Below are 115,343 nucleotides of genomic sequence, written 5' to 3' on the forward strand. Positions count from 1 at the left end.
GGCCATGACACGCCTCGACGGGGTGGCGGTGGAGACCTTGGCGCATCTGCCGCAGGCCGAGCGCAACCGCCTCGTTGGTCTCCTCTTCCGTCTGCTGTTTCGCGAAATATTCGAGTTCCGGCTGATCCAGACCGACCCGAATTTTGCCAACTATCGTTACGTAGCAGCATCGCAGCAACTTATCCTGCTCGACTTTGGTGCCACACGCGCCTATCCCGCCGCGATGGTCGACAGCTATCGGCAATTGATGATCAGCGGCATACGCAACGACCGACAGGGCATGAACGCGGCCGCCGTGGCAATCGGCTATTTCCAGCAGGACATCAAGGAAGGCCAGCGCCAGGCTGTGCTCGACATTTTTGCGCTGGCATGCGAACCACTCAGCCACACCGGCGAATATGACTTTAGTTGCTCCGACCTCGGCATACGCATTCGCGACGCCAGCATGGTGCTCGGCATGGATCGCGACTTCTGGCACACCCCGCCAGCCGACGCCCTCTTTCTCCACCGCAAGCTGGGCGGCCTTTATTTGCTGGCGGCAAAACTCAAGGCGCGGGTGGATCTGAATGACCTGGCGACCAAGTTGCTCCGGCTGGAAACGGCCGTGTCCGTCGCCTAGTTAATCAACGCTACTGCATCAGTTCAGCGTGCGGACAACGAGCAGCCATACCTGAGCGGTATCGGTTTGCACATCGATTTGTATTAGACAGCATCCCCATCTCGCCACATAGTGAATGGTTTCAAAAAACCGCCAGTCGCGCCGAGAATTGATCCGCGATGCGCCGTAAATAGTCATTCACACAGCAAAAACATTTGGACGATGCCTTGTCATGGACATGCCCTTGAACAACTTCAAAGCCCAGCTCCGTAACAACGAAATTTTGCTCGGTCTGTGGCTTGGTCTCAGTGAAACCTTCAGCGCCGAAATTTGCGCCGGGGCCGGCTTCGACTGGCTCTTGATCGATGGCGAACACGGCCCCAACGATCTGCGCAGCATCCTGGCCCAACTGCAAGCCATCGAGCCCTATCCATCGCATGCCGTCGTCCGCCCGCCGCAGGGCGACCATGTACTGATCAAACAATTGCTCGAAACCGGCGTCCAGACACTGCTCATTCCGATGGTCGAAAGCGCTGGACAGGCAGCCGGCCTGGTTCGCGCCATGCGCTATCCGCCGGCAGGCATTCGCGGCGTTGGCGCCGCCCTCGCCCGCGCCTCGCGCTGGGGCCGAGTCGGCGATTACAGCGAACAGGCCAACGCCCAAATGTGCCTGCTCCTGCAGGTCGAGACAAAACTCGGCTACGACAACCTCGACGAGATTCTGGCGGTCGACGGCGTAGATGGTATTTTCTTCGGCGCCGCCGACCTGGCTGCCTCCTATGGTCTGCTCGGCCAGTCCAACCACCCGAGCATCGTTGAGGCCATCGAAGTCGGCCTGCGCAAAACCCGGGCGGCCGGCAAAAGCGGCGGCGTCCTGTGCGGCGACAAGGCCATCGTGCAGCGCTACTACGACGCCGGCGCCCGCTTCATCGCCGTTGGTGTCGATGCCCTGTTGCTCGCCGCCGCGACCAGCAATCTGCGTCAGGAATACCGGCCGGAACCTGGCGCCCAAAGTGCGGCCAGCTATTAGCCAAGGCCGGCGATAATCAACGCGTCCGCCGGTTTTCTGGGCAGAGACGACGCCCAGCGAAGGAGAGCGTATGGATAACAGCCCGAAATCAACGCAAGAAAAAAACATTCGCCTGCTACGACCGAATGCCCACGACCAATATCGGCTGCCCGATATCGACGACCTAGCGACACGCCTGCGCTTCGTTCCGGCCAAAGGCGAAATCTGGTTCGACGACCGGCGCATGGTGCTCCTGCACAATTCCTCACTAGCCGCCATCCGCCGCGAGCTGATTGAAACCGTCGGCATCGAGAAGGCGCGCGGGCTGATCACCCGCATGGGCTACCAGTCGGGCACCCGCGATGCCGAGATGGTTCGCCGCATCCGCCCCGACACCAATGATTTCGACGCCTTTGCGGTCGGCCCGCAGATGCACGCGCTGGAAGGCTTCGTCTCGGTCGAGACCCTGGCCCTCGATGTCGATGTCGAAGCCGGGCACTTTTACGGCGAGTTCATCTGGCACAACTCGGCCGAAGCCGAGCAACACCTGGCCACCATTGGCGCCAGCAGCGCGCCGGTTTGCTGGTTGCAACAGGGTTACGCCAACGGCTATTTGAGCAGCTTCCTTGGTCGCCAGATGCTGGTCCGCGAAGTTGAGTGCAAGGCCATGGGCGCGCCAGCCTGCAAAATTGTCGGCAAGGCGCTCGACCAATGGGAAGACCCGGATACCGATTTTCGCTATCTGCAGGCCCAGGATTTCGTTCAAAGCCCAAGCCACAAAAAGTTCATTTTCCCCCGTGGCGATACCGGCACCAGCGAGGTCAGCGACAAGATCAATCTGGTCGGCGTTTCCTCTGGTTTCAATACCGTCTGCCACATGATCCAGCGCGTCGCGCCAACGCGGGCCACCGTGTTATTTCTCGGCGAAAGTGGCGTCGGCAAGGAGCAGTTCGCCCGCACCCTGCACAACATCAGCGACCGCGCCGACCAACCCTTTGTCGCCATCAACTGCGCCGCCATTCCCGAACAACTCATCGAATCAGAACTGTTCGGTGTCAAAAAAGGCGGCTTCAGCGGCGCCAGCCAGTCCCGCCCCGGACGTTTCGAACGGGCCGATGGCGGCACCCTTTTCCTCGATGAAATCGGCACCCTCAGTCTGGTGGCCCAAGGCAAGTTGCTTCGGGCGCTGCAGGAAGGTGAAATCGAACGTATCGGCGATACGCGCGTACGCCAGGTCGATGTCCGCGTCGTCGCCGCTACCAACGAAAACCTCCGGGCGCTGGTCGAAGCCGGCAAATTCCGCGACGACCTGTTTTATAGAATTAATGTCTTTCCGGTCAACATTCCGCCTTTGCGCGAACGCAAGGAAGACATTCTCCTGCTCGTCGAACACTTCCTCAATCGCTACTGTGCCCAGCACAAGCGCAAGGTCACCGGCTTCACCGAAGCGGCGCTCGAAGCCCTGCTCTTCTACGCCTGGCCGGGGAACATCCGCGAGCTCGAAAACCTGATCGAACGTAGCGTCATTCTGGCGCCGGAAGATGGCGGGATCGACATTTCGCATCTGTTCACCAGTGGCGAGAATATTCGGCGCGAGCCAGTTGTGCCGGATGCTGCGGCGGGGCTGGCGGATGATTCGGCTGGTTCGAAGGAATCGGGAGCGAATCTATCGGCGCAGATTCGGGAAGCGCTTGCTTCGGGGCAACTCTCGCTGGACAGCCTTGAGGAAGACGCCATTGGGCAGGCGTTGCATCTGGCGCAGGGGAATGTTTCCGGGGCGGCCAAGATACTTGGGACGACGCGGGCGCGGGTGGCGTATCGGCTTTCTGGGCGGAAGGTGGCGCATCCTGCCGAGGACAAGGAATAGCTGCGGCTATTTGTTTGAGGCGTTTTGTTGATTGCTTGGCGGATGCCTGATTAATTCGCTTGGGGTTCCGGGTGATTGGCATGGGGTTCCGCCCTTGCGGGGCGTCTCACTTTTTCTTGCTTCGCCAAGAAAAAGTAAGCAAAAAGAAGGCGACCCTGGGTCGGTGCCGGCTGCGCCGGTTCCCTGCGCTACTCGGGACTGGCGGGGGCTGCGGAACTCGGGCTTCGCCCTCAGACAGTCCTCGCCCTTTTTCCGCCAGCCCCTGCGTTGCTCGGCACCTCTCAAGGGGCCCGGTGAAACGATCCGGGTTTGAGCTTGGGTGCCTGAATCGCTGATTTCATTTTTGGCCGTTTTTTCCGGTTGACCGTGGGAATCGCTTTTGCGGGCACACAGGTTGAACATGGACGCTTTTCGGGTCCCCGTGGAAGGCGCTGAGCAACGCAGGAAGGCCGGGAGCAGTCGGCGAGGACTGTCTGAGGGCGCAGCCCGAGTTCCGCAGCCGCCCGGTCTTTCGAGTAGCGGAAGGAACCGGGCAAAGCCCGGCGCCGCCCTCGGGGTCGCCTTTTCTTTGGCTACTTTCTTTTGGCGAAGCAAAAGAAAGTACGCCCGCCAGCAAGGCGGAAACCCATGCTAAACCAGCCTTGCAAAGGCTAAATCAACCCTTCCTCCCGCATTGCGGTCTGCACCGCCGGCCGCGCCATAACCCGCTGCTGATAGGCCGCAATCGCCGGCCACGGCGCCAGATCAATCTTCTGAAACCGCGTCCAGCCAACGACCGTAAACAGATAGGCATCAGCAACACAGAAATTGGCGCCCGTCAGGTATTCGCGGCCGGCCAGCATTTTGTCGACGTAGCCGAAGCGGCGCTCGATAGCAGCCAAGGCAGCCGCTTTCCAATCAGCCGAGGCATTCGGATTGAACAACGGGCTGAAACTCTTGTGCAACTCGGTGCCAATAAACGTCAACCATTCCTGCACCCGTGCCCGCTCGATGGTTCCGGCTGGCGGCAACAGGCCGGCCGCGGGTTTGAGGTCGGCCAGATACTGGACGATAGCCGGGCCTTCGGTGAGCAGTTGGCCATCGTCGAGTTCCAGCGCCGGGACGTAGCCCTTGGGATTGATGGCGGTGTAATCGCGGCCATCGTCGGTCAAGTGCGTGGCCAGATCAACCTTGACCAGTTCGTGCGGCAAACCAAGTTCGCACAAGACGATATGGGGTGACATCGCGCAAACGCCGGGGGTGTAATAGAGCTTCATGTCTTCTCCTGGATTGAACTGCGTTGGTTATTTTTTGGGGTAAAGCCGTTCATCGAAATCGCCCAGCGCTTTGACCGCGAGATCTTTGAGTGCGCTGAAGAAGGACTTGGTCTCGTAATGGGTGTGAACAATCAATACTTTCATCAATCTCTCCAGACCTACTTGCCTTCAGCCGACAGCCGGCGCGCTTCGATTTCGGCCTGACGCAACTCGCTGGCCAGCGTCCCGCCAATGCACCAGTCAGAGGGCGCCACCGGCACGATGCCACCGCGCACATTGGCGCGTGGTGCGCCGAGTATGTCGACGACGAGATCGGTAAAACCGCGGAGCAAGCGCTGACGGTCTTCCTGCGAACGCCCTTCGAGCACGATGAAGGAAAAGTACGGGGCTACCTGCGCATGCTGGCTAGCCATCTTGCCGCCGATGCAGGAATGCTGCGGTGCATGCTCGGAAACAAAGACGCGAACCCGATCAATTGGACAGGCCAACACTTCGGCGAACAAGGCACTGGCTTTGAGCAACAAGGTTTGGACCTTGGCAGCTTCGTGCTGCCCCTGGACAAGATGAAAATTGAGAATCGGCATTTTGATTTTGGCCCTTTTTTACGGTAGACCGCGGCGACGGCCCGAATCGAGCATCAGGGAAGAACCCGTCATTGCCGACGCTTCCGGCGCCAGCAGCATTTCCAACGCCCAGGCAACCTGACCCGGCTCGGTGAAAGCGCCTATCGATGATTCAGCGCGCATGGTGTCGAGCACAGCCTCGACCGTCGTACCCAGCATCTTGGCGCGATCCGCCGCCACGCGGCGCAGACGTTCGGTATCGGCCGGGCCGGGTGCGACGAGGTGCGCCGTGATGCCGCGCTCACCGCAGGCCAGACTCATCTGGCGCACGACATTGACCAGCGCGGCATTGCCAACACCGGCCGCAGCGGCATAGGCCGTCGGCTCAAAACCGTAGTGGCCGCCGATGGCAACCAATCGTGAATTTGGCATCAAATTCCGGTCGACCGCACGAACCAGGCGCAGAAAGCCGCCCACCTTGATGTTGACCGCATCGATCAACGCCTTGGTATCGATGGTCAGCACGCCACCGCCGACCGCGACGCCGGGACCGTGAACAACCATGCGCACCGGGCCGGGCAGAGCAGCCCTGATCACTTCTATCGAGGCGTCGTCGGAAATATCCGCCGCGCAGGGCACCAACCCCGGATTTCTCGCGGCCAGTTCGGCCAGCGACGACACACTGCGCGCTATGGCCAGCACCCCCAGACCGCGGGCGAGAAAGCGTTCCACCATGACCGAACCAAAGGCCCCTGTGGCACCGACGACGACGACCCATTCCTTTATTTCTGCCATGTCTTTCTTCTCCCTTTGCTAGTCAAAGGAATGGCCGAGGCCATTCCTCGACGGACAGCCTATCAGGCCGCCGCATCCTTGAGCAGCCCGCGTTCCTTGGCCATGGTCATCGCGGTATCGACAATCATGTCTTCCTGGCCGCCGATCATTTTCTTGCGGCCAAGTTCGACCAGGATATCGCGCGACGGCACGCCAAAGCGTTCAGCAGCCCGTTTGGCGTGAAGCAGGAAGGTCGAATAGACGCCGGCAAAACCCAGCGTCAGGGAAGAACGGTCGACGCGAACCATGTGGTCCATCATCGGCACGATGATGTCCTCGGCCATGTCCATGAGCTTGAACAAATCGCAACCAGTCACGATGCCCATGCGTTCGCACACCGCGGCAAACACTTCGAGCGGCGTATTGCCGGCGCCGGCGCCAAGCCCAGCCACCGATGCGTCGATGCGGCTGGCACCTTCTTCAATGGCGGCGATGGAATTGGCGATGCCCATACCCATGTTGTGGTGGCCGTGGAAACCGATTTCGGTTTCTGGCTTGAGCACCGCGCGCAAGGCCGCAACCCGCGCCTTGACGTCTGCTGGCAGCATGTAGCCGGCCGAGTCGGTGATGTACACCGTCTGCGCGCCGTAGGATTCCATGAGCTTGCCCTGCTGCGCCAAGCCCTCCGGCGTATTGAGGTGGGCCATCATCAGGAAACCGGTGGTATCCATGCCCAGCTTGCGGGCGAAGGCGATGTGCTGCGGCGAGGTATCAGCTTCGGTGCAGTGGGTGGCGACGTGAACGCTGCGCGCGCCGCAGTCGTAGGCCGACTTGAGCTCCTTCATCGTGCCCAGGCCGGGAATGAGCAGGACCGACACCACGGCCTGCTTCATTTTTGACGCCACCGCAGTGATGTATTCCTCGTTGCTGTGCGGCGCAAAGCCATGCTGCAGCGAGTTACCGCCCATGCCGGCACCATGCGTCACCTGAATCAGCGGCACACCGGCATCATCGAGCGCGGTGGCGATGCTGACCATCTGGGCTATGCTCATTTGCTCGCGCTTGGCGTGCATGCCGTCGCGCAGGCACATGTCGTGAATGATGATCTTGCGACCCTTGAGACTTTGCTCGGCGCTCATGACGCGACCTCCGGTGACTTGAGCTGGATGCTGCCAGCGATGATTTCCTGGGCGAACATTTCGGCCGTGCGCGTCGCGGCAGCGGTCATGATGTCGAGATTGCCCGCGTATTTCGGCAGGTAATCGCCGAGGCCAGCGACTTCCATGAAGACCGTGACACGCTTGCCGTCAAACAACGGGCCATTGACCAGTCGGTAACCCGGCACGTATTTCTGTACTTCCTTGATCATCTCGAGCACCGACTCGGTGATGCGCGCCTGATCGGGTTCGTCATCAGTCAGGCAGGAAATGGTGTTGCGCATCATCATCGGCGGCTCGGCCGGATTGATGATGGCCAACGCCTTGCCCTTGCGCGCGCCACCGACAATTTCGATGGCGTTCGACGTGGTGTAGGTGAATTCATCGAGATTGGCGCGGGTGCCCGGACCAATCGATTTCGAGGCCAGGCTGGCGACGATTTCGCCATAACCGACAGCCTGAATGCGCGACACGGCGAAGACGATGGGAATCGTTGCCTGCCCGGCACAGGAAATCATGTTGACGTTCATCTCGACCTTTTCGGCATGCGCCTTGAGGTTGACCGGCGGTACACACAAGGGGCCGATGGCGGCCGGCGTCAGGTCGATCATCATGACGCCGAGTTCATTCAGCTTGCGTGAATTCTCGGCATGCACGTAGGCGCTAGTCGCATCGAAGGCGATCTGGATATTGTCTTCCAGCACGTACGGCAGCAGACCATCGACGCCGGCTGCCGTGGTTTTCAGACCCATATCGCGGGCGCGGGCCAAGCCTTCGGATTCCGGATCGATACCGACCATCCAGACCGGCTCAAGGTAGGGGCTGCGCTGAATCTTGTAGATCAGGTCGGTGCCGATATTGCCGGACCCGATCAGCGCGCATCTGATTTTCTTCATGTTGCTTTTCTCCTGCCATGCTCGAGGCACGGCGGTGGTTTAGTGGAGGCCCCTCCTCCCCCTTCAAGGGGGAGGTCGGGGTGGGGATGGGTTTCTGAAGCGTGAGAACCCATCCCCACCCCGGCCCTCCCCTTGAAGGGGATGGAGTTAGTCGGAAGTCTTCGCGGCGGCTGCGGCCGCCTGTTCCTGCTTGCGCCCGGCGGTCACGCCGCCGACCGAAAATTCTTCGCTGCCGTGTTCGGTAATCAGCAGGCGAACCTGCTCCGGACCGACGCCCAGCGTCCGTGTAACCGCCTCGGCCACAGCTTCGGCCACAGCGCGTTTTTGTTCGACGCTGCGCCCCACCATCAGGTGCATTTCAATGATTGGCATACGGTGTCCCCTCCGATATTTTTATTCAATAAAGCGCATCGACACGCTGCCCAGCTCCTGGAAGCGCGCCACGATGCTGTCGCCCGGCTTGACCGGAATGGCTTCGGTAATGCCGCCACTCATCACGAAGCTGCCAGCCGGCAGCTCCTCACCCAGTTCGTCGAGAATATTGACCAGCATGGCGATGGCCTCAGCCGGATGACCGAGCACGGCCGCCGAAGCGCCGAGCGTGACGATCTCGCCATTTTTTTCCATGACGACGCCGAGCGTGCGCAGGTCGATATCGTCCGGATAACGCGCCCGACCACCGCCAACGAAGCGCGCTGACGAGCCGTTGTCGGCGACGACACTTTCCAGATCGAACTTGAAACCTGAGAATCGGGAGTCGATGATCTCGACGGCCGGCAGCACATAATCGGTCGCATCCAGGACATCCTGCCGCGTGCAGTTCGGGCCTCGCAGTGTTTTCTTCATGACAAAGGCGACTTCGCACTCGACACGCGGGTGCACCAGATCGGAGGTCTTGATCGCCGAGTTTTCCGGACGCGCCATGCGGTCAGTCAAAAAGCCGATGGACGGCACATTGACGCCCATCTGGACCATCTTGGCCTTCGAGGTCAGGCCGGCTTTCCAGCCGACCTGCCGGTGGCCAGCGGCAAGGAAGCGACGACGCAGCTCGAGCTGCACGGCGTAGCCATCGCCGATGGTCATGTACGGGTATTCGTCGGTCAGTTTCGGGATGGCATAGGCGCGGGTTTGCGCGCCTTCGACGCGTTCACATAGACGAACAATGTCCTCGCGACCGAGGGTGACAGTCATGCTCATGCTTTGCTCCTTCCCGAAAACTTCACCGAGCAGGTGCCGAGGCCGCCCACAGTGCAGACCAGTTCATCGCCATCGACGACTGGTACGAGCGCCGATTGCGAACCGGACAGGATGACTTCGCCGGCCTTGAAGGGAATGCCCAGTTCGCCCAACGTATTGGCCAGCCAGGCCACGGCGTTGGCCGGCGAACCTTGCACGGCGGCGCCAACACCGGTCGAGAACAACTCGCGGTTCTTTTCCAGCACCATGCCGGCCAGCGTGATGTCGAGCTGGCGCGGGTCACCCTTCGTTTTGCCCAACACATAGACGCCGCAGGAAGCGTTGTCAGCGACAGTGTCCTGAATCTTGATCTTCCAGTCGGTGATGCGCGAATCGACAATCTCGAAGCACGGCAGCACGTAGTCGGTGGCGCGAATGACGTCCATCGCCGTGATGCCCGGCCCCTTGAGGTCTGCCTTCATGACAAAGGCCAGCTCGGCCTCGGCCTTGGGCTGAATCAGCGTGGCGAGATCGATGGTGTCGCCTTCCTGATAGACCATGCCGGAGAGCACCATGCCGAAGTCGGGCTGATAGACGCCGAGGAAATCCTGCACCGGCTTGCTCGTCGCGCCGATCTTCTTGCCGATGATGGTTTCGCCTGCCTGCACACGGCGGGCGACGAAGCGCTCCTGAATCAGGTAGGCGTCCTCGATAGTGATGTCAGGTTCGCGCTCTAACAGCGGGCGCACCGGACGACAGGCGAGCCAGGCTTCGTACAGTTCGTCGCCATAGGCGGTGATTTTTTGTGGGTCCATGTTGGCCTCAGAGCTTTACGCAAATGTTGCGAGTCTCGGTATAAAACTCGAGCGAGTGCACACCACCCTCGCGACCAATGCCGGACTGCTTCGAACCGCCGAATGCCGTGCGCAAATCGCGCAGGAACCAGCTGTTGATCCAGGTGATACCAACTTCGATGCGTGCCGCGACGCGGTGGGCTCGGCCCAGGTTGGTCGTCCACACGGTGGTCGACAGGCCGTAGTCATTGGCATTGGCTTTGTTGATCACTTCGTCTTCATTATCGAAGGGGCTGATATGGCAGCACGGCCCGAAGATTTCTTCGCGAATAACGGTCGCCGTTTCCGGCAGCCCGGTCCAGATAGTCGGCTGGACCCAGTGGCCTTCGGTCAGCTCGGCCGGCATGGTCGGCACACCGCCGCCAGTCACGACCGTGGCGCCCTCGGCCGCCGCCTTGGCGTAGTAGGACATGACCTTTTGCTTGTGCTCGGCGCTGATCAGCGGGCCGTAATTTGCGTTCTTGTCATCCGGGCGACCGAACTTGACGGCTTCGGCCTTCAACTTGAGTGCCTGAACGAAGCGCTCGAAAATCGGCCGCTCGACATAGACGCGCTCGGTGCCCAGACAGACCTGTCCGGAGTTCAGGAAAGCCGAGCGGAAAATGCCGTCGACCGCCGCATCGAAGTCGGCATCGGCGAAAACAATGCCGGCATTCTTGCCGCCCAGCTCAAACGACACATCGCGCATGCCTTCGGCGGCGGCCTTCATGATGGCGGTGCCGGTGCGCGTTTCGCCGGTAAAGGTGATGGCATCGACGAGCGGATGCTGGGTCAGGAATTCACCGGCCGAATCGGGGCCGAAACCCTGAATGACGTTGAAGACGCCTTTCGGGATGCCGACCGTATTCATCACCTCGCCGAGCAGCGTCGTGGTCAGCGGGGTTTCTTCGGATGGCTTGACCACGACGGTATTGCCACAGGCCAGCGCCGGACCGACCTTCCAGGTCATCAGGAGGAAAGGCGCGTTCCACGGGGAAATAACCCCGACCACGCCCTTCGGGACACGGATCGCATAGTTCAGTGCGCCGGCGCCATCCGGCGTCGCCATCTGGAAACTCTCGGCCGGCACGTTGGCGCAGCTATGAAACTTTCATGTACCAGTTTTGTCATAAGTAAGTTATGACAATCCGCTGAACTGAGCTATCTCGTGACGTATAACTTGAACCGGCACTTCACTGTTATTTACGTATTTCTAAAAATTGACCAACGAGGCGGTTTATGGGCACGATAAATCTTTCGCTAGTTAGTGCAGTGGTCTTTATTGCTGTCACTTCATCATTTTCAATCGCGGATCAAATACCCAGCCACATCTCAATAAACCCTCCAGCCTTAGCGAGTAGTTCGTGGGGTGACGAAATACGTTTGCGCCGTGACCGAATTGATAAGGTGATCGCCCAGAATAGAAACGGCTTTGACGCATTTGACTACGGATCATTGGGTGATGCGACTCTTGAAATGATCCCGTTTGTGATATTTCGTGTACTCCAAGAACTAGAACCAAGTACATTCGGCGACGCCGCACTGAACAGTTATGGATTTTTCCCGCGGACGGATACGCCCAGTCGTCACAATGGCCTTGCCTGGACGCGTCCAGCCTCATCAGGAAGCGCTTTCGAAGTCCGATATATGACGCGAACTTGCGCAGGTTGCCACACCGGCCGTGTCCAACTTTCCGATGGAACCATGCGGATACTGAATGGCGGCGTAAATACCGAGATGAATGCCCATCGATTCATTGGGCAACTGACGTCTGCACTCAAGATAGCCCTCTCGACGTCGAACGACTCTGCCGATTACAAGACTTTCCGAAATCAGGTGCTTGCGGTCATTGCAAGCAAACCTGCCGAATGGTTTTGGGGTGCGAACTCAGAATTGATTCCACCTTCGGCCGCCGCGAAGGAGGTTGGAATTGTCGTTTCTAATATCGATGACATTCTGTCAACGATGCGCAAAATGAATGATCGTCGCTTGAGCGGATTGAGTCTCGTCCAGAAGCATAGCTACAACAATTATCCCAACCCACCTAACCTCACGGCTGGTGCCCCAGGATTGGTTGAAACCTCCGGGCTAGGCAGCGCCAGTCTCGTCCCCAAGATGGGCATCGAAAAAATCGCCCTGCTCCTCCCGCCCGGTCCCGCAATGGCAGATATTCCTGCTGTTTGGGGCATCGATCCGGGAGGCTACGCAAATTGGGATGCAACCCTTAAGGGGTTTGCCCGCTCTCTGACATCATCCATGGCTGTCGTTGGCAATCCTGCAAAGATTGATTTGCAGCAGAACCTGCTCATTCAGGCTTTTCTTCCGAAGCTTCCACCTGAGCCTTATCCATTTGCTATTGATCTTGCATCTAGGGCCCGCGGTGCTGCCACATACCGCAAAAACTGTAGTGGGTGTCATGATGGCTTACCTGGGAAGAGCCGAAATTCAGTTATTTTTGATGTCGACACCGATCCGCTGCGCGCCAATGCCATCACCCCGATGACAGCGGAGGTTATGAGTAAGGCAATCAAGGATATATGCCCGGAGACGCAACCTGAGTGTAGATTTAAAATGGGCGAGATCGTGGTTGATCCTTCATCAAAAAGAGGCTACGTCGCAAGCCCGCTTCGCGGTATATGGGCGCAAGCACCCTATTTACACAATGGATCCATCCCCACGCTACGTCAGTTGCTAGTTCCGAGATTACGAATAAACAGCCCGTTCTTACGAGGCAGCATTTCCTACAATGAAAAGGATGGTGGCTGGGAGTCGGACCCCGCGAAGGAAGAAAACCTTCGTAAGCTTGGGCAAAGCGCGGTCGCAATACACGACATCCGCCAGGCGGGCTTCAGCAATGCGGGTCATGGATCCGTCAAAAAGCCATTTATTTTCGACGGACGAGGTGCAAAGGTACGAATCGCGTGGTCCGACAGCGATAGGGATACGCGCGTGGTCGACGACTTGATCTCCTATCTGTTATCCCTTTGAGGCTAAAAGCACCGCCTCTTCACCCACCAAGCCGCTCCAGTACCGATCAACTGCGCGCGCACGGTAGCAGGCTGCTTCTATAATGCGTCTCTGCGACCCTGCTACTCGCCACCAAGAGGCTTAGTCCGAGTCGGCTATGGCTCGCGTTCGGGCGGAAGGCAACCGACCCGCTTGGCTAATTCCAGAATGCTGATTTGGTACTCGCTCATCCTGTGATTCCCCAACATCGAGATCCATCCCTTATGACTCTCGATCGTACGCACGCTGTTTGAGTCAGCGGAGAGATCAGCATACGGTTCCGGACGCCAGAACAACTCGTATAACCACCGCCATGCAGGGTTCACGATCAGCATGACGATGCCAACCGGGCCGCACCGAGCTAAACGCGTAAACTGATTACGGACGTAACCGTCCGGTCACCACCGTCTTTCCGAGCTGACCGGAATCAGGGAGCAGCGAGTTCAGAGGTCTTGGTAATCTGCGCTGCGACATTCCAAGGCAGAAGGTCGTCGAGTTCGCTGACTCGGTAGTCGGCAATTCGCTCGATGACGAAACGCAGATAGGCTTCCGGGTCGAGGCCATTGAGTTTCGCCGAACCGACCAGGCTGTAAATGGCGGCAGCACGATCACCGCCGGCATCCGAGCCGGCAAACAGGAAATTCTTTCTTCCCAGCGCCACCGCCCGCAGGGCTCGTTCGGCCGCATTGTTGTCGATCTCGATGCGTCCATCCGAGGCATAGCGAATCAGCGCCGGCCAATGGTTCAGGGCATAGCCGATGGCCTGGGCCAGGCCGGATTTCTTCGACAGTTGTCGTCGGGTATCGAGCAGCCAGGCATGGAATTCGTCGAGGATGGGCTTGGCCTGCTCCCGCGCCTTGAGTCGGCTGTCGGGTGGTTGTCCACGAACGGCGCTCTCAATCGCATACAAGGCCGCAATCCGTTTGAGCGCCTCGGCCGCAATCGGTGAGCCTTGGGCCTGGTGAATCTCGTAGAACTTGCGGCGGGCGTGGGCCCAGCACGCGGCTTCCAGAATCTCACCTCCGGCATACAAGGCATCGAATCCGGCAAAGGCATCGGCTTGCAGAATGCCCTTGAACGATTTCAGATGGCTCTGCGGATGCTCGCCCTTGCGGTTGGGCGAGTAGGCGAACCAGACAGCGGGCGGCATGTCGTTTCCGGCCGGCCGATCATCGCGGACATAGGTCCATAGCCGCCCGGTCTTGGTCTTGCCATCGCCCGGCGCGAGGACTGGCACCGGCGTATCGTCGGCATGCAGCTTCTCGCCGGCCAGCACGTGCTGGCGCAGCCGTTCCACCAAGGGGCGCAGCAGCGCTGAACATTGCCCCACCCAGTCGGCCAGGGTCGAGCGTTCCAGATCAACACCTTCCCGGGCATAGATGCCGCTCTGCCGATACAAGGGCAGATGAACGATGCTGGCCAGGCCATCAAAGCCACGACGCATATCGGTCACGCCGGCGGCGAGCCAGATCCGGGTGCCGCTGGGCAGACCGATCATCGCTGACGCAGGGTGGACAGAACGGTTTGTAGCACATCGAGATCAACCCGGCCGCGCACCGAGACTCGGGCACGGGAAAACTGGATGTCGATGCTGCCTTCCTGCGCACTCGGTGCATCCGGCATGGATGCCAGCTCCGGGGTGATCGTCACCGGCAGCATTTGGGGTTGAGTAACCCCTGCCTTCGTCGCCAACAATTGACGCCGCCATTTATGAAGTTGATTGGCGTTGATCCCGTGGGCCATTGCCACCCCAGCAATCGATGCCCCGGGCTGATCGCTGGCTTCTACTGCGCGTTGCTTGAATTCGAGGCTGTGCGTCCGTCGGGTGCCCATATCGTGTCCGCTAAAAAATTGGCGGACACCAGCAAGCGTCCGCCAGCCAAGCTTCTACGATCTAAAACTTCAAAAACAGACGGTCATGGCCGGACGGTTACTTACGGACTCGACTTGCAGGCGGAACATGAGGCACCCAATCGCGGTCGTGCACGAAGTGGAAGTGATGTCCCCGATGCTCTCTTTCGAACGCCGCCACCCACGCCTGGCTCCCAACTCTCGGGGCCCCCACAGTCAAGAGTCGCACCTCTTGGGACAAGTTCAACTGTGAGGACAGCTTTCGGTAGATCGAGAAGCAGAGCGCGGCGATTGATCCTCCCAACGAGTGACCAACGAATATCACGTGCTTCTTAGAGGCGAGATCATCGCGCCCCTCGTTGAGCGCTTTAGAGCCCTTCAAGGGGACAGGTCCAATACGAACAAGACTCTCGAGGAAGCCGCTCTCCCATGCAGCCATAAATAACGTCACGAACATCGCACTCAGCAAGGTGGTCGCAAGCACCCAGCCCATGCCTAGACAAGACCAATGAGCCGCGAAAAAACCGACGACCCCTCCCAATAAAAACAGTGCCGCGTGCCGCCAGCGACGGCGAGAGAACACTCCGTCGAAGTCGGCGCTTTCACCCTTCTCACCGAGAAACGGACTGATGAGCAGGTCGCAGTCGTACCACAAACGCGAGGCTGCCCGTGCAAAGCCTTGGTGGACTTCGCCCGGAAGCACCTGCTGAAATGCCCCACCTTGATGTGTGATCTTGGCTGCCCCCACTAGGTCGTCGTCAAGCACCAAGTGACGGATTGTGACCGCTTGAAGGTTGGTTAAGATTAGATTGGCGCAGTTGTCCGTGCCGCGAAAGACAACATAGGCTGTGTCTTCGGATAAGTAGATTCGGGCCAAAATACTGCCACGCAACTTTGATTCTTTGATCTCAATTCGCTGCTTCAGTTGGACGTTCGGCACGTGCTCTTTGATTTCGTCCTCGGGATCGTAGCTCTCAATGCAGAGGTCGAGCGCAGTTTCAAGAACAACTTGGTCTAGCCAAGCGGGCAACGGCGCATCACTTTGGGTCATTGTCGGGAGCAAACGCTGAGTTGATCAGACTGCAAGACAGCGCCTGCATAGAATGACTTCCGACGGTGTCACCAGAATCCAAATAGTTGAATCGAATTTCCCATATCGCGGGTTTCTCAGCTTTGGGGGTAACCACGTACCCGATTAATCGCCGCGGATACGCCAAGATCTCACCGTGTTCAAAGATTCGATGGATGTGAAGCTTCTCAGCGTTGGCGTCTCGAATGACCGTATCCCGCACACTTGACCAGCCTGTGACAGGGGAGGGGTTGAACGCAAAGACCTGTGACACGCGCGGGACGGGTTTGCCATCAGAGGTTAGCGGAGCGACAGAATACGCAAAGTGCTGCGCAAGGCCTCCTCCTAAGGAGTGGCCGGTGGCGTAAATCTTGACGTCAAGGTCGGGATACTGGTTAGCAAGCTCATCGACGAATAGCTCCGCAAATTTGGTCGAGATGTCACTGTACTGGTCGTTGAACCCTGGAAAAAACCGCGAAATCCGCACCCATCGAAAGTTTGCGAGCCAATCAACCAAGCTCGTAAATTCGGTTCCACGCATTACAACAACGACCGACCGGTCGGAATCATTGCTCCAGACTTCTAGGTACAGGCCGTGCCTAGCCGCGAATTCGACGAAGTCCACGTTCGGAAAGGCAGTCCACCGCCGCCAGCGTTTGCTCCATCCTATCGCTGCCTCAGGACAGCATTTGGCAATGGAGGCCTCGATATCAGGTGGCTCCCTGATAGTCTTCGAGTCATCGAGGTAGACCGCATCGCTGAGGACAGCGTATTGCCAATACTGGCGAGCGAGCTCGCGTTGATCACCGTCCCGATAGCAAAACGTTCCCGGGACCCGCACGTATGCCTGGCTACTGGTCTGCCCAAACATCGCGAGGCAGTGCTCCTCATGTCCGACGCTCGGTACGAAGACGGCATCGTCGCCTGCCCCCGCCGTGTTGCCTAAAATGGCCGCGATGCTAACGCCGATACTGGTGATGATTCTTCTAGACATCTCGGCTCACCCTCCATCTCGCTCGTGCACAGAATTGCAGCGACGTAGCCACCTGGCAAGGAGACCAGGGCCTTCGATACTGCGACAGCATTTCCGACGACCCTGCCTCATGGCCTGCGCCAGTCGAAGATGAGAGCATCTCCTGCATGGAGCTCTGGAAGCCACCGCTCATCAACTGCACGCCATCGATTAAAGGACAGCATCAATTTTGCATTCTTTAAGTCGGTTCCAGTCAACTACGTAACGACCAGCTTCCTGCTTAAAGCATCCACCAGGCCAAGAGGCCCAAGGAAATTCATGGTCTTCGTGCTTACAAATCTCTGATTCACATTTATCAAGGCGATCCAACGCAGATTTATGAATCTTTAGTCGACCGTCATTGTATAAATATTCACCGTTTGTCAGATGCTTGACCAGATTACGCGACTGTCGATGATAGAGGAGCCCCCAAAAGAAACCATGTTCCGGGTCGTGGCTCGGTCCAAATTTATCCTCTCTTACCAGCACAGGGCTGTGCGATGGAAGAAGTCCAGTTCCTGAGAGGCTTCTTAACATCCAGTTTAGTGAAACACCGCTGAGCAAGCTGTCAGGATAGCCGCCTCCGACGTCTGCATGAGCACCCGCGAAATAAACCTCTTCTACTACGGTATTGAGGTGATTTACCTTCGTCATCGTATCTGGAAATTGATCAATACCATTCTTTTGACAATCTTCCAGAAGGTGAGGCCAAGTCAATAAGATTGGTGTGAAGATTCGAGCACGGTCATCATCAATGGACATGGCGTGATAGGCTTTTTCAACATTGCAGAGTTGATCTCCATAGCGATAGTTAGGAGACTCAAACTCCTCTGTGTAATCCGGTATTCCGAGTGCTTCCACCGTATCCCATAGACCGAGAACTTTAATATGAACAGGGGTTGGATCCCGGTCACCAATAGAGTTCTGGCGGAAGACTTTCTGGATTCTTTCCCGACGACCTATCTGGTCACCTTTATAAGCGTCGTAAATGAGGACTGCGCGCTCCTCGTATATCTGTCTGAGCTCCGAAAGTCTTAGGTCATTGCTTGGTTTTGGGATGCCTGCGTAATAAAGTAGCGCAGCTAAAGCACGTGCCGAATAAGCACCCCGACTAAAGCCAAAGATATAGATTTCATTATTTTCCCGATACTCCTCTTGTAGGAACGCGTACGCTTTACGCACTCGGTCGCCGAATCCCCAGCCCATCCCCATGCCAATCGCCTTCCCTTGCGCCCCAACACCTTCAATGTAAAAAGTAGCGATTGCTGGATTCGGTTGGAGACTTACAATCGAGTGCAACTTTCGGATATTGGTGTCGGACGATGGTTCATTGGCTGTGCCATCAAAGAACACCGCAATTTTTCGCGGCCGCCCAGTATCAGACGAATTGAGGTGGCTGGGAACTGCGGCGCATGCGGTGAGCATTACGGCGCAGGAGATGCAAATAAAGAAAGACCAAATGATTCTCATGGAAGTCTCCTTTTTTTTCAAATGACATATCCCTTGGTCTGAAGTGCAGTAGGTTATAGGGGGCCATTTCACTGACTTGCACTTGCCATAGTTTGGATGACAATCAAACGTCATGGAAAGTTCCGATATTTTTGTGCCTGGCCCCCTTACCAAGGCAGGGCGACAAATAAGACGCAGGCCAGATTATTTGGCTGTTAGATCGCTGAGTCATTCCAGTGTAGGTTAGGCAATTTTCATGAAATATCCGGCAATACCTGCGTTGTTAGCTCTCCTGGTCGGGATTGCTGGGACGACAAGTGCCCAGCCGATGCCTTCGACGCCGCCGGTATTGCTGGCCGCCGGCGATCTTGCGGATTGCGGCCCCGGTGCTGCCCTGACTGAGAAGTTGCTTGCACGGCGGCCGGGTTTGATATTGGCAATTGGCGATTTAGCCTATCCCAACGGCAGTCACGCAGATTTCCAGCGTTGTTTTACGTCCACTTGGGGGCTAGCTGAGCGGCCGTTGACAGTTCATTGCGGTCGTCACTGTCAGCAAACCCACAGGCCGGTCATGGCCGAGAGCTCCTATTGATGATCCTGCCGGAAAGCGGTCGCACGTTTTAACGGTCCGGCCGCCGAGGACTGGAAATTAAATTTCAGTCTGCTCCGAGATTTCTAGCGCGTCATCTACCTCGATCCCAAGGTATCGAACGGTACTCTCCAACTTGCTATGCCCGAGCAGAAGCTGAACCGCTCGCAGGTTCTTCGTCCTCTTGTAAATCAGCGTTGCCTTGGTTCGCCGCATGGTGTGCGTACCATAGACTGTCGAATCAAGTCCGACTGCAGCAACCCATTGATGGACGATCCGGGCGTACTGTCGGGTCGAAACATGGGGTGAATTGGATAGCCGGCTAGGGAACAGAAAATGTTCGGACTTCAGCGCCGCCTTCGTAATCCAGGCGGCAACAGCGCCCCTGGTTGGCTCTGTCAGTTCAAACTGCACTGGCCGTTGGGTTTTTCGTTGCACAACCATCGCTCTCGCGAGTATCTGGTTGCCGTGTGAGATATCCCGAACGCGCAAATTCACAAGATCGCAGCCTCGCAGCTTGCTATCAATTGCCAGGTTGAACATAGCAAGGTCTCGAACCTGATGGGCGTTCTGTAGGTGAATTCGGATCGCCCAGATGTCCTTTGGCTTCAGCGGTGGCTTCTGGCCGACTAGCTTGCCTTTATTCCAAGGCTCCCGGTGTTGATCGGATTCCATGTCAGACTCCTTCTCTTGTTGATCGGAGTTTGATTGTTATCCTGCGGGTCGAACGTCGGCTTACTGGCGAAGAATCCTACTCACCCTACCGGCCAAGAGCCGACCTTGGTGGCCTGAAACTTGTGGACCCCTGGACGTCCGGTTACTGGCACCTTGCTGACGGGCAACTCGCTCCCATCTCGCGGTAAATCTGCGCCGGGTCGAGACCCAGCTATGTTCACTTGTCGTTGGCGTTGGAAATCGCTATGGCCCTACCGCCCCACATGCTCGGCAGAATCGACTGTTGTCGATGTCGCCGGTCTATCGCTTGTCTCCTGGTCGCCAGCGGGGGCCTTGAGCCGAGTGGGTTGCAACTCTCCCGCCGCTTCGAGGGCCGGATACGCGGTGGCGCATATGTGCGAATGGATACGCTTCAAGTCGCGCAAAATGTCGAGGTGAAGGGAACTCGTTTCCATGCTTTCCGGCCGACCTTCCCGTAGCCGCCCCATATGGTTCTCTGACGCGGCCATTTCAAGCTCTCGAATCTTCGTCTTCTCGTCGAGCAGTTGCCGGGCCGATTTCACATCGCCCGACAGGAAGATACTGAACGCCAATTTCAAATTGTCGATGATGATGCGGTGGAACTCCTCCAACTCCACTGCCCCTTCACGGGAAAACTGTAGCTGTCGCTTAATCTTCTTGTTGGCCAACTCCATCAGGTTCTTGTCGATGATGTCGCCGATATGTTCAAGGTTGATGGACAGAGTCATGATTTCCATGGCCCGCCGTCCTTCGCTCTCGTCCAGGCTATCCCGCGTCAGTTTCACCACATACAGCTTGATGGCTTCGTGAAGGCGGTCCACTGCATTGTCCCGCTGGGATACTTCGGCGACGAGCTTGCGATCATTGGTCATCAGGGCCGTCATGCCCTGCCGCAACATGGTCTCGACGAGGTCTCCCATGTGCAACGTCTCACGCGCGGCACAAGCGAGCGCGACGGAAGGCGTCTCGATCACGCTCTCATCCAGGTAGAGCGGCACCGAGGGGTCCACTGCGCTCTTCTGGTCCGGCAGCAGGCGCTCCAGAAGGCGGGCGAGCCAATTCAACGGCAGGATGAACAGCAGCGCCATGACCACATTGAAAAAGGTATGGAAATCGGCCGCCAAGCGAACGGGGCTCGACTCGAGCACGCCAAGCGTCCTGACGATAGGATCGAGGAAAGGTAGAAAGATCAGGCAGCCGACTAGCCGATTGATCAGGTTGCCGACCGGCAGGCGACGATGGGCGGGGTTCCTGCTGGCAAGCCCTTCAAACAACGGGTTCAGCGCGCTGCCCAGATTGGCCCCCAGCACTAATGCAAAGGCGGCCGCGGGCGTAACGAAATTCGAGTACGCGAGAGACATGGTCAGCAATACCGTGGCGACGCTGGAATGCGCTGCCCAGGTGAGGAGTGCGCCGATCAACAAGGTCAGCAGCGGTTCGCCAGTGATGGCCGCGAACAGTTCCTGCACCACCGGCGCATTCTCCGCAGGGGCCAGGCTGTCGAGGAGGATGTGGAGTGAAAGCAGCATCAGGCCGAGGCCGATGGCGACGCGGCCCAGATCGCGGATCAGCGTCTTGGCGCTACGCTTAAAGGCAATGACCCCAGAGACCAGCAGGAGGGGCGCGACGGCGGACGAATCGAACGAGAGCAACTGAACGATGAGCGTGGTGCCCACGTTCGCGCCGAGCATGAGCGCGAGGGCCGGTACCAAGTCCACCATGCCGGAAGCAGAAAAAGACGCAAGCATCAGCGCTGTCGCCGTACTGCTCTGCAAGAGTGCGGTGACACCCAAGCCCGCTGCAAAAGCATGGAAGCGCGTTTTCAGGACGGCTCCCAACAGGCGCCTGATCCCGGCGCCGAAGGCCCGCACGATTCCACTGTGCACCATATGGAGCCCCCAAAGCAGGAGCGCCACGCCGCCTATCAGGTCCAGCAAGACTTTTATTCCCATCGTGTCCTCCAATCGAGCGACAGCAACGCGCTCTTCAGCAAAAAAGTGCTGACGGAGACATCTGCAAAGGGAACTCTTCAGCGAGGATTTCGCTTTATGTGGAGCCCATCTCGCCAAAGCAAGACGGGTAGGCAGTGTGCCTGCGTGATCTTGCGGCTAGTCGATGATCCGTCCTAATCGGTACCTGGCGCAGCACGTATCCATACAACGACTCGGACATGAAGATTCGAGGATCGTAGCATGGGGGGTACGATGAGATCAATTGTATTAGCCGTCTGGCTGCGTTTCTCGGCGCGCTCGAACCCGATCGATGAAAGTCGCGCAGCCTGGGTAATCGGCGTCACGTACGTACAGTGTTTGCCGAATGACTCTAATGTGTAGTGGAGCGGTCGGTCGTTATCTGGCTCGCATCAGGCAGAAATGGGCACCGAAGGGACGGTCGCCAAACAAAGAAGCTGCCGTTCGCAGCAACTTGCCACTGACCGGCCGGTATTCAGCTCATTGCTGACCCACACGAAGCAAGATGCCACCGGCGGCTATGGCCGATATCCGGCCTGCCGCCGGAACGCTACCTGAGGTGTCTTTTGTGCCTCGCGATCACAGCGTGTACTACAACAGGCTTATTCCTTAACGAGCCGAAGAACTGCCAACGAGCGAATAACAATTGCAAGGGCTTGCGAATGTGCGGAAGTCCCATCCCAAGTTTCCGCTAACGCCGCCATTAGTTCTTCGTTGGCGCGAACTGCTTCTATCGTAACGCCACCATCAAGGCGCTCAGCGTAAAGGCAAAGCTCCTCAAATAGCCTAGAAGGTCGCGTCAGATTTCCGGTAAGTAGCCGGCTTATCTGTGGCTGACTGGCGCCGACAAATTTTGCGACTTCCGCTTGGGAAATGCAGTGCTGCCGGTAAATCTCCGCCGCGCGAAGCGAGCGAGCTTTCAGATCCGAATTGTTCAATTTCTATTTTCCTAGTTTTTGTCCGTATCTCACTGAGCGTTCGAGAGAAACATATGTGGGCTATCGCACGGTATTGCCTAAAGCCTCTGGCTAGACTCTCTACAGCCACATAAGCAAAGTAGTTTTCGACTCTAATAACGAGTTTTCGACTTTATTAAGTAGTTTTCGACTTTAATTGGTAGGAACATCAGCGTTTCCCCTAGAACCTCCTCTTGCATTAGCACTCCTAGGCTGCGAGTGCTAAAATTAGTTTGTACCTTGTAGGAGGAAATTTACGCTATGACCCATGCCCTGGCGCTACCCATCCCGTCATCCGTTGGAAACATCGATGCCTATATCCAGGCAGCGAATCGTTATCCGATGCTGGCAGAGGCTGAGGAAATCCAGCTGGCCGAGCGTTTCCACAACGAAGGCGATGTGGAAGCGGCGCGTCAGCTCGTTCTTTCGCACCTTCGCCTCGTTATCTCCATCGCCCGTGGTTATCTTGGCTACGGCCTGCCCCATGCCGATCTGATTCAGGAAGGCAACATCGGGTTGATGAAAGCAGTGAAGCGCTTTGATCCGACGCGTGGCGTTCGGCTGGTTTCGTTTGCCATGCACTGGATAAAGGCTGAGATTCACGAATACATCTTGAAGAACTGGCGGCAAGTCAAAGTTGCAACCACCAAGGCTCAGCGCAAGCTCTTCTTTAACCTGCGTGGCCTGAAAAGTGGTTACGAGGGCGTCGATACACTGTCCGGCACGCAAACGGCAGAGGTAGCCGCCCGGCTGGGTGTCAAGCCTGAAGAAGTTGTTGAGATGGAGACCCGCCTTTCCGGTCGTGACATTGCGCTGGAGGGTAGCGCGGACGATGGTGAGGAAGCCTTTGCACCTATCGACTACTTGGCCGACTCGCGATATGAGCCGACCCGGGTGCTGGAGAACAAGGCCCTGGCTCGCTTGCAGGATGAAGGTCTGCAGGAGGCGCTGGCTACGCTCGACGAGCGCAGCCGCCGCATCGTTGAAGCGCGCTGGCTACCCGACGGCGACGCGGCTACGCTGCACGATCTGGCAGCCGAGTTTGACGTTTCCGCTGAGCGCATCCGGCAAATCGAAGTCAAGGCTTTGCAGAAGATGCGCGGCGCTCTGGTACCTGCCTGATTCCGCGATATGGAACGATCAACGGGGAGCCAGTGGCTCCCCTTTTTATTTGCCGCCAGCCAGATTGTTGTGCTGGGTCGTAGAAACCGGGTTATTGAAGCGTGAACTGAACGAAAAAACCTGTTTCGAGCAAACATCGACACAACGGCCACAATTGGTGCAGTTGGGCCCCAGAATGACCGGCCCGACGCCCTTACCTTCGCCCTTGAGGGCAGGACGGATAACCTGCGGTTCGGGGCAGACTTCAAAGCAATCCATGCAGTCGTTACAAGCCACCCTGGCCGAAGCGGAAACACGAACCGGACTCCAGCGGCCCAGCAGGCTGTAAAAAGCTCCAACCGGACAGAGTCGGCCACACCAGCCACGACTCATCACGAACAGATCAAACAGGAAGATGACCAATACGACCGTCCATGCAGCACCCATGCCAAAAATCAGGCCACGATGCAGCATGGAAACCGGGTTGATCAACTCCCACAGGACAACACCGGTAATCGCCGAACCCACAAATGTCATGCCTAAAATCCAGTAACGCGTATTCCGGCCAAGCTGGGCGCTACCCTTGATGCCGAGGCGGTCGCGCAGCCAACCTGCGGCATCTGTCACCACATTGACCGGACAGACCCAGCTGCAATAAACCCGCCCGCCGACTAAAAAATAAAAGAGCATGACGATGGCCATGCCGATAACGCCCAGCATTTCAGGGAAATGGCCGGTCGCCATGGACTGCAGGGCCACGTAAGGATCAGTCAAAGGCAGCACACCCAGTGTGTAGCTATAGGCAAGATTACCTTTGACGATCCACTGACCAAACCAAGGACCTGCCAAGAAAAGCGCCAGGATAGAGAATTGCGAGATACGTCTAAAAATCAGCCATTTGTGTGCGCGAAGCCAACCTTTTTCGACTACCGCTTCCGCACCGATCCGCTTATTTTTGGCAGCGCTCACGGTTTTTCTCCCAGCCCGGGAGGCAGCCTGGGAATCACCCCGGCTTCACTGCCAGACAGACCGCGGGCCGTTTCCGTATGGCCGCTGCCTGGGTCGTAGTGACCAGGCAGGACCGCGCCTTCGGGCAGGCGATCAGGCAGGTCAATCATTTTTGATTCGTCCATCAACGAATGCCCTGCCTTGGACTTCTCGTCCCAGCCCAAACGGTAGTGTTTGCCGAGCGCTCCCTTGGCCAGCTGTGGCGGCAAGACGCGAATGGCCGCCTCTTCAAGGACACAGGATTTTTCACACTTGCCACAGCCAGTGCAGTAATCAGAGTGCACCGTCGGCAGGAACATGGCGTGGCGCCCGGTACGTGGATTTGGCACGGTTTCCAGCGTAATTGCCTTGTCGATGACCGGGCAGACGCGATAGCAAACATCGCAACGCAGCCCGAGGAAATTCAGGCATGTCTCGTGGTCGATGAGCACGGCGATGCCCATCCTCGACTTGTTGATATCGGTCAGCGAATGATCAAGCGCGCCAGTTGGACAGGCCTTGATGCACGGAATGTCTTCGCACATTTCGCACGGAATATTGCGCGCCTTGAAGAAAGGCGTGCCCGTTGCCACCGGCTGTTCCGGCCTGGCCAGTTCCAGTGTGTTGTAAGGACAGTCGCGCACGCACAAGCCGCAGCGGATGCAAGCGCCGAGAAAGTCTTCTTCCGGCAACGCACCAGGCGGACGCAAGGCCAATGCCGGCAGTGCTTTCGACTGTTTGGCGTAAAGCCCGAGGCCAAGTCCCAGCATGCCAACGCCACAAACCATCTTGGCGGAGTCGAAAATGAATTGGCGACGCGCTGCGCCGCTTTTTGGGGGCTTTTCTGTCATTGTCTTTACGATTTAGCCGGTTGATCCGCCACGGGTAGGCCCCTTTTCCCACCCGCTTACGACACTCCCTGATTGCCTGCTAACCGAAACTGCTGTGTCCACACGCCCAGTCAGTTCGATATCAGCCAGTTCAGTCTACGCTCATAAGACAATGCTTCTTTATTGCAGATCAAATTGAAGAGAACTCCATCAGCGCTTTTGAATCAATGTTGACGACGATCAAAGGCCGGGCAGTATCCGTCGAGCGTTGCTGGCTGTTGCGGCAATCACCTCATCCACGGACATGCCGCGCAAGTCTGCGAGAACCTTGGCGATATGCGACAACTCAACGGGGGCGTTGCGTCCACCATTCAGCCAGGCCGGTGGAATGTCCGGCGCGTCAGTTTCCAGGACTATCGACGCGATTGGCAAAGTCGCAGCCAAATCGCGGATACGTGTCGACCCACTGAACGTCATCGCGCCACCAAAACCGAGCACGAAGCCCAGTTTGATGAATTCATCGGCTTGCTGACGACTGCCATTGAACGCATGTGCGACACCGCCGCGCACGCGGAATCGCCGCAATTGCTTGAGGGCCTGATCGACGGCTCGCCGCACGTGAAGCAGGACCGGCAGATCGAATTCTCTCGCCAGCTTCAATTGCTCCACAAAAAAATGTTCCTGACGCGCCGGATCGATGTCTGTCACGAAATGGTCGAGGCCGATTTCGCCCACTGCCAGCGGCTTTTCCCGCGCCAGCCAGTCACGCAGCATAGCCAGGTCTGTCTCCGCTGCCTGCATGACGTACAGCGGATGAATGCCATAGGCAGCGCCACAGCCTGGAAAATACTCAACGACCGTTTTGGTCTTGAAAAAACCGTCGACCGCGACAGCAGGCACGACAAGCCGTTCGACTCCAGCAGCAATTGCTGCCGCATATACCGCATCACGATCCGCATCGAATTCAGCTGCGTCGAGATGGCAGTGAGTGTCGATCAGCATGATTGAAAGGGGAAATCCGGCTCCGCCGATACGCCGCTCATCATGTCGGCCAGCGCAGCAGCCGAGCCGCAGGCCATCGTCCAGCCCAGTGTTCCATGGCCGGTATTGAGCCACAAATTTTCGTAACGAGTCTGGCCGATGAGCGGGACGTTTGATGGAGTCGTCGGACGAAGCCCGCACCAGAACGCCGGCTCACCCGTCGCTTTCAGCCCGGGGAAAAGCTGGCGCGCACGAGAGATCAGGGCCTGACAACGAATGGGATTGAGATCGAGGTTATAGCCGTTGAACTCTGCGGTACCGGCAATCCGGAGACGGTTGCCAAGGCGGGAAAAAACCAGCTTGCACTCGTCGTCAGTGACGCTGACCGTCGGTGCCACACTACCTTCGGCGAGCGTCAATGTCGCTGAATAGCCCTTGGCCGGATAGACCGGCAGGCGAATACCCAGTGGCTTTAGCAACAGCGGCGAATAACTGCCCAATGCAACGACGTACGCATCGGCGCTCAACACTTCGGACTTGCCCTGGGTTTGCACGACCACCCCGGTGATCTCGCCGCCGGTAGCCAGCACGCGCTCAATGGTCGTTTCGAAGCGAAAATCGATGCCGGCTGCCTGCGCCTTGGCGGCCAGCTCAACCGTGAACTTGTGGGCATCGCCTGATTCATCGGAGGGCGTGTAGTCCCCACCGACCAACAGGGACCGCGCATCAGCAAGCGAAGGTTCGATTTTCAGGCATTTTTCCGTGTTGACCGTGGCACGATCCAGTCCGAACTGTCGCATCAGGCTCGCCGCCTCGGTGGCCAGCGCATACTCCTTGCGATCGGTATAAATGTGCAGGATGCCGCGTTCAAGTTGGTCGTATTGCAATGCCAGCTCGTCGCGCAGCGCCTGCAAGCGGCCACGGCTATAGAGTGCCATGGCGACTATGGCCGCGATGTTGCGCCGGGTCCGTCCCGGCAAGCATTCGCCAAGAAAACGCAGCCCCCAAGCCAGTTGGGCTGGATCAGCCCGCCAGCGCCAGAGCAGCGGCGCATCTTCGCGGCCGACCCATTTCAGCAGATGGGAAAGTGCGTGTGGATTTGCCCAAGGCTCGGCGTGTGACACCGAAATCTGCCCACCATTGGCGAAGCTTGTTTCGTTGCCCGCCACCAATTGGCGATCTACCACTGTCACCTGATGCCCGGCCCGGGCGAGATACCACGCACTCGTTGTGCCGACTACGCCGGCACCCAGCACGAGAATCTTCAAGTCTCGCCTCCCCTTTCACGGGTAATTCGGGTGACTTCGGGAATGTGCCGCATGCCGCGCATCACGGTTGCCAGATGATTGCGGTTGGCAACCTGAATGGCAAAAAGAAGCAGCGTGAAAAGACGTTCTGGATCAGCATCCATCGAGACATGTTCGATATTCGAACCTGCTTCGGCTATGGCGGCGGCCACCTGAGCCAGGACGCCCCGGGTATTTTTTACCTCGACCTTGATACGGATGTCGAACAACTTGCCTTCTTCCGGCTCCCACTCGACATCAATCCACTTTTGCGGCTCGGACGAACGGGACTTGCGGATGGTCGCGCAATCGTGCGTATGAATGACCAGTCCGCTACCCTTGCGGATGGATCCGATAATCGGATCACCGGGAATCGGCTGGCAACAACTGGCCAGTTGAATTGCCATGCCTTCGGTGCCATGGATGGCCAGCGCCATGCCGCTCGGCGAGTCGTGCGAGATATCCTCGCGCGCGAGCAAACGGCGCGCGACGACCGATGGCAGACGCTTGCCAAGACCAATCTCGGTGTACAAATCTTCCATGGACTTCTGGCCGCTGGCCTTGACCATTTGATCCCAGGCCGCAGCCGGAATGGAAATAGGGACCACGCCCAGCGACAGCAACTCCTGACGCAGCAGTCGCTCGCCAAGCCGTGCCGATTCTTCGTTCTGCATGGTGCGCAGATAATGTCGAATTTTGCTGCGCGCCCGGCCGGTCTTCACATACGTCAGCCAGACCGGATTGGGGCTGGACTGTGGTGAGGTGATGATCTCGACCAGATCGCCGTTTCTCAAGTCCGTTCGTAACGGTGAAAGTTCATGGTTAACGCGAGCCGCGGAGCAGTGATGACCGACGTCCGTATGCACGGCGTAGGCAAAGTCGACCACCGTCGCACCGCGCGGCATGGCCATGATCTTGCCCTTGGGCGTAAAGACGTACACCTCATCGGGGAAGAGGTCGATCTTCACATTTTCAAAGAACTCCGCCGAGTCGCTGGTCTGCATTTCGAGCAGCGATTGCAGCCATTTATGCGTCTTGATCTGCAGATCGGCACTGCTCTCGTCCATATCCTTGTACAGCCAATGCGCCGCAACGCCTTCCTGCGCCACGTTGTGCATTTCACGCGTCCGGATCTGAACTTCGACCGGTGTGCCATAGGGGCCAATCAGCGTCGTATGCAGTGACTGGTACCCGTTGGCCTTGGGAATCGCAATGTAATCCTTGAACTTCCCGGGCACGGGCTTGAACAGTCCATGCAAGGCGCCCAGCGCTACATAACAGGTGGGTACATTTTCGACAACGACGCGAAATCCATAGATATCCAGCACCTGCGCAAACGACAGCTGCTTTTCCTTCATCTTGCGGAAGATGGAGTACAGGCTCTTTTCGCGACCGAACACCTCGGCCTTGAGGCCGGAATGGGCCAGCTTGTCCCGAATGCCGTCGAGGATCCTGGTCAGCAGTTCCTTGCGGTTGCCCCGGGCAGCATTGAGCGCTCGAGCCAACACCTCGGCACGATGCGGGTGAATCAAGCGGAACGAGGTGTCCTGCAACTCGCGATAAAGCTTGTTCAGACCCAGACGCAGCGCGATGGGCGCGTAGATTTCCAGCGTTTCACGAGCGATGCGGGCACGCTTGTCGGCGCGCATCGCCGACATGGTCCGGATATTGTGTTGGCGGTCAGCTAACTTGATCAGCACGACGCGTAGATCACGCGCCATGGCCATCAGCATCTTGCGGAAGTTTTCGGCCTGAGCCTCCTGATAGGAGGCGAATTCCATCTTGTCCAGCTTGGACAAGCCATCGACCAGCTCGGCGACTTCCTTGCCAAACTTTTCGGCCAGCTCGTGCTTGGTGGCGCCGGTATCTTCCAGCACGTCATGGAGCAGCGCCGCAGCAATCGCGTCAGCATCCATCCGCCACTCAACCACCGCACTAGCCACCGCCAGCGGATGGGTGATGTAAGCCTCACCCGACATCCGCCGCTGACTAGCATGCGCTTTGGCCGCGTAAGCGTACGCGGCCTTGATTTTTTCTAGTTCGGGGGGAGAGAGATAATCGAGACTATCGAGGAATACCCGGTAAGCGGGTTCCTCTTCAGCAGGCGGCAGAGGCGACGGCGCGGAATCCATCAGTCTTCACCGCCCCTGCTTTCAGGCCTGGCCGCGGTTGAGCACTTCCAGACCAATCTTGCCGGCACCCATTTCTTTCAGTGCAACAACGGTCGGCTTGTGCTTTTCGCCGTCAACCAGCGGCGTAGCGCCATTGGCCAGCTGACGGGCGCGATGGGCAGCAGCCAGCGTCATCAGGAAGCGGTTCGGGATTTTCTTCAGGCAGTCATCAACGGTAACGCGGGCCATGTAAACCTCAAAATCAGATCATTCTTTGAAACAGGGCGGCGTGTCGGACACGCTGGGCCCCAAAGCTCAGTCGGGATGCGCGCACTACCGCGCGCAAATCATCCAGCGCCCGAGCCAACTGGTCATTAATAATAACATAGTCGAATTCCCCGACATGGCGCATTTCGGCCTGCGCCGCGGCCAAACGACGGGAAATGACGTCGGCGCTATCGGTACCGCGGCCGGTCAGGCGCCGGGTCAGTTCATCCATCGATGGCGGCAAGATGAAAACACCAATTGCCTGCGGAAACAACTTGCGCACTTGCTGGGCGCCTTGCCAGTCAATTTCGAGCAATACGTCGCGATCTGCCGCCAATTGGTCGGCAATCCATTTCTTTGACGTGCCATAGAAGTTTCCATGCACTTCAGCCCATTCGAGAAACTCTTCGCGCGCAATCATGGCCTGAAACTCGGTGGCTTCAACGAAATGATATTCCCGGCCATCGACTTCGCCCGCCCGCGGCGCCCGGGTCGTGTAAGAAATAGAAAGCTGAACCGCCGCTTCCTGCTCAAGCAGCAGGCGAACCAGCGTGGTCTTGCCGGCACCGGATGGTGCCGCCACTACATAAAGATTTCCAGCCATGGATACCTCAGGAAAGCGCCCGCCACCGCGGGTTCACCGCTATTGTACCGAACGCACGAGCGATGCAGGCAACACGCTCGGCACAGCCGCTGCCTCGATATTTTGACGGCAAGCCACCACAGCTGCGGTCAACCGGAAAAAACGGCCAAAATTGAAATTTTTCTGCCGACCGGCCAAGGCTTCCCGGGGAAACCATTGCGCTACTCTGGATTTATTCCAGATTCTGAATTTGCTCACGCATTTGTTCAATCAGCAGCTTGAGGTCCATCGATGCTTGTGACACTTCGGTAATCGCCGACTTCGAGCCTAACGTATTCGCCTCGCGATTGAGTTCCTGCATCAGAAAATCCAGCCGTTTGCCACAGGCACCGCCCTGCTTGAGCACGCGCTCGACTTCATCGAGATGGGTGGTCAGACGGGATAACTCTTCGGCCACATCGATACGGGTCGCAAAGACCGCCACCTCCTGCAGAACGCGGTCATCGCTGGCGTTGCCCAGGGCGTCGATCAGGCGCTGGCGCAGCTTGTCGGTAAACAAGGCCTGCGCTTCAGGGATGCGGGGCGCAACGCGGCGAACAATGTCGCGCATGGCGTTGACGCGATCAACGATCATTTCCGCCAGTTTTTCGCCCTCACGGCCACGAGATGCCGTGAATTCCTCCAACACGGTACGCGCCAAAGCCAGAACTTCCGGACCCAGCGCCGCAAAGTCCAGATTCTGGTCGCCGAACATGCCTGGCCAACGCAGGGTTTCATGCACCGATAGCGGCGTTGCCTCGGGCATCTCGCCAAGCACACGCTCGTTAAGCGACTTGAGCGTTGCCAGAAGTTCGCCATTCAGGTGCAACTGGTCGGCGCGCGCCGCGGCCGCATTGAATGAAAGCCGGCACTCGACCTTGCCACGCGATAGTTTGGCCGCCAGCAGTTCGCGCAAGGGCATTTCGAGCGAACGCAAATCTTCGGTCACGCGAAAATGAAAATCCAGATAGCGCGAGTTGACGCTTTTCAGCTCAAGTTGCAATGTTCCTTGTTCAAGATCACGCGCTTTAACGGCATAACCAGTCATACTACAAATCATTCTCGGGAATCCTCGCTTTACAGTCCGGACAACACGCCCGAAAATGCCTGAATTTGCATCATAACCGCGAGATCCATGGCGCAACAAGCCAATCACCCTCTTCCCAACGGCTATCCGCTTGAAGAGTACACGATAGACCGCCAGCTTTCGCTCGGCGGCTTTTCGATTGTGTACCTGGCCACGGATGCGGGCGGCCATCAGGTGGCGATCAAGGAGTATCTGCCCAACAGCCTGGCCTTGCGGGGGCGCGGCCAGACCAAGCCGCTGATTACGGCTGATCATCTGGGCGCCTTCCGTTACGGGATGAAGTGCTTTTTCGAGGAAGGCCGCGCGCTGGCCCGCCTGTCGCACCCGAACGTCATTCGCGTCGTCAATTTTTTCCGTGCCAATGAGACCGTGTACATGGTGATGGAGTACGAGCATGGACGAACCTTGCAGGAATTCATCCAGAAGCATCAGGGACACATCTCCGAACGCTTTATCCGCGGCGTTTTCACCCGTATGCTGAACGGACTGCGCGAAGTGCATTCGAACAAGCTGCTGCATCTCGATCTCAAGCCCTCCAACATCTACCTGCGCGCCGACAACACGCCGGTGTTGATCGATTTTGGCGCGGCGCGCCAGACCTTGATCACCGACCAGCCTGTACTCAAGCCGATGTACACGCCCGGCTTCGCGTCTCCAGAACACTATGGTTCGCGCAAGGATCTGGGCCCATGGAGCGACATCTACAGCGTCGGTGCGTCAATGTATGCCTGCCTCGCGGGCTGCGCGCCGCAAGCGGCCGACGCTCGCTTGAAAAAGGACACGCTGCCCCCCGCCATGTTGCGCTGGGACGGCCAGTTCTCGGACCGCCTGCTCGAAATCATCGACTGGTGTCTCAACCTCAATCACCTTTACCGTCCGCAAAGCGTCTTTGCACTGCAAAAAGCGCTCGTCGAGACCATTACGCCGCCGCGCCCGAAGAGTAATCCGAACTGGATCGGTCGCTTTGTCGAGAAAATCAGAAAGCCGACTTAATGAGATTCACCATCTATCAGGAGAGCCGCCAAGGCGGCCGCGCCAACAACGAAGACCGGACGACCTACTGCTACTCACGTGACGCCTTGCTGATGGTCGTTGCGGACGGCATGGGCGGACATCACTATGGCGAGATCGCCGCGCAGATCGTCGTTCAGACGCTGGCCGATTCCTTCCAGCGTGAAGCACGGCCCCTGCTCGCCGACCCCTTCCGCTTCCTGCAGAAGGGCATGACCAACGCTCATCACGCCATTCTCGACTACGCGTCACGTCACAAGCTGAAAGACACGCCACGCACCACCTGCGTCGCCTGTATCGTTCAGGACAATGTCGGCTACTGGGCACATGCCGGTGATTCCCGGCTTTACCTGATCCGCGATGGCCGCCTCATTGCGCAGACCAAGGATCACTCACGCATCCGCCTGCTGATCGACGAGGGCATGATCACCGAGGCTCAGGCGCACTTTCACCCGGATCGCAACAAGATCTACAGCTGCCTGGGCAGTCCGACGCCGCCGGAAATCGAATTTTCGCGCAAGACGCCGCTGGATCACGGCGATATCGTGCTGTTAAGTACCGACGGCCTGTGGGGCGAAATCCCGGGCGAAATGATGGCTACCTCGCTGAAAGGCGCAAACCTGGTGCAGGCAATACCGCAGCTGCTCAGTCAGGCCGAGGCCAAGGCTGGCGCCCACGGCGACAATCTTTCCGTCGTTGCCGTGCGCTGGGAGGACACCTACGTCGAAGACGCCAGCAGTGCCATTTCGACCCAGACCATGACCCAGGACGAAGTCACGACCCGGCTCGACGAGTTCGGCCGAAACCCGGCCTACAAGAGCGATCTGAGTGATGATGAAATTGAGCGGGCGATTGATGAAATCCGCTCCGCCATCGACAAATACACCCCAAAAAAATAAGGAACACCATGCGCCCCAGCCAACGTCAGCCGGACCAACTCCGCACCGTCAAAATCACCCGCAATTTCACTCGCCATGCCGAAGGCTCAGTACTGATCGAAATGGGTGATACCCGCGTGCTGTGCACCGCCTCGGTCGAGGAAAACGTACCGCCTTTCCTGCGCGGCAAGGGCCAGGGCTGGGTAACAGCCGAGTACGGCATGCTGCCCCGCGCCACGCACACCCGTTCGGCCCGCGAAGCCGCCAAAGGCAAGCAGACCGGCCGGACACAGGAAATCCAGCGCCTGATTGGCCGCAGCCTGCGTGCAGTCACCGACCTCAAGGCGCTGGGCGAACGCCAGATCACGCTTGATTGCGACGTGCTTCAGGCCGACGGCGGCACGCGCTGCGCCTCGATCACCGGCGCCTGGGTGGCGCTCCATGAAGCCTGCGAAAAACTGGTCACGGCCGGCAAACTGCCAACCAACCCGGTTCGCGACCACGTGGCCGCCATTTCGGTCGGCATCTACAAGGGTGCGCCCGTGCTCGACCTCGACTATCCGGAAGACTCGGACTGCGACACTGACATGAACGTCGTCATGACCGGTGCGGGCGGCATTGTAGAAATCCAGGGTACAGCCGAGGGCGAACCGTTCAGCCGCGAGCAAATGAGCACGCTGGTCGATCTCGCCACCATGGGCATCCGCCAGCTGACCGCAGCTCAGCAAAGCGCATTGGCTTCGTGAGTGCCGGCATGAAAAAGCTTGTCCTCGCTTCCAATAACGCCAAGAAAATGAAGGAGCTGAACGCGCTGCTGGCCCCCCTTGGTTTCGAGGTCATTCCGCAGGGCCAGCTCGGGATTGCAGAAGCCGAAGAACCCCACTGCACCTTCATTGAAAACGCGCTGGCCAAGGCCAGGCACGCATCGAAAGAGAGCGGCCTGCCCGCGCTGGCCGATGATTCAGGCCTATGCGTCGCTGCGCTCGGTGGCGCCCCCGGCGTCTATTCGGCGCGCTATGCCGGCGAGCCGAAATCTGATGCCCGTAACAACCAGAAGCTGCTCGCCGAACTCGGTGACAACTGCCACCGTGACGCGCATTTCGTCTCGGTGATCGTGCTGGTTCGCCATGCCGATGACCCGCAACCCCTGATCGCCGAAGGCGAATGGCACGGCGAAATTCTGCCGGCCGAACGCGGTGAAGGCGGTTTCGGCTACGACCCAATGTTTTATTTGCCGGAATTCGATAAAACAGCCGCCGAACTCGATGCCGAACCAAAGAATCGTATATCGCATCGTGGCCAGGCCATGCAACAACTGATCGCTCGCCTGCAGGCGCTGTAAATCCGTGGCCCGTACCATTCCGATTTTTGCCCAAAATTCCCGGTTGACCGCAGCAAACCTCGAATTCCGCGTTTCCCCGCCTTTGGCGCTCTACGTCCATGTGCCGTGGTGCGTGCGGAAGTGTCCGTATTGCGATTTCAACTCGCACGAGGCCAACGGCACGATTCCCGAACGCGAATACGTCGACGCCCTGATCGCCGACCTGCAATCCGCCCTGCCGCTAATCTGGGGCCGCCCCGTGGCCAGCGTCTTCTTTGGCGGCGGCACGCCCAGCCTGCTTTCGCCGGCCGCCATCGACGAGTTGATCACCGCCTTCCGTGCGCTAGCCATGCTGTCGCCCGATGCGGAAATCACATTGGAAGCCAATCCCGGCACCGTCGAAGCCGAGAAATTTGCGGGCTTCCGTTCCGCCGGCGTCAATCGCCTGTCGCTCGGCATTCAGAGCTTCAACGATGATCATCTCAAAGCACTCGGTCGCATTCACGGCGCCGCCGAAGCCAAGCGCGCCGCACAACTGGCCGGCGAACATTTCGACTCATTCAATCTCGACTTGATGTATGGCCTGCCTGGCCAAACGCATGAGCAAGCACTCACTGACGTCGAAACAGCCCTGGGGTTTTCGCCTTCGCATCTGTCGTGCTACCAGCTCACACTGGAGCCGAATACCCGCTTCGCGGCCTTCCCGCCGGAACTACCCGAGGGGGACATCTGCGCCGACATGCAGGAGAGCATTGAGGCCCGCTTGGCCACCGCCGGTTTCAGCAACTACGAAACCTCGGCCTTTGCCCGGCGCGGCAAGCAGTGCAAGCACAACCTGAACTACTGGTATTTTGGCGATTATCTCGGCATCGGTGCCGGCGCCCATGCCAAGCTGACGCTGCATGACCGCGTGCTGCGCCAGATGCGCTGGAAGCACCCGACAGCGTATCTGGACAACGTGCAGCGCGGCAATCCGCTTCAGGAATCGCGCGACGTCGATATCAGCGAGCTGCCTTTCGAGTTTCTGATGAATACCCTGCGCCTGGCCGATGGCTTTCACCCGTCACTGTTCGAAGCCCGTACGGCACAATCCCTGAATGCCATCCTGCCGAAACTCAAGGCGGCCGAAGCCGAAGGCCTGCTGGAGATCGGTCCGGAGCGCATTGCGCCAACCCTGCGCGGCAGACGATTTCTCAACGTCCTGCTTGAGCGCTTTCTCGATCGTTAATAAAAAAAATGGCCCGACTCTGAGGAGCGGGCCATGAACGAGAGGTTAGTCCAAGCACGTTGCATCCGACCAAGATCAAGGCAGATGCTACCGAACGCCATCCCGTTGTGGAATGCGGCATTTCGCCGCAGTCCCGACGATTGATCAGCCAAACATCTTGCCTTTAAGCAACTCCAGCCCTTGCGCCATCAAGTCGCCACCGCCCCCTTGGGGCAACTGGCCATTCGGGGTCAGGTGATCGACCAGTTGCGGCAACATGCTGGCCAGACTGCCGGAAGCCTGGTCCGGGCTGACACCAAGCTTTGCTGCAATATCCTGCAGGGTGGAGCCACCAAGCACGCTTTGTAGTTGCTCGGCCGAAATCGGCAAATTCTGACCGTTCGACACCCAGGAATTAACGATATTGCCGAGGCCGCCTTGCTGGAAGGAATTGACCAGTCCGGCCAGACCACCCGTCTGCGGATTGTTGAGGAGTTGCATGGCAACCTCGAGCAAACCATTGCCACCACCGGATTGACCACCACTCAGCGCACCAACGACAGAATCAAGCAGACTCATATTTATTCTCCGAAAGGAATTAGGTAATCCATCCTAATCTTTTGACATGACGACTTGTGTGAATATTTGCGAAACATGGCCACCGGGAAATCCCATAAGAAAGTCGAATCGAGCGCTCAGGCAGCAGCCTTCTTTTGCGCCGCCGACGCCTCTTCTCGAACCCGCTTTGCTTCGTCGAGCAGGTAGCGCTGGTAGTCTTCCAGATCGCCGTCGAACGGTGCGACACCGCCCTTGGAGACCAGCCAGAACTCGTCACAGACCGAGCGCAGCATTGCCCGGTCATGGCTGACCAGCATGACAGTGCCTTCAAATTCGTTAAGCGCGACGGCCAAGGCTTCGCGGGTGTTGAGGTCGAGGTGATTGGTCGGTTCGTCGAGGAGCAGCAGGTTGGGGCGTTGCCAGACGATCATGCACAGCACCAGCCGGGCCTTTTCGCCACCGCTCATGGTGCCGACCGCCTGTTTGACCATTTCACCGCCGAAGTTGAAGGTGCCGAGGAAATTGCGTAGCTCCTGCTCGCGTCCCGGTACGTTGCTGCGGCCGTTGGCAATCGCTTCCTTGGCCAGACGAACCATGTGTTCGAGCGGCGTGTCCTGCGGGCGCAGCACGTCGAGTTCCTGCTGTGCGAAGTAGCCGATGTTCAGGCCCTTGCCTTCGGTGAGGTCACCACTGATCGCCGCCAATTCACAGGCGATGGTCTTGACCAGCGTCGACTTGCCCTGACCGTTGGCACCAAGGATACCAATGCGCTGGCCGGCCATCACCGAGCGGTTGATGCCGCGGACAATAACCGTCGACGGCGTGCCATCCGGGGCATCTTCCGCCGGCGGGTAGCCGATGGTGACGTCCATCATCGACAGCATCGGGTTGGGCAGGTTCTGCGGCTCCTGGAACTCGAAGGTGAATTCGGCATCGGCCAGCACCGGCGCAATTTTTTCCATGCGGTCCAGCGCCTTGACCCGACTCTGCGCCTGCTTGGCCTTGCTGGCCTTGGCCTTGAAGCGGGCAATGAAGGACTGCAGATGGGCGATCTTCTCAGCCTGCTTGGCCATCGTGGCCTGCTGCAGCAGCATTTGCTCGGCGCGCATGTCCTCGAACTTGCTGTAGTTGCCGCCGTAGCGAACCAGCTTGGCGTTGTCGATGTGCAGCGTGACGCCGGTGATGGCGTCGAGAAATTCGCGGTCGTGGCTGATCATGACCAGCGTGCCCTGGTAGCGCTTGAGCCAGGCTTCGAGCCAGACCAGGGCGTCCAAGTCCAGGTGGTTGGTCGGTTCGTCGAGCAGCAGGATGTCGGACGGGCACATCAGGGCGCGCGCCAGTTGCAGGCGCATGCGCCAGCCGCCGGAGAAGCTGTTGACCGGCTTGTACAGTTCCGACACCTTGAAGCCGAGGCCGAGGATCAGTGACTGGGCTCGCGCTTCGGCATCGTGCTCGCCGGCATCGTTGAGCGCCATGTAGGCTTCAGCCATGCGCATGCCGTCGTCGCTGGCTTCGGCGTCATGTACTTCGTTGCGGGCGGCGAGCAGCTTGGTGTCACCGTCGATGACGAAGTCGGTCGCGCTCTGCTCGGTCTCCGGCATGTCCTGCGAAACCTGCCCCATCTGCCATTGCCTGGGAATCGAGTAATCCCCGCCATCCTCATGCAGCGTGCCGTTGAGCAGCGCGAACAGCGTGGACTTGCCGGCACCGTTGCGTCCGACCAAGCCGACCTTCTCACCGGGGTTGATGGTGACGGAGGCCTTGTCCAGCAGCACTTTCGAGCTGCGGCGCAGGGTGACGTTCTTGAGGATGATCATGGGGTGTTCTTTTCTTCAGTAGTGGGCGCGGACGCCCGGTCAGGCAATGATGTCGCCATCGATATAGAACCAGCGGCCGTCTTCGCGGACGAAGCGGCTTATTTCGTGCAGTCGGTGGCCGCGGCCGTCAATGCGGTAGCGAGCGACAAATTCGACTGTGGCGTGATTTTCATCCTGCTGCTGGCAGCGCTTGATCTCCAGGCCCAGCCATTTGGTGCCGTCGTCCTCGGCCAGATCAAGGCTGCTCGGCCGTGTCGATGGATGCCAGCTGGCCAGCAGGTAATCGGACAACTTCAGCACGTAGGCGCTATAGCGCGAACGCATCAGCGCCTCGGCGGTTATTTCATTCTTGGCCGAAATATGCAGTTGACCGCAGCAATCGGCGTAACGCCTGCCGCTGCCACAGGGGCAGGCGTCACTCACTTTCATTTGTCTTCGACTACCTCGCCGCCAAGCGCTTCAACCAGTTGCGGCAAGAAGCGGGCGAATTCGCCAGTCATCAGCGCGAAATCGGCGTCGAATTGCTCGTCGGCGTGTTCTGCCGTCTTCTCCGCGGCTTCCTTGAGCAGGTCAAGGAAAGCGAGGCGCTTGATTTCCATCTTTTCGCCAAGGACGAAGGAGATGCGGTCATCCCAGGTCAGGGCCAACTTGGTCGGCATCTTGCCGCTGGCCAGGTGGGCCTTGATCTCGCCGCTGATTTCATCGCCATCGAGCGGGTGGCGAACGTAACGAACCGCTGCCTTTTCCTCGCCCGCTGCTTTGAGTTCGCAGTCGCGGTCAATGGTGAAACCGGCCGGGGCGTCGCCACCGGCCAGCCAGTCAGCCATTGCCGCTTGCGGCGACACCTGCGTGTGCAGCATGCTGAGCGGGAAATCGTCCAAACAATGGCGCAGATGCTCGATCACTTCTTCGGCCTTGGCAGGGCTGGCCGCGTCAACGCAGAACCAGCCGTTTTGCGGATCAATCCAGACGTAGGTGGTGCGGCGACGGGTGAAGGCACGCGGCATCAGCTCTTCGGTCACGCGCTCGCGCAATTCCTTCAGTTGCTTGCGACCGGGCGCGTAGCCTTGCTGGGCTTCGACCAGCTCGGCGCGCTCCTTGACCTCGTCATTGACTACCGACGAAGGCAGCAGGCGTTGCTCGACGCTGAGGGCAATCATCCATTGCTGGCCAAGTGAATAAACCAATGCGCCATCACGACGTGGCGCCACCCAGCCCCGACTCATCGGCTGGTTGCTGGGGCATTTGACGAAGGGGCCACGGGCCAGTTGTTCGTCAAATTTAGCGAGATCGACGTTCCACGGCGTCGGCAGGCGGTAAAGCTGGAGATTACGGAACCACATGAATCATTCCCGATTTGATGTCATTGAGGCGCGAGAGTTTAACAGCCCACCCGGCCTGGCGCATGACGAGCAAGCAGTAAGGTCATTGATTGCAGAAATCAATCGATCCCTGCGTGATCTATTTAACAGGGAAATATTGCCGGTCCGGCTAATCTTCAAATCATCAAAAAGGAAGATACGGCAAGGTTTTGAACATGAAAAAAATACTCAAATACGGCTTTCTGGCCGCCGCCGGTTGCCTGCTGGCAGTACCCGCATCCGCTGCTCTGGTCAGTATTCAGGAAGTTGATATTGCCAATGGCATGTCCACTGGCGGACTGGTTTTGCCGGTCGACTCACGAACCATCAATTACTGGGCCGGGCTGCAAAAACTGCTCATCAACGGTAGCGCGAATGTCTTGGCATTTTGCGCCGATCCCTGGGAATGGACATCGCCGAACACGGTGAACTACAGCACCAACAGCCTCGACGCCGTTTTTGGCACGCCGAAGGCCAGGATGATCAGCGAGCTATATTCGGAAGCCTATAGCGGCACACTTCTGCCGAGCAATCTCGGTGGCAACCTGAACGCCGCAGCATTCCAGTTGGCCTTATGGGAAATCATCGCGGACGACAATCCGGCGATAGCCGGCCTGCAGGCAAATCTGAACAATGGCCTGGTTCATGTCGTACAGGGCACCAATGCAAACCTGATCGCCGCGACCAATGTGTTGCTGAGCCATATCGATGGCGTTTACGGAAATGAAAACTACGCCTTCACCTTTTATACGAATGGCCGTTCTGCCGGACAAGCCGGACAAGCTGGCTACCAGGATTTTCTGGTAGCCAACCGCGTCCCTGAACCCGGCACAATCAGCCTAGTCGTCAGTGCACTGAGTGCGCTGAGCGGCCTTAGTGTGCTTGGCCTGCGCCGCCAGTCTTCCCAATCATAAACTCGACGGCGGATTTCATTTCAGCGTCACTCAGATTTGCCAGCCCACCACGGGCTGGCATCGCGTTGTGACCATTGATTGCAGACTTGACCAAAGGCGCGACACCATTCTTAAGGCGCGGCTTCCAGTCGTTCATGTCGCCTAGTTTTGGTGCTCCGCTCTTGCCTTCGGCATGGCATTCCGTGCAGCGCTCTTCAACAACCTGAGCACCGGTGCGTATCTTTGGGGAGCTATAAGCCTTGTTCGTGTCGGTTGAGTGACCGCCACTCACCATGTAAGCGACGGCACGACTCATCTCGAGATCGGAGAGTGCCGCCTGGCCACCGTGAGCCGGCATTTTTCGGACCCCTGTCACTGCGTTCTGGGTAAGTTTGTCCAACCCCTTGGCTGCACGCTGCGACCATGCTTCCTTGTCGCCGATCTTTGGCGCACCATCCTTGCCAGTGGCGTGACAGCTGATACAAACCGACTCGACTACCTCTTTGCCTGAACGCTCATCAGCCAGAGCAGGCGCCGAACTCAAGGCAGCAGCCATCAAGGGCAGCAACAAGGCAGCATATGACAATTTATTGTTTTTCACAAATCCACCGTTTTTCTGATTAATATCAGATTGTATTCTACTCAGGAGAATTCTTTCTGCCAGCTATTTTTTACGGAAAATCACGTCCCATACACCGTGCCCCAAACGTAAGCCACGGTTCTCGAACTTGGTCAGCGGTCGGTAATCGGGGCGGGGAGCAAAACCTTCTGCGGAGTTAACCAGCGTCGGTTCAGCCGAGAGCACTTCGAGCATCTGGTGGGCGTACTCCTCCCAGTCTGTGGCACAGTGAAAATACCCGCCCGGCTTTAGTCGCGAGGCAAGAAGTGCTACGAACGGCGACTGGATCAGGCGGCGCTTATTGTGACGCGCCTTGTGCCAAGGGTCGGGGAAAAAGACATGCACACCATCCAGCGAGCCTTCGGACAGCATGTCGCGCACGACCTCAACCGCGTCGTGCTGGCAAATGCGCAGATTGGTCAGCTCACGCTCGGCAATCTGCTTGCAGAGTGCGCCAACGCCCGGTACGTGAACTTCGACACCCAGATAATCGTTGTCGCGATTGGCATCGGCAATCTGGGCCGTGGTTTCGCCCATGCCGGTCCCGATTTCGAGGATTTTTGGCGCATTTCTGCCGTAGACCGCAGCAAGGTCAATGGCCTGCAGCGCATAGACAACACCGATTTTTGGCATCATCTCGGCGTAATAATTTTCCTGCGCTGACGACATCCGTCCCGCACGGCGAACGTAACTCTTGATGTGGCCGTAGCCCTCGCGGCCTTCTTCGTACACGCCTTCGCCGACCAGAGCTGGTTGAATCAGGGGAGTATCGCTCATGAACCTATCAATCCGGAAGTCGGCGACGACGGATCGGCCGAATAAAGTTTGCGCGGCATGCGGCCGGCCAGGAATGCCTCGCGGCCCGCTTCAACACCTTTTCTCATCGCGCTGGCCATGAGTACCGGATTTTTCGCATGGGCAATCGCCGTGTTCATCAAGACACCATCGCACCCCAGCTCCATGGCAATCGCCGCATCGGAAGCAGTTCCTACACCGGCATCGACGATGACCGGCACCTTGGCGTTATCGATAATCAAGCGCAGATTCCACGGATTCAGGATGCCCATGCCGGAACCGATCAGCGAGGCGAGCGGCATCACCGCGACGCAACCAATATCTTCGAGCATCCTGGCCTGGATCGGGTCGTCCGAGCAGTAGACCATGACATGGAAGCCATCTTTGACCAGCGTTTCCGCCGCCTTCAGGGTTTCCGGCATATTGGGAAACAGGCTGGTCGGATCGCCCAGAACTTCCAGCTTGCACAGCGGGTGGCCGTCCAGCAGCTCGCGCGCCAGTCGCAAGGTACGTACCGCATCATCAGCGTTATAGCAGCCAGCAGTGTTGGGCAGAATGGTGAACCGGGACGGTGGCAGCGCATCGAGCAGGTTCGGCTGGCTTGGGTCCTGGCCAATGTTCATCCGGCGAATTGCCACGGTGACGATTTCGGCTCCTGAAGCATCGATAGCGGCACGCGTTTCAGCGAAATCCTTGTATTTGCCGGTGCCTACCAGCAAACGGGAGCGGTACGCCTTGCCGGCGATAGTCAGTTGATGCATGGAATGGTTTCCTTAGCCGCCGCCAACGGCAACGACGATTTCAAGTTGGTCGCCCGAGACCAGTGCCACCGTGGCATGCTGGCTCTTGGGAACGATTTCACCGTTACGTTCAACGGCGATGCGCTTGCCGGCATAACCAAGCTGTTCGATCAGCCCGGCGACGGTCAGCGCTTCTGAAAACTGGCGGAATTCGCCATTTATTTTGAGTTCAAGCATTTTGCTATTTTAGCAAGCCGCGGGCCTTGCGCGGCGCGTTGGAGAACAAGCGGTCATAGAGCCAATTGGGCAGCACACGCAAGACTTTGGCCAACACCCCCATCTGCCAGGGAATGACCGTGTAGGAACGCCCACGCTCGATTGCGCCTGCAAAGCGTTTGGCTGCTTTGTCGACTGGCAGCAAAAATGGCATGATGTAGCCGTTGACCGCAGTCATCGGTGTTTCGATGTAACCCGGAGCAATGGTCACCACTTTGATGCCATAGGGACGCATTTCCAGCCGCAGGCTTTCGAGATAGGCAATTACTGCCGCCTTCGACGCTGAGTAGGCCTCTGCACCGGGAAGTCCGCGAATACCTGCAACCGAGGCAATGCCAACCAGCCTTTTCTCGCCAGTTGCGTGTTTCATGGACGCAATGAACGGGGCAAAGGTTGCTGCCATGCCAAAAACATTGGTATCCATGACTCTCCGAAAAACCTCGAGATCTTCCTCACACTCCGTCAACGTGCCCGCCGAAACACCGGCATTGGCGATGATGATATCCGGCACCCCGACACGTACCAGAAAATCGGTCGCAGCGATGTGCAGACTCGAGGCATCGCTGACATCCAGCGGGTAGCAGGCATGTTGCCCACCGAGACGCAAGTTCAAGGCTGCCAGGACCTCACTTCTGCGCGCCACCAGCCCCAAAGTTGCGCCTTGCGCAGCATAGTAAACGGCAAGCGCCTCGCCGATTCCCGACGAGGCGCCCGTAACGAAGACCTTCAGCGACAATTATTTCTTGCCGTATTTCTCGCTGCGTGCCTTGGCAATCAGCTTGTCGGCAACGGCCAGCTTCTCGTTGAAGCCCATGTCACCAATCAGATACTTGCCGTCAACAGCCAGGGCAGGGACGCCGGTGATCTTGTATGCCTGCGCCATCTGGTCACCGCGCTTGACCTTGCTCATGACACCGAAGGAAGCAAAAGTTTCCGCAAATTTCTTCGGATCGACTCCTTTCTTGACCACCCACTCGGTCAGCGCCTTTTCTTCAAAAAGGTTCTGCCGTTCCGCGTGAATGGCCTTGAAGACATCCGCCTCAAGACGATGTAGATCGCCAGTGATTTCCAGTGTGTAGTAAAGCTTGGCGATATTTGCCCAGGCCGCACGCCCAAAGGTGACTGGCACTTTCTTTACCACCACGTCAGCCGGCAACTTGGCCACCCAAGCGGTCAGCAAAGGATTGAAATCTGCGCAGTGCGGGCAGCCGTAGCTGAAGAACTCCAGCACTTCAATTTTCGCAGCATCCTCGGTCGGCTGTGCCGGACTGATCGGCGCGAACTCCTTGCCTGCTGTTTGAGCAAAGGAAGGCATTGCTACGGTCAACGCGGAAAAAACGGCAAAAACGCTGCTGACAAAATGGCGACGTGTAAGCTTCATTCGTTACTCCTATTTGGAAAGCTGGGCTTCAATACCTGATTTGGCAAGCTCGGCGCGTACTTTGTTCAATTCATCAATCTTTATGTAGGGACCGACACGAACACGGTAAAAGGTTTTTTCCTGAACCATAACCTGCTGTACAACAGCCTCCATTCCCATAAACGCAAGCTTGGCCTTTTGGTTGTCAGCATCCTGTGCCGTGCTGAAAGAGCCTGCCTGCAGGAAAAGGGGCGTCTTCGATTCCTTCGACTCTTCCTTCTTGGCCTCGTCCTTCTTTACATCCTCTTTTTTGGCGTCCGGTTTCGGTGCCTTGTCCGGCACCGCATCGGCTTTGCCAGGAAGAATATCGTAAAACTGGAAGCGTTTTTCCGGGATTGGATCGCCGGGCTTGCCTGGCAAAACCAGCGGTTGCGTTGGCTCACCGTTCTTCCCGTTAGATTTTGCCGGCTGTTGGACTTTCTCGACAAAAGGCAACGGTGACTTGTTCAGATACCAGACAACCCCCGCCGCCATTCCAACACCCAGCACGAGGCCAATGAACATGCCGATCAAGGTGCCGCCGGCAGCCTTCTTTTTAACCGGCTGGTTTCTACGGGGTTTCATATCGCGACTCATGGGTTTTCCTTACATCGATTCCGGACAGCTGACACCAAGAATGGCCAAACCGTTGCGGATAGTCTGACGCACCGCCACGGCCATTGCGACACGCGCATCACGCAAGGCAGCATCGTCAACCAGCATGCGTTCGGCGTTGTACCAACCATGGAATTCGCCAGCCAGATCCTTGAGGTAGAAGGCAATCAAGTGCGGCGCCAGTTCGCGGGCCGAGCTTTCGATGACCTCACGAAACTCAGCCAGTTTGCTGCCAATGGCCAGTTCGCGTGGATTGCTGAGCAAAGACAGATCAGCAACAGCAAGCAACGCCAGATCACCAGTCCACTGATTGACCACGGAACAGATGCGCGCATGGGCGTACTGAATGTAATAAACCGGATTTTCATTGGTCTGACTCTTGGCCAGATCGAGGTCAAAATCAAGGTGCTGATCGGACTTGCGCAAGGCGTAGAAGAAACGGCAGGCATCGTTGCCAACTTCACCGCGCAATTCACGCAAGGTGACAAACTCGCCGGAGCGTGTCGACATCGAAGCCTTCTGGCCATTGCGGTAAAGCACGGCAAATTGGACCAGTGCCACATGCAACTTGCTCGCATCGAGATCAAGGGCGGTAATCGCGCCGCTAACCCGGGAGATGTACCCGTGGTGATCCGCGCCCCAGATGTTGATGACTTTGTCGAAACCACGTTCAAATTTGTTCAGGTGGTAAGCAATGTCAGAGGCGAAGTAAGTGTAAAGACCGTTCTCGCGCTGGACAACGCGGTCCTTTTCATCGCCGAACGTGGTTGACTTGAACCAGCGGGCGCCATTCTGCACATACAGGTGGCCCTTCTTTTCGAGCAAATCAACGCAACGGGCAACCAGGCCAGTATCGAACAGCGCCTGTTCGGAAAACCAGACATCGAAATGGACACCGAACTGCTCGAGATCGTCGCGACAATCAGCCAACTGCTCGGATAAGGCATGCTGATGAACATAGGTCCAGTCCACACCCAGCAATGCCTTGGCATTGGCGATCAATGCATCGAGATGCTGGTCGCGCTGGCGCTTGGCCTCATCGTCGGCACGCATCGCATGGGGCAAACCGGGCGTACCGGCAAGCACATCCGCTGCCTGACGGACAAACTTGGTGCCATGCGCCACACCCATCTGTTTCGCCATATCACGGACATAGTCGCCTTGATAGGCATTGGGCAAAAAGGGAACATCGACGCCGTTTTGCTCCAGATAACGCAACCAGGTCGACAACCCGAGGATATCCATCTGCCGCCCTGCATCATTGACGTAATACTCGCGCGTGACATCCCAACCAGCAAAGGACAGCAAACTGGACAACGAAGCGCCGTAAGCTGCGCCACGGCCATGACCAACGTGCAGCGGGCCAGTTGGGTTGGCGGAGACGAATTCGACCTGCACCTTCTGACCAGCGCCCTGCGTCGAACGACCAAAGTTTTCACCTTCGGCCAGCACCGCCTTGACGACGTTGGTTTTGGCGCCGGCATCCAGTGTGAAATTGATGAACCCGGCCCCAGCCACATCAGCCTTGGTCACCAGTGCCGACAACGGCAATTCATTGACCAGCTGCTGGGCAATTTCGCGCGGATTTTTCTTCAGCGCCTTGGCCAGTTGCATGGCCAGATTGGTGGCGAAGTCGCCATGTGTCGGATCGCGTGGGCGCTCGAGGTGGATCGGAGTATCGGTTGCATTCGGAGCAACACTCGCCAGCGCCTGTTGCAGTAGTTCGGTCAGCTGGGTTTTAACGTCTTTGGCCATTGATTTGCAGCTTAAAAAAGCAAAACGACAATTATACGATGTCGCTGCCCTTTTATTTGGCAACTATTACCGACCATGCCGCCAGCTTCTCGGCATAACTGCGAGCAGCATGGGCTGGGCTTGTCGACGGCAGACGCACCAACTGCAGATTCATGCCCTGCAACCCTGGCAGCACATGACGGCGAAAGCTGACCTCGGCCGCCCCACCATTGAAGAAAACCCGCTCAATGTTGCGGTGAACAGCAAAAAAGGCCGAAAAATCATTTACGCAAACCGAGCTATTGACGATGTCCGAATCCAGGCTACCAAACCGTTCGCATGCCGCAATAACATCCCACAGCGCGATGCCCGCGGCACCAAGCTTGTCCAGCCGTTGCGCATACGACAAGGATAGTCCGGCCCCCAGCAGATCCCCCATGATCCGCCAGAAGGAATTTCGCTGATGGGCATAATACTGACCAGCCCGCAGCGACGTTTCGCCCGGGAGACTACCCAAAACAAGCACTCGCGCGGCGGTCCCGGCAACTGGTGGAAATCCGTGACTCAGAGACATTGCAAAAAAGCCGTCAGCCGCCCATCACCCGATTCTTGCCGGCGCGCTTGGCGAGATACATGGCCTGATCGGCTCGACGAATGGCATCGGCGCCTGACTCTTCGGCCGTCAACTGGGCGACTCCGGCGCTGAATGTAATCAGGACCTTCTCGTTGTCAGCCATATATATAGCCTTGGTCAATTCCCGCTGGAGTCGCGCCATGGCCTCAATGCCTTGCTCAAGTGCCGTATCCGGCATCAGTACGACAAACTCTTCACCGCCGTAGCGAGCCAACGTATCGCTCGGTCGCAAGTTGCGACGCGTGACATCGGCAAGGTGGACCAAGGCACGGTCACCAGCCTCATGGCCAAGGCGGTCATTCAATTTTTTGAAATTATCGATATCCAGCAGGCTGATCGACAAGGCACTCTCCTTGCGCCGCATGCTGGCGATTTCACGCGCCATCGCCTCTTCCAGGCCTTTGCGATTCAAAGCGTCGGTCAAGGGATCGTGGCGCGCCAGGGCGCTGGCATTATCGAGATCCTGATGCAACTGAATCAGCTCCGCCTCGGTCATCACCACTTTTTCCTGCAAACTCTTCAATTGTTCGCGGGAGTTCGCAGTTTCCTCTGCCATTGCATGCGTAGCCACAATGACTTCGTCGAGCAGTGGCTTCAAATCCTCAACATTGGTGACCTGTTCGATCTGGCGAGCACTTGCTTCAATGCGCCCCTCGAACTGGGTGCTGGAGCGATTCATGGCGCCAAGTTGCTCGACAAACTGAGCCAGCATCTTGCGCATTTCCTTCTGCGCCTCGACGGTCCGCGACTTTGCGCGCCCCTGCTTCTCCATGACATCACGCAGACGCCGCTCCATATCATCCAGATGACGCAGCGTCAGCGGTGGCGCCACACTGACCAGAAGGCCATCGATCTGCCCCTGGAGCCAATTGTCGTCCAAGCTCAATTCACGGATATTTTCGATGATCAGATGTAGCAATTTAAGCAGCGACTGCTTGATCTCGGCCTGCTCCTCAGCCGCAAACAATGCCTGATGCGCCAGACCTCCAAGTGCCTCCTGAACAGAAGCGATTTCAATTCCCGGCTGCTTCAGCAACTTCACCAACTCATCTGCCATACCGGCAATTCGCGAATCATCATCCCCCAGCGCAGGCAAGACACTCCGAATAAAACGCGCCAATTTGCCCGCGAACTCGCCAGGTAAAACAGTGACCGGAGCATCGACCGCGTATTCCGGGGCAGCATGCCCGCCCCCCATCGCAAAGGCCACCAAAGCCTCCTTGACCCCCAGCCAGCTGCGGCGCGCTATGGCTGCGGAAAGCTTGTCCAGCTGAATTTCCTGCTGCTCATTGCCAGCGAGCAGGGCACTGGACAATTCGCGCAAAGGCGCCTCCGGAAAAGGCGGCAAATTTGGAAGGTCTGCAATTTCGTTGTAACAGGCCTGATAGTTGGCAGGCGTCGGGGGCAATTGCCGAAGGACAAGGCGCTTAAGCGCCTCCCGTGCGATTTCTGAAGGGTGTTTGGATTCGTTCATGGACACGATCTGGGCTTTTAGCGGCTAGTCATCACACCGATAGACACGGATATCAAGTTTATCCTATAGCGCTGGCCACCCTGCAAGATTGTTAGTCGACAAATCACCAGCCCCGGAGAATTCAACAAGCACAAATCGCCCGGCCGCAATCGTCGTCAGCGTGTTAACATACTTGTTTAGCGATTTGCCCGGCCCAGCCGGCGTTTACCGTCAACATGCGCCTCCTTCGTTTGCTCAAGATCGCCTCAGTTGCCAGCCGTTTTGGCCTGGACGAGATGGTGCTCGAACACGAACCGAGTGGCCGACTGGCACGAATCGCCAACGCACTGCAATTCTGGCGCGACCTTTCCACACCACGAGCTGTCCGCCTCCGCCTTGCGCTCGAATCGCTCGGCCCCATTTTTGTCAAATTCGGTCAGGTACTATCAACTCGGCGCGACCTGATGCCGATGGATATCGCCGACGAACTGGCGAAGCTGCAGGACCGCGTCCCCCCGTTCGAATCAGCACTGGCACTCGCTGAAATCGAAAAAGCCTATGGTCGCCCCGCCAGTCAAGTCTTTGCGGAGTTCGACTCGACGCCGATTGCCTCCGCCTCGATCGCCCAGGTACATTTTGCCAAGCTGCATGCAGAAGACGGCGGCCATGAAGTCGCCGTCAAAATTCTGCGTCCCAACATGTTGTCAGTCATCGATCACGATCTGGCATTGATGGACAATCTGGCCGTCTTGCTTGAAAAGCTTTGGGCTGACGGCAAACGCCTGAAACCTCGCGAGGTGGTTGCCGAATTTGCCAAGTATCTGCGTGACGAACTCGATCTGATGCGTGAAGCAGCCAATGCGTCGCAACTGCGCCGCAACTTCACTGATTCGACGTTATTGATCGTGCCAGAAGTCTATTGGGACTTCTGCACTTCGACAGTCATGGTCATGGAACGCATGAAGGGCACCCCTATCTCGCAGACCGACAAGCTGCGCAAAGATGGCATAGACCTCTCCAAGCTGTCTGCCGCAGGCGTCGAGATCTTCTTTACACAGGTGTTCCGCGACGGCTTTTTCCACGCTGACATGCACCCGGGCAACATTTTTGTTGCGGCAGACGGTCGCTACATCGCGCTCGATTTCGGCATCGTTGGCACCCTGACCGACTCCGACAAGAATTACCTCGCCCAGAATTTCCTCGCCTTCTTCCGCCGCGACTACAAGCGCGTGGCCGAGGCACATATTGAATCTGGATGGGCACCCAAGGATACGCGTGTTGACGAGTTTGAAGCGGCCATCCGCGCTGTTTGCGAGCCCATTTTCGATCGACCGCTGAAGGATATCTCCTTCGGCAAAGTGCTGCTCCGCCTGTTCCAGACCTCACGCCGCTTCAATGTGGAAATTCAGCCGCAATTGGTCATGCTGCAGAAGACGCTACTCAATATCGAAGGTCTTGGACGCCAGCTCGATCCAAATCTTGACTTGTGGACAACCGCAAAACCATTCCTTGAGCGCTGGATGAGCGAGCAAATCGGTTGGCGCGGACTGATCCGCACCTTCAAGCAGGAGGCGCCTTACCTGGCTCGCGCCCTGCCCCAGTTGCCTCGCCTTGTTCATCAGGCGCTGGCCCAGCCGGCCAAACTCGACCTGCATCCGCAGCTTGATCGCCTGATCGCCGCCCAGCAACAGCAGAATCGCTGGCTGGCCATTATTGCATTACTGCTCGCCCTGCTCGTCGGCGCGCTATTCATTTGACCGCCGATGGCCGTAGTTAACCTCACCTCCTTCACTGAAGAAAACGTAGCAGACTGGTTTGCCACCCGGGACATCACCAAGGCCAGACCCTATGTCGACCTGGTGCAAGACCTTGAAATCAATGGCAGCCAGATCAGTGCGCGCATCCCCGGCACTGCCGCTGAACCGTACCTCGCGCAAGCCTATCTAAGCCAGGCGCAAAGCGGTGAAATGACGGTGATCAGCCGTTGTACCTGCCCGGTCGGAAAGCATTGCAAGCATATCGCCGCGATGCTGCTCAAAGCGATTGAAGACCGAAATCCCAAGGAGCAGGTCAGTGGTAGCGCCCTGTCCTGGCTTGACGATCTGCGCCGGGTTTCGGTGGCAGTCGCCAAGAAAAAGGCCAGGCCGGCCAGCGCCCGGCAGCAGCTCTTCTACATTCTGAAATGGACCGCTGATCGCCGTCAGTTCGCCATTGAAATCCGCAAGGGGAAGTATCCGGAAAGCGCCGAGGAATGGTGGAAGGTCGACCGTGCACTGGTGACGCCGCCCCAGTTCGTCACCGAAGAAGACCTTGGCATCCTGCGCCTGATCTGGACCGATCGTGGTCACGAAACCGGCCTGCGTGCCTTCGGCCTCGGGCCCAAGAACGGTGCTGAAATCCTGCAGCGCATGACAGCCAGCCATCGTCTGTACCCCGAAGATGATCTTGGCCTGCCCCTCAACGCCGGCCCTATCCGCCCGGCCAGCATTGGCTGGCAGATTGATGGCATGGGCTTTCAGCGACCGCAACTGAAGCCCGAACCATCCGCTGAAATGATTATTGCGGTTGACCCACCTTGGTACGTCGACTTGGCCGAGGGCGAAGCCGGCCCACTGGAGGTCACCGGCAACCCCGACGTCATCAACCGGCTGTTTTCCCTGCCGCCGCTATCGTCCACCGAAGCTGCACTGGTCGCCGAGGCGCTCTCGGAACTTGCTCCGGATCTGCCCTTGCCGGGCAGCGATGCCGGCGCCCGCCTGCGCCAGGTTGACGGGCCGCTACAGCCCATCCTGCAACTTGAAACACTGCATACCCACGGCCATCGTGCCTGGCGCAGCTATCCGCAGAACTTTGGCGGCGGCCCTTTTGATGTTGCCAAGGTAATTTTCCGCTATGGCGACGCAGAGGTCAGGCCGGAAGAAAAAAGCGAATTCATCACCTTGCCGGAAGGCGAAACGATTCGACTGCGCCGCCGTCCTGAAGATGAGACGAAGTCGCTGCTCGCACTGGAAAGTTGCGGCTTGCAGAAAATCCCTGGCCATACCCTGCACACATTCGGCAGCCCCCCGGAAGGCATTTACGGACTGGCGGATGAAGCCAATTGGGTGCCTTTCATGCAGGACGCTAGCCAGCGCCTGAAGGAAGCCGGCTGGCAGATTGAATTCCCGGAAGACTTTCGCCACCATGTCATCGAGGTCGATGGCTGGGAAGCGGAGCTGCATGAGGCCGATAACGGCTGGTTCAATCTCGACATGGGTGTCTTGGTCGAAGGCGAGCGCCTGCCGCTCGCCCCGCTGCTCGCCAACCTCTTCCGCAGCGACCCGCGCTGGCTGGAAGCGGTCGAACTCGAGCGCATCCCTGACGACGAAGGCATCGATTTGTACACTGCACGCGGCAAGCGCCTGCGTGTCCCGGCCGGCCGGGTCAAACCACTTGCTGCCACGCTGATCGATCTTTTTGATGGTTTTTCCGGCGGCAATACGTTGCGCCTTTCGCGCTTCGACGCCCCCCGTCTTGCTGAACTTTCCGACGTTAGCCGCTGGCAATTCCGCGGCCAGAGCGATGTCATGGCCATGGCCGAACGCCTGCTTTCTGCTCAGGGCATCGGCGATGTCGCCCCACCGGCCGGCTTCAAACTCGATTTGCGACCCTATCAGCGCGAAGGCCTGGCATGGCTGCAGTTCCTGCGTGAGCACAATCTTTCCGGCATCCTTGCCGACGACATGGGTCTCGGCAAAACAGCGCAAACGCTTGCCCATTTGCTGCTGGAAAAAGAAACCGGACGCCTCGACAAGCCGGCGCTGATCATCCTGCCGACCTCACTGATCTTCAACTGGAAGAATGAAGCAGCGCGCTTTGCGCCCGATCTCAAAGTGCTGTCGCTGCACGGCCCGGAGCGCAAGGTACTATTCCCGGAAATCACCAAGAACGACGTCATTCTGACCACTTATCCGCTGCTCTGGCGAGATGCCGAAGAGTTGATGCAGCACAGCTATCATCTGCTCATTCTCGACGAAGCGCAGACGGTCAAGAACGCCCAGAGCCAGAGCGCCGAAGCGGTGCGCAAAATTGATGCACGGCATCGCCTGTGCCTGACCGGTACGCCGCTGGAAAATCACCTGGGTGAATTGTGGAGCCAGTTCGACTTTCTGCTGCCCGGCTTTCTGGGCACCAGCAAACAGTTCACCCGCCACTGGCGGACGCCGATTGAAAAACAGGGAGACCTGCGCCGCCGCACCTTGCTGGCCCGCCGAATTCGCCCCTTCATCCTGCGCCGCAAGAAGGAAGACGTGGCGCGCGAACTGCCGCCGAAGACGATCATCATCCGCAGCGTTGAACTCGAAGGCGCACAGCGCGACCTCTACGAAACGGTGCGCGCCGCGATGGATGCCAAGGTGCGCGACGAAATCGCCAGCCGTGGCTTCGCACGCAGCCAGATTGTCATTCTGGACGCCCTGCTCAAGTTGCGCCAGGTCTGCTGTGATCCGCGCCTGGTCAAGGCCACCTCTGCCCGCAAGGTGACCGAACGCGCCAAACTCGACCTGTTGATGGCGATGCTGCCCGAGCTGGTCGATGAAGGCCGGCGCGTCCTGGTGTTCTCGCAATTCACCAGCATGCTGTCGCTGATTGAGCACGAACTGGACAAGGCGGATATCCGCTACGTCACACTGACCGGTGACACGGTAGACCGCGAAGTGCCGATTCGTCGCTTCCAGGATTGCGAAGTGCCGATCTTCCTGATCAGCCTGAAGGCCGGCGGTGTCGGTCTCAACCTGACTGCCGCGGACACTGTCATCCACTACGATCCGTGGTGGAACCCCGCGGTCGAAAATCAGGCCACCGATCGTGCCCACCGACTCGGCCAGGACAAGCCCGTGTTCGTTTACAAGCTGATCGTCAGCGGCAGTATCGAGGAAAAGATCCTCGCGCTGCAGGAGCGCAAGGCGGAACTGGCGGCGGGCATCCTGTCCGAAGACCGGCAGGTGGACGTCAAGTTTGGCACCGACGATCTTGCCGCGTTGTTCGAGCCACTACCCGAGTAAAAATTTCGATTTTGGGCGATTTTTCCGGTTGACCGCAGCAAGCTGTCGCCAGCCTGCCAAGGGCATCGGATGCACTTATCCGGGCAATATCTGGCTCAATGGCGAGTACCAGCCTCCAGCCAACGATACAGCGCCGCATAGAGCAGTGACGGATCAACTGGCTTGGTCACAAAATCGTTCATGCCAGCTGCCAGGCAACGATCACGATCTTCGGAAAAGGCGTTGGCCGTCATCGCAAGAATTGGCAGCCTTGCCCGATTTTCCTGTGCACGAATGCGCCGCGTTGCCTCCAGACCATCCATGCGTGGCATCTGCATATCCATCAGCACCAGCGCATATTCGGTCACGGCGACCTTTTTGACTGCTTCGACGCCATCCTCAGCCATGTCGATGACCAGCCCGACATCCTCAAGCAGCATCTGGGCAACCTCGCGGTTGATCGGATCGTCCTCGACCAGCAGCACGCAACGCCCGCCAAAGCGGCGTCGCAACATCTCTTCAACATCGTCGCCCGGCATCGGTGCCGGGGCTTCCTGTTGCGCCGACTGCCGCTTGAGGCGTGCTGTGATCCAGAAAGTGCTCCCGACACCGGGCGTGCTTTCCGCCCCTGCCGCCCCGCCCATCAAACTGGCCAGGTGCCGGGTAATGGCCAAGCCGAGTCCGGTGCCACCGAAGTTTCGGGTGGTCGACTGATCAGCCTGCTGGAAAGGTGTGAACAGACGCTTGAGTACTTCCGCTTCGATACCGATCCCCGTATCCCGCACTTCCAGGCGGACCAGAACGCCGCGCTCGTCTTCCTCGATCACCTTGCCGGAAAGCTGGATTGAACCGGTGGCCGTAAATTTCACCGCATTGTTGGCGTAGTTGAGCAACGCCTGGCGAAGTCGTGTGGCATCACCCAGTACGCATTCCGGCAGACCGAGCGCTTCGACGCGCAGGCTCAGATGCTTCTCGCGGGTTCGGCCACTCAACATTTCCGCCACCTCGTTCATCAACTCGACGAGTGTCAACGGAGCCTCTTCAAGCTCCAGCTTGCCGGCTTCAATTTTGGACAGGTCTAGAATATCATCAATGATGGATAGAAGATGCTGGCCAGAGGCTTCTATTCGATTCAATGGCTCGCTTCGGGCAGCCTCGCCCCCGCCCCGACGCATCAAATAAACCGAGCCAAGAATTGCGTTCATCGGGGTCCGTATCTCATGGCTCATGTTGGCTAGGAAGCTGCTCTTCGCACGCGTCGCTGACTCCGCCTGCTCCTTGGCTTCGCACAACGCTTGTTCAGCACGCTTCTGTTCGCTGATATCACTGATGAAAGTGATGTAACGCGCTGGCTCGGCAGCAGTTTCAGCGCGATAGTAAACATTGATTCTGACTGGAATCCGATGTCCATCGCGATGGCAGAGCTCAGTATCGTAACTGGCCCTGCCCGCTTGCCGGGTATCAGCCATCAGGTAAAAAAAGCGACCCCCAGCAAAACGGGGAGCAATGTCGGCAACCGTCATTTTCAGCATCTCGTCGACTGAATAGCCCAGCATTTCAGCGGCAACGTGGTTCACATAAATGAGGCAGCCCGTGGCATCAACCCAATGAATGCCCAGTCCGACCCGGTCCATCGCAAACTGCGTCTGCGCCAGTCGGGCATTGGCTTGCTCAAGATCATGCGTACGATCGGCTACCAGTATTTCCAGATGACGACGGTGCTGCGCCAATTCGGCTTCGCTGGCACGGAGAGCCTCCTCAACCCGGAGCCGCTCGGTGATTTCCCGTGCAATCCCGAGAATTCCGATCAGGTGGCCTTCCCTGTCGCGCATGGGCGTCTTGATCGTTTCAAAAAGTCCCCGATAGCCATTGTCGCCAAAAGTCAGCCACTCTTCGTTAAGCGTCGGCCCACCGGCTGCTGCCGCAGCACGATCATTGGCCCGAAAGAAATTCGCCAGCTCCCTGTCGACAAAATCGTAGTCGGTACGCCCGACAATATCCTGTGCACTGGCGTTGTAAAGACGTGAGAATGGCGGATTGCAGGATAAATAGACCCCTTCCGGATCCTTCACCCAAACCAGGTCTGGAATGGCTTCATAGAGGCTGTCGAGAAAAGTCCGCTCGCGCTCGCTCTGCGCCAGCGCCACAGCCAACTCGGCCCGGGCGTCATCGCGATCATTCGCCATTGCCCGATTAATGCGCTCATTGTTGCGGCAGAGGACGATTGCCTTGGCCAAGTTGGCCAGCACCGGCTGAAATATCTGCGTCAAAGGCAGTTCAGAAGCTGGCGGGGCGAGCGATAGCAACAGGATTGTGTAGTGCCGATCCAACGGCAGCCTAAGGCAATGCGTATAAACTTGGTCAAGCGATAGCGAACGAAGCAATGCAACATCATCAAGAAGCTCAACCCTGCTCCCCAGCAAGCCTTCTGGAAGGTTGAATCTGTTTCCGAGACATTCGGCCAAGCGATAGTCCCCGATAACAGAATCCACCGTTGCCGACATGCCAAACTCAGAATCCAGCGGCATGGCAAGCACAATACCCGTCGGAAACGAGGTATGAAAAAGAAGGCGTTGCAAGGTCTTCTTCAACAACCCACTGAGACTGGTTTCGCCACCGATTGTCAGCGAAAGGTCATAAAGGACGCTGAGGATCTGTTCGCGATTCATGACATCTGCCACGGCGAACACACCAGTGTCGCATTGTGAAACATGGGATAGCCCCAACGCACGGTGCTACCAATTTCACCCAGCGACAATGCACCCGCCATCTCGTCAACGGCCGTAGCGGCATGCAACTCGGCCAGTTCATTTTCCGCATCCTCGCCCAAATGCATATGCCGGCCAGCGCAATAAAAGGTCAGCAAAGTCCTGCCGGTCAATGAGCCATGCGTCATCCGCAGCTTGTCGGCCAAATGCTCAATACATGCATTTGCCCCGGCCTCCGGTGCCTGCAACAAGACCAACATGGCGTTCTCGGGAATTTCACCAACACAGTACAGAGAACCATCATCAGTCAAGGCGACAGGAATTCGGACCACAACATCACCCCCCGCCCGCAGAATACCGAAAGGGAAATGGACCGCATATTCGTAAAAATTGTCGCGTGTCAGATCGATACCATATTGCGCCTTGATGATTTCCTGATACACATCGAAAGCAGGCCGCCAATCAATCATCGCAATACGATTGCCTTCAGTAGATGTCGCGCTCATCGCCCGTTCCGGCTGCGCGAATCCATGCTCCAGCGTTGGCGCCATGCTGCCGGGCAGCAGCATACCGAGCACGCCGTCACCAATTAACGCTCTCTCATCGAAGAGGCAGGGCATGGGCTGGAAGGTCTCGCTCCCGGCATTGACGCCGCCGTATTCAACGCGATTGGCGAGATCCAGATAAATGTCGTCGAGAATGCTGGCAATGTTGGGGACCATGCTGTCGAAAAACATGAACAGCGTCGGCTTTGGTGCGCCTGCGGCAGCGCTTTTCAAGCATCCCCGGGCGGCATCCACCACTTGCCGGCCTGCTGGTACTTTGCCCTGATTAATGGCCGGCAACAGAAAATTCGGCGGCATCTGCTCAAAATACAACAAGCAGGCCCCGTGCCTGACGAAATGCTGTTGTTCGATCAGCGCGGGAAACACACCACCAGCCAATTCCAAGCCATGCCGCCGGCAAGCCTCCTGCAAGAGCGGAAGCCGTTCCTTCTCTGCCTCTGGCAGCAAAGCGACAATGCCAGCGCCTGTTTTCGGCGCAGCGTATGCACTCAGAATTTGCTCAATGGATTCCGCATTCAATTCGATGTGGTGCATTGGCGTCACCCGCTCAGCTTGTAACTTTTTATTGAATTTGCTATTTGTACCACATATCAAACCCGGTCGGCGTCAACTCAGGCAAGCAAGGACACTGAACCCAGCCGATCAATCAATCCGTTCAATGCAAAACGAACCGCCTGTTCACGGATCGTCGCACGATCCCCACTGAAAAGGCTCAACGTTGCCTCACAGCCGCCATTTTTACTGGCCCAAGCAAAACAAACGGTGCCTATCGGCTTCTCGGGCGAACCACCACCCGGGCCGGCGATTCCTGTAATTGCGACCGTCCAGTCGGCACGACTATGCGCCAGCGCCCCTTGTGCCATGGCCCGCGCCACCGCTTCGGAAACGGCACCATGCCGATCCAGCGTACTTTCCGGTACCCCAAGCATGTCCATCTTGGCAGCATTGGAATACGTCACGAAGCCTCGATCGAACCAGGCAGAGCTACCGGCAATCGCGGTTACCGACTGCGCAAGCCAACCGCCGGTACAGGACTCCGCGGCAGCCAGCCATTCGCCGCGTTCAAGAAGCAGGTGGCCGAGACGTTCGGCAAGTTTTTCCAGTTCGGACATAATGGGCGATCCTAGCATGTCACGTAAAAACAATCCCTCTCTGCCATGACGCCGCTTCCCGTCTATCCCCGGCCAACAATTACCGGCGTCATCCTGGCCGGAGGACTGGGTACTCGCATGGGTGGAGCAGACAAAGGCCTGCAACTATCCAAGGGACAAACACTGGTCAGCCACATCGCCCAACGATTGGCGCCTCAAGTGGATCGATTGCTGATCAACGCAAACCGCAACACGAGCCAATATGCAGACTTGGGTTACCCGCTGATCAGCGACCTGATCACGGGCTTCGCAGGGCCGCTTGCCGGCCTGCAAGCAGCTCTCAGCGTCGCTGACACAGAATGGGTCGTTACCGTACCTTGCGATTCACCCAACCTTCCCCTTGACTTGGTAAGCCGCCTTCACGCCGCGTTGAGTGCTGCCAATGCCAAACTCGCCCTCGCAAAGGCCGGTGGCCGACTCCACCCGGTTTTCTGTCTGTGTCACAGGTCGCTGCTCCCGGAACTGGAGACCTATCTGAATGGCGGTGGACGCAAGGTCGCTCAGTGGTGCTTCGAAACAGGTGCGATGGAAGTCGACTTTTCGGACCAGCTTGACGCCTTCAGCAACCTCAACACCGTCGACGATTTGCTAAAAAGCAACGCTTTTTTAATAAGTTGACACCTGTGGAAAACCGATATTGCGTCGCAACATATGTAGGCTATACTCGTTGGGCAGGAACAATAAAGATTCATAAAACGAGAACAGCCATGACCGTCAAAATTCACTATCGCATTACTCAGGATCGCGCCGGGATCCCGCAGGATTTCGCAGGCGCCCGTCACTTCGTCGTACGCGAGGACGAAACCATTGAAGACACCGCCAAACATCAATTGGCGGCGGATTATCAAGTGCCGAAAAGCGCTGTGATCATCAGCCGAATCGAGAGTTGAGCCGCTTTTCCGGCAACCGGACTTAGTAACGTTTCACAGGGGAATCCCAATGGGATTTTCCTGTATTTTCGCGACCGCAAAAAATATTGCGCAGCGCAATATTTTCACTGATTTTTTCACAGCCACAATCTGTTACAGAAGGCTACGAAAGTACGACAGACTTAAGAGGAGCGGGAACCCATAATGCATCTGTGCATTGAACCCCTCCTCTCGAAATTCCCCCTTTCGAGAATTTCCACCCCGCCACTGGCGGGGTTTTTTTTGCTCAGCAGTTGCGCCAGATAGTTATAATCACGGTTTCTATACATTGCACTGGGGTCTTCGGTATGGCTGAGCAACACTCTTCCAAGGGCATCATGTGGGCGACCATCGGCATCGCTGTCGTCCTGATTGCCATCATTTATCCGCTTACCAACAAATCGTTCAACACCATCGCCAATTCCGGCACGGGTAGCGACGAGGCGGACATCCGTATCCAGCCGGTCGCCAAGTTTGAGCTGGCCAAGGCCGAAGCACCTGCCGCCAGCGGCCCCCGGAGTGGCGAAACCATTTTCAACACGGTTTGCGGCGCTTGCCACAACACTGGTGCGGCTGGCGCTCCCAAAGTCACCGACAAGGGTGCCTGGGCACCGCGCCTAGCGCAAGGCAAGGATGTGCTGATCAAGAGCGTCACCAACGGCAAGAATGCGATGCCACCAAAGGGTGGCGCGACGCTGTCTGATGTCGAAGTTAAAAATGCGGTCGAATACATTATGAGCAAGGCTAAATAAGGCACTTGGACTCAACGAAGGGAGGCTACGGCCTCCCTTTTTTGTTGACGTAAAAAAGGCGCCTCGTGGGCACCTTGGCCAGTTCAGCTTTTGGAGGGCGGCAACTGGCCACCTGCAGTGACACCTTATTTGGTGGCCGGCTCAACAGCCTTCGTCGCGTCCGGCGTAGCGACCGGTGCAACCTTTTTGACCATTTTCTTTTCCTTGTGTGCCTTTTTTACCGGCTTGGCAGAATGCTTGGCTTCTTCCTTCTTCATTTCAGGAGCAGCGACGGCCGGCTTGGCTTCCGGTGCCTTGACTGCTTCGACAGCCTTCGGTGCTTCAGCCTTGACGCTGGCAGCGACCGGGGCAGCGGCTTTCATGTCTGCAACTGCTGGCTTGACGTCAGCAGCGTGGGCAATACCAAAAGCGGCGGCAAGAGCGATGGCGATAAGTTGCTTGGTCATTTTATTTCTCCAGAGTTTGTTTATTCGGTTGTTGATCCGGCTTTGCGAAATCGCGCTGCCTTGTGCCGAATAACGCGGCTGGTTATCGCCCGGATGTCATAAGGAGAGTAACTCGTTGTAACGCAGCGTGACCGGCCGGTTAGCGCTTGTTTCCGGCGAGCATGGCCTTCATGGCATCGAGCCGGGCGCTGCCGGTAGCTTTGTCGGGGGGTACATCCTGCTTGCCACCCGAAAAGCGGACATCCTCCTTGCCCATTTCATCAATGAAACGCGACGGCTCGCAGGGTACGAATTCGCGCGCCTGCTTGCGGCGCTCGCAGTAGGAAATATTCAGCGTGTGCTGGGCGCGGGTGATGCCGACATACATCAGGCGACGCTCTTCCTCGATCTTGGTCTGATCGAGCGATTCACGGTGCGGCAGAATGCCCTCCTCGACGCCGACCAAAAACACATGTTTGTATTCGAGTCCCTTGGCGGCATGCAGCGTCGACAACTGCACGGCGTCGTAATCGTCGTCGTTTTGCTTGTCCAGCATATTGATCAGGGCGATGCTTTGGGTGAGATCAACCAGGGTCTTGCCGTCGAGCTCCCCTTTCTTGTTCAGCCAGTTGGCGAATTCGCAGACATTTGTCCACCGTGTCTGGGCAGTACGTTCCTCTTCGTGGTCATAGAGGTAAGTTTCGTAATCGATGGCTTTGAGCAGATCTGGCAAAACCAGATGCGCCTGCTCCTTGATGGCGCGGGACTGGATACGATTGATGAAATTGCAGAATTCGAGCAAAGGCTCAAGCTGGCGCGGCTGGACCCGGTGCGCGAATCCCTCCTCAAAGGCTGCCTGAAAGAGCGAAACGTGGCGCTCGCCCGCATAGATACCGAGGACCTGCAGCGTTGCTGCGCCGATGCCGCGCTTGGGTGTGGTGGCGGCCCGAATGAAGGCTGGATCATCGTCCTCGTTGGCCAGCAGTCGCAGATAGGCCGTGATGTCCTTGATTTCCGCCTTGTCGAAGAAGGATTTGCCACCAGAAAGCAGGTAGGGAATGCGGTGATCGCGCAGATATTCCTCGAAGATCCGCGCCTGATGATTGGAGCGGTAGAGAATGGCGTAGTCCTTGAACTTGCCGCGATGCTCGAACTTGTTCGCCTGCAGCTTCATGACCACGCCTTCGGCCTCAGCATCATTGTCGCGGCAGGCATTGACGTAAATCGGCTCGCCGTGGCCAAGGTCCGACCATAGTTTCTTGTCGAACAGCTTTTCGTTGTTGGCGATGACGTTGTTGGCCGCCTTGAGGATTCTGACGGTCGACCGATAATTTTGCTCAAGTTTGATCACCTTGAGCGACGGGAACTCGGTCGGCAGTTTTTTCAGGTTCTCGATATCAGCCCCACGCCAGCCGTAAATCGCCTGGTCATCGTCACCCACCGCGGTGAACTGGGCACGAACGCCGGTCAGCAGCTTGAGTAACTGGTACTGACAGGCATTGGTATCCTGATACTCGTCGACCAATAGGTAACGCAAGCGGTTTTGCCATTTGTCAGCGATCTCGGGATGCTCGCTGAACAGCTTCACCGGCAAGCCGATCAAATCATCAAAGTCGACCGCCTGATAGGCTTTTAGCGTCGCTTCGTAAGACAGGTAGGCATGTGCCGCCAGCTTTTGATGTTCATCTGTCGCCAGATGACGCGCCGCCTCGGGCGTGACCAAGGCGTTTTTCCAATTGGAAATGATCGACTGGACGATGCGCAGGGTGGCCTTGTCAACCGTACCGGCGGTTTCGCTGATGATACCAGCGCAATCAGCCGAGTCGAAAATCGAGAAACGCGGTTTATAGCCCAGCGCCTTGGCCTCTTCGCGCAAAATGCGAACGCCGAGCGAGTGAAAGGTTGAAATCTGCAGCTCATCAGCCAGTGACTTGGGGAGCAGCTTGCCGATGCGCTCCTGCATTTCCTTCGCGGCCTTGTTAGTGAAAGTAATGGCCGCGATGTTGCGCGGCTGGAAGCCGCAGCTTTGAACCAGGTAGGCGATCTTCTGCGTAATTACCCGTGTTTTGCCCGAACCCGCACCTGCCAGCACCAGCAAGGGGCCGTCGAGGTAATGGATCGCTTCGCGTTGCGGGGCATTGAGGCCGGACATGGTTCTTCTAAAAAGCAACGCCCCGCCAAGGCGGGGCGCGTTGAAAGGGTTACTTGATTTTAACCCAGCACTTCAATTCTTGAAATTTGGGGCATTTTTTCCGGTTGACCGTAAGAATGGCCGTTGCCGCCATGCTCGTGGAAATCGGCTCAGACACTATCGTCGACACCTTTAATGATCTGCGGAAGTGAAGCGGGTTTGATCAGACGGTCAACCGCCGCCCCCAAGGCTGCCACTTGCAACGCCAAACCGCGAGCATCCTGCAAGATTTGTTCACCACCTTTGAAGGCGCTGATAGCGCCCGGTTCGATTTCAGCCATTTCCTGCTGTACGCTGCGCTGGCGGTCACCCTCGACACCCTCAAGCGCCTCAACGCGCCGGATACGCTCGCCAGCCACATAACGCGCCCGCGCCAACGATTCCTGCGATAGGCGCTGGGTCGTACTGGCGAGGCGATCAAGTTTCATATCAAGGACTCCTGTCCTCGATAACGACACCTTGACCGCCCGGCTTTAGCTCACAGTGCGCCGAAAACGTTTTTCAACAGGGCGCTGCCAGCCTCCATGGGATTAGCGCGAAGCTTCTTTTCTTCTTCGGCAATCATCAGGAACAAGCCATCCAAGGCCTTCTGAGTCACGTAGCTATCAACATCGGCATTCTTCTTGTCGACCAGTCCGGCGCTGGCAGCCTTGCCGGCGAACTTGTTGTACTGGTCGGCCAGCTTCAGCTTGTTGGTTTCTTTCTTGACGATGGGCATGAATTTGGCGGTGAGCTGATCGGTCGAGGTGCGCTTGAAATACTGCGTCACGCTATCTTCACCGCCGGTGAGGATTTCCTTGGCGTCCTTGATGCTCATTTTCTTGATTGACTCAGTCAGAATCGGCTTGGCTTCGGCCACGGCATTCTCGGCTGCGTGATTCATGGTTTCAACCAGTTGATCAGCCTGCTTGCCCATGCCGAACATGCGCAATGCTGACTCTGCCTTGTCCAGATAGCCCGGCAGCTTGATCTTCACCTTGTCGTTCCCGAGAAAGCCACCGCTCTTGCCCAGCGATGAAACCGCGTAGTCAGCCCCCTTGGCCAGTGCTTCCTTGACGCCGGCACCGGCATCGCCACTGGAGATGCCATCAAGCGCACCTGCCTGGGCCAGTGCTGCGGTCAACGTAAAAAACAGGGCAAAAGCGGGTTTTAACAGACGACGCATGAATTTCTCCTTGGGAATCAAACAATATCCAGGTGGCCAATGCCGGTGGTCAAATCCCGATCTTTGGATTCCTTGCCATGCAACTTGATCTGCAGACGCAGGTCGTTCAGTGAATCGGCGTTGCGCAGTGCATCTTCATAAGTAATTTTGCCGGCCTCGTAGAGGTCGAACAGCGCCTGGTCGAAGGTCTGCATGCCGAGCTCACGGGATTTCTTCATGATCTCCTTGATTTCATGCACTTCGCCCTTGAAGATCAGGTCTGAAATCAGCGGCGAGTTGAGCATGACCTCGATAGCCGCCATGCGTCCCTTGCCGTCCTTCTTGGCGATCAGACGCTGCGAAACCATGGCGCGCAAATTGAGCGAAAGATCCATCAACAGTTGCTGACGACGCTCCTCCGGGAAGAAGTTGATGATGCGGTCAATCGCCTGATTGGCGCTATTGGCGTGCAGCGTGGCCAGACACAAATGGCCGGTTTCGGCGAAGGCAATGGCGTAGTCCATCGTGTTGCGGTCGCGAATTTCGCCCATCAGGATGACATCCGGCGCCTGGCGCAGCGTGTTTTTCAGCGCCGGCCCCCAGTCGTCGGTATCAACGCCAACTTCGCGCTGCGTGACGATGCAATTCTTGTGTTCGTGCACGTACTCGATCGGGTCTTCGATGGTAATGATGTGACCATAAGAGTTTTCGTTGCGGTAATCGACCAGCGCCGCCAGCGAGGTGGTCTTGCCGGTACCTGTACCGCCGACGAAGATGATCAGCCCGCGTTTGGTCATCGCCAGATCCTTGAGGACCGGCGGCAGCAGCAGTTCGTCCAGCGTCGGGATGCTCATGTTGATCGTGCGGCAGACGACGCCGACCCGGCCCTGCTGAACCAGTGCATTGACCCGGAAGCGGCCGATGCCCGCCGGTGAAATGGCGAAGTTACATTCTTTGGTCGCTTCGAACTCCGACGCTTGGCGGTCGTTCATTATTGAACGCGCCAACTCAGCCGTGTGTTGCGGCGACAGAACCTGATTGGATACCGGCGTGATCTTGCCATCAAGCTTGATGGCCGGCGGAAAGCCCGCCGTAATGAACAGGTCCGAGCCTTTCTTTTGCGACATCAGGCGCAAAAGATCGTGCATGAACTTCATTGCCTGATCGCGTTCCATACTTTCCCCTTGTTTATTCTGTTGGATACCGCCCGATCAAGCCGGGAAGGTATCCTTGTTGGCCGCCCGGAAACGTGCTTCGGCATTCGAGACCACATTGCGACGAACCAGATCAACCAAGTTCTGATCAAGCGTCTGCATACCGAAATTCTGACCTGTCTGGATGGCCGAATACATCTGGGCAATCTTGTTTTCCCGGATCAGATTGCGGATAGCCGGCGTACCGATCATGATTTCGTGTGCTGCAACCCGGCCACTACCATCCTTGGTCTTCATCAGCGTCTGTGAAATAACCGCACGAAGCGACTCTGACAACATGGCGCGAACCATTTCCTTTTCCGCCGCCGGGAAAACGTCAACGATACGGTCCACTGTTTTCGCCGCTGACGAGGTGTGCAGCGTACCAAACACCAGGTGACCAGTTTCGGCCGCCGTCAGTGCCAGGCGGATGGTTTCCAGATCGCGCATTTCGCCGACCAGAATCACGTCCGGATCTTCGCGCAGGGCTGAACGCAGGGCATTGGCGAACGACAGCGTATGCGGCCCGACTTCGCGCTGATTGATCAGGCACTTCTTCGATTCATGAACGAATTCGATCGGGTCTTCGACGGTCAGGATGTGGCCGTAATCGTTTTCATTGACGTGGTTCACCATCGCTGCCAGCGTCGTCGATTTGCCGGAACCAGTCGGCCCGGTACACAGCACGATACCGCGCGGATATTCGGAAATTTCCTTGAAAATCTTCGGGCAGTTGAGCTCTTCGAGCGTCAGCACTTTGGACGGAATAGTCCGAAAAACTGCACCGGCACCGCGATGCTGATTGAAGGCATTGACGCGAAAGCGCGCCAGATTGGGAATTTCGAATGAAAAGTCGCATTCCAGCGTTTCTTCATAAATCTTGCGCTGGCCATCATTCATGATGTCGTACACCATGCCATGGACATCTTTATGTTCCATGGCCGGCAAATTGATGCGGCGGACGTCGCCATGTACTCGAATCATGGGCGGGAGACCAGCCGACAGGTGAAGGTCTGATGCCTTGTTCTTGACGCTGAAAGCCAGCAGTTCAGTGATGTCCATGCGGATCGTCCTCGGAGCGCGTGTATACTTCGATTGTTGTTAATTCCCAATGGATTATGAGCGCAATCGCCGACAACCTGCAAGCTGTCCAGGCCCGTATCCGCGAAGCAACCAAGCTCGCCGGCCGTGCGCCGGAAAGCGTCTGCCTGCTGGCTGTCAGTAAAACCTGGCCACTTTCCAGCGTGATGGCGGCAGTCGATGCCGGCCAGCAGGCTTTTGGTGAAAATTATGTCCAGGAAGGTGTCGACAAAGTAGCCGCAACGGCCGGCCACCATCTGGAGTGGCACTTTATCGGCCCGCTGCAAAGCAACAAGTCACGTCCTGTTGCCGAGCATTTCGACTGGGTACATACGATAGACCGCCTGAAGATCGCCGAGCGCCTGTCGGCGCAGCGCCCGGATCAGTTGCCACCGCTGCAGGTCTGCGTCCAGGTTAATGTTTCCGGCGAAGCCAGCAAGAGTGGCTGCGCGCCCGACGAAACGCTCGCGCTGTGCCGTGCAGTCGCCGCGCTCCCGCGACTGCAACTCCGCGGCTTGATGGCGATTCCTGAGCCCACCGATGACATGGTGGCCCAGCGCTTGCCCTTCCGCCTCCTGCGGGAGATTTTTGACACAATCCGGGCGGAGGGTTTGCTGCTCGACACGCTATCCATGGGCATGTCCCACGATCTTGAAGCCGCCGTGGCCGAAGGCGCGACCATCGTCCGCATCGGCACGGCCATTTTTGGTGAAAGAAATTACGCATGAAAATAGTGTTCCTTGGCGGCGGCAACATGGCCAACGCCCTGATCGGCGGCATGGTGAAACAGGGTTTTGCCGCCAGCGATATCGAGGTCATCGAGCTTGGCGCCGATGCACGTGACAAGCTGGTTGCCAGCTATGGCGTCAATTGCCACGCCGGTGCCGAGGCAGCACCGTCCTCCCCGGACATCCTCGTGCTGGCGGTCAAGCCGCAGCAGATGAAGGAAGCGGTTGCCCCGCTCGTCGGCAAACTGGGCAGGGCAGTCGTCATCAGCATCGCCGCCGGTCTCGACATGACGGCGCTTTCTCGCTGGCTGGGCGGCCATCGCCAGATCGTGCGCTGCATGCCGAATACGCCCGCATTGATTGGCGCCGGCATCACAGGGCTTTGCGCCTTGCCGGAAGTCAGTGCCGAACAGCGCGCCGCCGCCGACCGCGTGTTGCGCGCCGTCGGCACCACGGTATGGATCGAGGATGAAGCGAAGATCGATGGTGTCACCGCCATCTCCGGCAGCGGCCCGGCCTACGTTTTTCTGTTCATCGAAGCACTGCAACAGGCTGCCGCCGATCTTGGCTTTACACCGGAACAGGGTCGCCAACTAGCTATCGAAACGGTGCAGGGTGCTGCGGCGCTGGCCGCTCAATCCACCGAACCAGCCTCGATCCTGCGTGAACGCGTTACCTCCAAGGGCGGCACCACCGCCGCCGCCTTGCAAGTGATGGCTGAAAAGGGCGTCAAGGAAGGCATCGTCGCCGGCTGCATGGCAGCCGCCGCCCGCGGGCAGGAACTCGGCAAGATTCTCGGGGCCGACTGATGCAAGCCCTCATTTTCCTGATCGATGCGGTTGTCAGCTTCTTCTCCGCGCTGTTCCTGCTGCGTTTCATGATGCAGGCGATGCGCGTTTCCTTTGCCGGACAGATCGGAGACTTTGTCGTCAAGCTCACCAACTGGGCCGTCAAGCCGCTGCGCCGCATCATTCCCGGCGCCGGCGGTTTCGATTGGGCCAGCCTGATCGCAGCACTGGCCACGCAATTGCTGTTCAACGGCATCATCGTCGGTGCAGCGACGCGTTTTGGCGAAGTTGAAAGCGCCGGACTTGTACCGATGATTCTCTGGCTCGCCGTCCGCGGCCCGCTCCGGCTCTCGGTGCACATCATGATCGGTGCGCTGATCCTGCAAGCCGTGCTGTCGTGGATCAACCCCTACTCGCCGCTCGCCAAACCGGCCCAGCAACTGACCAGCCCGATTCTCGACCCGATCCGCCGCATCCTTCCAACCATTTCCGGCATCGACTTGTCGCCACTGGTCGCCATCCTGCTGTTGCAAGCGGTGCTGATGTTTCTGTGAACGAATGGTTTCGGCTGGCCACTGACGGCCGCATCACGCTGACCCTGCACATCCAGCCCGGCGCCAAGAAAACCGAGTTTGCCGGGCTGCATGGCGATGCGCTGAAGATCCGATTGGCCGCCCCGCCCGTCGACGGCAAGGCCAACGAAGCCTTGATCAAATTCGTGGCCGAAGCGCTTGGTTTGCCGAAGTCTGCCGTCAATCTGAAAAGTGGCCAAACGTCGCGGCGCAAGGTGCTGGAAGTCAGCGGCACGACCAGTGAAACCGTCGCCAGCTTCGCCCAAGCCTGAGAAAAATTTCGATTTCGGCGATTTTTTCCGGTTGACCGCAAGAACCGCCAAAATCGCCGCTTTGCCTGAAAATTGGCGCCGCCAAGTACTGGTATTCAGCAACTGGCGGCTAGAAGCACTCAGCGACTAATAAACCACCCGCCCGCCCACCAGCGTCGTCTTCACCTGGCCGGTCATCATGTAACCCATCCAGGGTGAATTCTTGCCGCGGCTTTTCAGGGTTTCCGGCGTCAGTTGCCAGGTCGCTTCCGGGTCGAAAATGCAGATGTCAGCCGCTGCCCCAATCGCCAACTGGCCGCTCGGCAAACCAAGCACGGTGGCTGGCGCCGAAGTAATGCGCGCCAGTGCATCCGACAGACTGACACCCGCCGCCTCTGCCCATTTCAGGGTCAACGGCAACAGCACTTCAAGGCCGGTCGCACCCGGTTTGGCTTCGCCAAACGGCAGCAACTTGTCGTCAGCCCCCACCGGCGTGTGGTCAGAACAGATAGCGGCGAATCCTCCAACCGCGGCATCCGACAAGGCCAGACGATCAGCTTGCGTGCGCAGCGGCGGGCAGAAGCGGGCGTGCGGGTTGAAGAATCCGATGTCGTTTTCAGTCAGCAGCAGGTGATGAACACCGATATCGAACGTCACCGGCAAGCCTTCTGCCATGGCCTGCTTGACCAGCGCAACACCGGCACCCGACGACAACCGGGTCAGGTGCACGCGGCAACCGGTGTCGCGCACGAGCTGAACGATGGTGGCGATAGCTATGGTTTCGGCGGCTACCGGAATCCCGGCCAGGCCCAGACGGCTCGATACTTCGCCTTCGTGGGCAATGCCATTGCGCGACAGCCAGTAATCCTGCGGATGCAGGAAAATCTGGAAATCAAAGGTCGCAGCGTACTCCAGCGCGCGCAGCAGGGCCTCGGTATCAACCACCGGCACCTTGGCCTGCGAAAAGGCAACGCAACCGGCCTTCTTCAAGCCGGCCAGTTCGGAGAGGCGTTCGCCATTCAGGCCCAGCGTCAGGGCACCCAGCGGCAGCACGCGGGCCTTGCGGATTTCCTTGCCGCGATGGACCAGGCGATCAGCCAGTTCCGGCTCGTCAAGCGGTGGGTCGGCATCCGGCGGCACGACGACGGAGGTGACGCCTCCGGCCACCGCCGCAGCGAGTTCGGCCTCGATGGAATTCAGGCGAGCACCGAGATCGACCAATCCGGGGCAAACCACACAACCGGTCGCATCAATGGTTTGCTCAGCGACAAAGCCGGTCGGCGCATCGCCCAGCGCAGCAATCTTGCCGTCGGCAATGTACAGCGACGCGTTGCGGTCAACGCCGTTTTTCGGGTCAATGACGCGACCATTTTCAATAACGATATTCATCTCAATTCCCCGCAACAATGCTCATGACGGCCATGCGCACTGCAATGCCGAAGGTGACTTGCGGCAGGATCACGGCCTGCGAGCCGTCGGCGACCGCCGAGTGGATTTCGACGCCACGGTTCATCGGCCCCGGGTGCATCACGATGGCGTCCGGCTTGGCCAGTGCCAGCTTTTGCGGCGTCAGGCCGTAGTGGCGGAAATATTCGCCGGCCGATGGCAGCAGGGCACCGGTCATCCGTTCGTTTTGCAGACGCAGCATGATCACTACGTCGCAATCCTTCAGGCCTTCATTCATGTCGTGATAAACATGCACGCCGAGCTTGTCGAGATGCTTGGGCAGCAGCGTTTCCGGACCGATGGCACGGACTTCCGGCACCCCCAGTGTGGTCAGCGCGTGAATGTCCGAGCGGGCAACGCGCGAGTGCAGGATGTCGCCGACAATGGCGACACGCAATTGCGAGAAGTCCTTCTTGTAATGGCGAATCGTGTACATGTCGAGCAGGCCCTGGGTCGGGTGCGCGTGGCGCCCGTCACCGGCATTGACGACGTGAATGTCGTCGCGACCGACCCGCTGCAGGTGCTCGGCAATCAGGTACGGCGCACCGCTGGACGCATGGCGCACGACGAACAGGTTGGCATGCATGGCGCACAGGTTATCGATGGTGTCGAGCAGGGTTTCGCCCTTGCTGGCCGACGACTTGTTGATGTCGAGATTGATGACGTCGGCGGACAGACGCTTGGCGGCGATCTCGAAGGTAGTGCGGGTCCGCGTCGAGTTCTCGAAAAACAGGTTGAAGACGCTCTTGCCACGCAGCAGCGGTACCTTTTTCACTTCACGCGCCGAGATTTCCATGAAGGACGCGGCGGTATCGAGAATCTGGGTCAGGATGCTTTGCGGCAATCCTTCGATAGACAGCAGGTGGGCCAGTTCGCCGTTTTTGTTCAACTGCGGGTTATACATTTTCCAGTCTCCAGGCGAGTTGACCGTTGTCGTCCCGATCCAGAACCAGGCTATGCGCATCCTTCAGGCTCACATCCCAGACGCCGTAAGTTGGCGCTACCGGCAATTCGCGTCCACCGCGATCAGCCAGCACGGCCAGTTCGACCGCCGCAGGGCGCCCATAGTCGAACAACTCATTGATGGCTGCGCGGGTAGTGCGGCCGGTATAAAGCACGTCGTCGACCAGGATCAGGTGACGGCCTTCAACATCAAACGGGATCACCGTCGGCCGGCACTGCGGATGCAGGCCCTTTTCGGCGAAATCGTCGCGGTAGAAGGACACATCAATCAGGCCGATCTCTTCGCTCAGGCCCAGCAATTCGCGCAAACGTTCGGCGATCCACGCGCCCCCGCTGTAAATCCCGATCAGCGCCGGGTTCTTGGAAAGTTGCGGACGAATCAGGTCGGCCAGTTGGCGACACTGCGCCTCGGCATCAGGCAGCGGATTGATCAGGGTGGACATGAGGACTTTCGAACCAGGTTTGGAGAATAAGTTGGGCGGCGACCGCGTCGAGCAGCGGTTTGGCAGATCTGCTGTTGCGGCCGGTTTCGCGCAGGCGGGATTCAGCATCGACAGATGTCATGCGTTCGTCGGCAAAACCGACAGGCAGGTTGTAACGGCGCTTTAGGCGCTCGGCGAACTTGGTGGCCAGCCGGGTCATTTCGTGCGGCGTACCGTCGGCGTGGGTGGGCAGGCCAACAACCAGCTGCTCCGGCTGCCATTCGGCGACCAGCTTGGCGATGGCGGCGAAACGGTCGTCGTTGGACTCGGCGTGGATGGTGGTCAGCGGGTGGGCGGTACCAAGCAGGGTTTCACCGGTGGCAACACCGATACGCTTCTCACCGAAATCAAAAGCCAGAACAGTGCCCATCAGCGATGCGATCCGCTCATGCGTGGCCGGCCACGTCGGAAAGCTGGGTAAAGCTGATGCCTAGTTTCAGCATCGCAGCCGGCAGGCGCTCTTCGGGCGGCAGGTCGAAAAGGATTTCTGCCTTGGCTGGCACGGTCAACCAGGAATTCTGCGCCAGTTCGCTTTCGAGCTGACCGGCATCCCAGCCGGCGTAGCCCAACGTGACGATAATTTCTGCCGGCAAGCCTTCGCTGCCCACCGAGTTCAACACATCGCGCGAACTGGTCAGGCCGACTTCGCTATTCACCGCCAGCGTCGATTGCCATTTGCCAACCGGACGGTGCAGCACGAAACCACGATCGAGTTGCACCGGGCCACCGAAATAAACGGGCAGCTTGGCCAGGTTCTCGGCCGACAGTTTGATGTCGATTTTTTCGAACAGACCGGCCAGATCCATGTCGATCGGGCGATTGACGATAATCCCCAAGGCCCCGTTTTCATTGTGTTCGCAAATGTAAACGAGGGCGTTCGAGAAATACGGGTCTTCCAGCGTCGGCATGGCGATGAGGAAGTTGTCGGTCAGGTTGACGTTGTCCATGCTGGAATTTTAATCGCCGGGGAGGTACAAACCAACCATGAAAAAAGAAAAAGCCCTCGTCTGGTTCCGCCGCGACCTCCGTGATCACGACCACGCAGCCCTGAGCGCGGCCCTCGCAGACGCGCAGCAGGTTTATTGCGCCTTCGTTTTTGACCGTGAAATTCTTGAGGCGCAGCCCACGCGGCGCGATCGCCGGGTCCAATTCATTCGGGAATCGCTGCTCGAACTGGATGGGGCACTGCGTAAAAAAGGTGGCGGACTGATCGTTGTTCACGGCCATGCAACGACGGAAATTCCTCTACTGGCAGGCCGCCTGGGCATCACGGCCGTGTTCGCCAACCGCGATTATGAGCCGGCGGCCAAAACGCGCGATGCCGAGGTGAAGCGAGCCTTGACGGCCGATGGTATCGACTTCGTTCAATTCAAGGATCAGGCCATTTTCGATGGCGATGAGGTGCTGACACAGGCCGGTAAAGCATTTTCTGTGTTCACGCCGTACAAGAATGCCTGGCTAAAACGCTTGACCGCAGCAGACTGCGCAGTCTGGCCATGCTCTGGCCAACTGGCCGGTAGCGAGCTGGCCGGCGTACCGACCCTGGCCGACATCGGCTTCGAGGCCACCGATCTGGCTGAACTCGGGATTCAGCCCGGCATGGCCGGCGCCCGAACCTTATGGGAAGAATTCCGCCAAAGCCGCATCACGCGTTATGGCGCGCTGCGCGACTTCCCGGCGGTTAAGGGCGTGTCTTACCTGTCAGTCCATCTGCGCTTCGGTACCATTTCGATTCGCGAACTGGTACGAGCCGCCCTCGCCGCCGAGGCAAATGTCTGGCTCAGCGAGCTGATCTGGCGGGATTTCTACTTCATGATCCTCGACCGCTTTCCGCACGTCGTCGGCCATGCCTTCAAGCACGATTACGATGCCATCCAGTGGACTAACTGGCCTGAGGGCTATGCTGCCTGGTGCGAAGGCCGTACCGGCTATCCGCTGGTCGATGCAGCGATGCGTCAACTTAATTTCAGTGGCTGGATGCATAACCGGCTACGCATGGTCGTCGCCTCGTTCCTGACCAAGGATCTCGGCCTCGACTGGCAGCTGGGCGAACGCTATTTTGCCGAACAGTTGAACGACTTCGATCTCTCGGCCAACAACGGCGGCTGGCAATGGGCATCATCGAGCGGCTGCGACGCCCAGCCCTATTTCCGGATTTTCAACCCGATCACGCAGTCGGAAAAATTCGACCCGGAGGGCAAGTTCATTCGCCGCTATGTGCCGGAACTGGCGAGCGTACCGAACAAATACATCCACGCGCCATGGCTGATGGGGCGAATCGAGCAGGAGGCGCTAGGCGTCGTGATCGGCCGCGATTATCCGGGACCCATCGTCGATCACGCCAAGGCGCGCGAGGAAACGCTGGCGCGTTATGCGGTGGTAAAAAAGCTGGTTTGAAGAACTCGGAGGCGCAGGAAACACCGTAAAAGGCACTTCCTGCGGTCAACCGGAATTATTGCGCTTTTTTGCAATATTTCGCGACGAGGCCAAGCAGCTCGACTTCATCGTAAGGCTTGCCCAGATAGTGATTGGCCCCGATTTCCAGCGCATAGTTGCGATGCTTGTCCGCCGTCCGCGAGGTAATCATCACGATAGGCAAGGACCGCAGGCGCACATCAGCGCGGATATTGCGGACCAGATCGAAGCCGTCCATGCGCGGCATTTCGATGTCGGAGAGGATCACATCCGGTAGCACATCCACCAGTTGCTCCAGCGCATCGACGCCATCCTTGGCCAGAATGACCTGATACCCCTCACGCATCAGGAGTCGGCTGGTGATCTTGCGCACTGTCAGCGAATCGTCTACCACCATCACGGTCGGCAGGCTCGGCGCCTCGGTCAGCACCGGCGGCAGCATGGTCGGCACCGCCGTATGCACCATCGATACTGTGGCCCGACTGGCCAACGCGACCGGGTTCAGAATCAGCACGACCTTGCCGTCGCCGAGCACGGTTGCCCCGGCGATACCCACCACGCGGGCGAGCTGGGCGCCAATATTCTTGACGACGACTTCTCGATTGCCCTTGAGCTCATCGACCAGAATGGCGACCCGCTGCGAACCGGAACGCAGCAACAACACCCAGTACTGGCGATGCGCTTCCGGCACCGCCTGCGCGTCACCGAGCAGATGCGGCAGGAAATGGAAGGGATAACGATTGCCCTGCCAATTCACTTCGCTTTCCTCGCGAATGGCCGCCAGCCCTTTTTCCTTCATTTCCATGACCTGTTCGATCATGGTCGAGGGCACGGCATAAAGCTGGCTGCCGACGCGAACCAGCAGGGTCTGGGTCACCGCCAGCGTCAGTGGCAGGTAAAGACGGAAGGTCGTTCCCTTGCCTGGCTGCGAGAGGATTTCGATACGACCGCCCAACGCCGACACGGCCGTCTTCACCACATCCATGCCGACCCCACGGCCGGCAAGCTGGGTCAATTCGGCCGCGGTCGAGAAACCGGGCTGGAAGATGAAATCGAATAAGGCAGAATCATCCACCACCTGTCCCGGCTGAAGCAGGCCCATGCTCTCGGCGCGGGCACGAATACCGCTGGCGTTCAAACCCTTGCCATCGTCGGCCATGGACAGGATGATTTCATTGCCTTCCTGAGCCAGCTTGACGACGATTTCCCCGGCCTCGGCCTTGCCTGCAGCCAAACGCTCATCACGGCTCTCGATGCCATGAGCCACGGCGTTGCGCAGCATGTGTTCTATCGGCGCCAGCATCTTGTCGAGCACGGAACGGTCGATATCGACCTGGCCGCCAACGATATCCAGACTGGCCCGTTTGCCGGTCTCCTTGGCGGTCTGCCGGACGATCCGGTAAAGGCGCTCGGTCTGGCTGGCAAAGGGCACCATACGCACGCTCATCAGCTCGTGCTGCAGACTGCGGTTCAGACGCGACTGGGCGAGGATTGCCGCATTGGCGTCATCGAGATTCTTCAGCAAGTTTTGCTGCACGGTCGCAACGTCGTTGACCGATTCGGCCATGAAACGGGTGAGCTCCTGGAAGCGGGTGAAGCGGTCAAGTTCCAGCGGGTCAAAGTCCGCCTCGCTATCCGGCGCCTGGGCGACGCGAGCCTGAATCTGGGACTCCGCCTGAATTTCAATTTCGCGCAACTGGCGGCGCAGACGAATGACGTTTTCCGTGAGTTCGAGCAGCGAGCCTTTCAGGCTGCGCATTTCACCTTCGATCCGGCTGCGGGCGATGGAAAGCTCGCCCGCCTCGCTAACCAGGCGATCCACCAGATCGGCGCGCACACGCAAGGTGGCGCCCTGCCCACTTGCCTCCGACTCGGCCTCCACTGCTGTCGGAATCTGACCAGCGTCCGGCATTGAATCTGTGGCATCCGCCACCGCGGGTACGTCAGGTACGGGCGCGACCACCGGCCCGGCACGCAAGCGTTCAACCGCCTGGACCAGCAGGTCAAGGCCGGCTTCGATTTCATCGATAAACACCGGCGTTACCTGACCAGCGCGCAATGCCTCCTCAACCCGCGCTTCGAGCAGATGGGTTGCTTCGCCAAGGTTCATGGCGCCTGCCATGCGGGCACTACCCTTGAAGGTGTGCAACAAGCGCGCAATGGCATGCGGCGCCGAATCACCGGCCAGATCAGCACGCCAGGCACGAGCCTGAGCGGTCAGATCACGGGTCAGATCACCTGCTTCTTCAAGGAAGATCGGCAGTAATTGTTCGTCAAGTTCGTCGTTCAGCTGCGGCGTATCAGCCGCTGCCGCTATCTGGGTCAGCTCGGCCACCGGCTCGGGCTTCGGCATGGTGACACCTGGCAGCGCAATGATCTCGGCGCTGGCCGGGGTGGCCGCTTCTTCGATCACGGGGGCAGGATGATAAACATCATCCAGCGCTGCAATCAGTTGCATCTGCTCATCAGGCGCCCGCTGCAAGGCTAACCCGGCAAACATCTCTTCGAGCGTCATGATGCTCTGGCGAACGGTCTCCAGACCTTCGATGCTTTCCGGATGAGCCGAACCGTCGCGCCGAAGCAGGGCGTGTTCAAGCGTAATGGCCAGATGGTTGAGCGGCATCAGGCCGACGGTGGCAGCGATGCCACCCAGCGTGTGGGCAGCGCGCGTCATCTCGAAGGTAGTCGGTGCCGACGGATCGGCATCGAGCACCGCGTAGGCGGCAACCAGCGTCTGCAAATGGCCGCGCGCCTCTTCGCAGAAAATGTCGTACAAGGTTGGCGAGACCTTGACGATCGGCTGCACATTCGGAATTTGATCGATTTTCGGCGTTGACCGCGGCAGTACCTCTTCAGGCTCGACAGGGGCTTCAATGACAATAATTTCCGGCGGCAGAGCCGGTTCTTGTACTTCGATAGCCTCCACTGTCGGCGCTTCGGGCGCTTCCTCAAACGCCACCTCCTCGACCACCGTTTCCTCAACGGCCGGTTCGATTTCTGCCAGCGCGCTGACAGGTGGTTCGGGTTCGGGCTCGGGCGTCGGCACGTCGACGAGACCGGCCACCGGCTCAGTAACCGGTTCAACGCCACGCAGGCGACCCGCCAGCGCAACCAGGGCAGCCGCATCGGGTGCGGCACCGTGCCCGGTTTCGAGGTAGCTCACCCAGGCCGAGAACAGCTCGTGCGCGTCATTTATCATGCGCAGGAGATCCGGCGTCACCGTCGTATCCTGACGCAGCCAGAGATTCAGGGTTTGCTCCAGCGCCCAGGCGACTTCGCCAAGATTCTGGAGTCCGACCATCCGCCCGCTGCCCTTCAGGGTATGCATGGCGCGGCGTACGGTCGTCAAGGCCTCGACATTGTTCGGAGCCGTAGCCAGCAATGCCTTCTGATTACCGATGGTGGCCAGCACTTCATTGGCTTCTTCAAGGAAGATTGCCAGCAGTTCGGCGTCGATGGCCTCGTGAGTAGCGTCTGCCAGTTGCAGGGTTTCAGCCGACGGCCCTTGGGGCGTCGGCTGCTTGAGGCCGGACAACGCGGTATCGAGCTCGCCGCCTGCCTGCAATGCGGCCAGCGCAGCCTTGGCCGAATCGCCCAGTTCGCGGTTGGCGACCAGATCTGCATCTTTCTGGATCGACTGCAGGTTTTGCCTGAGCTCATCCTGCAAGCGAGCATCTTGCGGCGCTTCGCGCAGCGCGTTGGCCAGCGCCTGCGTTTCACGGGCCTGCTGGGCAAGTTGCGCTTCGACCGTCGGCGCTGGTGCTGCCTCGGTTTCTGCCTCCGCTGACGGTGCAGCGGGCTTCTCCCCATTCATGCGACGGACGAAGGTTTCGAAATCCGTTTCGCCGTTCTGCAGTGAATCCACGAAGAAACCGAGCAGGGACAACTGGTGCGCCACAGCCTCAAAATCTTTATTGCCCGGTTGGTAGTCCGGCTGGGCAAATTGCTGGATACGGGCGCCACATTCCTTGAGATTGTTGACCGCGCCGAAATGCCCAAGCATCGCCAAAGCACCGCCAATCTGCTTCATTGGCTTGTCGAGCTGAAGCAGATCCTGAGCCTTTGTCGGGTCACGGAAATAGACATCGAGCCCTTGTTCGATCTGGGCCAGGCTGTTCTGGATTTCCCGTCCTACCTGCCCGATCAGCAGCCTTTCCTGCGCCTTCCGCGTCATTTCGTCGAGCAGCGGAATGGCCTCGTCGCTCGCTGGGCGACCGGCGATGCAAGCGTAGAGGCGGGCAACCATGAGGTCTACCTGCTGCGCGAAATCGGTGCCCAGACGCCGGAAATTTTCTTGCGCGTTCTGCAACAAGAGAATGGCCGTCGCTACTTCCATGGCCACGCTATCGTTAAATCGCGAAGGCTGCTCGAGCAGCCAGTTGGCAATGGCTCCCAGGCCCTGGCCCAGGCGCTTAAGATCAGTCTGGCCGATTTCACCGGTCAGCTGGGCGCAGCTGCGCGCGTTATCGGCAAAGCCGGCCAGACTGGCACTGTGGCCGGTACAGAACTTGTTCCAAAGTTCCTCGATGGCGCCCAGCGTCTCGCGCAATTTGCGCAGCGAAGCCTGATGGGGCAGCGGTGCCGCAATGGCGGTAGCAGTCGGCAGCAGGTCGCCGAGGCCATAAACCGACTGAACCTCATCGATCCGCGGATGCAGTCCGGCCGGCGCCTGAGCGATGTAATACAGAGCCTCACGCATGACCCGTTCGGCCACGTTGTTAGATCCCTCGAGCAAGCGGCGAATCTGGGCGTCGATGCGCGAACAAAACTGGCGTGCGGTCTGATCGGCAGCGAGTTGCGGATCGGCTAGCGACTCCAGCAGCGCGAGTGAAACCCACCAGAAAGTACGTGCGACAGGTGTCGGCTGTATCGCGTCAATGGCGGCAACCGCCTCGCACATCACCTGACGACCAATTTCGGCTTCAGCCGGCTTCCTGAGCCAACTGAGCAGGCCTTTCTGAAAATGCATGCGCTCTGACTTCAGCGCATGCAGCAACTGCTCCGAATCAAGCATGGGCACATCATTAACCCGCTTGGCTGGGCGCAACGAAAGGTCCGGATAAAACAGCTCGCAGGGGTGAGGCGCCGGCAAGCCGCGCACCGTCGCCAAGGCCTGCAAAGCTGGCAACAGACGCAGCGGCAGGTTCGGCTCAGCCGCCATCAGATCATCAAGATACTGACGCAGGGCATTCAGGACCTGACGCAGCACGGCGACCGATGCGTCGCCACCGGGCAGGCGATCCTCTTCCATCCCGGCAAGAAGGGCTTCGGTCGACGCCGTTACCAGGGCAACACCATCGAGTCCGACAATGGCCAGCGCGCCATGTACCTGATGCACGTGGGTTCGGCAAAATTTGAGCTGTGTCGGATCAGCGCTAGCCTCGTACTGGCCGAGCGCCTCTTCGGCCCGTTGCAAGGCCAGATCAATTTCACCCTTGACCCAGGTCAGCGGGCCCAAATCAAATTCCGTTGCCGCGTTCATGATCTCTCGCGATGTCCGTCAGTCGACCTTGAAGCCGGCGACCGAGCCCTTCAGTTCTGAAGCCAGAGCGGTCAGTTCATCCACCGCCTGTGCCGTACGCTGCGTACCGGCCGTCGTCTGCTCGGTGACGTGCAAAATATCCTGCATCAGGCGCGCCACTTGAGTCGCGGAATTGGCCTGATTCTGGGTGGAGGTCGAAATATTCTGAATAAGATCGGCCAGATTGCGCGATACGTCACCAATTTCAGACAGCGCCTGACCTGCAGCGTCCGAGAGTTTGGCGCCATCGACCACCCCACGGGTTGATTGCTCCATGGCGGAGACTGCATCCTGGGTATCGGTCTGAATTGTTTTTACAATCGCCGCAATTTGCTTGGTCGCCTCGCCGGAACGTTCAGCCAGGCGCTGCACTTCTTCAGCCACGACCGTGAAGCCCCGGCCGGCATCACCGGCAGAAGCAGCCTGAATGGCAGCGTTCAGCGCCAGCACGTTGGTCTGTTCGGTAATGTCGGAAATCAATTCAACGATTTCACCAATTTCCTGCGAGCTTTCGCCAAGCCGCTTGATTCGCTTCGAGGTTTCCTGAATCTGATTGCGAATCTCGTTCATGCCCTTGATCGAATCCTGTACCGCTTGCGTTCCTTTTTCTGCAGCCATCAGGGACTGACGTGCAACCTTGGCCGATTGCGTCGCATTGCCCGAAACCTCGGACATCGAACGCGCCATGGTCAGCGCTGACTGGCCTGCCTGCTGAATTTCGGTTGATTGCCGTTCGGCAGCATCTAGCAATTCTGCCGAGGTCAAACGGGCGATTTCGGTCGCCGCCGTCACCCGGTTCGCCGCATCGTTGATACGTCCGACCAGCACGCGCAACTCTTCAATCGTGTAGTTGATGGAGTCAGCAATCGCGCCGGTAATGTTTTCACTCACCGTTGCGGTGACTGTCAGGTCGCCGTCAGCCAGGTCACCCAATTCGTTCATCAGTCGCAAAATGGCATCCTGATTTTCACGATTGGTCTGGTCAGAGACATGGCGCTGAAGCTCGGCATCTTCGGCACGGCGCCCGGTATCGTCGAGGTAAATCTTGACGAGCAGTGCCAGCGTCGCCAAAGCCAGCAAGCTCATGATAATCAGCGCAACAATGTACATGCCGCGTTCGGCCAGACCTTGCTGATAGCCAAGCGCAAGCTGATCAGTCGCTTTCAGCAAATCCTCGCTCTCGCGGAAAATTCGCGAACCCGCCTGCTTGGACAAGACCAGTGGCTGCATATTGCCCAGAATACTGGCAACGGCTCCCTGGTAATCCTTGAACGCAATGTCCAGCTCCCCCAGCTTGTTGCGGCTTTCAGCATCACCACCACCCTTGGCAAGACTGGCGAGAATATCGCGGAACGCATTGGTGTCCTTTCCAAGCAGGAAAGCCACTTCCGGATTGATCTCGTCTCCCACCAGCAAGGCCGACGCATTCTTGGCAATACGCTGAGTCAGCATCATCAACTGGCTGGACGAGGCAATTTCCCGAGAAGCTGCTCCTGCCTGCAATTTCAGCATGGCCAGCTGTTCGGTAAGCTCCAGCATTGCCGCATTTGCCTTATCGATAACGGCGACGCTCTTGCCCAATTCAACCAGGTTTTTCTCCTGGCCGATCACCGTCTCGGCATCCTTATCTGTGCTTGTCCAACGCTGACCGAGCGCTTCCAATTGCGGACGAACGCTATCGGGAGAAGCCGAAATCCTGGCGCCCCCAAATTCGCCACCATTCGACAACTGCTCAAACAGTTTGGCAAAGGTGGCGCGCGACTCCTTCAGCTGGGCGAAAGCAGCCGGGTTCCCCTGCAAGGCGAGCGTTGACGCTTTGGCCAGACGTTGCGAAAGCATGCGCATTTCACCGGAAGCCGCAATGTAAGCCGTGTTCTCCGTGGATTCGCGATTGTCATGAACCACCAAACCGGCAATGAGCAACATCAGGAAAATAAAGATGCCGCCCAATATTTTCATCTGCTGGAGCACAGGCTGCGCAGCAAGGAAGCCGGGCAGGGCCAGTTGACCGGTGGCCGAACCTGCCGAAACGGTCATCGGGGAGGATCCACCCTTCCCGGCATTACCTTTTTTCGGAAGCTTTAAGCTGAAAACCATGGAAACTCTCCGCTTGAGGGGATGCGGGCAAAGCCCGCCATCATCCCCCGATATTCATGAAATCCTGATCAGCGAGCAGTTCGCGCACCGAAAGTTTGTGCCAGATTTTTCCTTGCGTATCGGCAAAACGCTGCATTCCCCAAGCCGGCATCGAAGCATCGGCCAGCTCGGCAGTAAAGTCGTCTGGATTTTTCAGGCCAAGCATTCGCGACACCAGTAGCGCGGCGTTAACGCCATGTCTAGCCCCAATCAGCAATAGTCTGGCATTGGAATTCTGAATGATGGGCGGACCGCCTCGATATTGCGAAAAGTCACTGACTGCATGCAGGTTGCCACGAATATTGGCCAACCCGACAAACCAGGGGCGAGTCAAGGGCACGGGCGTCAAAAGGGAAGCCTGCACGATCTCGCCACCATCGGAAAGATCGACCAGCCAAGATTCGCCTCCAGCCTCGACCCCCAGCCAGAAAGAGGACCCCTTGCCTCTGGCCGCATTGCTGAGGCGCGTCGCCAGATACTCCTGAAAATCGCGAAGGCTTGTTTTCCGGGCCATCGCGATTACGGCAACGCAGCCACTCGTTGCAGCAACTCATCCGGATTCAGGGGCTTGACGAGATAATCGACTGCACCCTGACGCAAGCCCCAGATTTTGTCGGTTTCCTGCCCTTTAGACGTGCACACAATAATCGGAATGCCTTTGGTTTCCTCATCGCGGGTCAGTGTCCGTGTCGCCTGATAGCCATTCAGGCCGGGCATGACGACATCCATCAGGATCAGATCAGGCTTGGTAGCCTTGGCCTTGACGATGCCTTCCTCACCGTTTTCTGCCGTCGTGACCTGATAGCCGGCCTTGGTCAGCACATCAACGGTAAAAAACCGTTCGGTCGGAGAGTCGTCAACGACAAGGATATTTTTTACAGGCATGAGTTCCCCCTGAACTACGAATTTGATTCTGACTCGGCAGGCAATGCAAAGGTCGCAACCGTCTGTAGCAGGCTGTCTTTTGTGAACGGCTTGGTCAGATACTGGTCGGAGCCGACCATACGGCCACGGGCGCGGTCGAACAGGCCGTCCTTGGACGAAAGCATGATGACCGGTGTTGCCTTGAATTTTTGATTTTTCTTGATCAGCGAACAGGTTTGATAGCCGTCGAGACGCGGCATCATGATGTCGCAAAAAATAACGCTAGGCTGATGGTCGGCAATCTTGGCCAACGCATCAAAGCCATCTTCGGCGAGCACGACCTGACACCCGGCCTGCACGAGAAATATCTCGGCGCTGCGCCGTATCGTATTGCTGTCGTCAATGACCATGACCCTGACGCCGCGCAGTCTGGATAAATCAGCCACTATCCTGTCCCCTGGACCTCTTTGTGAGGTGCTATCGGTGCATCATACTACGGAACTATTCTCCCACTGCAAGGCCCACCAGCCACTTTCCCCACCCGGGAGACGACTCCCTTGCCGCAAGATTCGGATAAAATCGCGGCCATCTTACCCAATTCCCTTCGCCCCCGCCAAGGGTGCGAATGACAATGAATACCCCCCTCTCCACTCAGCCCACCCCGCCTCTGGTTCTCGCATTTTCTGCCAGCGACCCATCATCCGGCGCCGGCATGCAGGCGGACCTCATGACACTGGCCAGCCTGGGCTGCCATGCCCTCAGCGCAATCACCGCCTTGACGGTCCAGGATACGGTCGGCGTCCAAAGCGTGCACCCGGTCGCGGCTGAATTGCTGGAACAGCAAGCTCGCACGGTGCTTGAAGACATGCCGGTGGCCACCTTCAAGATCGGCATGCTGGGCAGCGTGGAAAATGTGCTCGCGGTCGCCGAAATCATTGCTGATTACCCGGAAATTCCGCTGATTTTCGACCCGGTGCTGGCCTCGGGGCGCGGTGACGAACTGTCGAGTGAAGAAGTGATTTCCGCCATCCGCGAAATGCTGCTGCCACAAACCACGCTACTGACCCCGAACGCACCGGAAGCGCGGCGACTGGCGGAGAGCGACGAAGACGAAGGCGAACCCTCCATCGATGTCTGTGCCCAGCGCCTGATTGAAATGGGCGCCCAGTACGTGCTGATCACGGGCACTCACGAAAACACCCCGCAGGTCGTCAACACACTGTACGGCGTCGACGGCGTCATCCGCCGCGACACCTGGGAACGCCTGCCCGGCAGCTACCACGGGTCCGGCTGTACGCTGGCTTCGGCCATCGCTGGCTGCATTGCCGGCGGCGCCAGCATGGAGGACGCCGTGCGCGACGCTCAGAACTACACCTGGCAAACACTGGCCAACGGCTTTCGCGCCGGCATGGGGCAATTTATCCCTGACCGCTTTTTCTGGGCCCGCGGCGGTGAAGAGGAAGCATCCAAAGAGAAAGGCGAAGACAAGGCCGATGGCGAATAAATTACGCGGCCTTTACGCCATCACGCCGGAATACGCCGACGGCGCCCGCCTGCTGGCCGAACTTGAAGCAGCACTGGCGGGCGGTTGCCGGATCGTTCAGTACCGCGACAAAACGAGCACCATGTCAGAACGCGTCAGCCGCGCCCATGCCCTGCGTGAACTGACCCGCCGTTATGGCGCCAGCCTGCTGATCAACGACGACATTGCCATGAGTTTTCTCGTCAAGGCCGATGGCGTACATCTCGGCAAGGAGGATGGCAACCTGATGGCTGCCCGCGCCATGCTCGGACCGACCGGTATTCTCGGTGCATCTTGCTACGCTGACTTTGCCGCAGCACAGGTGGCAGATGCGGCCGGCGTCGATTACGTGGCCTTCGGCGCCGTCTATCCCTCACCAACCAAACCGGACGCTACGCTCGCACCAAAAGATTTGTTTTTTGACGCAAAAATCCGGTTGACCGCAGCAAGCTGCGCCATTGGCGGCATTTCGCTGGAAAACGCCCAGCCGCTCATCGCAGCCGGCGCCGACCTGCTCGCTGTCATTACCGATCTCTTTTCCGCGCCCGACATCACCGCGCGCGCTGCCGCCTATCAACGCCTTTTCGAGGAAGCACAGTCATGACCTCACGCAACCAGCAACTGTTCGAACGCGCCCAGCGCCACATCCCCGGCGGCGTCAATTCGCCGGTCCGCGCCTTCCGCTCGGTTGGCGGTACGCCCTGTTTCTTCCAGAAGGGCGTCGGTGCTAAGGTGCAGGATGCAGATGGCCAGTGGTACACCGACTACGTCGGCTCCTGGGGCCCAATGATCCTCGGCCACGCTCACCCGGACGTAATCGCCGCCGTCCTGAGTACCGCGGTGGATGGCCTTTCCTTCGGCGCGCCCACGGAAAAGGAAGTCGACATCGCCGACCTGCTGTGCGAACTGGTGCCGTCCATGGAGATGGTTCGTCTGGTTTCCTCCGGTACAGAAGCCACCATGAGCGCCATCCGCTTGGCCCGCGGCTATACCGGCCGCGACATCCTGATCAAATTCGAAGGCTGCTACCACGGCCATTCCGACGGCCTGCTGGTCAAGGCTGGGTCCGGCCTGCTGACGTTCGGCAATCCGTCCTCCAGCGGCGTACCGGCCGGTGTTGCCGAAAACACCATGGTCCTTACCTACAACGACCCGCAGGAACTGGCCGATGCTTTCGCCAAGCATGGCGACAAGATTGCCGCCGTGATCGTCGAACCGGTGGTCGGCAACATGAACCTGATCGCCCCGACGCCGGCATTCCTGAAAGCCATGCGCGACTTATGCACCCAATACGGGTCGGTGCTGATTTTTGACGAAGTGATGACCGGTTTTCGCGTCGGACTGAAGAGCGCCCAAGGCCTGTTCGGCATCACCCCGGACCTGTCCACCTTCGGCAAAGTTGTTGGCGGTGGCATGCCACTCGGCGCGTTTGGCGGCAAGCGCGAGATCATGGAACAGATTGCCCCGCTCGGCCCAGTGTATCAGGCGGGTACGCTGTCCGGCAATCCGATCGCCACAGCAGCCGGCCTGGCCACGCTGAAGCTGGTTCAGGCCCCCGGCTTTTATGAAAGCCTGACGGCAAAGACCAAGGCCCTGTGTGACGGTCTGGTCGCCGCCGCCCAAAAGCACGGTGTTGTCTTCAGCGCGCAAAACGTCGGTGGCATGTTCGGCCTTTATTTCGCTGAAAAATGCCCAGGCACCTACGACGAGGTGCTGGCTTGCGACAAGGAAGCCTTCAACCGCTTCTTCCACGCCATGCTGGATGCCGGCCACTACTTTGCGCCGTCGGCCTTCGAAGCCGGCTTTGTCTCGGCCTCCCACACCGATGCTGACATCGCGGCCACCATCGCCGCAGCCGACGCCTACTTTGCCACGCTGAAGTGAATTCGGGTTCCGCCTGGCTGATCCTGTTCATTGCCGGCCTCTGCGAGGTCGGCTGGGCGGTCGGGCTGAAATACACCGAGGGGTTCAGCCGCCTGTGGCCTTCAGCAGCAACGCTGGTGGCCATGGCCGCCAGCGTCATCCTGCTCGGCTGGTCGCTGAAAGTGCTGCCGCTGGGCACCGCCTACGCGGTGTGGACAGGCATTGGCGCCGTTGGCACGGCCATCCTCGGGATGTTTCTTTTTGGTGAATCGAGAGAAGTGGCGCGACTGATCAGCATCGGGCTGATCGTCGCCGGCATTATCGGTTTGAAGTTGATGACGAAGTAGACATCATCATCGCCCGGGCCTCATCCAGCTTGCCCGAGGCTTCACGCCGCTCGGCCTGACGCAGCGCCAGATAGGTCAGCCAGCCAACAACGCCCATACCCAGCGTGAACGCTCCGTAGGCCACCGGCCAGGGAATGCCACTGGTCATCATCGAAAATTCCGACATACCGCCGATACCGGCCACGATGTTGATCGGCATGAAAATGATCGACAGCTTGGTCAGTTTCGACACGCGCTGATTCTGGTTGATATTGATGAAACCAACGACCGCATCCATCAGGAAGTTGATCTTGCCGAACAGAAACGAGGTGTGACCATCGAGTGACTCGATGTCACGCATGATCTGGCGGGCATCTTCCTGCTGCGACTGGTTCAGGAACTTGCCGCGCCCGAGGAATGCGACCGCCCGACGCGTATCCAGCACATTACGGCGAATACGCCCGTTCAAGTCTTCCTGCTTGGCAACATCGGCCAGGATCACCCCGGCCACTTCGTCAGTCAGGTGCGTACTCAACACGTGCTTGGCGACCGCCTCCAGCGATGCATAAACGTCTTCCAGTGCATCGGCTGAATACTCGGCATCGGCAGCGTAGAGGTCGAGCAGAACATCTTTTGCATCGGTGACATAACCCGGCCGCGTCCGCGCCCGATGGCGTTGCAGGCGGAAAACCGGCAATTCTTCGGAACGCACTGAAAAGAGAATTTCGTCGTGCAGGATGAACGCCACTGCCACGTTGCGCGACTCGTTGGCCATATCGAGCAGGAAATCGGAGTGCAGATGCAGCTCACCGTTATCTTCGATATAGAAGCGCGCGCTGGCCTCAAGGTCGGTCAGATTTTTGGGGTCGGGCAGATCAAGTCCGAACTGGCGGCCAACCCATTCGCGAACACGCGGCGTAGGGGCAACCAGATCGATCCAGATCGGCTTGATTTCGGCGAAATCAAGTTGGCGTTCGACGACGATCTGACGCAAACGTCCATCGTGCAATTCGAAGGCATTGACGATGACTTTTTTGCTCGGTCGATGTCCGTCGCCGACCAGCACTTCCTGCACTTCGTCGGCGAGCAATTCCAGGATGTCGTCCTGACGCTCTTCGTCGATTTCCTTCCAGGCAATCAGGCGATCATCTTCGGGCAAGGCGCTGAGAATGAGCGCGACGGAGACGACTGGCAAACGCGAAAACAGGTTGTGAAGTTCGCTGATATGCTGCTTTTGAACCAAGCCCTCGACCAGTTCGTGACGCGGCATGTCCTGGCGCCGGACCATTTCTTCGACGAGCCGATGCTTGGAGAGCAACTCCTGTACATCGGCCAGGTGCTCCTTGAGCACATCAACTTCGGTCGGGGTTTCGTCGGACATGGCGCGCCAATGCTGCAATGCAAAAACAAACCCCGATTGTAGCACCACCTTTGTGCGCAAAGCCTGACCCCGCCCTGACGGCGAAGGACGATCAAGGCACCTCGGCGGACGACATCCTGCCAAGAATTATGGCCGTTTTACGGCCCAATCCTGATGCACCGCGATTTCGGTCGTAATAACGCGGATTCGGTACCATCCCAGCCAGTCGCGCCGCCTGTTCCGGCCCGAGCTGAGCAGCACTGACATTGAAGTAATGGCGGGCAGCGGCCTCTGCGCCAAAAATTCCGTTACCCCACTCGATCACGTTCAGATAAACCTCAAAAATCCGCCGCTTGCTCCACAGATTTTCCAGCATCACGGTGATGATCGCCTCTTCGGCTTTGCGAAAATACGACTTGTTGGGTGTCAAAAACAGGTTTTTGGCCAATTGCTGACTGATGGTTGAACCGCCGGCGACAAAACGCCCTTTCTTCTGGTTCTTTTCCATCGCCTTTTGCATCCCCTCCCAGTCAAAGCCTTCATGATCGACGAACTTGGCGTCCTCAGCGGCGATGATGGCTCGTTTCAGGTGGACGGAAATGCGGTCATAGGAAACCCACTGCTGCCTGAGTTGCGCCTCCGGCACTTTCTGCCGCAACTCGACCAGACGAATTTCCATGAATCGGGTTTCACCGGGATTGACCCAGCCCCACAGCAACACCCAGCCGAGTAACCACAACTGCCAGATCAGGAACAATCCTATCATGCCGAGCAGCACCCTCTTCAGCCAGCGGCCGGCGGTTTTCATTGAGCGAGTTTTGACCTCAGGTCGGCCAGCACCCGGCGGGTCGCCGGACGCACGCCGCGCCAGACGAAAAAGGCTTCGGCAGCCTGTTCGACCAACATACCCAAGCCATCCGAGCGTTGAGCGGCACCTTGCTCCCGGGCCTGCGCCAAAAATGGCGTTTCGCCCTTGCCGTACATCATGTCGTAAGCCACGCAGCCCTCAGCAAAAATACCGTTCGGCAGGGGTAGCGCTTCACCGGACAGACTGGCGGAGGTTGCGTTGATCACCAGATCGAATGTCATGCCTTCGGTTTTGGCGAAATTTCCGGCGTTGACCGCAGCAATGTCGGCAAATGACGCAGCCAGTGCCTCGGCCTTGCCGGCGCTGCGATTGGCGATGAACAGCGAGTCCGGCTTCTCGGCCAGCAGGGGCGCTATCACACCACGCGAAGCACCACCGGCACCAAGCAGCAGGATGCGTTTGCCGGCCAGCGAAACACCAAGATTGTGCACGATGTCGCGAACCAGTCCGGCGCCATCGGTGTTGTCGCCATGGATTTCGGCGCCACTGAACACCAACGTGTTGACCGCGCCGGCCCGCGTAGCGCGTTCCGACAGCTGGGTAGCCAGACGGAAAGCTTCCTCCTTGAAGGGCACGGTCACATTTGCCCCCTTGCCGCCAGCCGCGACGAATTCTGAAATCGCCTGTTTAAAGCCGTCGACCGCAGCAAGCCGCGCTTCGTAACTGATGTCCTGACCGGTTTCGGCGGCAAAGGTGGCGTGAATGACCGGAGATTTTGAATGGGCAATCGGATTGCCGAAAACGCAGTACAAGTCGCTCATTTACTGCCCGTATTCAGGGCATCGCCCTGCGTGAAATACCAGGTCCGGGCAAAGGACAACACGGTTGCCCCGCCCAGCGCCTGCGTTGGAATGGCGCCAAACGGCGCCGCCATCCGGAGAATGCGCAGGGCAGCTTGATCCAGCACCTTGTGACCGGACGATTTTGAAATTTCGGCGTTGTAGAGGCTGCCATCCTCGGCCCGTAGTTCGACAAACAGGACCACCGAGCCATAGAGTTTGCCACGCGCCGCATCCGGATAATTCAGGGTACCGATGCGCTCGATCTTCTGCTTCCAGGCATCCAGATAAGACGCGAGGGCGTATTCCTCGGTTCGCGCCCCGACGAATTTCTTGCGTGGACGCTTGCTGTACTCATCGAGCGACTTGCTGATTTCGCCCTCCAGCCGCGCCATCGCCCGGGCAGATTCGGCAAGATCGAGACCACTGACGCTCGGCACCGGCGTCGGCTGCTCGGTTGCCGCATTGGCAGCAGCCACATTGCGCAGGCTTCTGGCCTGGGTCAGCAGCTTTTGCTGAGCCGTCTCCAGTTCCTGCACACGGCGCTGCATTTGCTGGATGGCATCACCATCGTCTTTATGTTCAGCCGGCGGCAAGGGAGTTTTGGCTCGCCGGTTTTCATCGACATTGCCACCACCATCGAGACTGGATTGCGCCAATGCCTGCGCATCACTTGGCTTGTGCGCCGATTTTGCGTTGACCAGGATGATGTCCATGGCTTTTTCGCGGAACGCTTTTGAAGCATCCGGAAATTGAAAATGGACAGTCAGCAGCAAGCCATGAAAAAGCACAGAGATGCCCACCGCCAGCCACAGGTGGCGGTCTTGCTTCACCACCGGCAACTGGCGCAAGGCAGCAACCTTCTTTTTCACTGCGCCTCTTCCTCCGTGGCGTCGGCCAGATTGTTGTCGCCAAGCAAACTGACAAATCGGCAACTCACTTCCGGCGCCAGCAGATCGAGATTTTCAAAGGCCAGACGCACACGCTGTCCGGCCACCAGGTCAGACGGCAGTGAGGGCACGCGCAGCAATAGCGGCAGGTGATCCAGCTTGATGCTTTGTTCGCGGCGTACCGTTGCTTCGATTTCGGTCAAGCCATGTTGCTGTATCCAGCGCAAACACCAATATCGCTCCATCTGACGCTGAAAATCGGCGTAGGCGGCGTAGGTTTGCTCAAAATCCCGCATGGCGCCGAACAGTTCCGCTGATTTCTGCGCAAAAGCCGGGGTTTCGCCCTTCAGGCAGGCGATCAGCTGCCATTGATTGACCATATCGCAGTAACGACGCAGCGGCGAGGTCATCCACGCATATTGCGGCACGCCCAAGCCTTCATGCGGCAGCGGCGAGGTGGTCATGCGCACCTTGCCTTGTGTCTGGGCGCGGTACAGGCAGGCAATGTTCTTCTCGGCGAGCAGGCCGCCCCAGGTTGAGTTGGCGACGATCATCAGTTCGGCAACCAGCTTGTCGAGCGGGCTGCCGCGCTTTCGCTCGGAAATTTCGACCTTGCAGGCATCAGGATCAGCCAGATCGCCGACGATCTCGAAGTTGTAGTCGTTGATACCCTGCATCGCCGACGGCTTGCCACGCCGACCTTCGCAGGCATTGGCGAAGTGCCAGAGATGGACCAGTTCGTCCTTGAACGGCTGCTCGGGCAGCGGGCCGTTGATGGTTTCGGCGTTGAACCATGGTTCGATTTCGTGGTGACGCAGATTGGCAGCGATGTGCACCATTTCCAGCCGTGATTCATGACTGAGGATTTCCAGCGAGTCATTGACCGTCAGGTAGAGCGACACCGCCGGACAATCGACACCGCCGGCCAGCGTGTAGTTTTGCACCACGGCATCGGGCAGCATGGTGATCTTGTTGCCGGGCATGTAGACCGTCGACAAACGGGCGCGAGCGACGCCGTCAAGCGGCGAGCCATGCTCGATGGCCAAGCCCGGTGCGGCAATGTGGATGCCGATACGCGAGCCGATACCGGGTAGCTTGACGACCGATAGCGCGTCGTCGATTTCGGTGGTGTTGGCATCGTCGATCGAGAAGGCACGAACGTCGGCACGCGACAAGTCACGCGGCAACTTCGGTGCCTCAAGCGCCGGAAAGCCCACACCCTTGGGAAATTGCTCGTGCAGGAAGCGACGATAATGCAGGAAGTAGGGCGACTTGATGGCGCCGCACTTGAAGAGCATTTGCGCCGCCGTCAGGCCGGCTTCGGCGCAGGCGGTTTCGAAGGCCTTGGTTTCGGGCTTGTTGCGATCCGGCTCGTAAAGCAGCGCATCGGTCATCGCACCAATTTCTGCCGGCAAACGGAATTCCCTCAGCTCGCCAATCCAGCCTTCCATCGTGAGCGCTTGCTGACGCTTTTTTTCAAGACTGGCCAGAGCAGCTGCGAGAATGTCGGCAGGCGCTTTGCGGAAGCGGCCCTTGCCTTTGCGGTGGAAATAGACGGGCGCGGCGTGCACGGCAAGCAGCACCGCCGTCGCTTCGACCGGCGCGGGTTCGTGTCCGTAGTAATCACGGGCAAAATCAAGAAACGAAAACTCGCCATCGCTTGCGCACTCCCACAGGAATTCAGCTTCGATCTCTTCGGCCAGCGGCGTGGCCTGGTCAAGCAAGGCAGCCGCCGAGGGCTTTTCAAAACGCAACAATACCGTTGCGGCCTTGATCTTGCTGCGCTTGCCGGTAGGCATTTCGACCTGCAACGAACTGTCGTTGTCGGCCATGATGCTGCCGGCCTTAAAGCCGCCATCTTCTTCAAACAATACATTCATCGACGGATTATAGCCCAGCGAATTCAATGATTTGCGGCATAAAATCCGGAAAACGCGTGAAGCTGTGATCGCCGCCATCGAGCACCGTCTGCCGGCAACCGTCGTAGAAACTCAGGGCCAGCCGGTAATCCAGCATTTCGTCGCCGCTTTCAAGCAGCAGCCAGTAGCGACGTGCCGTTGGCAGGGTGACCTGGGCGCGGAGTTGCTCTGCATGCGCCTGGCTGAACGAAAAAGCCGCGCCAGTATGGAAATTGACATGATTGCCGACAAAAATATCCAGATCCATGGCACCCACCGCAGCCGGATTAATCAGCACGGCATTGAGATCATGCTTTTCGGCGAGGTAGTTGGCATAGTGGCCACCCAGCGAGCTACCAATCAGCGTGACCGGCGCTTCCGCTCTGGTGATCAGCTCGCCGACCAGCGCCACTGCTTCATCAGGCGCCGACGGCAATTGCGGGCAGACGAACTGTGCGGACAGGCCGCGTTTTTTCATTTCTTCGGCGAGTAGGCGGGCCTTCCAGGCGGCAGGGGAAGAACAAAAGCCGTGAAGATAAATAATCATGACGCTGTCCATTGCACCCAGCCAAATTGCCACGTCGCCAGCACGACGATGCCGAAGGCAATGCGATACCACGCAAAGGCCGTGAAATCATGGCTGGAGATATAGCGCAGCAACCAGCGCACGCACAGGAAAGCCGAGATAAACGCGGCCACGAAACCGACTGCCCACATCGAGATATCGTCCGCATTGAGCAGGGCGCGCTCCTTGTAGAGCTGATAAATGGTGGCGATGATCAGCGTCGGGATAGCCAGAAAGAATGAGAACTCAGTCGCTGCCTTGCGTGACAGCCCGAAGAGCAGGCCGCCGATGATGGTCGAGCCGGAACGCGAGGTACCGGGAATCAACGCGAAAGCCTGAGCGACGCCGAGCTTGAAAGCATCCAGCATACTCATTTCTTCAACGGTCTGGACACGGATTTTATGTTCGCGCTTTTCTGCCCAAAGAATGACGAAGGCGCCAAGAATGAAGGTGGTCGCTACCGTCACCGGATTGAACAGGTGAGCCTTGATCGCCTTGCCGAATGCCAGCCCGAGAATGGCCAGCGGCAGAAAGGCAATGAACAGGTTGAGGACGAATTTTTGCGCAGCCGCCTCACTGAAAATACCGCGCGCCACCTTGAGCAGGCGCTCGCGGTATTCCCAGACCACGGCCAGAATGGCGCCGGACTGGATGACAATTTCAAACAATTTGCCGCGATCATCGTTGAAATTCAACAAATCGCCGGCAAGAATCAAATGGCCGGTCGACGAGATCGGCAGGAATTCGGTGAGCCCTTCGACAATGCCGAGGATGAGCGCTTTGAGGAGAAGAATCGGGTCCATGGAGTGCGGCCTGTGCTTTTACCAAGTTGGGGAGGCCGCATTCTACTATCCCGGATGTGTCAAAACTTCGAGTTCAGCCAACCAATTCAGCGCATGCTCCCGGGATGTTCCGCACATTTCTGCCGAAGCCTGCAGCCCACCGCAGCATGCCGGACGCTCGGGCCGGCCGAAAATCCGGCACCGGAATTCGGGATCCAAATGCTGGCATGGCACGCCAGCCGGTTTGGCCAGCGACGAAATCGATGGCGCAATGCAACAAGCACCACACCCCGGTCGACAAACCATCGGCACCACATTCGCGGAAATCATTTTTTCAGGCATCCGCCATTGTCGCAGATTTCAGTTTTTGTCATTTTTTCCGGTTGACCGCGGAACGCCCAAAAGCGGTGCAAAAAGACCTGAATCCTGAAATATTTGATTGTCAGATTCCAAACAAAAAAACACCCCTGCAACCCGCATTCTTACGTGATTTGCACCATCGTTGTGCAAAGAAAAAAATAGTTCTCGTGATTGAAAAAATGTCATCAAAGCGCTCCTATAATGCGCCCTCTTTTAAGTTAAAAACAGACCAATGACCCTTATCCGCACCAGCCAATCCGTTGCCCAACTCGGCAGCTCTCACGGCTATCGCCTCGAAGGCGATCTAGCCTTTCTCAACGCTGAAATCCTTTGCGACGAATCACGCCTGACTGGCCAGGAATGGGCCCTGCAGCTGTGCACCGACAAAGGCATCAAATTCGCAGAACTGCCGCTCGGCCTGCTCAACCCCAACGGCACCGGCTGCATCGTCGTCAGCGGCAGCAGCTACGCACTGCCGCCTGCCGGCGAAGGCCCGCACCTCGTTTCCATGGTTCTGGTTTCCGGCTTTGACGGCGCCCTCGACACCGTCGAAGATTTCGCCAGCTACGAGCAAGCCGTCAGCTTCCTGCAACCACGCATGGGCGGCACCATCTGCAGCGGCTTCACCAACGACGAAATCACCTTTGACATCGCCCGCATCGAAAACCCGCGTGACGGCGACAACATCAGCGGCACCCTGGCCCTCGAACTGTGGGCGCTGGACAGCGAATACGCCGGTGGCGACTGGACCGGCGTGCCGGTAGCCAGCCTCGTTCTCGGCTCGCTGAGTGGCCAGACTGAATGGACGGACTGCCACGTGACCACTCACGCCGGCCCGCTTCCGGAAGCCGGTCACCTGACCCTGATGCTGCGCGAATGGACCCCGGCTGGCTACGTCACCCGTGACTTCCGCGCACTGGCCCGCCCGAGCGGCAGCCCGGCCAAGGCAGAAAAGGCCACCAAGGCAACTGCTGAAAAGAAAGCCAAGGCACCAGCCGAAGCTAAGACCAAAGCAGCAGAAAAGGCAGCGCCGGTCGCTGCTGCTGCCGCCCCCGTTGCTGAAAAAGCAAAAGCCGCCGCCCCGGTAGCCGCCGCTGCTGCAGCCGCCACCCCCGGCGTTTCGATCAACACCGCCAGCGCCGCTGAACTCAGCGACATCAAGGGTGTCAGCAATGCACTGGCCAAGGCCATCGTTGCCGGCCGTCCTTATGCCAAGCTTGACGACGTCGTCAGCGCCAAAGGCATGGGTGAAAAGCTCCTGAAGAAGATCCGCGCCAGCCTCAAGCTGTAACTCGGGCAACGCCGCCAACGGCGGCAATCAACGCGCAAAGAGGCTGCTTCGGCAGCCTCTTTTTTTATCGCCAAACCGTGCGACTTGCCCCAGTGCCGCCAAAATAAATTTTCGTTTTTTGGCCATTTTTTCCGGTTGACCGCAACCATTGCCATTCGCCATCAGATGCAAACCAGTCCAGGCCCAAAAGCCTGCCAACCGGATTGGCTGGTCGGCGCAAGCAAGATACCAAGCGGCGGGGCGGCACGCTCTGGCTCCTAGCCAACTTCCCGGAGCAACACCCAGCGGAAAGCTCAGGCTATTGCCGCCGAAGGCACAGCCAAACCACTGCTGCCACCAGAAAACGTTTTTTGCCGAAGACCGGGCCTGGCCAGACCGCCCACACCACAAGAAATTCACTATCAAGCAATTAATCATCAATTGTTTAATTTTCTATTTAATTATTAAAAATAAGATAAATCTGATTGACATTGATATATTTGCCATACGATACTGAGTATTACTAAAGCAATATGTCTTTGGCCGTTTCCTGGGGGGAAATATGTTTGACCGTCAGTCAATACGCTTTCGGATTGCCATCATCGTTGCACTGGCAGTTTTCATCTCGCTAGGCGGATTTGCGCTATTTTTGCACGCTGAAATTCGCGGGGTAAACGAGCGTGACGAAACAGCCAAGCTGAAAAACACGAATGAACTGCTGCTGAAGATGATTGCGCAGACGGATGCCATCCTCCGTCAACAAGCCGAAAGCTGGTCGCACTCATTCACGACCACGCTGGCTGGCAATTACACCCTCGAAACCGGTGAAAATCCAGTTCTCAAACTGAATGGCGTAGCACTGAACGGCAACACGAGCTATGTAGACACCTTTAGTCAATCCAGCAACGGCAACGTCGCGACCATCTTTGCCCGAAAGGCAGACGACTTCGTACGCATTTCTACGTCAGTCAAGAAAGAGGATGGCAGCCGCGCTACAGGCACATTACTGGGCAAGCAACATCCACCCTACGCCAGCCTGCTGGAAGGCAAACCGTTCATTGGCAAGGCCACGCTGTTTGGTCGCCACTACATGACCAAATACTCACCCATCAAGGATGCCAAAGGTGAGGTCATTGGTCTGCATTTTGTCGGCATGGACATCATGAACGCTCTCGAATTCATGAAGCAGACCATCAAGAGCGTGAAACTCGGGAGCAGCGGCTATTCATATGTACTGGACGCGAAACCAGGCCCAACTGCCGGTTTGTTGCTCATCCACCCGACGCAGGAAGGCAAAAATGTCGGGGATGCAACGGATAGCGACGGGCGCGCCTTTGTCAAGGAAATCATCGAAAAGCGCAATGGCATCATGCGCTATCCGTGGCTGAACAAGGAAGCCGGCGAGACCAGGCCCAGAGACAAGATCGTTGCCTACAATGATTACAAGGACTGGAACTGGATCATCGTTTCCGGCAGCTATGCCGATGAAATCTTCAGCCTCGCCGAACATGCACGCAACATCATGATGGGTGCCACCTTTCTGCTGACCATCGTGTTGCTCGGCGTTTTGACTTTTTACCTGAACCGCATCGTGATCGCACCGCTAGACAAACTGGTGGCAAGTTCGCGCAAAATTGCCGATGGCGACCTTACCGTGAGCATTGGCAGTACGCGTCAGGATGAAGTCGGCAAGGTCATGAATGCCATGCATCAAATGGCAGGAAAACTGAGCACCGTGATTGGCGGGGTCAGGCAGGCCGCGGACAAGATCAGCCTTGCCTCTCAGAATCTATCAACAACCGCCGACGAGATCAGCATCGCGACCGACCGGCAGGCACAGTCCACGGCGGCCTCAGCCTCAGCACTGGAAGAAGTGACGGTGAGTATCAATGAGGTATCGACACTGGCCAAGGACACCGAAGAAAGCTCCGAACGCACCTCCTCCCTGACCCAGCAAAGCGTGCAGTCAATTCACAACGCAGTCACTGAAATGGAGTCAATGGCTGCAGCAGTACAGTCATCCTCTACCCAAGTGAGCAACCTGATGACGCGCACGCAAGAAGTTGGCGGCATCGCCAATGTCATTAGGGACATTGCCGACCAGACCAACTTGCTCGCGCTGAATGCAGCCATCGAAGCCGCCCGTGCCGGCGAAATGGGTCGAGGCTTTGCAGTCGTCGCCGATGAAGTCAGAAAACTGGCCGAACGGACCGCCAAGGCCACCCATGAAATCACAGCCGAGATCAAGCAGATTCAGGATGAAACGCGAGTAACCGTCGAGGATATGCGCGCAGTTGGGCCAAAAGTCCAACGCGGACTGGATCGCGTCACTGAAGTATCCGGGATGCTGGAAAGCATCACCCATGAAGCCGCCGAATCCCGCCGTCGCGCCGTCGAAGTCGCCGATGCAACCCGGGAGCAGGCCGTTGCCGCCAACGACATCGCACAAAGTGTCGAACAGGTTGCCCAGATGACCGAGGAAACCAATGCGACGATTCACAGCAATGCGGATAACGCACTACAGTTGCAACATATGGCCGCCCAACTGCGCGAACAGGTAGCCTATTTCAAGGTTTGAAATGCAAACCAAAGGAAAAGGCGGCTGACTCAGCCGCCTTTTTCATTTTTGCCTGTTTTTTCCGGTTGACCGTATCAAGCCCTGAATGCGCCTCCGGAAAATCATTCACGTGCTCGTTCGACTCCAAACACACCAACACAAATCAATGATTTCATTGAATAAATATTGACTTGTTTAAATAAGCCTTAAATAATGCGCTTAATTTGACAAAATAAGCGTCACGGCCTACATGAAAGCTTTCGAGATACCACTTCCCGAGGTTCAAAAGCGCCTCTCCTTCGAAAACCCGTGGTGGATCGCCGGCAACGGGATCGACCTGGAGCGGCGTAACTGGCCGCGCCGGGCCTACTTTCAGCCGTTTCGGAAACTGGTTGGTGAGCTGGGTGTGCATCGAGCGATTGTCCTGATTGGTCCGCGCCGGGTCGGCAAGACAGTCATGCTGGCGCAAACCATCCAGTCCCTGCTCGACGAAGGTGTGCCAGGCACTCATATTTTGCAATTGTCGCTCGACACGCCACTCTACTCGGGCCGTTCGCTGGAAAGCATGGTTAGAATCTTTACCGAATTGCATCGCCATCCACTCGATCGGCAACTGTGGGTATTTTTCGATGAGATCCAATACGTCAAGGACTGGGAAGTTCACCTGAAATCGCTAGTCGACAGCTTCCGGCATATTCGTTTTGTGGCCAGCGGCTCTGCTGCTGCTGCGCTGCGCATGAAGAGCCGGGAATCTGGCGCAGGGCGCTTCAGCGACTTCGTGCTGCCGCCGCTGACATTTGCCGAATATCTCGACTTTGCTGACCTAACCGCCGGTCTGATCGGGGAAGACGAGAAGCCAGGTAGTCCGCTCCCCGTTTATTTCACCCCGGCAATTGACCGGCTCAACGCTGCCTTTGTTGATTACCTGAATTACGGTGGTTTCCCCGAAGCGGTAATGAATCCGATTGTGCGCGAAAATCCGACGCGCTTTTTGCGCCAGGATATTGTCGAGAAAGTATTGCTCAAGGATTTGCCCAGCCTGTACGGCATCGCCGACACACAGGAACTTAACCGTTTTTTCAATGTATTGGCCTACAACACCGGTGATGAAGTCAGCCCCGAGGCCTTGTCGAAGCACACGGGAATCGGCAAGCAGAAGCTGTTGGACTATCTTGAATATCTGGAAGCTGCCTTTCTGATTCGCCGCGTTCATCGACTGGACGATAACGCCCGTCGCCTGCAGAGGACACGAACTTTCAAGATTTACCTGACCAATCCATCCATCCGTGCCGCCTTGTTCGGTTACATCGACGCCAACGACCCTGCCATCGGCGCACTGGCTGAAACGGCGGTATGGAGCCAGTGGCTGCACAGCACAGGAATCATCGAGTCGCTGCACTACGCACGCTGGAAACAGGGGCGCAGCGATCTGGAGGTCGATCTGGTTTCGTTGGATAGTCGTACGCAGTCGCCCCGCTTTCTCGTTGAAATCAAATGGAGCGACCGTGCCTACGGCGACTGGAGCGAGTTACGCGGCATTCGCGCTTTGGCGGAACGTTATCCTCTGTCGAGAATGCCCTTGGTAACGACGTTGACGGCTGCCGGCACCGGCAGGGACGGCAATCTGGAAATCGAATTCATGCCGACCAGCTTGCATTGCTACACGATTGCGAGAAACCTGCTGCGCTCTACCCAGCAATGAAAAGGCGGCCTTTGGCCGCCTTCAATTTTCGAGCATTTTCCCCGGTTGACCGTATCAGACCTTGCTATACACCTCAGCGCCGGCCTTGATGAACTCGATGGACTTCACTTCCATGCCCTTCTCCAGCGCCTCGGCTTCGGCGATACCCTGAGCCGCTGCGTATTCGCGTACGTCCTGCGTGATCTTCATCGAGCAGAAGTGCGGGCCGCACATCGAGCAGAAGTGGGCGACCTTGGCGGATTCCTTGGGCAGGGTTTCGTCATGGAATTCACGCGCCTTGTCCGGGTCGAGGCCGAGGTTGAATTGGTCGTCCCAACGGAATTCGAAGCGGGCCTTGGATAGGGCGTTGTCGCGGATCTGCGCGCCGGGGTGACCCTTGGCGAGGTCGGCGGCGTGGGCGGCGAGCTTGTAGGTGATGATGCCGACCTTGACATCATCCTTGTCCGGCAGGCCAAGGTGTTCCTTCGGCGTGACGTAGCAAAGCATGGCGGTGCCGAACCAGCCGATCATCGCGGCGCCGATGCCGCTGGTGATGTGGTCGTAACCCGGCGCGATGTCGGTGGTCAAAGGGCCGAGGGTGTAGAACGGGGCTTCGTCGCAATGTTCCAGTTGCAGGTCCATGTTCTCCTTGATCATGTGCATGGGCACATGGCCGGGGCCTTCGATCATGACTTGAACATCGTGCTTCCAGGCGATCTGGGTCAGTTCGCCGAGGGTCTTGAGTTCGCCGAGTTGGGCTTCGTCGTTGGCGTCGTAGATGGAGCCGGGACGCAGGCCATCGCCAAGGCTGAAGGCGACGTCGTAGGCCTTCATGATTTCGCAGATGTCCTCGAAGTGGGTGTAGAGGAAGCTTTCTTTGTGATGGGCCAGACACCATTTGGCCATGATCGAGCCGCCGCGGGAGACGATGCCGGTCATGCGGTTGGCGGTGAGCGGCACGTAACGCAGCAAAACGCCGGCGTGGATGGTGAAGTAGTCGACGCCTTGTTCGGCCTGTTCGATCAGCGTGTCGCGGAAGATTTCCCAGGTCAGGTCTTCGGCCTTGCCGTTGACCTTTTCCAATGCCTGATAGATCGGCACGGTGCCGATGGCAACCGGGCTGTTGCGGATGATCCATTCGCGCGTTTCGTGGATGTTCTTGCCGGTGGACAGGTCCATCACGGTGTCGCCGCCCCAGCGGATCGACCAGGTCATCTTCTCGACTTCTTCCTGAATGCTGGAGCCGAGCGCCGAGTTGCCGATGTTGGCGTTGATTTTGGTCAGGAAGTTGCGGCCGATAATCATCGGCTCGCTTTCCGGGTGGTTGATGTTGTTGGGGATAATGGCGCGGCCGCGGGCGATTTCGCTGCGCACGAATTCCGGGGTGATTTCTTCCGGGATGCTGGCGCCGAAGCTTTGGCCCGGGTGTTGGCGACCGAGCAGGGCTGCCATTTTTTCGCCCATTTTGCCGGTTGACCGCAGCGATTCCATGTAGGCCAGACGGTTGTTGTTTTCGCGGATGGCGACGTATTCCATCTCCGGGGTGATGATGCCCTGGCGGGCGTAGTGCATCTGCGAAACGTTCTTGCCGGCTTTGGCGCGCAGCGGCTTGCGGTGCAGGCCGGGGAAACGCAGCTCGTCGAGCGCTTTGTCTTCGGCGCGAATGCGGCCGAATTCGGAAGTTAGACCGGGGAGCTCTTCAACATCGCCTCGCTCAGCGATCCAGCCAGCGCGCAAGGCCGGCAGGCCGGAGCGGATGTCGATCTTGACGGCCGGATCGGAATACGGGCCGGAGCAGTCATAAACGTAGATCGGCGGATTCTTTTCGCCACCAAAAGCGGTCGGCGTGTCGTCCTGCGAAATTTCGCGCATCGGGACGCGGATATCGGGGCGGGAGCCTTCGATGTAAACCTTGCGGGAATTGGGCAGCGGCTGGACTGCGGCCTCGTCGACGTGGGCGTTGGCGGCGAGGAATTGTTCTTTGGCGTTCATGGTGGCTCCGTGCGTAATTGCAACGAGTAAGACGGGCAGGGAGCGATCTGGTTCCAAGAGCAGAATTCGTTTCCCTACGACGGCATGACCCGGTCAGGTTCGAAGGGTATTTCTCAGTCGCCCGACATGGCCGACACCCCTAACGAGAGGCTGCAAGTTACTGGAAATACAGGCAAAATGCAAGGAATGACAAAATTCACTCAAGGTTTTCAGATTTTGGCCGACATATCGTCGACAAGCTGAAGAATCCAAAGAGAAAACGGGGGAACCAAGATGCGCCATTTGATGATCGTCGGCCTGCTCGCCGCACTGCCGTGGGCAGCCTCGGCCGCGCCGACCTGGCAAACCATTTCTTCAGAACCCGGCAAGCGCATTGAAATTGACCGCACCAATTTGAAGCGGGAAGGCAGCATCGTTCAGGCTCTGGGACGAGTCGTCCTCGACAAGGAACTGATCGACGGCCGCTCCGGAGCGCCCTACCGCGTCATCGAGGCGACGACTCGTTACGACTGCGCAACACGCAGCGCCAATACGATCAAGCGGACGCTCAAGAAAAATGACAAGGATATCGTTCGCGAAGAGGAGCCCAAGGGCATTGAACTCCCCGTCCGTACCGGCACGCTGGACGATAAGGTTTTGCGCGAAGTGTGCCGTCCGCCCAGAGAGACGCCGCTGGAACTGGCCAAAAAGGCCAATGATGCGGCCGGGGAACTCAAGGCGGCCAATGATGCACTACTGAAAAAGGAACTGGCCAAGGCCGAAAAGCCACAAAGCATCAAGGTCGCCGATACCGGTCATGGCGGAGCATCAGCCAAGGAAGAGAAAGAGACCGAGCACGCGGCCATCCCTTCAATTCGACCCAACCTCAAGGCTGCTGCCGAAGCCACCAAAGAACCAAAAGTATCCGCGCCGCCGCCGGCGCCCCCCGCGCCCCGCGAAATTGCACCGGCCAAGCCATCGACTGTCATTGTGCACACCACCAGCCATGCGCCGCTACGCAAGGCAAGGAAGGCAGCGAAAGAACCGAAGTCGGAGGGCTACATGCTGGAACTGGCCCAGACCGAGCCTGCCGTACAGCACTCGCATATTCACTGGGATTACGAAGGCCCCGGCGGGCCCGACAACTGGTCGAATCTCAATCCGAACAACAAGTCCTGTGCCATTGGACAGCGACAATCACCGATCGACATCAAAGACGGTATCAAGGTCGATCTGGAGCCGATCAAGTTCAACTACCGTCCGTCGACGTTCCGCATTATCGACAACGGCCATACCGTTCAGGTAGAGGTGGGCGACAGCTCGATTTCGCTGACCGGCAAGACCTATGAGCTGGTTCAATTCCATTTTCACCGCCCGTCGGAGGAAAAGGTCAACGGCCAGCGTTTCGACATGGTCGTCCATCTGGTTCACAAGTCGGATGACGGTCAGCTGGCCGTCGTCGCCGTGCTGCTTGAACGTGGTAACGAAAACCCGTTCATCCAGACACTTTGGAACAATCTGCCGCTGGAAAAAAATCTGCCGGTAGCCCCGCCGACCACTGCGATTGATCTCAACACCCTGTTGCCGGCAGCGCGCAATTACTACACCTACATGGGCTCGCTGACCACACCGCCTTGCTCCGAAGGAGTGCTGTGGCTGGTCATGAAACAGCCGGTTCAGGTATCCCCCGACCAGATCAACATCTTCAGCCGACTCTACAGAAACAACGCCCGCCCGATCCAGCCAGCCGGCGGCCGACTGATCAAGGAAGGTCGTTGACCGAAAAGCCGGGGCGATGGTAACTTAATGACCGACAAGTCATTAAGTTAGCCACCAGTCATGCTCGCCCCCCGGAAACGCCGCAAGGAAGCCCGCCCCGCCGAACTGCTTGAAGCAGCGCTTGGCTTGTTCGTCGAAAAAGGCTTTACCGCCACCCGCCTTGAAGATGTTGCGGCCCGCGCCGGCGTTTCGAAGGGCACGCTGTATCTCTACTTTGAAAACAAGGATGCACTGTTCAAGGCGGTAATTCAGGAAGGGATCATTCCCGTCATCGCCGAAAATGAGGCGATTGCGGCCCGGCATACCGGATGCAGCTTCGCGTTGCTGGAGATACTGCTCGACAACTGGTGGTCAAAAATCGGCCAGACCGCTTTTGCGGGCATCCCCAAACTGATGGTTGCCGAGGCTAGAAATTTTCCGGATCTGGCACGCTTTTATTACGAACATGTCATCAGTCGGGGACGGGGACTGGTGGGGTTCGCTTTGCGGCGCGGCATGGAGAGTGGTGAATTTCGTTCGATGGATGTCGAAACCACCATCGACGTCATCATTGCCCCCATCCTGATGCTGTTGATCTGGCGCTATTCCATGAGTTGCTGCCAGAACAGCGAGAGCGATCCGCAGCTATATTTGCGTATCCACATGGATCTTTTGCGGCAGGGTTTGCGCAAGACGGAAAATGAGACTCAGGTATAATTTTGTTTTGTCGGAATCAATATATTAGCCTGTGCTAATATTTAGCCTGCGGAGACACACATGAACATCGAGCAAGCACGTTTCAACATGATCGAACAGCAGATCCGTCCATGGGATGTTCTGGATCCGCAGGTTCTCGACCTCCTATTCGTCGTCAAGCGCGAAGATTTCGTGCCGCCCGCCTATCGCAACCTGGCTTTTGCCGACATGGAAATTCCTCTCGGTGGCGGTCAGCAAATGCTGGCCCCGAAGATCGAAGCCAAAATGCTGCAGGAACTTGGCCTCAAGAAAACCGACAAGGTTCTTGAGATCGGCACCGGCAGTGGCTACATGGCGGCCCTGTTGGCCGCCCGTGCCGACCACGTAGTAACCGTCGAAACCCGCCCGGAATTGATCGAAATGGCCAAGCAAAATTTCGAACGCGCCGGCATTACCAATATCACCGTTGAACGTGGCGATGGCGCCAAGGGCTGGGCGCAACGCGGCCCTTACGACGCCATTGTCGTTTCCGGCTCACTTCCGGCTGTTCCGGATGCCTTGCTCAAGCAGTTGCGTGTCGGTGGCAAACTGGCCGTTGTGGTTGGCGAAGCACCGGTCATGGAAGCCCAGTTGATTACCTGTACGGCCGACGGCATCTACAACACGGTCAACCTCTTTGAAACAGTGATTCCCGCACTCGACGGCGTCGAGGTCAAGGGAAGCTTCACCTTCTGATGCAACAGGTCAGAGCCAGACAGCTTGCGGAATGGCTAGCGGATGAAAGCCGGCCAGATCCGGTGCTGCTTGATGTGCGGGAGTTGGCCGAGCTGGAAATCTGCCAAATCGAAGGCTCACAGCATATTCCCATGCACCTGATTCCGATGCGTTGCGCTGAAATTGACGCGGCGCGTGATGTGGTCGTTATTTGTCATCATGGCGGGCGCAGCATGCAGGTCGCCATGTTTCTCGAGCGAAACGGCTTTGATGCCGTCTATAACCTGATGGGCGGCGTCGAGGCCTGGGCCGGCGAAGTCGACCCAGGCATGCGTCGTTACTGAGGATGGCATGAAAAAAATCGCCTGGCTGATCGTTTCTCCCTTGTTTGCTTCGCCGCTCTTCGCGGCGGACCTGATGCAGGTCTATCGCGATGCTCAGGATAACGACCCGTCCTTTGCTGCCGCCCGTGCAACATTGGATGCCGGCCAGGAAAAAATGCCGCAAGCCCGGGCCGGCCTGTTGCCCAGCCTGACACTCTCAGGCAATACGATCTGGAACAAGAACGAAATCAGTACGCACAATGGCCCGACAATCGCCAAACCGAATTACAACTCGAATGGCTACCAGCTGACATTGTCCCAGCCTCTGTTCCGCTGGCAAAACTGGGTCTCCTACGGCCAGTCGAAACTGCAGGTAGCACAAGCTGAAGCGAACTTCGTTCAGGCCCGGCAGGACCTGATCCTGCGCGTGTCTCAGGCTTATTTCGACGCGATCTATGCCGTTGAGAACCTCAAGGCTGTCCAGGCGAACAAGACTGCGATCACCCAGCAACTGGAATCTGCCAAGAAGAATTTCGAGGTCGGCACGGCAACCATCACCGATACGCATGAAGCCCAGGCCCGCTATGACCTCGCTGTCGCGCAGGAAATAGCCGCCGAAAGTGATGTCGAGATCAGACAGCATGCCCTGGAGGCGATCATCGGCAAAACCCCGGGGCCGCTCGCCACGACGCGCAAGAATGCCGAATTGACACCTCCGCAGCCAAACGACATGAGCCAGTGGGTCGCAGCTGCTGAAAAAGACAGCATCAGCGTTCAGATCCAGCAAGCCATTGCCGACATCGCGGCCAGCGAAGTCGACAAGCAACGTGCCGGCCACTATCCGACCGTGGATCTGGTGGCCAATCAAGGACACTCCAAATCCTTTGCCTCGGCCTATGGTCTGTATGACACCGACTACCAAAATATTGGTGTTCAGGTAAATATCCCGCTGTATCAGGGCGGACTCACCGTTTCTCGTGAACGCGAGGCTGCAGCCAACCGCATGGCCGCGCAATCCGGTCTGGATGCCGCACGACGTGGTGCCGCCCTGTCGGCTCGCCAGTATTATCTGGGTGTGGCCAATGGCTTGGCCCAGGTCAGGGCGCTGAAGGCGGCGCTGGTTTCATCGCAGTCAGCCCTCGAATCGAACAAGCTCGGTTATGAAGTGGGTGTGCGTATCAATATCGACGTTCTGAACGCTGAGAATCAGGTCTATGTAACCCGCCGCGACCTGGCCAAAGCCACGCTCGATACGCTGATGGCACAGCTGCGGCTGAAGGCCTCGACCGGCTCTTTGGGCGAGGACGATGTCGCCCAGATCAACGCCTTGCTCGACCCGTCCACCGCTCAATAAGCGCCAATATGCGTTGGGTCGCGCCCTGATGGGTGCGGGCAAATGTTCCGGCCGCAGAACGCATTTTCAATAATTCCGTTTTTTGGCTAAAAATCCGGTTGACCGCGGCAGCCAGCATTTCCGGGCTATCGACGCGTTGAGCCGCGCCGGCGGCAATCGCATCTTCCGTCGCCTGCTTGAAATTGAACGTATGCGGCCCGATCAGCACCGGGCAACCGCAGGCAGCCGCTTCAATCAGGTTCTGTCCGCCCAGCGGCAACAGACTGCCACCGATAAAGGCCAGATCAGCCAAAGCATAATACGCGACCATCTCACCCATGCTGTCACCCAGCCAAACCTGCGTCTCGGCAGCTGGCATGGCCACACTACGACGGACAAAACGCAGCCCCTCGCTTTGCAGCAAAGTGGCCACCTCGTCGAAACGCTGCGGATGGCGCGGCACCAGTACCAGCAAAGCATCGGCGACATTCACGCGACGCCACGCCTCAAGCAGCAGCACCTCTTCGCCTTCGCGCGTACTGGCCGCGAGCCAGACCGGCCGGTGGCCCAAGGCATTTTTCCATTCGCCGCCCAGCGCAATATTGTCGGCAGATGGCGTGACATCAAATTTCAGATTGCCGCATACGTCAACCGGGCTGGCCCCAAGGCCGGCCAAGCGCTCAGCATCGCCGGGGCTCTGCGCGGCAACACCGGCCAATGCAGAAAATGCCGGTCGCACCAGTGCCGAAAACCGGGCGTAGCCGCGGGCGGAACGCGCCGATAGCCGGGCATTGGCAAGGACCATCGGAACATTGCGGTGTTTGGCGCCGGCCAGCAGATTTGGCCAGATCTCGGTTTCCATCAGCACACCGAAATCCGGGGAGAAATGGCGAAAGAAGCGACCGACCGCCCCCGGGTAATCATAGGGAAGATAGGCCTGAATCACCTTGTCACCATAGACCTGACACCCCGCCTCCCGGCCGGTCGGCGTCATGCCGGTCAGCAGGATACGATGATCCGGCCAGCCGGCAAGCATGCCTTCGATCAAGGGTTGGGCGGCACGGGTTTCGCCCACGGAAACGGCGTGGACCCAAATCAGTTTGTCGGGCGCTGATTGTGGATAGAAGCCATAACGTTCGCCAAGGTTCTGCAGGTATTCCGGCTGCTTTCGGCCCCGCCAAAGCAGCCGGAGCCAGATCAGCGGCGTGATCAGATATAGCAGCAGCGAATAAAAGAAACGCGCCATCAGGCCAGTGCCAACTGCAATTCCGCTAGCACAGCCAGCGCAGGCGGAATCTGGTCTTTGCCGCCGAGGTTGCGATAAAAACCGGCACCAAGAACGCCGGTCAAGCCTGGATCGGTGGCGGTATAAAGGGCGACGGTCGGGACCTTGAGAGCGGCGGCCAGATGAGTCAACCCGGTATCAACCCCAACCGCCGCACGTCCGCCAGCCAGCAGGGAGGCAAGCTCCGGAATATTCATCGCCGGTGCAGCAATGGCCCCCGGAATACCAGCCGCGAGACGACTGGCCCGCTCTCGCTCAACGGCACTGCCGCCGGGCAACACCACGCCATAGCCGAGCGAGTTGAGTTGTTGCCCCAAGGCCAGCCAGCATGCCTCCGGCCACAGCTTGTCGTCGCGGCTGGTGGCGGTCAGAAAAACGACGTACGGTCGATGCGGTAGCCAGTCAAATTTCGCTGGCGCGACATCAATACCGTAGTCGGGTTCGCCGTGCAGCGAATAGCCAAGCGCGGCAGCAACCAGTTGGCGATTGCGAACAACCGCATGCAAGTCGCGAGAAACCCTGAAATGCCGATCATAGAAGCGTGCAGCCACCGGCTCGCGCGCCGAATCCGCAGCGTAGCCAAGCACCGGACCGTTTGCCCGGCGAGCAAGCAGTGCACTCTTCAGCAAACCCTGAGTGTCGATGACTGCATCGTAGGGCAAAGCCTGTAGCCGACGACGAGAATCAGCCATGTCCCGCCAGGTTGCCGCCTGCAGCAAATGCTTGCGCCAGCGCCGGACAGCGACCGGAATGATTTCCTGTACCGCCGGATGCAAACGCGGTATGGCCGCAAAACTCTCTTCGGCACACCAGTCAATGACGGCATCCGGAAAGTAACGTTTGATGTCACTCACCACCGGCAAGTTGTGGATAACATCGCCGAGCGAGGAAGTTTTCACGATCAGAATGCGCATCGGCAGATAAAATCACGACTTTCGAAACGCTAATTATAAGTGCCCGCCATGGGTAAGCCGCTTTCTGTTGTGACGACCACGCGCCATGCCGCTGAAACATGGGATGAATAAGGCGCATGCTTGCCGATCCACTGAGTTGCCCGCGCTTCCAATGGCAACTTGAAATACGTCCAAAATGAACGAGCGTCATAAATACAATGCTGCCCTGCGATAAAATCTACCAACTTTCATTTGAGGTAGTCTTGTGAAAATTCTTGTTACCGGCGCTGCCGGCTTCATTGGCTCAACTGCCACGCTTCGCCTGCTGGCCCGTGGTGACGAAGTGGTCGGTCTGGACAACCTGAACGATTACTACGAGGTTTCCCTCAAGGAAAATCGCCTCAAGCGACTGACCTCCTTACCCGGTTTCCGCTTTGTCAAACTCGACGTGGCCGACCGCGCCGGCATGGACAAACTGTTCGCCGACGAAAAGTTCGACAAGGTCATCCACCTTGCCGCCCAGGCCGGCGTCCGCTATTCGCTGCAAAATCCGCACGCCTACATCGAGAGCAATATCGTTGGCTTCACCAACATTCTCGAAGGCTGCCGCCACAACAAGGTGCAGCATCTGGTTTATGCCTCCAGCTCGAGCGTCTATGGTGGCAACACCAAGATGCCGTTCTCCGAACACGATAGCGTGGACCACCCGGTCAGCCTCTATGCGGCAAGCAAGAAGGCCAACGAGCTGATGGCGCACACCTACAGCCACCTGTTCGGCCTGCCGACAACCGGCCTGCGTTTCTTTACCGTCTATGGCCCGTGGGGCCGTCCGGACATGGCACTTTTCCTGTTCACCAAGGCCATCCTCGAAGGCAGGGCGATCGACGTATTCAACTACGGCAACATGCAGCGTGATTTCACCTACGTCGACGACATCGTCGAAGGCGTGATTCGCGTGCTGGACAAGAACGCTGCGGTCAACCCGGAATATGACGCGATCTCCGCCGATCCGGCGACCAGCAACGCGCCTTACCGCGTCTTCAACATCGGCAACAACAACCCGGTTCAATTGCTCGATTTCATTGGCGCCATTGAAAAGTCACTCGGCATGACTGCTGAAAAACGCCTGTTGCCCCTGCAGGACGGCGATGTACCGGCGACATACGCCAACACTGATCTGCTCAACGACTGGGTCGGTTTCGTCCCGGGCACCCCCATCCAGGAAGGCGTCAGCCGCTTCATCGCCTGGTACCGTGATTATTACAAGGTTTAAGGACTAGCTATGTGTGGCATCGTCGCGGCAGCAGCCGGCAACAACATCGTTCCCGTTCTCGTCGAAGGCCTGAAGAAGCTGGAATATCGAGGCTACGACTCGGCGGGCCTGGCCGTCATTGAGTCCGGCAGCATTGCACGCGTGCGCTCGGTTGGTCGTGTTGCCGAGCTGGAAACCGCTTCGGCCAACACCGAATCCGTCACCGGCATTGCCCACACTCGCTGGGCGACCCATGGTGTGCCATCCGAACGCAATGCGCACCCCCATGTCTCCGGCACCATTGCAGTCGTCCACAATGGCATCATCGAAAACTACGAGTCGCTGCGTAGCGAACTGACCGCCCAAGGCTACATTTTCACCTCGGATACCGATACCGAAAGCATCGCCCACCTGATCCAGGCCACGCTGAAAGCCGAGCCAGACCTCTTCAAGGCCGTACAACTCGCCTGCCAGCGCTTGGTCGGTGCCTTTGCCATCGCCGTCATCGACTACACCCAGCCGGGCAAGGTCATCGTCGCCCGCGAAGGCTCACCGCTGTTGCTAGGTGTTTCCGAAACCGGCAACTACGCCGCATCCGATGCCTCCGCCCTGCTGCAAGTCACGCGCAACATGGTTTATCTTGAAAATGGCGATATTGCCGAGTTAACCGCAAGCAAGGTCAAGATCACCCGCCTTGACGGCACGCCGGTAGAACGTCCTGTGCATGTTTCCCAGCTCTCGGCAGCCGCCGTCGAACTCGGCAATTACCAGCACTACATGCAGAAGGAAATCTTCGAGCAGCCGGAAGCGCTGGCCAACACGCTTGAAATCGTCGGTGGCAGCAAGACCATCCAGCCCGGCATATTCGGCGCCGACGCTGCCAATCTGCTGGCCGATGTAGACTCGATCCTCATACTTGCCTGCGGCACCAGCAGCCACTCCGGCTACACCGCCCGCTACTGGCTCGAAGCCATTGCCGGCGTGCCGTGCAATGTCGAAATCGCCAGCGAATACCGCTACCGCACCTCGGTGGCCAATCCGCGCCAGCTGATCGTCGCTATCTCCCAATCTGGTGAAACGGCCGACACGCTGGCCGCTCTGCGCCATGCCAAGTCGCTCGGACAGATGAAGACGCTCGCCATCTGCAACGTGCCGGAATCCGCCATCGTCCGCGAATGTACGCTTCGCTTCATCACCCGCGCCGGACCGGAAATCGGCGTTGCCTCGACCAAGGCCTTTACCACCCAGCTCGCTGCGCTCTTCCTGCTGACGCTGGTCGCCGCCAAGGTCAGGGGTCGCCTGAGCGAGGAACAGGAAGCGACGTACATTCACCAGCTGCGTCACCTGCCGGTCGCGGTCAACAAGGTGCTTGAGCTGGAAGGCGAAATCAAGGTCTGGGCCCAGCGCTTTGCAGACAAGCACCACGCCCTCTTCCTCGGTCGCGGCCGCCACTACCCTATCGCCATGGAAGGCGCGCTCAAACTCAAGGAAATCTCCTACATCCACGCCGAAGCCTACCCGGCCGGCGAACTCAAGCATGGCCCGCTGGCACTGGTCGATGCAAAGATGCCGGTGATTTCCGTAGCGCCGAACGACCAATTGCTCGACAAGCTGAAATCCAATCTCAAAGAAGTCCAGGCGCGTGGCGGCGAACTCTACGTTTTTGCCGATGCCGACTCGGAAATTCAGGAATCGGAAGGCGTCCATATTCTGCGCCTGCCGGAGCACTACGGCGAGCTGTCGCCTATCCTGCACGTCATTCCGCTGCAACTGCTCTCGTACCATGTCGCACTCGTCAAGGGAACCGATGTGGACAAGCCACGTAATCTGGCCAAGTCGGTCACTGTCGAATAGCGCGGCCAGGGGAATATTTTGAATTCGGCCGTTTTTCCCGGTTGACCGCAGTAATGGCTACTTACGCCATCGGCGACATCCAGGGCTGCTATGACTCTCTGCAGCGTCTGCTGGAGGTATGCGCCTTTGATCCGAGCACCGATCGCCTGTGGCTGGTCGGTGATCTGGTCAATCGCGGGCCGAAATCGCTGGAAACACTGCGCCTGATCAAATCGTTGGGATCTTCGGCAATTACCGTCCTTGGCAACCATGATCTCTACCTGCTGATGGTCGCCGAAGGCGGCGCCAAATTCCGTGGCAAGGACGATACGCTACAGGAAATTTTCGATGCCCCGGACTGCGCAGAATTGCTCGACTGGCTGCGCCATCAACCGATCTGCCACACCGAAGGCGAGTACTGCCTGGTACACGCCGGCCTGCTCCCGCAATGGACGGCAAGCCGTGCCCGTGAACTTGCCCGCGAAGTCGAGTCCGCGCTGCAAGGCAAGGATTTCCGAAAGTTCATCCAGAACCTGTGGGGCAGCGAACCCGCCGGCTGGTCGGACGATCTGAAAGGCTGGCCACGGTTGCGCGTCATCGTCAATGCCATGACGCGGATGCGCTTCTGCACCCCCAAAGGCATCATGGAATTCAAGGTCAAAGGCAAGATCGCCAATGCACCCAAAGGCCATCTACCGTGGTTCGATCTACCTGGCCGAAAGAGTGCTGACGCCGTGCTGGTGACCGGTCACTGGTCGGCACTGGGCCTGAAAGTCACCCCGAATTTACTGGCGCTCGATTCCGGCTGCCTGTGGGGAGGACATCTGACCGCCGTTCGACTGGAGGATCGTCAGGTGTTTCAGGTCGATTGCTCGCCAATGGAAGCCCTGCAGCCAAAGCGATAGCTTCACGTGCTTCGGCCGCCACCTGCCTGCGGTCCTCGCCATTCAAACCACGCAAAGGCGTCGTCACCAAGCGGGCAATCAGACGTTTTCGGCCAAGTATTGCGGCCGTACATTGGCCCATCGAAATATCGCCGTCGTAACGCGGCGCCAGGCTGCGCTGGCCATCCAGTTCCCAGTATGAAATCGCCACTGGTAATACAGGCCGTCCAGCCGACAATGCCGGTTGAATCAGCGCCGCATGGAAATGCAGCAGACTTCGGCCATCGGTGGTCGTACCCTCCGGAAAAACCGCCACATGCTTCCCTTTATCGAGAATTTGGGCGACCTGTTCATTGATGATCTTGGCGTGGCCACGACTACCTCGCCGTAAAAAAACAGTATCGTTCTTGGCGGCCAGCCAACCGATCAACGGCCAGTGACGTACTTCCTCCTTGGATACAAAGGCTGCCGGCAGCGCCGCGTTGATTACATAAATATCGATCCACGAAATATGATTGGCCACCAACAGCGCGCCGGGAACAGCGTGGGTCAGATCTGCCTCGACCTCGACGCCGAGCGCATCAAGGAGTGCTGCCGACCAGCTGGCTTTCAGGGCCAGTCGCTTGCGCTCACTGCACAGCGGGAAAACGCATAGCGAAAAAAGTACCCCGCTGAAGACCAGCAGTGCAATGCGGAAAATCCGGAAGGCGCGGATTGCTGAATTCGTCTTGCTCAGTCTTATTACCCCAGGTAATGCTTGGCATAACGGCCGGAAACCTTGGCCATCGGCATCAAAATCGGCAGGTCGGCCGTATTGAAATCGGGATCCCATGCCGGCTCACCGCAAATCCACGCCCCGGCACGCAGGTAACCCTTGATCAACGGCGGCGTTTCGGCCGGATGATCCTGCTGCAAGGCAGCCAGCGGCAGCGGACAACGCGGGAAAACGCGATACTCCTGCGGGCCGAGATGATCGGCGGCCAGACGATTATACAAGCTGGCCGCAGCGTGCCCGCCATCGGCCATGCTGATCGATGCACAGCCCATCAGGTAATCGTAGCTGTTTTCGATCATGAACTGAGCCAAGCCCGACCAGAGCAGTGTGATCGTTGCGCCGGTCCGGTAGTCCGGATGAACACAGGAGCGGCCGATTTCGACCAAGCGCGAACGCAAATGCTGCAGTCGGGTCAGGTCAAATTCATTTTCAGAATAGTAGCCAACCTGGCGGGCATTCTCCGGCGTCAGAATGCGATAAGTACCGACAATTTCGCCGCTTTGCGTGTCGCGCACGACCAGATGCTGACAGTATGGATCATAAATATCGTGATCAACACCCGGCGTACGGCTCGGCAGATTGGCGCCCATCTCACCGGCAAATACACGGTAGCGCAGGCGCTGCGCTTCGAGAATATCGCTCTGGCTACGGGCAAAACCCACAGCCAGACTTTTCTTTTCGGGGCGGCTGCGACCTGCAGCCTTATGGACATTTTCCATCTTTGTTCTCCTTGTATTCGTGGAGAACAAGTCTGGATGAAGGTTGTTACAAGCGCTTTGCCCGAAGATGACAGCGATATTTCACGACACGACAACTTACCAGGGCATTGCGCCAAATGCCTTTCGATAACGTTCTGCGATCTCTTCACGACTCGGTTGGTGATTCTGACCACCGCGATGAGCAATCTTGATCGAGCCCATCACGGCAGCCAGACGCCCGGTAGTCAGCCAGTCAAACCCGTTGGCAATCCCGTAGAGCAAGCCTGAGCGATAGGCATCGCCACAGCCGGTCGGATCAAGAATCTCATCGCCAGCAACGCAGGGAATGTCTTGGCGAACGCCATCGGCGTAGATTTCAGAACCTTCGCCACCGCGCGTCACGATCAATGCCTTCAAGCTGCCGGCGAGCTGTTCAAGGCTGCGACCGGTGCGATCACACAACAGCTTGGCCTCATAATCGTTAAAGCAGGCGTAATCCGCCAGCTCGATGAAATCGAGCAGTTCGTCGCCATTGAACATCGGCAGGCCCTGACCCGGATCGAAGATGAACGGTACGCTGGCATCAGCGAAATCACGGGCGTGCTGCATCATGCCCTCGCGGCCATCCGGTGCGACGATACCGAGCTTGGCATTGGCACTCTCGACCTTGTTCAAATGCGAAAAACTCATCGCGCCCGGATGAAAGGCAGTGATCTGATTGTCGTCCAGATCCGTTGTAATAAATGCCTGCGCCGTAAAGCTGCCATTCACCTGGCGAACGTGGGTACGCGGGAGGCCGAGCTTGTCGAGACGATCAAGGTATGGCGCAGCATCGTCACCGACCGTCGCCATGATCATCGGCTCTCCGCCCAACAACATCAGGTTATAAGCAATGTTCCCGGCACAGCCACCAAATTCGCGGCGCATTTCCGGGACGAGAAAAGCGACGTTCAGAATATGAATCTGCTCAGGCAGGATGTGATTCTTGAAGCGGTCCGGGAAGACCATGATGTTGTCGAAGGCAAGAGAGCCGCAGATTAGAGTCGTCATTTGGGATCAGGGGTAAAAGATATAAAGGCGGTAACCGGAAGCACCGATGTCCTTGGCTTCGATCCACAGCTTGACGGCCAGCTCGCCGTTGGCAGGGAAAGCGTCGGATTTGTTACCCGGCGGCAGATAATCAGCAGCCAGCATGACGCGTCGCGAAACCACTTTATCGTTGGTATCGGTCAGGCTCAGCTCAAGTGCTGGCCAAGCCTGAGCGTAACCAGCACGATTCTTGAGTGTAGCCTGCAGGACAAATAGGCCGCGAGCGTTGTCGGATTGCAGATCGGAGGCTTCAATCGAAACCAACGAAGCATGCCGGGGCAGGGGTATGTCAATCCCGGCAAAATCATACAACGCTATCGTATCAGGCAGGCGTAAGGCGACATCAGTGCGGAAGTGATACAACAGCTGGCCCAGCAAACCGACAAGCAGGATTACCGAAGCAAGGACGAATGGCCAAACAGCTCGCTGATTCGATTCGCCCGAAAATCCACCCGGACCGTCTCCCGCCAAAGTACCCGCCGCCCAGCGATTGAAAGCGGGCG

106 protein-coding genes, 3 pseudogenes and 1 riboswitch (2 of these 110 running past the window's edge) are annotated in these 115,343 nt (G+C 58.1%); of the genes and pseudogenes, 37 read left to right on the top strand and 72 right to left on the bottom strand.

The window, feature by feature from the left end; genetic code table 11:
• From IPJ12_07855 to IPJ12_07865, 3 genes are all read left to right on the top strand, one after another.
• Positions 1–619, top strand: partial view of an AarF/ABC1/UbiB kinase family protein gene (locus tag IPJ12_07855; protein MBK7647056.1) — the end only. The gene continues 728 nt to the left of window position 1, outside the view; 619 of the gene's 1,347 nt are visible here — the last part of the coding sequence; its start codon lies beyond the left edge, outside the window; the stop codon is at positions 617–619.
• 211 nt (positions 620–830) lie between these two features.
• Positions 831–1,628 carry an HpcH/HpaI aldolase/citrate lyase family protein gene (locus tag IPJ12_07860; GenBank protein MBK7647057.1) on the top strand — a complete coding sequence of 266 codons (798 nt, stop codon included), beginning with the start codon at positions 831–833 and terminating at the stop codon, positions 1,626–1,628.
• Between the two features lie 70 nt (positions 1,629–1,698).
• Positions 1,699–3,474: a sigma 54-interacting transcriptional regulator gene (locus tag IPJ12_07865; GenBank protein ID MBK7647058.1), complete on the top strand. Its 1,776-nt coding sequence runs from the start codon at positions 1,699–1,701 to the stop codon at positions 3,472–3,474.
• A 650-nt stretch (positions 3,475–4,124) separates the two neighbouring features.
• Here the strand turns inward: IPJ12_07865 and gstA are convergent.
• The 9 genes and pseudogenes from gstA to IPJ12_07910 form a co-directional block, all read right to left on the bottom strand.
• The gene (gstA, locus tag IPJ12_07870; protein ID MBK7647059.1) at positions 4,125–4,730 is read right to left on the bottom strand and encodes a glutathione transferase GstA; all 606 of its coding nucleotides are present in this window, start codon (positions 4,728–4,730) and stop codon (positions 4,125–4,127) included.
• 158 nt (positions 4,731–4,888) lie between these two features.
• The gene (locus IPJ12_07875) at positions 4,889–5,314 is read right to left on the bottom strand and encodes a tautomerase family protein (GenBank protein MBK7647060.1); all 426 of its coding nucleotides are present in this window, start codon (positions 5,312–5,314) and stop codon (positions 4,889–4,891) included.
• Positions 5,315–5,332: 18 nt separating this feature from the next.
• Entirely contained in the window at positions 5,333–6,088 is a 756-nt protein-coding gene (locus tag IPJ12_07880; GenBank protein MBK7647061.1) for an SDR family oxidoreductase, read from the bottom strand.
• A gap of 62 nt (positions 6,089–6,150) precedes the next feature.
• Positions 6,151–7,206 carry a 4-hydroxy-2-oxovalerate aldolase gene (dmpG, locus tag IPJ12_07885; protein ID MBK7647062.1) on the bottom strand — a complete coding sequence of 352 codons (1,056 nt, stop codon included), beginning with the start codon at positions 7,204–7,206 and terminating at the stop codon, positions 6,151–6,153.
• A complete protein-coding gene (locus IPJ12_07890; protein MBK7647063.1) occupies positions 7,203–8,120 on the bottom strand; it encodes an acetaldehyde dehydrogenase (acetylating) in 918 nt (305 codons plus the stop codon). Before IPJ12_07890 ends, dmpG begins: the two co-directional genes overlap by 4 nt.
• A gap of 147 nt (positions 8,121–8,267) precedes the next feature.
• Positions 8,268–8,492: a tautomerase family protein gene (locus IPJ12_07895; GenBank protein MBK7647064.1), complete on the bottom strand. Its 225-nt coding sequence runs from the start codon at positions 8,490–8,492 to the stop codon at positions 8,268–8,270.
• Between the two features lie 21 nt (positions 8,493–8,513).
• Positions 8,514–9,317 (bottom strand): 2-oxo-3-hexenedioate decarboxylase, encoded by an 804-nt coding sequence (gene dmpH, locus IPJ12_07900; GenBank protein ID MBK7647065.1) that lies wholly within the window; start codon positions 9,315–9,317, stop codon positions 8,514–8,516.
• Positions 9,314–10,111: a 2-oxopent-4-enoate hydratase gene (dmpE, locus tag IPJ12_07905; protein ID MBK7647066.1), complete on the bottom strand. Its 798-nt coding sequence runs from the start codon at positions 10,109–10,111 to the stop codon at positions 9,314–9,316. The genes dmpH and dmpE overlap by 4 nt, the downstream gene beginning before the upstream one ends.
• Before the next feature lie 7 nt (positions 10,112–10,118).
• Positions 10,119–11,222 (bottom strand): annotated as a pseudogene (locus IPJ12_07910) (2-hydroxymuconic semialdehyde dehydrogenase).
• A 290-nt stretch (positions 11,223–11,512) separates the two neighbouring features.
• Between IPJ12_07910 and IPJ12_07915 the strand changes: the two are divergent.
• A complete protein-coding gene (locus tag IPJ12_07915; GenBank protein ID MBK7647067.1) occupies positions 11,513–13,117 on the top strand; it encodes a hypothetical protein in 1,605 nt (534 codons plus the stop codon).
• Positions 13,118–13,562: 445 nt separating this feature from the next.
• Here IPJ12_07915 and IPJ12_07920 read toward each other — a convergent pair.
• From IPJ12_07920 to IPJ12_07955, 8 genes and pseudogenes are all read right to left on the bottom strand, one after another.
• Positions 13,563–14,543 (bottom strand): annotated as a pseudogene (locus tag IPJ12_07920) (IS66 family transposase).
• An 86-nt stretch (positions 14,544–14,629) separates the two neighbouring features.
• Positions 14,630–14,968 (bottom strand): transposase, encoded by a 339-nt coding sequence (locus tag IPJ12_07925; GenBank protein ID MBK7647068.1) that lies wholly within the window; start codon positions 14,966–14,968, stop codon positions 14,630–14,632.
• A gap of 97 nt (positions 14,969–15,065) precedes the next feature.
• Positions 15,066–16,037: a lipase family protein gene (locus IPJ12_07930; GenBank protein MBK7647069.1), complete on the bottom strand. Its 972-nt coding sequence runs from the start codon at positions 16,035–16,037 to the stop codon at positions 15,066–15,068.
• A complete protein-coding gene (locus IPJ12_07935) occupies positions 16,024–17,049 on the bottom strand; it encodes a hypothetical protein (GenBank protein ID MBK7647070.1) in 1,026 nt (341 codons plus the stop codon). The genes IPJ12_07930 and IPJ12_07935 overlap by 14 nt, the downstream gene beginning before the upstream one ends.
• A gap of 189 nt (positions 17,050–17,238) precedes the next feature.
• Positions 17,239–18,537, bottom strand: a complete 1,299-nt coding sequence (locus IPJ12_07940; protein MBK7647071.1) for a DUF2235 domain-containing protein — start codon at positions 18,535–18,537, stop codon at positions 17,239–17,241.
• Positions 18,538–19,165: 628 nt separating this feature from the next.
• Positions 19,166–19,780, bottom strand: a complete 615-nt coding sequence (locus tag IPJ12_07945) for a tyrosine-type recombinase/integrase (protein MBK7647072.1) — start codon at positions 19,778–19,780, stop codon at positions 19,166–19,168.
• A gap of 251 nt (positions 19,781–20,031) precedes the next feature.
• Positions 20,032–21,753, bottom strand: coding sequence for a Na/Pi cotransporter family protein (locus tag IPJ12_07950; protein MBK7647073.1), 1,722 nt, complete (start codon positions 21,751–21,753; stop codon positions 20,032–20,034).
• A 620-nt stretch (positions 21,754–22,373) separates the two neighbouring features.
• Positions 22,374–22,709: an XRE family transcriptional regulator gene (locus IPJ12_07955; protein ID MBK7647074.1), complete on the bottom strand. Its 336-nt coding sequence runs from the start codon at positions 22,707–22,709 to the stop codon at positions 22,374–22,376.
• 279 nt (positions 22,710–22,988) lie between these two features.
• Here IPJ12_07955 and rpoH point away from each other — a divergent pair, with 279 nt between their 5' ends.
• Complete coding sequence (gene rpoH / locus IPJ12_07960) at positions 22,989–23,849, top strand: RNA polymerase sigma factor RpoH (GenBank protein ID MBK7647075.1); 861 nt, start codon at positions 22,989–22,991, stop codon at positions 23,847–23,849.
• Positions 23,850–23,894: 45 nt separating this feature from the next.
• On the opposite strand, the gene napH is transcribed toward rpoH, so the two are convergent.
• From napH to IPJ12_08000, 8 genes are all read right to left on the bottom strand, one after another.
• Positions 23,895–24,797 carry a quinol dehydrogenase ferredoxin subunit NapH gene (gene napH, locus IPJ12_07965; GenBank protein ID MBK7647076.1) on the bottom strand — a complete coding sequence of 301 codons (903 nt, stop codon included), beginning with the start codon at positions 24,795–24,797 and terminating at the stop codon, positions 23,895–23,897.
• A complete protein-coding gene (napG, locus tag IPJ12_07970; GenBank protein MBK7647077.1) occupies positions 24,794–25,666 on the bottom strand; it encodes a ferredoxin-type protein NapG in 873 nt (290 codons plus the stop codon). Before napG ends, napH begins: the two co-directional genes overlap by 4 nt.
• A gap of 219 nt (positions 25,667–25,885) precedes the next feature.
• Positions 25,886–26,647: a TatD family hydrolase gene (locus tag IPJ12_07975; protein MBK7647078.1), complete on the bottom strand. Its 762-nt coding sequence runs from the start codon at positions 26,645–26,647 to the stop codon at positions 25,886–25,888.
• The gene (locus tag IPJ12_07980; GenBank protein ID MBK7647079.1) at positions 26,641–27,894 is read right to left on the bottom strand and encodes a D-amino acid dehydrogenase; all 1,254 of its coding nucleotides are present in this window, start codon (positions 27,892–27,894) and stop codon (positions 26,641–26,643) included. The genes IPJ12_07975 and IPJ12_07980 overlap by 7 nt, the downstream gene beginning before the upstream one ends.
• The gene (locus tag IPJ12_07985) at positions 27,891–30,044 is read right to left on the bottom strand and encodes a bifunctional (p)ppGpp synthetase/guanosine-3',5'-bis(diphosphate) 3'-pyrophosphohydrolase (protein MBK7647080.1); all 2,154 of its coding nucleotides are present in this window, start codon (positions 30,042–30,044) and stop codon (positions 27,891–27,893) included. Before IPJ12_07985 ends, IPJ12_07980 begins: the two co-directional genes overlap by 4 nt.
• Positions 30,045–30,065: 21 nt before the next feature.
• Positions 30,066–30,272, bottom strand: a complete 207-nt coding sequence (locus tag IPJ12_07990) for a DNA-directed RNA polymerase subunit omega (GenBank protein ID MBK7647081.1) — start codon at positions 30,270–30,272, stop codon at positions 30,066–30,068.
• A gap of 13 nt (positions 30,273–30,285) precedes the next feature.
• Positions 30,286–30,894, bottom strand: a complete 609-nt coding sequence (gene gmk, locus IPJ12_07995; protein MBK7647082.1) for a guanylate kinase — start codon at positions 30,892–30,894, stop codon at positions 30,286–30,288.
• 211 nt (positions 30,895–31,105) lie between these two features.
• Positions 31,106–31,972: a YicC family protein gene (locus IPJ12_08000; protein MBK7647083.1), complete on the bottom strand. Its 867-nt coding sequence runs from the start codon at positions 31,970–31,972 to the stop codon at positions 31,106–31,108.
• A 75-nt stretch (positions 31,973–32,047) separates the two neighbouring features.
• Between IPJ12_08000 and IPJ12_08005 the strand changes: the two genes are divergently transcribed.
• From IPJ12_08005 to IPJ12_08025, 5 genes are read left to right on the top strand one after another with little or no spacing between them, the layout of a single operon-like run.
• The gene (locus IPJ12_08005; protein ID MBK7647084.1) at positions 32,048–32,992 is read left to right on the top strand and encodes a serine/threonine protein kinase; all 945 of its coding nucleotides are present in this window, start codon (positions 32,048–32,050) and stop codon (positions 32,990–32,992) included.
• On the top strand, positions 32,992–33,909 hold the full coding sequence (locus IPJ12_08010) for a serine/threonine-protein phosphatase (GenBank protein MBK7647085.1): 918 nt from the start codon (positions 32,992–32,994) through the stop codon (positions 33,907–33,909). The genes IPJ12_08005 and IPJ12_08010 overlap by 1 nt, the downstream gene beginning before the upstream one ends.
• A gap of 8 nt (positions 33,910–33,917) precedes the next feature.
• The gene (gene rph, locus IPJ12_08015) at positions 33,918–34,634 is read left to right on the top strand and encodes a ribonuclease PH (protein ID MBK7647086.1); all 717 of its coding nucleotides are present in this window, start codon (positions 33,918–33,920) and stop codon (positions 34,632–34,634) included.
• 8 nt (positions 34,635–34,642) lie between these two features.
• Positions 34,643–35,230, top strand: coding sequence for an RdgB/HAM1 family non-canonical purine NTP pyrophosphatase (gene rdgB / locus IPJ12_08020; GenBank protein ID MBK7647087.1), 588 nt, complete (start codon positions 34,643–34,645; stop codon positions 35,228–35,230).
• A gap of 4 nt (positions 35,231–35,234) precedes the next feature.
• Entirely contained in the window at positions 35,235–36,437 is a 1,203-nt protein-coding gene (locus IPJ12_08025; GenBank protein ID MBK7647088.1) for an oxygen-independent coproporphyrinogen III oxidase-like protein, read from the top strand.
• 144 nt (positions 36,438–36,581) lie between these two features.
• Here the strand turns inward: IPJ12_08025 and IPJ12_08030 are convergent, their stop codons facing one another.
• The 4 genes from IPJ12_08030 to IPJ12_08045 all read right to left on the bottom strand — a co-directional run bounded on the left by IPJ12_08030 (position 36,582) and on the right by IPJ12_08045 (position 40,134).
• On the bottom strand, positions 36,582–36,995 hold the full coding sequence (locus tag IPJ12_08030; GenBank protein ID MBK7647089.1) for a DUF937 domain-containing protein: 414 nt from the start codon (positions 36,993–36,995) through the stop codon (positions 36,582–36,584).
• Positions 36,996–37,111: 116 nt separating this feature from the next.
• Positions 37,112–38,791 (bottom strand): ATP-binding cassette domain-containing protein, encoded by a 1,680-nt coding sequence (locus IPJ12_08035; protein MBK7647090.1) that lies wholly within the window; start codon positions 38,789–38,791, stop codon positions 37,112–37,114.
• Positions 38,792–38,830: 39 nt separating this feature from the next.
• On the bottom strand, positions 38,831–39,220 hold the full coding sequence (locus IPJ12_08040) for an SEC-C domain-containing protein (GenBank protein MBK7647091.1): 390 nt from the start codon (positions 39,218–39,220) through the stop codon (positions 38,831–38,833).
• Entirely contained in the window at positions 39,217–40,134 is a 918-nt protein-coding gene (locus IPJ12_08045; protein MBK7647092.1) for a recombination-associated protein RdgC, read from the bottom strand. The genes IPJ12_08040 and IPJ12_08045 overlap by 4 nt, the downstream gene beginning before the upstream one ends.
• Positions 40,135–40,328: 194 nt before the next feature.
• Here IPJ12_08045 and IPJ12_08050 point away from each other — a divergent pair, with 194 nt between their 5' ends.
• Positions 40,329–41,066, top strand: coding sequence for a hypothetical protein (locus IPJ12_08050; protein MBK7647093.1), 738 nt, complete (start codon positions 40,329–40,331; stop codon positions 41,064–41,066).
• Here the strand turns inward: IPJ12_08050 and IPJ12_08055 are convergent.
• From IPJ12_08055 to IPJ12_08100, 10 genes are all read right to left on the bottom strand, one after another.
• The gene (locus IPJ12_08055) at positions 41,026–41,646 is read right to left on the bottom strand and encodes a cytochrome c5 family protein (GenBank protein MBK7647094.1); all 621 of its coding nucleotides are present in this window, start codon (positions 41,644–41,646) and stop codon (positions 41,026–41,028) included. The genes IPJ12_08050 and IPJ12_08055 overlap by 41 nt on opposite strands.
• A gap of 63 nt (positions 41,647–41,709) precedes the next feature.
• Entirely contained in the window at positions 41,710–42,441 is a 732-nt protein-coding gene (gene trmB, locus IPJ12_08060) for a tRNA (guanosine(46)-N7)-methyltransferase TrmB (protein ID MBK7647095.1), read from the bottom strand.
• Complete coding sequence (locus IPJ12_08065) at positions 42,438–43,220, bottom strand: thiazole synthase (GenBank protein MBK7647096.1); 783 nt, start codon at positions 43,218–43,220, stop codon at positions 42,438–42,440. Before IPJ12_08065 ends, trmB begins: the two co-directional genes overlap by 4 nt.
• A 12-nt stretch (positions 43,221–43,232) precedes the next feature.
• Entirely contained in the window at positions 43,233–43,436 is a 204-nt protein-coding gene (gene thiS / locus IPJ12_08070; GenBank protein MBK7647097.1) for a sulfur carrier protein ThiS, read from the bottom strand.
• Between the two features lie 4 nt (positions 43,437–43,440).
• Positions 43,441–44,211: an SDR family oxidoreductase gene (locus tag IPJ12_08075; GenBank protein ID MBK7647098.1), complete on the bottom strand. Its 771-nt coding sequence runs from the start codon at positions 44,209–44,211 to the stop codon at positions 43,441–43,443.
• Positions 44,212–44,856, bottom strand: a complete 645-nt coding sequence (locus IPJ12_08080; protein ID MBK7647099.1) for a thiol:disulfide interchange protein DsbA/DsbL — start codon at positions 44,854–44,856, stop codon at positions 44,212–44,214.
• A gap of 9 nt (positions 44,857–44,865) precedes the next feature.
• The gene (locus IPJ12_08085; GenBank protein ID MBK7647100.1) at positions 44,866–45,471 is read right to left on the bottom strand and encodes an SPOR domain-containing protein; all 606 of its coding nucleotides are present in this window, start codon (positions 45,469–45,471) and stop codon (positions 44,866–44,868) included.
• Between the two features lie 9 nt (positions 45,472–45,480).
• Positions 45,481–47,244 carry an arginine--tRNA ligase gene (locus tag IPJ12_08090; protein ID MBK7647101.1) on the bottom strand — a complete coding sequence of 588 codons (1,764 nt, stop codon included), beginning with the start codon at positions 47,242–47,244 and terminating at the stop codon, positions 45,481–45,483.
• A gap of 52 nt (positions 47,245–47,296) precedes the next feature.
• Positions 47,297–47,797 carry a DNA-deoxyinosine glycosylase gene (locus tag IPJ12_08095; protein ID MBK7647102.1) on the bottom strand — a complete coding sequence of 167 codons (501 nt, stop codon included), beginning with the start codon at positions 47,795–47,797 and terminating at the stop codon, positions 47,297–47,299.
• Positions 47,798–47,810: 13 nt separating this feature from the next.
• A complete protein-coding gene (locus IPJ12_08100; protein ID MBK7647103.1) occupies positions 47,811–49,331 on the bottom strand; it encodes a diguanylate cyclase in 1,521 nt (506 codons plus the stop codon).
• Positions 49,332–49,546: 215 nt separating this feature from the next.
• On the opposite strand from IPJ12_08100, the gene ubiB reads away from it, so the two are divergent.
• Together ubiB and IPJ12_08110 are read left to right on the top strand one after the other, a co-directional pair.
• Positions 49,547–51,067 carry a ubiquinone biosynthesis regulatory protein kinase UbiB gene (gene ubiB / locus IPJ12_08105; protein ID MBK7647104.1) on the top strand — a complete coding sequence of 507 codons (1,521 nt, stop codon included), beginning with the start codon at positions 49,547–49,549 and terminating at the stop codon, positions 51,065–51,067.
• Positions 51,068–51,073: 6 nt separating this feature from the next.
• Positions 51,074–54,352, top strand: a complete 3,279-nt coding sequence (locus tag IPJ12_08110; GenBank protein ID MBK7647105.1) for a DEAD/DEAH box helicase — start codon at positions 51,074–51,076, stop codon at positions 54,350–54,352.
• 95 nt (positions 54,353–54,447) lie between these two features.
• Here IPJ12_08110 and IPJ12_08115 read toward each other — a convergent pair whose 3' ends face one another.
• From IPJ12_08115 to pncC, 3 genes are all read right to left on the bottom strand, one after another.
• A complete protein-coding gene (locus IPJ12_08115) occupies positions 54,448–57,000 on the bottom strand; it encodes a response regulator (GenBank protein ID MBK7647106.1) in 2,553 nt (850 codons plus the stop codon).
• Positions 56,997–58,139 carry an FIST C-terminal domain-containing protein gene (locus IPJ12_08120; GenBank protein MBK7647107.1) on the bottom strand — a complete coding sequence of 381 codons (1,143 nt, stop codon included), beginning with the start codon at positions 58,137–58,139 and terminating at the stop codon, positions 56,997–56,999. The genes IPJ12_08115 and IPJ12_08120 overlap by 4 nt, the downstream gene beginning before the upstream one ends.
• A gap of 77 nt (positions 58,140–58,216) precedes the next feature.
• The gene (gene pncC / locus IPJ12_08125; GenBank protein ID MBK7647108.1) at positions 58,217–58,717 is read right to left on the bottom strand and encodes a nicotinamide-nucleotide amidase; all 501 of its coding nucleotides are present in this window, start codon (positions 58,715–58,717) and stop codon (positions 58,217–58,219) included.
• A 45-nt stretch (positions 58,718–58,762) separates the two neighbouring features.
• Between pncC and mobA the strand changes: the two genes are divergently transcribed.
• From mobA to IPJ12_08140, 3 genes are all read left to right on the top strand, one after another.
• A complete protein-coding gene (gene mobA, locus IPJ12_08130) occupies positions 58,763–59,374 on the top strand; it encodes a molybdenum cofactor guanylyltransferase MobA (GenBank protein MBK7647109.1) in 612 nt (203 codons plus the stop codon).
• Between the two features lie 89 nt (positions 59,375–59,463).
• On the top strand, positions 59,464–59,646 hold the full coding sequence (locus IPJ12_08135) for a hypothetical protein (GenBank protein ID MBK7647110.1): 183 nt from the start codon (positions 59,464–59,466) through the stop codon (positions 59,644–59,646).
• Positions 59,647–59,972: 326 nt separating this feature from the next.
• Positions 59,973–60,416 carry a cytochrome c5 family protein gene (locus tag IPJ12_08140; GenBank protein MBK7647111.1) on the top strand — a complete coding sequence of 148 codons (444 nt, stop codon included), beginning with the start codon at positions 59,973–59,975 and terminating at the stop codon, positions 60,414–60,416.
• Positions 60,417–60,541: 125 nt separating this feature from the next.
• On the opposite strand, the gene IPJ12_08145 is transcribed toward IPJ12_08140, so the two are convergent.
• The 6 genes from IPJ12_08145 to IPJ12_08170 form a co-directional block, all read right to left on the bottom strand.
• Positions 60,542–60,778 carry a hypothetical protein gene (locus IPJ12_08145; protein MBK7647112.1) on the bottom strand — a complete coding sequence of 79 codons (237 nt, stop codon included), beginning with the start codon at positions 60,776–60,778 and terminating at the stop codon, positions 60,542–60,544.
• 223 nt (positions 60,779–61,001) lie between these two features.
• On the bottom strand, positions 61,002–62,993 hold the full coding sequence (locus tag IPJ12_08150; protein MBK7647113.1) for a UvrD-helicase domain-containing protein: 1,992 nt from the start codon (positions 62,991–62,993) through the stop codon (positions 61,002–61,004).
• 149 nt (positions 62,994–63,142) lie between these two features.
• Positions 63,143–63,460, bottom strand: coding sequence for a hypothetical protein (locus IPJ12_08155; protein MBK7647114.1), 318 nt, complete (start codon positions 63,458–63,460; stop codon positions 63,143–63,145).
• Between the two features lie 50 nt (positions 63,461–63,510).
• Complete coding sequence (locus IPJ12_08160) at positions 63,511–64,197, bottom strand: DUF4197 domain-containing protein (protein ID MBK7647115.1); 687 nt, start codon at positions 64,195–64,197, stop codon at positions 63,511–63,513.
• A 17-nt stretch (positions 64,198–64,214) separates the two neighbouring features.
• Positions 64,215–65,351 (bottom strand): PilT/PilU family type 4a pilus ATPase, encoded by a 1,137-nt coding sequence (locus IPJ12_08165; GenBank protein ID MBK7647116.1) that lies wholly within the window; start codon positions 65,349–65,351, stop codon positions 64,215–64,217.
• Between the two features lie 36 nt (positions 65,352–65,387).
• A complete protein-coding gene (locus IPJ12_08170) occupies positions 65,388–66,431 on the bottom strand; it encodes a type IV pilus twitching motility protein PilT (protein ID MBK7647117.1) in 1,044 nt (347 codons plus the stop codon).
• Positions 66,432–66,487: 56 nt separating this feature from the next.
• Between IPJ12_08170 and IPJ12_08175 the strand changes: the two genes are divergently transcribed.
• From IPJ12_08175 to IPJ12_08190, 4 genes are read left to right on the top strand one after another with little or no spacing between them, the layout of a single operon-like run.
• Positions 66,488–67,177, top strand: a complete 690-nt coding sequence (locus IPJ12_08175) for a YggS family pyridoxal phosphate-dependent enzyme (GenBank protein ID MBK7647118.1) — start codon at positions 66,488–66,490, stop codon at positions 67,175–67,177.
• Positions 67,174–67,986 carry a pyrroline-5-carboxylate reductase gene (locus tag IPJ12_08180; protein ID MBK7647119.1) on the top strand — a complete coding sequence of 271 codons (813 nt, stop codon included), beginning with the start codon at positions 67,174–67,176 and terminating at the stop codon, positions 67,984–67,986. The genes IPJ12_08175 and IPJ12_08180 overlap by 4 nt, the downstream gene beginning before the upstream one ends.
• Positions 67,986–68,519: a YggT family protein gene (locus IPJ12_08185; protein MBK7647120.1), complete on the top strand. Its 534-nt coding sequence runs from the start codon at positions 67,986–67,988 to the stop codon at positions 68,517–68,519. Before IPJ12_08180 ends, IPJ12_08185 begins: the two co-directional genes overlap by 1 nt.
• Complete coding sequence (locus tag IPJ12_08190) at positions 68,516–68,809, top strand: YggU family protein (GenBank protein ID MBK7647121.1); 294 nt, start codon at positions 68,516–68,518, stop codon at positions 68,807–68,809. The genes IPJ12_08185 and IPJ12_08190 overlap by 4 nt, the downstream gene beginning before the upstream one ends.
• Before the next feature lie 126 nt (positions 68,810–68,935).
• Here the strand turns inward: IPJ12_08190 and IPJ12_08195 are convergent, their stop codons facing one another.
• The 5 genes from IPJ12_08195 to IPJ12_08215 are packed head-to-tail and all read right to left on the bottom strand — an operon-like array spanning position 68,936 to position 72,626.
• Entirely contained in the window at positions 68,936–70,177 is a 1,242-nt protein-coding gene (locus IPJ12_08195) for a dihydroorotase (protein MBK7647122.1), read from the bottom strand.
• Position 70,178: 1 nt separating this feature from the next.
• Positions 70,179–71,138 (bottom strand): aspartate carbamoyltransferase catalytic subunit, encoded by a 960-nt coding sequence (locus IPJ12_08200; protein MBK7647123.1) that lies wholly within the window; start codon positions 71,136–71,138, stop codon positions 70,179–70,181.
• Positions 71,131–71,640, bottom strand: a complete 510-nt coding sequence (pyrR, locus tag IPJ12_08205; GenBank protein ID MBK7647124.1) for a bifunctional pyr operon transcriptional regulator/uracil phosphoribosyltransferase PyrR — start codon at positions 71,638–71,640, stop codon at positions 71,131–71,133. The genes IPJ12_08200 and pyrR overlap by 8 nt, the downstream gene beginning before the upstream one ends.
• Positions 71,612–72,049, bottom strand: coding sequence for a Holliday junction resolvase RuvX (ruvX, locus tag IPJ12_08210; GenBank protein ID MBK7647125.1), 438 nt, complete (start codon positions 72,047–72,049; stop codon positions 71,612–71,614). The genes pyrR and ruvX overlap by 29 nt, the downstream gene beginning before the upstream one ends.
• Before the next feature lie 16 nt (positions 72,050–72,065).
• Positions 72,066–72,626 (bottom strand): YqgE/AlgH family protein, encoded by a 561-nt coding sequence (locus IPJ12_08215; GenBank protein ID MBK7647126.1) that lies wholly within the window; start codon positions 72,624–72,626, stop codon positions 72,066–72,068.
• Positions 72,627–72,663: 37 nt separating this feature from the next.
• Here IPJ12_08215 and IPJ12_08220 point away from each other — a divergent pair, with 37 nt between their 5' ends.
• Positions 72,664–74,076: a deoxyribodipyrimidine photo-lyase gene (locus IPJ12_08220; protein MBK7647127.1), complete on the top strand. Its 1,413-nt coding sequence runs from the start codon at positions 72,664–72,666 to the stop codon at positions 74,074–74,076.
• Between the two features lie 55 nt (positions 74,077–74,131).
• Here IPJ12_08220 and IPJ12_08225 read toward each other — a convergent pair whose 3' ends face one another.
• Genes IPJ12_08225 through IPJ12_08245 form a run of 5 tightly spaced genes read right to left on the bottom strand, consistent with a single transcriptional unit; the run spans position 74,132 to position 83,025 of the window.
• Positions 74,132–79,576: an Hpt domain-containing protein gene (locus IPJ12_08225; protein MBK7647128.1), complete on the bottom strand. Its 5,445-nt coding sequence runs from the start codon at positions 79,574–79,576 to the stop codon at positions 74,132–74,134.
• Positions 79,577–79,594: 18 nt separating this feature from the next.
• Positions 79,595–81,712 carry a type IV pili methyl-accepting chemotaxis transducer N-terminal domain-containing protein gene (locus IPJ12_08230; protein ID MBK7647129.1) on the bottom strand — a complete coding sequence of 706 codons (2,118 nt, stop codon included), beginning with the start codon at positions 81,710–81,712 and terminating at the stop codon, positions 79,595–79,597.
• A gap of 40 nt (positions 81,713–81,752) precedes the next feature.
• The gene (locus IPJ12_08235) at positions 81,753–82,265 is read right to left on the bottom strand and encodes a chemotaxis protein CheW (protein MBK7647130.1); all 513 of its coding nucleotides are present in this window, start codon (positions 82,263–82,265) and stop codon (positions 81,753–81,755) included.
• Positions 82,266–82,270: 5 nt separating this feature from the next.
• Entirely contained in the window at positions 82,271–82,636 is a 366-nt protein-coding gene (locus IPJ12_08240) for a response regulator (protein MBK7647131.1), read from the bottom strand.
• Positions 82,637–82,650: 14 nt separating this feature from the next.
• Positions 82,651–83,025 carry a response regulator gene (locus tag IPJ12_08245; protein ID MBK7647132.1) on the bottom strand — a complete coding sequence of 125 codons (375 nt, stop codon included), beginning with the start codon at positions 83,023–83,025 and terminating at the stop codon, positions 82,651–82,653.
• Between the two features lie 221 nt (positions 83,026–83,246).
• On the opposite strand from IPJ12_08245, the gene IPJ12_08250 reads away from it, so the two are divergent.
• The 4 genes from IPJ12_08250 to sugE are packed head-to-tail and all read left to right on the top strand — an operon-like array spanning position 83,247 to position 86,347.
• Positions 83,247–84,119: a hydroxymethylpyrimidine/phosphomethylpyrimidine kinase gene (locus IPJ12_08250; GenBank protein MBK7647133.1), complete on the top strand. Its 873-nt coding sequence runs from the start codon at positions 83,247–83,249 to the stop codon at positions 84,117–84,119.
• Complete coding sequence (locus IPJ12_08255) at positions 84,109–84,741, top strand: thiamine phosphate synthase (GenBank protein MBK7647134.1); 633 nt, start codon at positions 84,109–84,111, stop codon at positions 84,739–84,741. The genes IPJ12_08250 and IPJ12_08255 overlap by 11 nt, the downstream gene beginning before the upstream one ends.
• Positions 84,738–86,021 carry a glutamate-1-semialdehyde 2,1-aminomutase gene (gene hemL, locus IPJ12_08260; GenBank protein MBK7647135.1) on the top strand — a complete coding sequence of 428 codons (1,284 nt, stop codon included), beginning with the start codon at positions 84,738–84,740 and terminating at the stop codon, positions 86,019–86,021. The genes IPJ12_08255 and hemL overlap by 4 nt, the downstream gene beginning before the upstream one ends.
• The gene (gene sugE, locus IPJ12_08265) at positions 86,018–86,347 is read left to right on the top strand and encodes a quaternary ammonium compound efflux SMR transporter SugE (GenBank protein MBK7647136.1); all 330 of its coding nucleotides are present in this window, start codon (positions 86,018–86,020) and stop codon (positions 86,345–86,347) included. Before hemL ends, sugE begins: the two co-directional genes overlap by 4 nt.
• Here sugE and IPJ12_08270 read toward each other — a convergent pair.
• From IPJ12_08270 to IPJ12_08300, 7 genes are all read right to left on the bottom strand, one after another.
• Entirely contained in the window at positions 86,319–87,707 is a 1,389-nt protein-coding gene (locus IPJ12_08270; GenBank protein ID MBK7647137.1) for a magnesium transporter CorA, read from the bottom strand. The two genes, sugE and IPJ12_08270, sit on opposite strands and share 29 nt — an antisense overlap.
• A 91-nt stretch (positions 87,708–87,798) precedes the next feature.
• Positions 87,799–88,494, bottom strand: coding sequence for a monofunctional biosynthetic peptidoglycan transglycosylase (gene mtgA / locus IPJ12_08275; protein MBK7647138.1), 696 nt, complete (start codon positions 88,492–88,494; stop codon positions 87,799–87,801).
• Complete coding sequence (gene aroE / locus IPJ12_08280) at positions 88,491–89,315, bottom strand: shikimate dehydrogenase (protein MBK7647139.1); 825 nt, start codon at positions 89,313–89,315, stop codon at positions 88,491–88,493. The genes mtgA and aroE overlap by 4 nt, the downstream gene beginning before the upstream one ends.
• The gene (locus IPJ12_08285) at positions 89,312–90,175 is read right to left on the bottom strand and encodes an energy transducer TonB (protein MBK7647140.1); all 864 of its coding nucleotides are present in this window, start codon (positions 90,173–90,175) and stop codon (positions 89,312–89,314) included. The genes aroE and IPJ12_08285 overlap by 4 nt, the downstream gene beginning before the upstream one ends.
• A gap of 26 nt (positions 90,176–90,201) precedes the next feature.
• Positions 90,202–92,103 (bottom strand): RNB domain-containing ribonuclease, encoded by a 1,902-nt coding sequence (locus tag IPJ12_08290; GenBank protein ID MBK7647141.1) that lies wholly within the window; start codon positions 92,101–92,103, stop codon positions 90,202–90,204.
• A 7-nt stretch (positions 92,104–92,110) separates the two neighbouring features.
• Positions 92,111–92,668: an alpha/beta fold hydrolase gene (locus IPJ12_08295; GenBank protein MBK7647142.1), complete on the bottom strand. Its 558-nt coding sequence runs from the start codon at positions 92,666–92,668 to the stop codon at positions 92,111–92,113.
• The gene (locus tag IPJ12_08300) at positions 92,665–93,489 is read right to left on the bottom strand and encodes an undecaprenyl-diphosphate phosphatase (protein MBK7647143.1); all 825 of its coding nucleotides are present in this window, start codon (positions 93,487–93,489) and stop codon (positions 92,665–92,667) included. Before IPJ12_08300 ends, IPJ12_08295 begins: the two co-directional genes overlap by 4 nt.
• Positions 93,490–93,593: 104 nt before the next feature.
• On the opposite strand from IPJ12_08300, the gene IPJ12_08305 reads away from it, so the two are divergent.
• The 4 genes from IPJ12_08305 (at position 93,594) to IPJ12_08320 (ending at position 99,357) form a co-directional block, all read left to right on the top strand.
• Positions 93,594–94,064 (top strand): hypothetical protein, encoded by a 471-nt coding sequence (locus IPJ12_08305; GenBank protein MBK7647144.1) that lies wholly within the window; start codon positions 93,594–93,596, stop codon positions 94,062–94,064.
• Positions 94,061–95,119 carry a helix-hairpin-helix domain-containing protein gene (locus IPJ12_08310; protein ID MBK7647145.1) on the top strand — a complete coding sequence of 353 codons (1,059 nt, stop codon included), beginning with the start codon at positions 94,061–94,063 and terminating at the stop codon, positions 95,117–95,119. The genes IPJ12_08305 and IPJ12_08310 overlap by 4 nt, the downstream gene beginning before the upstream one ends.
• A gap of 541 nt (positions 95,120–95,660) precedes the next feature.
• Positions 95,661–97,676 (top strand): methyl-accepting chemotaxis protein, encoded by a 2,016-nt coding sequence (locus IPJ12_08315; GenBank protein MBK7647146.1) that lies wholly within the window; start codon positions 95,661–95,663, stop codon positions 97,674–97,676.
• A gap of 229 nt (positions 97,677–97,905) precedes the next feature.
• On the top strand, positions 97,906–99,357 hold the full coding sequence (locus IPJ12_08320; protein ID MBK7647147.1) for an ATP-binding protein: 1,452 nt from the start codon (positions 97,906–97,908) through the stop codon (positions 99,355–99,357).
• Between the two features lie 54 nt (positions 99,358–99,411).
• On the opposite strand, the gene thiC is transcribed toward IPJ12_08320, so the two are convergent.
• A complete protein-coding gene (gene thiC / locus IPJ12_08325) occupies positions 99,412–101,328 on the bottom strand; it encodes a phosphomethylpyrimidine synthase ThiC (GenBank protein ID MBK7647148.1) in 1,917 nt (638 codons plus the stop codon).
• Positions 101,329–101,382: 54 nt separating this feature from the next.
• Positions 101,383–101,479: riboswitch (TPP riboswitch) on the bottom strand.
• A gap of 122 nt (positions 101,480–101,601) precedes the next feature.
• On the opposite strand from thiC, the gene IPJ12_08330 reads away from it, so the two are divergent.
• The 5 genes from IPJ12_08330 to IPJ12_08350 are packed head-to-tail and all read left to right on the top strand — an operon-like array spanning position 101,602 to position 106,152.
• Positions 101,602–103,086 (top strand): carbonic anhydrase family protein, encoded by a 1,485-nt coding sequence (locus IPJ12_08330; GenBank protein MBK7647149.1) that lies wholly within the window; start codon positions 101,602–101,604, stop codon positions 103,084–103,086.
• 60 nt (positions 103,087–103,146) lie between these two features.
• Positions 103,147–103,782 carry a TetR/AcrR family transcriptional regulator gene (locus IPJ12_08335; GenBank protein ID MBK7647150.1) on the top strand — a complete coding sequence of 212 codons (636 nt, stop codon included), beginning with the start codon at positions 103,147–103,149 and terminating at the stop codon, positions 103,780–103,782.
• Between the two features lie 60 nt (positions 103,783–103,842).
• Positions 103,843–104,496, top strand: a complete 654-nt coding sequence (locus IPJ12_08340) for a protein-L-isoaspartate O-methyltransferase (protein ID MBK7647151.1) — start codon at positions 103,843–103,845, stop codon at positions 104,494–104,496.
• Complete coding sequence (locus tag IPJ12_08345) at positions 104,496–104,819, top strand: sulfurtransferase (protein MBK7647152.1); 324 nt, start codon at positions 104,496–104,498, stop codon at positions 104,817–104,819. The genes IPJ12_08340 and IPJ12_08345 overlap by 1 nt, the downstream gene beginning before the upstream one ends.
• 7 nt (positions 104,820–104,826) lie before the next feature.
• Positions 104,827–106,152 (top strand): TolC family outer membrane protein, encoded by a 1,326-nt coding sequence (locus IPJ12_08350; GenBank protein MBK7647153.1) that lies wholly within the window; start codon positions 104,827–104,829, stop codon positions 106,150–106,152.
• Here the strand turns inward: IPJ12_08350 and waaA are convergent.
• Together waaA and waaC are read right to left on the bottom strand one after the other, a co-directional pair.
• Entirely contained in the window at positions 106,118–107,377 is a 1,260-nt protein-coding gene (gene waaA, locus IPJ12_08355; protein ID MBK7647154.1) for a lipid IV(A) 3-deoxy-D-manno-octulosonic acid transferase, read from the bottom strand. The genes IPJ12_08350 and waaA overlap by 35 nt on opposite strands.
• Positions 107,377–108,330, bottom strand: a complete 954-nt coding sequence (gene waaC / locus IPJ12_08360; protein MBK7647155.1) for a lipopolysaccharide heptosyltransferase I — start codon at positions 108,328–108,330, stop codon at positions 107,377–107,379. The genes waaA and waaC overlap by 1 nt, the downstream gene beginning before the upstream one ends.
• A 244-nt stretch (positions 108,331–108,574) precedes the next feature.
• Here waaC and IPJ12_08365 point away from each other — a divergent pair, with 244 nt between their 5' ends.
• From IPJ12_08365 to IPJ12_08375, 3 genes are read left to right on the top strand one after another with little or no spacing between them, the layout of a single operon-like run.
• Entirely contained in the window at positions 108,575–109,582 is a 1,008-nt protein-coding gene (locus IPJ12_08365) for an NAD-dependent epimerase (GenBank protein ID MBK7647156.1), read from the top strand.
• Positions 109,583–109,591: 9 nt separating this feature from the next.
• Positions 109,592–111,415, top strand: a complete 1,824-nt coding sequence (gene glmS, locus IPJ12_08370) for a glutamine--fructose-6-phosphate transaminase (isomerizing) (protein MBK7647157.1) — start codon at positions 109,592–109,594, stop codon at positions 111,413–111,415.
• Between the two features lie 53 nt (positions 111,416–111,468).
• Positions 111,469–112,299 (top strand): symmetrical bis(5'-nucleosyl)-tetraphosphatase, encoded by an 831-nt coding sequence (locus IPJ12_08375; protein MBK7647158.1) that lies wholly within the window; start codon positions 111,469–111,471, stop codon positions 112,297–112,299.
• Here IPJ12_08375 and IPJ12_08380 read toward each other — a convergent pair.
• From IPJ12_08380 to IPJ12_08395, 4 genes and pseudogenes are all read right to left on the bottom strand, one after another.
• Positions 112,295–112,993 (bottom strand): annotated as a pseudogene (locus tag IPJ12_08380) (1-acyl-sn-glycerol-3-phosphate acyltransferase). The gene IPJ12_08375 and the pseudogene IPJ12_08380 overlap by 5 nt on opposite strands.
• Positions 112,994–113,019: 26 nt before the next feature.
• Positions 113,020–113,772: a GNAT family N-acetyltransferase gene (locus IPJ12_08385; protein ID MBK7647159.1), complete on the bottom strand. Its 753-nt coding sequence runs from the start codon at positions 113,770–113,772 to the stop codon at positions 113,020–113,022.
• 96 nt (positions 113,773–113,868) lie between these two features.
• The gene (locus IPJ12_08390) at positions 113,869–114,801 is read right to left on the bottom strand and encodes a carbohydrate kinase family protein (GenBank protein ID MBK7647160.1); all 933 of its coding nucleotides are present in this window, start codon (positions 114,799–114,801) and stop codon (positions 113,869–113,871) included.
• Between the two features lie 6 nt (positions 114,802–114,807).
• A protein-coding gene (locus IPJ12_08395; GenBank protein MBK7647161.1) for a DUF3426 domain-containing protein crosses the window boundary here: on the bottom strand, positions 114,808–115,343 show its end. The gene runs 625 nt beyond the window's last position; 536 of the gene's 1,161 nt are visible here — the last part of the coding sequence; its start codon lies off the right edge, out of view; it ends in the stop codon at positions 114,808–114,810.

Source organism: Betaproteobacteria bacterium, from assembly GCA_016709965.1.
GTDB lineage: Bacteria > Pseudomonadota > Gammaproteobacteria > Burkholderiales > Rhodocyclaceae > Azonexus > Azonexus amarohabitans.

Bases quoted from the DNA above. Each gene is read 5' to 3' on its own strand.
- ubiB (MBK7647104.1), top strand. From the start codon at position 49,547: ATGCGCCTCCTTCGTTTGCTCAAGATCGCCTCAGTTGCCAGCCGTTTT.
- rpoH (MBK7647075.1), top strand. From the start codon at position 22,989: ATGACCCATGCCCTGGCGCTACCCATCCCGTCATCCGTTGGAAACATC.
- IPJ12_08175 (MBK7647118.1), top strand. From the start codon at position 66,488: ATGAGCGCAATCGCCGACAACCTGCAAGCTGTCCAGGCCCGTATCCGC.
- IPJ12_08235 (MBK7647130.1), bottom strand. From the start codon at position 82,265: ATGGCCCGGAAAACAAGCCTTCGCGATTTTCAGGAGTATCTGGCGACG.
- IPJ12_07985 (MBK7647080.1), bottom strand. From the start codon at position 30,044: ATGGATTCCGCGCCGTCGCCTCTGCCGCCTGCTGAAGAGGAACCCGCT.
- IPJ12_08085 (MBK7647100.1), bottom strand. From the start codon at position 45,471: ATGAGTCGCGATATGAAACCCCGTAGAAACCAGCCGGTTAAAAAGAAG.
- IPJ12_08295 (MBK7647142.1), bottom strand. From the start codon at position 92,668: ATGATTATTTATCTTCACGGCTTTTGTTCTTCCCCTGCCGCCTGGAAG.
- IPJ12_08090 (MBK7647101.1), bottom strand. From the start codon at position 47,244: ATGGCCAAAGACGTTAAAACCCAGCTGACCGAACTACTGCAACAGGCG.
- IPJ12_07945 (MBK7647072.1), bottom strand. From the start codon at position 19,780: ATGGAATCCGATCAACACCGGGAGCCTTGGAATAAAGGCAAGCTAGTC.
- IPJ12_08340 (MBK7647151.1), top strand. From the start codon at position 103,843: ATGAACATCGAGCAAGCACGTTTCAACATGATCGAACAGCAGATCCGT.
- napG (MBK7647077.1), bottom strand. From the start codon at position 25,666: ATGACAGAAAAGCCCCCAAAAAGCGGCGCAGCGCGTCGCCAATTCATT.
- IPJ12_08095 (MBK7647102.1), bottom strand. From the start codon at position 47,797: ATGTCTCTGAGTCACGGATTTCCACCAGTTGCCGGGACCGCCGCGCGA.
- IPJ12_08045 (MBK7647092.1), bottom strand. From the start codon at position 40,134: ATGTGGTTCCGTAATCTCCAGCTTTACCGCCTGCCGACGCCGTGGAAC.
- IPJ12_08115 (MBK7647106.1), bottom strand. From the start codon at position 57,000: ATGAATCGCGAACAGATCCTCAGCGTCCTTTATGACCTTTCGCTGACA.
- IPJ12_08140 (MBK7647111.1), top strand. From the start codon at position 59,973: ATGGCTGAGCAACACTCTTCCAAGGGCATCATGTGGGCGACCATCGGC.
- mtgA (MBK7647138.1), bottom strand. From the start codon at position 88,494: ATGAAAACCGCCGGCCGCTGGCTGAAGAGGGTGCTGCTCGGCATGATA.
- IPJ12_08200 (MBK7647123.1), bottom strand. From the start codon at position 71,138: ATGTATAACCCGCAGTTGAACAAAAACGGCGAACTGGCCCACCTGCTG.
- gmk (MBK7647082.1), bottom strand. From the start codon at position 30,894: ATGGCTGGAAATCTTTATGTAGTGGCGGCACCATCCGGTGCCGGCAAG.
- IPJ12_08150 (MBK7647113.1), bottom strand. From the start codon at position 62,993: ATGTCCGGCCTCAATGCCCCGCAACGCGAAGCGATCCATTACCTCGAC.
- gstA (MBK7647059.1), bottom strand. From the start codon at position 4,730: ATGAAGCTCTATTACACCCCCGGCGTTTGCGCGATGTCACCCCATATC.
- IPJ12_08270 (MBK7647137.1), bottom strand. From the start codon at position 87,707: ATGTCCGACGAAACCCCGACCGAAGTTGATGTGCTCAAGGAGCACCTG.
- IPJ12_08000 (MBK7647083.1), bottom strand. From the start codon at position 31,972: ATGATTTGTAGTATGACTGGTTATGCCGTTAAAGCGCGTGATCTTGAA.
- waaA (MBK7647154.1), bottom strand. From the start codon at position 107,377: ATGGCGCGTTTCTTTTATTCGCTGCTGCTATATCTGATCACGCCGCTG.
- IPJ12_08110 (MBK7647105.1), top strand. From the start codon at position 51,074: ATGGCCGTAGTTAACCTCACCTCCTTCACTGAAGAAAACGTAGCAGAC.
- IPJ12_08050 (MBK7647093.1), top strand. From the start codon at position 40,329: ATGAAAAAAATACTCAAATACGGCTTTCTGGCCGCCGCCGGTTGCCTG.
- thiS (MBK7647097.1), bottom strand. From the start codon at position 43,436: ATGCTTGAACTCAAAATAAATGGCGAATTCCGCCAGTTTTCAGAAGCG.
- IPJ12_08155 (MBK7647114.1), bottom strand. From the start codon at position 63,460: ATGAAACTTGATCGCCTCGCCAGTACGACCCAGCGCCTATCGCAGGAA.
- IPJ12_08220 (MBK7647127.1), top strand. From the start codon at position 72,664: ATGAAAAAAGAAAAAGCCCTCGTCTGGTTCCGCCGCGACCTCCGTGAT.
- thiC (MBK7647148.1), bottom strand. From the start codon at position 101,328: ATGAACGCCAAAGAACAATTCCTCGCCGCCAACGCCCACGTCGACGAG.
- glmS (MBK7647157.1), top strand. From the start codon at position 109,592: ATGTGTGGCATCGTCGCGGCAGCAGCCGGCAACAACATCGTTCCCGTT.
- dmpE (MBK7647066.1), bottom strand. From the start codon at position 10,111: ATGGACCCACAAAAAATCACCGCCTATGGCGACGAACTGTACGAAGCC.
- hemL (MBK7647135.1), top strand. From the start codon at position 84,738: ATGACCTCACGCAACCAGCAACTGTTCGAACGCGCCCAGCGCCACATC.
- IPJ12_07890 (MBK7647063.1), bottom strand. From the start codon at position 8,120: ATGAAGAAAATCAGATGCGCGCTGATCGGGTCCGGCAATATCGGCACC.
- IPJ12_08030 (MBK7647089.1), bottom strand. From the start codon at position 36,995: ATGAGTCTGCTTGATTCTGTCGTTGGTGCGCTGAGTGGTGGTCAATCC.
- rdgB (MBK7647087.1), top strand. From the start codon at position 34,643: ATGAAAAAGCTTGTCCTCGCTTCCAATAACGCCAAGAAAATGAAGGAG.
- IPJ12_08390 (MBK7647160.1), bottom strand. From the start codon at position 114,801: ATGACGACTCTAATCTGCGGCTCTCTTGCCTTCGACAACATCATGGTC.
- trmB (MBK7647095.1), bottom strand. From the start codon at position 42,441: ATGAGCGATACTCCCCTGATTCAACCAGCTCTGGTCGGCGAAGGCGTG.
- IPJ12_08170 (MBK7647117.1), bottom strand. From the start codon at position 66,431: ATGGACATCACTGAACTGCTGGCTTTCAGCGTCAAGAACAAGGCATCA.
- IPJ12_08245 (MBK7647132.1), bottom strand. From the start codon at position 83,025: ATGGTCATTGACGACAGCAATACGATACGGCGCAGCGCCGAGATATTT.
- IPJ12_07925 (MBK7647068.1), bottom strand. From the start codon at position 14,968: ATGGGCACCCGACGGACGCACAGCCTCGAATTCAAGCAACGCGCAGTA.
- IPJ12_08035 (MBK7647090.1), bottom strand. From the start codon at position 38,791: ATGATCATCCTCAAGAACGTCACCCTGCGCCGCAGCTCGAAAGTGCTG.
- IPJ12_08300 (MBK7647143.1), bottom strand. From the start codon at position 93,489: ATGGACCCGATTCTTCTCCTCAAAGCGCTCATCCTCGGCATTGTCGAA.
- IPJ12_08185 (MBK7647120.1), top strand. From the start codon at position 67,986: ATGCAAGCCCTCATTTTCCTGATCGATGCGGTTGTCAGCTTCTTCTCC.
- IPJ12_08225 (MBK7647128.1), bottom strand. From the start codon at position 79,576: ATGAACGCGGCAACGGAATTTGATTTGGGCCCGCTGACCTGGGTCAAG.
- IPJ12_08240 (MBK7647131.1), bottom strand. From the start codon at position 82,636: ATGCCTGTAAAAAATATCCTTGTCGTTGACGACTCTCCGACCGAACGG.
- IPJ12_07860 (MBK7647057.1), top strand. From the start codon at position 831: ATGGACATGCCCTTGAACAACTTCAAAGCCCAGCTCCGTAACAACGAA.
- IPJ12_07935 (MBK7647070.1), bottom strand. From the start codon at position 17,049: ATGTCTAGAAGAATCATCACCAGTATCGGCGTTAGCATCGCGGCCATT.
- IPJ12_07990 (MBK7647081.1), bottom strand. From the start codon at position 30,272: ATGGCCCGCGTTACCGTTGATGACTGCCTGAAGAAAATCCCGAACCGC.
- IPJ12_08005 (MBK7647084.1), top strand. From the start codon at position 32,048: ATGGCGCAACAAGCCAATCACCCTCTTCCCAACGGCTATCCGCTTGAA.
- IPJ12_08145 (MBK7647112.1), bottom strand. From the start codon at position 60,778: ATGAAAGCCGCTGCCCCGGTCGCTGCCAGCGTCAAGGCTGAAGCACCG.
- IPJ12_08160 (MBK7647115.1), bottom strand. From the start codon at position 64,197: ATGCGTCGTCTGTTAAAACCCGCTTTTGCCCTGTTTTTTACGTTGACC.
- dmpG (MBK7647062.1), bottom strand. From the start codon at position 7,206: ATGAGCGCCGAGCAAAGTCTCAAGGGTCGCAAGATCATCATTCACGAC.
- IPJ12_07865 (MBK7647058.1), top strand. From the start codon at position 1,699: ATGGATAACAGCCCGAAATCAACGCAAGAAAAAAACATTCGCCTGCTA.
- IPJ12_08100 (MBK7647103.1), bottom strand. From the start codon at position 49,331: ATGAACGAATCCAAACACCCTTCAGAAATCGCACGGGAGGCGCTTAAG.
- IPJ12_07875 (MBK7647060.1), bottom strand. From the start codon at position 5,314: ATGCCGATTCTCAATTTTCATCTTGTCCAGGGGCAGCACGAAGCTGCC.
- IPJ12_08165 (MBK7647116.1), bottom strand. From the start codon at position 65,351: ATGGAACGCGATCAGGCAATGAAGTTCATGCACGATCTTTTGCGCCTG.
- IPJ12_07940 (MBK7647071.1), bottom strand. From the start codon at position 18,537: ATGAGAATCATTTGGTCTTTCTTTATTTGCATCTCCTGCGCCGTAATG.
- aroE (MBK7647139.1), bottom strand. From the start codon at position 89,315: ATGAGCGACTTGTACTGCGTTTTCGGCAATCCGATTGCCCATTCAAAA.
- IPJ12_08255 (MBK7647134.1), top strand. From the start codon at position 84,109: ATGGCGAATAAATTACGCGGCCTTTACGCCATCACGCCGGAATACGCC.
- IPJ12_07895 (MBK7647064.1), bottom strand. From the start codon at position 8,492: ATGCCAATCATTGAAATGCACCTGATGGTGGGGCGCAGCGTCGAACAA.
- IPJ12_08135 (MBK7647110.1), top strand. From the start codon at position 59,464: ATGACCGTCAAAATTCACTATCGCATTACTCAGGATCGCGCCGGGATC.
- IPJ12_08080 (MBK7647099.1), bottom strand. From the start codon at position 44,856: ATGAAGCTTACACGTCGCCATTTTGTCAGCAGCGTTTTTGCCGTTTTT.
- IPJ12_08375 (MBK7647158.1), top strand. From the start codon at position 111,469: ATGGCTACTTACGCCATCGGCGACATCCAGGGCTGCTATGACTCTCTG.
- pncC (MBK7647108.1), bottom strand. From the start codon at position 58,717: ATGTCCGAACTGGAAAAACTTGCCGAACGTCTCGGCCACCTGCTTCTT.
- IPJ12_08320 (MBK7647147.1), top strand. From the start codon at position 97,906: ATGAAAGCTTTCGAGATACCACTTCCCGAGGTTCAAAAGCGCCTCTCC.
- IPJ12_08315 (MBK7647146.1), top strand. From the start codon at position 95,661: ATGTTTGACCGTCAGTCAATACGCTTTCGGATTGCCATCATCGTTGCA.
- IPJ12_08180 (MBK7647119.1), top strand. From the start codon at position 67,174: ATGAAAATAGTGTTCCTTGGCGGCGGCAACATGGCCAACGCCCTGATC.
- IPJ12_08345 (MBK7647152.1), top strand. From the start codon at position 104,496: ATGCAACAGGTCAGAGCCAGACAGCTTGCGGAATGGCTAGCGGATGAA.
- IPJ12_08040 (MBK7647091.1), bottom strand. From the start codon at position 39,220: ATGAAAGTGAGTGACGCCTGCCCCTGTGGCAGCGGCAGGCGTTACGCC.
- IPJ12_08010 (MBK7647085.1), top strand. From the start codon at position 32,992: ATGAGATTCACCATCTATCAGGAGAGCCGCCAAGGCGGCCGCGCCAAC.
- rph (MBK7647086.1), top strand. From the start codon at position 33,918: ATGCGCCCCAGCCAACGTCAGCCGGACCAACTCCGCACCGTCAAAATC.
- mobA (MBK7647109.1), top strand. From the start codon at position 58,763: ATGACGCCGCTTCCCGTCTATCCCCGGCCAACAATTACCGGCGTCATC.
- IPJ12_08250 (MBK7647133.1), top strand. From the start codon at position 83,247: ATGAATACCCCCCTCTCCACTCAGCCCACCCCGCCTCTGGTTCTCGCA.
- dmpH (MBK7647065.1), bottom strand. From the start codon at position 9,317: ATGAGCATGACTGTCACCCTCGGTCGCGAGGACATTGTTCGTCTATGT.
- IPJ12_08305 (MBK7647144.1), top strand. From the start codon at position 93,594: ATGTTCCGCACATTTCTGCCGAAGCCTGCAGCCCACCGCAGCATGCCG.
- pyrR (MBK7647124.1), bottom strand. From the start codon at position 71,640: ATGTCCACCCTGATCAATCCGCTGCCTGATGCCGAGGCGCAGTGTCGC.
- IPJ12_07950 (MBK7647073.1), bottom strand. From the start codon at position 21,753: ATGGGAATAAAAGTCTTGCTGGACCTGATAGGCGGCGTGGCGCTCCTG.
- IPJ12_07930 (MBK7647069.1), bottom strand. From the start codon at position 16,037: ATGACCCAAAGTGATGCGCCGTTGCCCGCTTGGCTAGACCAAGTTGTT.
- IPJ12_08335 (MBK7647150.1), top strand. From the start codon at position 103,147: ATGCTCGCCCCCCGGAAACGCCGCAAGGAAGCCCGCCCCGCCGAACTG.
- IPJ12_08195 (MBK7647122.1), bottom strand. From the start codon at position 70,177: ATGAATATCGTTATTGAAAATGGTCGCGTCATTGACCCGAAAAACGGC.
- IPJ12_08290 (MBK7647141.1), bottom strand. From the start codon at position 92,103: ATGAATGTATTGTTTGAAGAAGATGGCGGCTTTAAGGCCGGCAGCATC.
- ruvX (MBK7647125.1), bottom strand. From the start codon at position 72,049: ATGGGCACTGTTCTGGCTTTTGATTTCGGTGAGAAGCGTATCGGTGTT.
- IPJ12_08065 (MBK7647096.1), bottom strand. From the start codon at position 43,220: ATGCATCAACTGACTATCGCCGGCAAGGCGTACCGCTCCCGTTTGCTG.
- IPJ12_08230 (MBK7647129.1), bottom strand. From the start codon at position 81,712: ATGGTTTTCAGCTTAAAGCTTCCGAAAAAAGGTAATGCCGGGAAGGGT.
- IPJ12_07975 (MBK7647078.1), bottom strand. From the start codon at position 26,647: ATGCTGATCGACACTCACTGCCATCTCGACGCAGCTGAATTCGATGCG.
- waaC (MBK7647155.1), bottom strand. From the start codon at position 108,330: ATGCGCATTCTGATCGTGAAAACTTCCTCGCTCGGCGATGTTATCCAC.
- IPJ12_08330 (MBK7647149.1), top strand. From the start codon at position 101,602: ATGCGCCATTTGATGATCGTCGGCCTGCTCGCCGCACTGCCGTGGGCA.
- IPJ12_08385 (MBK7647159.1), bottom strand. From the start codon at position 113,772: ATGGAAAATGTCCATAAGGCTGCAGGTCGCAGCCGCCCCGAAAAGAAA.
- IPJ12_08310 (MBK7647145.1), top strand. From the start codon at position 94,061: ATGACCCTTATCCGCACCAGCCAATCCGTTGCCCAACTCGGCAGCTCT.
- IPJ12_08215 (MBK7647126.1), bottom strand. From the start codon at position 72,626: ATGGACAACGTCAACCTGACCGACAACTTCCTCATCGCCATGCCGACG.
- IPJ12_08350 (MBK7647153.1), top strand. From the start codon at position 104,827: ATGAAAAAAATCGCCTGGCTGATCGTTTCTCCCTTGTTTGCTTCGCCG.
- IPJ12_08120 (MBK7647107.1), bottom strand. From the start codon at position 58,139: ATGCACCACATCGAATTGAATGCGGAATCCATTGAGCAAATTCTGAGT.
- IPJ12_07880 (MBK7647061.1), bottom strand. From the start codon at position 6,088: ATGGCAGAAATAAAGGAATGGGTCGTCGTCGTCGGTGCCACAGGGGCC.